Source organism: Amycolatopsis sp. NPDC114484 (genome assembly GCF_055633755.1).
Genome location: NZ_JBVKDQ010000014.1, coordinates 1 through 114718 on the forward strand (window position 1 = coordinate 1; position 114718 = coordinate 114718).

Consider the following 114718-nt stretch of genomic DNA (forward strand, 5'->3'; position numbering starts at 1 on the left):
AAAGAACACACACCATCCTACAGCCCTGGACGGAAACCAAGTTGGGGTGTGGGGGTGCTTGTCAAGGCATCTTTCCCGCCTTGACAAGCACCCCAAGACCGTCATCACAATCAAGCTTCGGGGTGCCCCGCACGCACCCGGGCGCAATGTCGCCGCCAGGCGACGAGCCCGCCCCGACCGAGACCCCCCCTGACGCGACCCCCGCCACAAGAACCCCCAGCCACCCCAGCGACCCCGCCCCCCATACGGCAGCATGGACGACGTGCTCTTCGACAGGATCGTCCGCCCAGCGATGTACCGGCTCGCCTACCACGACCCCGAGGTAGTCCACGAACGCACAGTCACCCTCCTGAGCCGCGCGGGCACCGCCCTCCGCCCCCTCTCCAAGGCGTACCGGACCGACGATCCCGCCACCGTCCTGGGCCTGCGCTTCCCCAACCGCATCGGCCTGGCCGCCGGAATGGACAAGAACGGCCGGGCCCTGCACGCCTGGCCGGCCCTGGGCTTCGGCTTCATCGAAGCAGGCACCGTCACCCGCCACCCGCAGCCGGGCAACCCCAAGCCCCGCCTCTTCAGCCTCCCGGCCACCGACGCGGTCATCAACCGCATGGGCTTCAACAACGACGGGGCCCAAGCCCTGGCCGACCGACTGGCCGCGCACGGAAAACCCGCGGTGCCGCTGGGAATCAGCATCGGCAAGTCGAAGGTGACGCCGCTGGACGAGGCCGTCGAGGACTACCGCTGCTCCCTCCGCGTCCTGCACCCCTTCGCCGACTACTTCGCGATCAACGTCAGCTCCCCGAACACCCCCGGCCTCCGTGCGCTGCAAGACAAATCCGCGCTCGCCGAACTGCTGGCCGAACTCCGCAAGACCGGCACCGAACTGGGCGGCGACACTCCCCTGCTGGTGAAGGTCGCCCCCGACCTCACCGACGACGCGCTCGCCGAACTGCTCGAAGTCTGCCTGGACCACGGCGTCGCCGGAATCATCGCGACCAACACGACCCTCTCCCGCGCCGGCATCGCCCCCGCCGAAGCCGCACTGGCCTCCGAGGCAGGCGGACTGTCCGGCCGCCCGCTGACCGAACGCTCGGCCGAAGTGGTGCGCTTCGTCCACGAAAAGACCGGCGGCGCCCTGCCGATCATCGGCGTCGGCGGCATCCTCGGCCCGGACGACGCCCGCCGCATGCTCGACGCAGGCGCCAGCCTCGTCCAGCTCTACACCGGCTTCGCGCTGCACGGGCCCGGTCTGGTCCGCCGCGTCGGCCGGGGGCTCGCCGCCCGGTAGCGGTCGGGCTCGACCGGCGAAACTGCCCAGCCGCAACGTCTGGGCTCCGGCGAACAAACCACCGGCGAACAACCGCTCGGCAGAACCAGAAGGGCGGCTTCGGTCCCGGCCCAGCCGGGCACTGGCACAAACCGCGCCTCACGAAGTCCGGCAGCGCCGGGGCCCGAGTCCGGCCGTGCGCACTCGGGCCCCTCCGCCTCAGCCGGGGAACCGCGGCCCGCCGGTGCTCACGAACCGCAGGTATCCCCGCCAAGACGCGTACCGGTCCAGACCTTCCCCACCCGCCGCGGCCGCTGGTTCGCACAGCACCGCGAGCGGCGAACTCCCGTCCTCCAACTCAACCCGGCCCACCACGAACGGCGCCGCCAAGCCCTCCGCGAAACGGTCGAACGCCGCCGGGGACAGCCGCCAGCGCTCGCCGTCCACCCCGGCCGAGCCGGAGACCACTCCGGGCTGGGGCGGGGTGACACCGTCGAGCAGCACCAGTCGATAGCGCTCCGCGGTCCGGACCAGACCACCGAACCGCGCCCCGTGCAGCTCGTCATGCAGCGGCTGTCCGCACAGATGCGCGCCGAACACCACAACGTCGACGCTCTCGCTCGGGTACGGATCCGGCGACTGCTCGCCAGTCAGCACCGAAGCCAGGTCGATGCCGATCTGATCCTCGAACGCCCGCGTCACCACAGTGATCCCGTACGGCCGCCGGTCCCCCGGCACCGTCACCGCAGCGAGGTCCAGTGCGTTCAGCGTCGCGTCCAGAACGCCAATGGTCGGCAGCAACACCGCATCCAGCTCCGTCAGCAGCGAACGGGCTCCAAGGGCGTCTCCGGCCCCGTAAAGCGCGCTGACGTCCACTGGGACCAGGACAGCACCGGAAGCCTCCAGAGACGCGGCAGCGACGTCGAACGCCCTCCTCGCGGGCAGCGGGAGGCTCGCTTCAGCAGGGATGCCGAGCCGCGGATGCTGTCCAGCGGCGAGGCGCACGTCGGCGGGCCATTCGCGGACCGTCGACTCCGGACCGAGCCCCGCCGCGACGGCCCGCTGGGCGGTCGTGAGGCGATGTGCGGACACCGAGACGGTCGTCCCCGGGATCAGCCCGGGCGTCGGCTTGAGCGTGAGCACCCCGGCGGGGGCGGCGATCTCCCGCTCGGACGAATTCAGTGCCAGGTCGACGATCTCGAGACCGACCGCCGCGCTTTCCGGGTCCGCGACAGTGGTTCCGAGCAGCACCGCACCGGCGTCGATCAGGCGGGCGAGGGCGGGCGGGCCGTCGGAGTCGACCGCGCAGACCGTTCCGGCCAGCGGGAGGTCTTCGCCCGCGTGGACGCGTTCGTCGACGGTCTTCGCTTCGACGAGCACTTCCTCCATGGTGCGCACCGAGACCCAGAGTCCGGGGCGGTCGGCTTTCGCCAGCCGCTCGAACGCGGTGCGGACCCGCTCGTGCGAGCTGGGCGGAGGGACGGGAACAGGATCAGGTTCCGGCGGGAGCGTAGTCACGAGGGCGTCCTTTCCTCGGCGGGATCGGAGGAGTCCACTGTGTACGTCCGGCGCCGCGACCTCAGCCCGCGACGCCGGGCCTGGCGGGTGCCAACACCGACCTCATGGGAAAAACGTTAAACCGCAGACGTTTCCGTCACCAGCAGGATCGGATTACGCGATTGTTGCGGTATGCGGGGGAAACTCACGCACCGTCGCGGCCGAAGGTGTCCCGTTGCGCCGACCGGAATCCCAAACTCGGCCATCAGGACGGCGTTTCCGTCCGTCCGCCGCGATTCCCGGAGTCGGCGCGAAGCAGCGGGCCCGGAGCACATTCACCCCTGGATCGGGCGTTTCGCGGCGGATTACCGCGCCGCGGGACCCGGCAACGGGGCCGGATCAGGCACGGTCAGCCCAGATCTTTCAGCGCCAGCGCCAACCCGGCGAGCCGGTCCGTCGCGTCCGTCAGCGCCTCCCGCGACGTGACCATCCCGTCACTGCTCGCCGCCACCACACGACCGGCCGCGGCGACCAGGCCGCCGTAGCCTTCGATCCCGTCGTCGAGCTGTTCGCGCAACTTCGCCACCGCGGCCTGCAGCGCCGAACGTTCGCGTTCCGGCGCGGAATTGCGGCCCCGTTCGATCGCCTGGATCCGGTCGGCCAGACCGCGCAGCGCACGGGCGGCCTCGTCGGCCGTCGCGCGGGCGTCGGCGACCGAGACCTCCGGAACCGCCGTGGTGCCCAGCGAAGTCGGCACCGAAAGCTGCCGCAGGAGTTCGCGCAGCGAAGCCTCCGACTCGGCCAGCCGCTCCATCGGCTCGCGCGCGGCCGAACCGGCGGCGGGCAGCGGCGGCGGGCCGCTGGGCGCGGCGGGGAGCTCGACCTTCTTCAGCTCTCGCAACCGCAGCGCGGTGCGGACGCTGAACGTGCCGAACACCAGCGTCGCGAAACCGGAGAACACCGCCTGGCCGATCTCCGGCCCGGCCACCGCCCCGCCGAGCAGTCCGGTGGCGGTGAGCACGGTGAGGACCCCGAGCAGGATCGTGACCAGCACCCACAAAGTGAGCACGCGCGAGGTGCGGCGGATCCGGCGCCGGTGCTTCGCGCTCGGCTCGTTCCAGCGCTGCCATTTCGCGCGGACCTCGGCGACCGCGGGCACTTGCCCGGCAACCGTGGAAAACGCCGCGGAAGCCGCGGCCGGGGCCGACGGACGGCGCGGCACCGGCGGCGGCGAGACCGGACCGCGCTGGGTCCGGCTGTTCTGCTGCGGCTTCCCGCCGGCCTCGTCGGCCGGCGGGAAGTACCGCTGCAGTTTTTCCTGGGCGCGCTGGGCGTAGTCGGGCAACCGCTCGATGTGCTTCTCGAGCTTGGCGTTGAACTCGCTGAAGTCCCGCCGTTTGGTCATGCCCGCCGCCCCCTGCGCCGCTCGTGCCCGGCCGGTCAGGCCGGGTTCTTGCCCTGTTCCGCCTGTACGCGGGCCTGGATCTCCCGCTGGATGTCGCCCGACGCGGCGGCCGGCTTGGCCGAGGCCGCACCCGCGGCCGCGCCGCCGTCGGTGACCTGGGCGACCGAGTCGCCGCGCATCGAGGCGCGGATCTGCTCCAGCCGCGAGTGGCCCGCCATCTGGGTGGCCGACTCCTGGACCTCCATCATGCGGCCCTGTACCGAGTTCTGCGCCAGCTCCGCCGAGCCCAGCGCGGTGGTGTAGCGCTTCTCGATCTTGTCCCGGACCTCTTCCAGCGACGGCGTGTTGCCCGGCGCGGCCAGCTGGCTCATCTGGTTCAGCGAGGCGGAGACCTGCTCCTGCATCTTCGCCTGCTCCAGCTGCGAGAGCAGCTTGGTGCGCTCGGCCAGCTTCTGCTGCAGCATCGTCGCGTTGCGCTCGACGGCCTGCTTGGCCTGCGTGGCCGCCTGCAGCGACTGGTCGTGCAGCGTCTTGAGGTCTTCGATGCTCTGCTCGGCGGTGACCAGCTGCGCGGCGAAGCTCTCCGCCGCGGTCTCGAACTGGGTGGCCTTCGCCTCGTCGCCCTTGCTCCGGGCCTCGTCGGCCAGCACGAGCGCCTGGCGCGTCGAGGCCTGCAGCTTCTCGACCTCGCCGAGCTGGCGGTTGAGCTTCATCTCCAGCTGCCGCTGGTTGCCGATCACGGAGGCGGCCTGCTGCGTCAGCGCCTGGTGGTTGCGCTGCGCCTCCTCGATGGCCTGCTGGATCTGTACCTTCGGGTCGGCGTGCTCGTCGATCTTCGACGAGAACGCCGCCATCATGTACTTCCAGAACTTCACGAACGGGTTGGCCATCTCCTCCGCCTGCCTTCTTGCGTCCCACGGGCCCTGAGTTACTTCGGGGCGGGGCGTCGCTCCCCTAGTCGCACAACGTACCGACCCCGGCGTTGGGTTCCATCGTGTCAGGTCGGCCTCCGCCGTTCCAGGCGGCCCCGGGGGAATTCAGGGTCAGCCCTGACCGGCGGTCAGGACCCGCCCGGAAGGGAACCCCGCGCACGCCGACGGCCCCGGGGAGATCCCCGGGGCCGGGCAGCGAAACAGAGCAGGCGTTACGCCGCGATCGTGGACGCCAGCTTCGGCGCGCCGATCGTGGTCCGCAACGTCGTGTTCATCCGCGGAGCGGGCTGAAGCCGCAGGTCGGAGAGGTCGTCGCCGATCAGCTCCGACACCAGGCGGCCGCCTTCGAAGCCGGCCTCGCCGCGGTCGGGAACGGTCTCCCTCGGCGCGGTCTCCACCTCTTCGACCGGGGCGACCTCGACCTTGTCGAGGGCCGACACGTCCGCGGCGACCTTGTGCAGCAGCTCGCCCAGCGGCAGCTCCAGCGCCTCGCAAATCGACGCCAGCAGCTCGCTGGAAGCTTCCTTCTGGCCGCGCTCGACCTCGGACAGGTAGCCGAGGCTCACCCGGGCGGCGCGGGAGATGTCACGCAGCGTCCGACGCTGGTTGGTGCGGGCATGACGGAGCCGATCACCGATCGCCTCGCGCAACAGCACGGTCATCACGCGCCTCCCTTCCCGAACTGGTGCCTCCTACGTTACCCAGAGCGGTACCCCGAGTGCAGGACTTGACACGTACGTACGCCAAGGGCGAACGCCGTTTTCAGTCTAGTTGTTCCCGGAGCAGCGCGAACGCGGCGCGCACCGAAGCGGTCCGGATCGTGTCCCGGTCACCGGTCTCGGCCAGTTCACGCACCGTGTTCACGCCCGGTCCGCTGAGCCCGACGTACACCGTCCCCGGGGCCGCGCCGTCCTGCGGATCCGGCCCGGCGACGCCGGTCAGGCCGAGCCCCCAGGTCGCCCCGCAGCGCTCCCGCGCGCCCCTGGCCAGCTGCGCGGCGACCTCGGGGTGCACCGCTCCGTGCTCGGCCAGCAACTGTTCGTCGACCCCGGCGAGCGCGGCCTTCAGTTCTGTGGCGTACACCACCAGGCCGCCGCGCAGCACCGCGCTCGCGCCCGGCACCTGGGCGAGCGTGGCGCAGACGAGACCGGCCGTCAGCGACTCCGCCGCCGCCACGGTTTCCCCCCGGCGGGTGAGGGCCGCGACGAGTTCGCGAGCCTCGGTCATCAGGATCCCATCGCGCGGCGGCCGGCGGCGCGCAGCCGGATCGCGCGGACCAGGTAGTCGACGCCGGTGATCACCGTCAGCGCCACCGCGAGGCCCATCAGCGCCCAGCGCACCGGGTCCGCCCCGGCCGGCAGCGGCAGCAGATAGGTCACGATCGCGAGGATCTGCGCCATCGTCTTCGCCTTGCCGCCGCGGCTGGCCGGGATCACGCCGTGCCGGATCACCCAGAACCGCAGCAGCGTCACGCCGATCTCGCGCACCGCGATCACGATGGTGACCCACCAGGACAGCTCCCCCAGCGCGCTGAGCCCGACCAGCGCGGCGCCGATGAGCGCCTTGTCCGCGATCGGGTCGGCGATCTTGCCGAAGTCGGTGATGAGCCCGTAGCGGCGGGCGACCCAGCCGTCGACCTGGTCGGTGGCGGAAGCGATGGCGAACAGCCCGGTGGCGATCGCGCGCCACGTGGTGTCCTCGCCGTGGCCGGTGAACAGCGCCACGACGAACAGCGGGACCAGCACGAGCCGCGAGATGGTGAGCAGGTTCGCCAGGTTCAGCGTCGGGACCGGGGTGGCTTCGGGCAGCTGGGCCCCGCCCTCGGAAGCAGCGCGGGGCACGCCCTCGCCCGCCCCGCTGGGCGCGGCACTCACCGGCCGGCGTCCGGCGCCGGGCGGACGACCAGGTCGACGCCGGCGGAGTCGACGACCTCGCAGCGGACGATGTCGCCCACCGCGAGCGGCTTGGTGTCTTCGTCTTCGAGGATGACGCATTCCCCGTCGACCTCGGGGGCCTGGTGCGCGGCGCGGCCGACCGCGTCGTCGCCGTCGGTGCCGTCGTGCTCGACCAGGACGTCCACGAAGGTGCCGATCCGGTCCTCGGCGCGCTGCGCGGTCAGCTCCTCGACCAGCGCCGAGACGCGCGCGACGCGCTCGGCGACCACAGCCGGGTCGAGCTTGCCGTCGAAGGTCTCGGCCTCGGTGCCGTCCTCGTCGGAGTAGCCGAACACGCCGACCGCGTCGAGCCGGGCCCCGGTGAGGAACCGCTCCAGTTCGGCCAGGTCGTCCTCGGTCTCGCCGGGGAAGCCGACGATCACGTTGGTGCGGATGCCCGCCTCGGGCGAGTACTCGCGGATCTGCTCGGTGAGCGCGAGGAAGGAATCGGTGGAGCCGAACCGGCGCATCCGCCGCAGCACCTGCTCGCTGGAGTGCTGGAACGACAGGTCGAAGTAGTCCGCGACGCCGGGCGTGGTCGCGATCGCCCGCACCAGCTGCGGCCGCGTTTCGGCGGGCTGCAGGTAGGAGACGCGGACGCGCTCGATGCCGTCGATCTCGGCCAGGCGCGGCAGCAGCAGCTCGAGCGCGCGGGTGCCGTCGCGGCCGAAGTCCTTGCCGTACGAGGTGGAGTTCTCGCTGACCAGGAACAGTTCCTTCGCGCCGTTCTCGGCGAGCCAGGCCGCCTCGGCGACGATCTCGTCGGGCTGGCGGGACACGAACGACCCGCGGAACGACGGGATCGCGCAGAACGAGCAGCGCCGGTCGCAGCCGGAGGCGATCTTCAGCGCGGCGACCGGGGAATCGTCCAGCCGTGTGCGCAGGACCCGCGGGCCCCAGCCGTGCTGTGCGTGCCCGGGGACCTCGACGTCGGCCGCCGCGGCGGGCCGCTGCACCGGGCTGATCGGCAGCAGCTTGCGGCGGTCGGACGGGGTGTGCGCGGCGATCGCGCGCCCGGCGACCACGTCGTCCAGCCGCGAGGACAGGTCGGCGTAGTGGTCGAAGCCGAGCACCGCGTCGGCCTCGGGGAGGCTGTCGGCGAGCTCGTTGCCGTAGCGCTCGGCCATGCAGCCGACCGCTACGACCTTGCGGCCGGTGTCGGCCGCGGCGAGCAGCGTGTCGACCGAGTCCTTTTTGGCCGATTCGACGAAGCCGCACGTGTTGACCACGACGACGTCGGAGTCCTCCGGTTCGGCGGCCAGTTCCCAGCCGCCCGCGGCCAGCCGGCCCGCCAGCTCCTCGGAATCGACCTCGTTGCGGGCACAGCCCAAGGTCACGAGGGAGACACGGCGGGCGCGAGCGGAGTCAGCGGCTGGAGAAGGCACGACGTTCAGGGTAGCCGTCGCGTCCGGACCGCCCCGCGACGGCGTCGCCCAGTGCGGTGACGCCGTCTTCTGCGGCCGGGTCACTCCGCCCATGCCCGGGGCTCGAGGCGGCACCGGGCTTCCAGTCCGTGAGGGGAACCCTGAGGGACTCTGATTCCCTCAGGGTTCCCCTCACGGACCTGCTGACACGGCCGCCCGGAATAAGTCCCCGAGCGGGTCACTCCGCGGCGGACACGTCCGGAACCGTCAGCAGCGTCAGCTCCGCGTCGTCCAGCGCCTCCAGGTCGACGTCCGGGCCGGCCAGCCGCATCGCCTGCGCCCGGATCGCGCGTTCGAGCAGGCCACGGGCCGAGCGGCCGTTCGCGAAACCGGTGCCGCGGTCGAGACCGGCCATGAATCCGGGCAGCGCTTCGGCGAGCCCGGCGTCGAGCCGGTAGCCCTGTTTGCCCGCCATGGCCGTGAAGATCGCGGCCAGCTGCGCGTTGTCGTAGTCGGCGAAGTGCACGGTGGCGCCGAAACGGGACCGCAGGCCCGCGTTGGCGTCGAGGAAGCGGTCCATGTCCGCCGGGTAACCCGCGGCGATCACGATCAGGTCCTCGCGATGGTTCTCCATCTGCACCAGCAGTTCGGCGATCGCCTCGGACCCGAAATCGCTGCCCGTCCCGGCACCTTGCACCAGCGTGTAGGCCTCGTCGACGAACAGCAGCCCGCCGATCGCCCGCTCGCACACCTCGCGGGTCTTCGGCGCGGTCTGGCCGATGTACTCGCCCACCAGGTCCGGCCGCGCGACCTCGACCAGGTGCCCGGACGGCAGCACGCCCAGCTCGCGGTACAGCTGCCCCATCAGGCGGGCGACGGTCGTCTTCGCGGTGCCCGGGTTGCCGGTGAACACCAGGTGCCTGCTGCGCGCCCCGACCGGCAGCCCGGCCTTGCGGCGGCGGGCGTCCAGCCGTGTTTCCGCGACCAGCGCGCGGACCTGCTCCTTCACCCCGTCCAGGCCGATCATCCCGTCGAGTTCGGCCAGCAGGTCGTCCAGTCCCCGGCGCGGTCCGGCGTCGTCGCTGACCGCGACCCCCGCCTCGCCCGGAAGGTCCGCAGCCACCAGGACGGCCAGCTGGTCCGACGGCGTGTCCGGCGCGGCTGCGAGGCGGCTGGACTGCCCGCTGATCGCGGCTTCCAGCAGGCCGCGCGCGGACCGGCCGTTCGCGAACCCCCGGCCGCGCGGAATGCGGCGGATCGCCTCGGGCAGCGCGGCGGCGAGGTCGGCGGACAGCTCGTAGCCCTGGCTCTTCGCCATCACCGTGAAGATCCCGGCGAGTTCGTCGTTGGAGTAGTCCGGGAACTCGATCCGGCCGGAGAACCGCGACCGCAGCCCGGGGTTGGACTCGAGGAACTCGTCCATCTGCTTGGGATAGCCCGCGACGAAGACCACCAGGTCCTCGCGATGGTTCTCCATCTGCACCAGCAGTTCGGTGACGGCTTCCTTGCCGTAGTCGTCGTTGTCGTCGCGCACGAGGTTGTAGGCCTCGTCGATGAACAGCACGCCGCCCGCGGCCCGTTCGCACACCTCGCGCGTCTTCGGCGCGGTCTGGCCGGTGAACTCGGCGACGAGATCGCCGCGGCCGACTTCGACCAGGTGACCGGAGGGAAGCACGCCCAGCTCGCGGTAAATCTGCCCGACCAGCCGCGACACCGTCGTCTTCGCCGTGCCCGGGTTGCCGGTGAAGAGCAGGTGGCGGCTGCGGACGGCGACCTTCATGCCCGCGTCGCGCCGCCGAGCATCGACGGCCATTTCGTCCACCATGGACCGCACGCGCTGCTTCACCGAATTGAGCCCGATCATCGCGTCCAGTTCGGCCAGCAGTTCGGGGAGACTGCGCCTCGGACCGGAGTCGTCCACCGCACCCACTCCGGACTCGCCGGGCTGGGGCAGGTCGGCGGCGACGAGCGTGACCAGGTCCGCGCCGCCGTCGGTGGTCAACCGGGTCGACTGCTTGCCGATCGCCGCTTCCAGCAGCACGCGCGCGGACCGGCCGTTCGCGAAGCCACGGCCGCGCGGAATCCGGCGCACCGCTTCCGGCAGCGCCGCGAGCAGGTCCGCGGACAGCTCGTAGCCCTGGCCCTTCGCCATCGCGCGGAAGATCCGCGCCAGCTCGTCGTTGGAGTAGTCCGGGAATTCGATCGTGCCGGCGAACCGCGAGCGCAGGCCGGAGTTGGACTCCAGGAAGGCGTCCATCTCCTTGGGGTACCCGGCCGCGAAGACCACCAGGTCCTCGCGGTGGTTTTCCATCTGCACCAGCAGTTCCGCGACCGCTTCCCGGCCGAAGTCGTCGTCCTTGTCGTTCACGAGGTTGTAGGCCTCGTCGAGGAACAGCACGCCGCCGACTGCCCGCTGGACCGCCGCGCGGGTCTTCAGCGAGGTCTGGCCCACGTACTCGCCGACCAGGTCGGTGCGGGTCACCTCGACGACGTGGCCCTTGGGCAGCGCGCCGAGCGCCTGGTAGATCTTGCCGAGCAGCCGGGCGACGGTCGTCTTCGCGGTGCCCGGATTGCCGGTCAGCAGCAGGTGCCGGCTGCGCACGGCGACCTTCATGCCCGCTTCCCGGCGCCGCGCGTCGATCGTCATCTCCGACGTCAGCGAACGGACCCGCTCCTTGACCGCGGCGAGGCCGATCATGCCGTCCAGCTCGGCGAGCAGTTCCTCGATCGAGGATCCGCCGCGCTGGCCCGCCGCGGCGACGAGCGGCTCGATGTCCGGGTGGCCGATTTCGATCCGGCTGCCCGGCATCGCTCCCCGGCTGATCGCCTGCCGCGAGGCCGCGTCCAGCAGCGCCTCCACCGTGCGCGCGCTGGGTTCCTTCGCCAGCGCGGCGAGGCGGTCGCGCACGTCGCCCGGCAGGCCGAACGAGCGCTCCCGGGCGAGAACGTCGAGCAGCGCGGCGGCCTCGGCGGGCCGGTCGAACCGGGGCAGCCGGTACTGCAGCATGGTCTGCACCAGGTCAGGGGCCTCGGTGCGGAGCTGTTCGAGCACCTTCTCGGTGCCGTCCAGCACGATCAGGCGGCAGCTGTCCTGGTCGCGCGCGTAATTGCGCAGCAGCCGGACGGTGCCGGCGGCGTCCTTCTCGAAAAGCGCGTCGACCCGCTCGGCGAGCAGGAGCGCGGAACCGCCGTTCTCGATGTCCTTGACCGTCGCCGGCACCGAACGCTCGACCGGGTCGTCGCCGTACTCGGCGAGCAGGGCGGCGCAGTCGAAGAACTCGGCGGTGTCGAACCCGACTTCGGCATCGGTCAGCGACGCCTTCAGCGCCCGGGTGAACCGGCGCTGGCCGGTGTTCGCCTCGCCCACCAGCAGGATGAACGGATTCGGCTGCTTGGTGCCCGCCGTCATCCGGGCCGCTTCGCGTTTCTCCCACTCGGCGTAGGCCGTTTGCCACTCCTCGTAGGCCTTTTCGTAGCGGGACTGCTCCTTGCGCTGCCACATCCGGTTGCCCGCGGCCAGCAGGTCGAGCGTGACCGACCGGCTGTGCCGCGCCATGTCGCCGAGCATGTTGTTGCCGTTGCCGTCCGAACCCGGCCGTTCCGGCTCGGGCGGCGGCGGTTCGCCGGGGCCGTTCGCGGTGCCGTGCCGGGTGGCGTCCGCCCAGGCGACGACCCGGGTGGCGCGCGTGACGAACTCGGCCATCGACTCGGCCCCGGCGACGAACATCCCTGCCCGGCCCAGGTTCTCGACCCGGATCTGCGGCGGCTGGGCCGGATTCGGCGCCGGGGCGCTCGCGGGGATCGGCGGCGCGGAAGGCGGGGCGGCGGGCGGCGGGCCTGGAGGCGCGAGTGTGGCGGGCGGAGGTCCAGAAGGCGCGGGTGCGGCGGGCGGCGGGTGCGCCGGGACTTGTCCGGACCACGGGCCGCCCTGCGGCGCGGGCGGGAACCCGGGCTGCGGCGGACGGTAGCCCTGCGGCGGGGAAGGCGGTCCGGCGTAACCGCCCGGATTCCCTTGCGGTGCAGGCGGTCCGGCGTAACCGCCGGGGTTGCCTTGCGGACCGGGATAGCCGCCCGGATTGCCCTGCGGTCCCGCGTAGCCGCCTGGATTTCCTTGCTGGCCGGGGAATCCACCCGGATTGCTCTGCGGTCCGGCGGCACCGCCCGGATTTCCTTGCGGTCCGGGGAACCCGCCCGAGTTGCTCTGCGGTCCCGCGGCACCGCCCGAATTTCCTTGCGGTCCGGCGAACCCGCCCGGATTGCTCTGCGGTCCGGGAGACGGCGGCCGGGGTCCCCCGCCGCCGCCCGGACCGGGGTAGCCCTGCTGGCCGCCCGGGTACTGCTGCGGCGCGCCGTATCCGCCCGGGGCACCCGGGGCGGACGGGGCCGGAGCGCCCGGCGGCGGTGCGAGCCGGGCGGCCGCGCGGTAGCCGGGGTCCGCGGGCGGCTGCGTGTACTGCCAGTTCCCGTCCGGCAGCCGCCGCTGCCACGCCTGGCCGGGGACGAGCAGCCATCCGACGCCGTCCGGGCCGGTCAGCGCGGCCGTCCGGCCCGCCGCCGCCTCGGACTGTGCGGCCTGGAATGCGTCCCACCCTGCGCGCGTCAAAAAAACCAGCTCCCCCTCAGGTGCCCGTGCGGCAAGCCCGCCGCCGCCCCATTGTGCCCAACCCGGGACGCTCCGCGACGGCTAGTCGCCGAAGTCGTCCGTTCGCCCCTCGCGCGCGGTCACCACTGCAGGGCGTGTTTGAGCTGTTTGACCGCGATCGGCGCCAGTGTCGTGTTGAACGTCGCGGACGGATGGTTGTCGTCCATGTAGACCAGCACGTTCCCGACGACCGCGCGGCACCGTTTCTGGTCGCAGTAGTAGTCGGTGAAGTCGAGGAACGTCACGTTGCCCGGGATGTCGTCGACCCGCTCCCACGACGGCGTCGCGGCGACCGCGGCCGGGCGCGGAACCGAGCACGCCGCGTCGGTCGGGCTCTTCTGCGCGACGCAGCTGGCCATGTTGAACGCGTAGCGCGGGTTGTCGCGAACGGCCACGACCGGGATGTTCGCGTCGTCCAAAGCGGACCAGACGTCGATGAATCCCTTCGGCGTCGACTCGTGCGGCCCCGGTTTGGCGTTGACCGTGCCGAGCATGACGACCGCGTCCGGGCGGGTGTCGAGCAGCTCGTCGGTGGCGGCCTTGTTCCAGTCGATGCAGGCCTTGTCGCCCGGCATCAGCTCGGAACCCGACGAATACGGGCACGCGCCCTTCAGCATGGTCGTGACCTGCCAGCCGTCGGAGACGACCGCGGGCCGGAAGGCGGCGAGGTACTGCTGGATGTGCGAGTCGCCGACGAGCACGATCCGCTTGGTCGGCAGCCCTTCCGGGCCCTCCGTGCAGATCTCCAGCTCCTTGTTGCGCGAGGACTTCGAGCACTGGTCCGGCGCGATGCGGGCCCAGTCGTCGGCGAGCTTCACCGTGGGCGGCACGACCGGCGGCGACGGCGCGCCGCGGTAGACGAAGCCCTGCGCGTGCGCGACCGCGCCCGGGTGGTCCGGGTCGCCGATGGCGATCTCGTAGTTCGCCCGCGCGCTGCTCACGCCCTGCCAGACGCCGCTCGCGACGAGCACCGGGGCCAGCGCGAGCACGCCGAACCGGTAGGCGCCCCAGTGTTTCGCGGTGCCGATCTTCGACAGCCGGACCGGGTTCTCGATCAGGTGGTAGGTCAGGATCGAGAGCAGGAACGACACGCCGACCACGAACGTGCCGCCGAGCAGGCCGACCGCCGCCCGGTCGCGAACGATCAGGTAGAAGACCAGCACCGGCCAGTGCCACAGGTACAGCGAGAAGCTGAGATTGCCGACGTAGCCGAGGAATTTCGAGCTGAGCCAGCGGTCCGCGCCGAGCGCGCTGCCGGTCTGCCCGGCCACCAGCACCAGGCCCGCCGAGACGGTCGGCCACAGCGCGATCCAGCCGGGGAACACGCTGTCCACGTCGAGCAGGACGCCGCACAGCACCAGCCCGGCGACGCCCACCCAGCCGAGCACGATGCGCGGCAAGCGCGGCAGCGAGACCTGGTCGAGGAACATCGCCATCAGGCCGCCGAGCGCGAATTCCCACACGCGGGTGAGACCGTGGAAGTAGGCCAGCGGCTGGTCGGCCGCGGTGAGGTACACCGAATACGCCAGCGAGGCCGCGAACAGGACGGCCAGCAGCAGGTTCACCGTGCCGCGCAGCGACCAGCCGAGGCGGCGCACGAGCAGGCCCAGCGCGACGAACAGCAGCGGCCACACCAGGTAGAACTGGCCCTGGATGGACAGCGACCAGAAGTGCTGCACGAGGCTCGCGCTGTTGTGCTGGGCGAAGTAGTCCACCGAATCGGCCGCGAGCTGCCAGTTCTCGTAGAACAGCGCCGACGCGACGACCTCGCGGATGGTCTGGAACCAGCGGTCCTGGGGCAGCAGCAGCTGCGACACGACCACGACGGCCAGCAGCACGGTCATCGCGGCCGGGAAGAGCCGCTTGATCATCCGGCCCCAGGTGGCGCGCAGTTCGATCCGGCCGCGCAGCAGCGCCCGGTAGAGCTGGCCGGTGATCAGGAACCCGGAGACGAGGAAGAAGACGTCGACGCCGCCGGAGATCCGGTCGAACCACACGTGGTAGACGACCACCAGCACCGAGGCCAGCGCCCGCACGCCCTGCAGCTCGGGCCGGAACCGGGCTTGCGCGCCCGGCCCGGCGGGAGGGCTGCCTGGTCGTTCCGGGGCCGCCACGGTACTGCCGGACATGCAGGTTCCTCCCGAGGGCCGGTAGCCGGCCAGCGCCCGCCGACTACTGGTCATGTGCGCTCACTAGCTATACGTGACGGCCGCCGCCGTCACGCATCCGGGGTCCCCCGATGGAGCCGCTCGGCGCACCCGGTCCTCGCGGTAGTTATCTTGACCGGGTGCCCGATTCCCGCCCCCCGTCCGTCCGCCGCGCGCGGATCGCCGACGTCCGCAAGATCAAGGCCCTCGTCGACTCCGACGCGGGCCGCGTGCTCCTCGAGAAGGATCTGGTCACGCTCTACGAGGCGGTGCAGGAGTTCTGGGTCGCGACCGACGAGAGAACCGGCGCGGGGAACGAGGCCGACGTGCTCGGCGCCGCCGCGCTGCACGTGCTGTGGGAGGACATCGGCGAGCTGCGCACCGTGGTGGTCGACAAAGCGGCGCGCGGGCGCGGGATCGGGCGCGCGCTGGTCGGCAGGCTCGTCGAAGAAGCCCGCGAACTGGGGCTGAAACGGCTGTTCGTGCTGACGTTCGAGACGTCGTTCTTCTCCGGGCACGGGTTCGTCGAGATCGACGGGGCCCCGGTGTCGCACGAGGTGTACGAGGAGATGCGGCGCTCGCTCGACCCGGGCGTGGCGGAATTCCTCGACCTGCCCTACGTCAAGCCGAACACGCTGGGGAACTCGCGGATGCTGCTCGAGTTCTGAGCGGCCTCAGGAGAACCGGACGAGAATCCGGGCTCCCGACCCGTCCACGGCGGCGAGCTTGACCGTCGTGCCGGCGAAGGTCGTCGCGTCCGGGCCCTGGCGGCCGGTGTGCAACTGGACCGACGTGTGCTCGCCGCGTCCCGGCTCGGTCAGGACCAGCGCCACGACCGCCTCCCCCGCGACGAAGCACTGCCTGCCCGGTTTGCAGCGCGAGTCCGAGACCAGCTGGCGGTAGCGCACGGTCACATCCCGGCCCGCGACCTGTACCTCCTGGCCGGGCGTGAGCGCCACGTTCCCGCCCGGATCAGCGGCGGGCGGTCGCGACGGTGCCTGCGCGACGGCGGCCGTGCCGCCCGCGCACCCGGCCAGCGCGGCGGCCGTCCCGATACCCAGTGCGAGCTTCTTGAGGTCCATGGGTACTGGACGAGCCGGACGCGCCGCCGGGTTGCACGCGCGGCTCAGAAGTCTTCGTCCTCGCCGCCTGCGGGCGAGCCGCCCGCGTCGGAGCCGCCGCGGATCATGAACAGCACCGACTCCAGCTCCTCCGGCTTGATCAGCACGTCGCGGGCCTTCGACCCCTCCGACGGGCCGACCACGCCGCGGCTTTCCAGCAGGTCCATCAGCCGTCCGGCCTTGGCGAACCCGACGCGGAGCTTGCGCTGCAGCATCGAGGTGGACCCGAACTGCGACGTGACGATCAGCTCGGCGGCCTGCAGCAGGACGTCGAGGTCGTCGCCGATGTCCGGGTCGATCTCCTTCTTCTCGCCTGCCTTGGCGCTGGTGACGCCCTCGTTGTAGTCCGGCTGCGCCTGGTCCTTGGCGAAGTTGACGACCGCGGCGATCTCCTCGTCGCCGACGAACGCGCCCTGGATGCGGACCGGTTTCCCGGCGCCCATCGGCAGGTAGAGCGCGTCGCCCATGCCGATCAGCTTCTCCGCGCCCGGCTGGTCGAGGATGACCCGCGAGTCCGTCAGCGACGACGTGGCGAACGCGAGCCGCGAGGGCACGTTCGTCTTGATCAGGCCGGTGACGACGTCGACCGACGGCCGCTGCGTCGCGAGCACCAGGTGGATGCCCGCGGCACGGGCCTTCTGGGTGATCCGGACGATCGCGTCCTCGACGTCGCGCGGGGCGGTCATCATCAGGTCGGCCAGCTCGTCGACGATCGCCATGATGTACGGGTACGGCTGGTACTCGCGTTCGCTGCCCGGCGGCGCGGTGATGTCGCCGGAGCGCACCTTGGCGTTGAAGTCGTCGATGTGGCGGACCCGGTTGGCCTGCATGTCCTGGTAGCGCTGCTCCATCTCCTCGACGAGCCAGGCCAGCGCGGCGGCGGCCTTCTTCGGCTGCGTGATGATGGGCGTGATCAGGTGCGGGATGCCCTCGTACGGCGTCAGCTCGACCATCTTCGGGTCGATCAGGATCATCCGGCATTCGGCGGGCGTCGAGCGGGCCAGCAGCGAGACCAGCATCGAGTTCACGAAGCTCGACTTGCCGGAACCGGTGGAACCTGCCACCAGCAGGTGCGGCATCTTCGTGAGGTTCGCGGTGACGAACTCGCCCTCGATGTCCTTGCCGAGCCCGATCAGCATCGGGTGGTTGTCCTTGACCGTGGTCGGCGCGCGCAGCACGTCGCCGAGGCGCACCATCTCGCGGTCGGAGTTGGGCACCTCGATGCCGACCGCGGACTTGCCCGGGATCGGCGCGAGCAGCCGGACGTTGTCGGTGGCCACCGCGTAGGCGATGTTCTTGGTCAGCGCGGTGATCTTCTCGACCTTCACGCCCGGGCCGAGCTCGACCTCGTACCGGGTGACCGTCGGGCCGCGGGTGAAGCCGGTGACCTGCGCGTCGATGCTGAACTGGTCGAGGACGCCGGTGATCGCCTCGATCATCTGGTCGTTGGCCTTGCTGCGGGACTTCGGCGCGTCGCCGAGCTTCAGCAGGTCCGGCGGCGGGAGCGCGTAGTCGCCCTCGACGGTGCGGGTGACCGACAGCGCGGGTTCCGGAGCCTTCTTCGGCTTCTTCTCCGGCACCTCGGCGGGCGGCGCGACCGGCTTCGGCGGCCGGATCGGGGTGGCCGGCTCGGCGAGCGCGGCGTCGATGTCGAGCTGCTCGCCGTCCTTGTCGGCACTGGCCTGCCGCCGCCGCGAGGGCTTCCGCAGCCGGACGGCCTTCGGGTCGGCCTCGGGTTCGGGTTCTTCGGCGTCGCGCTCGTCGTGCTGGCCCGCCTCGTACTCGGCCAGCTCGTGCTCGTCGAGCCCCCAGGTGCGCAGGCGGTGCGGGATGTCGCGGACCGGCGTGCCGGTGAACACGAGCACGCCGAACAGCAGAGCGAGGATCAGCAGCGGCACCGCGACCCACGTGGTGACGCCCTTGGTCAGCAGCCCGCCGGAGAACGCGCCGAGAATGCCGCCCGCGTACATCCGGCCGTCGTTGGTGTCCGGGAGCGCGGTGAAGATGTGCAGCATCCCGAGCACGGACAACACGACCAGCACCGTGCCGATGACCATCCGCGGCCGGGTCTCCGGACTCGGCTCGGACCGCATCAGCGCCACGGCGACCACGAGAAGCACCAGCGGAAGCGTCACCGCCCCCGCACCGAGCACGGTCCGCGTGGCGACCTCGACGCCCGCCCCGATCGGACCCGCGGCCCGCCACCAGACACCGACCGCGGCGACGATGGCCAGCGCGATCAGTCCGAGAGCGAGCCCGTCACGACGGTGTTCGGCTTCGAGTTCCCGCGTGCGCCCGACCGTGCGGGCGAGCGAACCGATCCCCTTGGCGGCGAGGTTCCAGGTGCTGCGCACCCCCCGCCCGAACGCGCCGGAACTCTTGCGGCCGGCCGGGCGCCGCGCAGGGGACGTCCGGGGCCGGGAGCTGCTCCTGGCCCTGGTGGAACCGCCTTTCGACGACCTGCCCGAGGCGGCCGCCCGAGACTTCGCCGGCGTACGCGAACTACGCGCCGGTGCCTTCCCGCCGCTTCCCGCAGTGCTCCGCTTCCTCGTCGCCGACCCAGCCATGCCCCCACGGTAACGGGCGCGGACCGATAGTCACATGTGCCACTCGCAGCGCACCCGAAACAATCGTCTCCAAGTCACAGTCGGCTGCGGCGATCGACCAGGTCGGCTGCCTTAATCAACTGAGCGGCCAGCGCCCGCGCCGAGTCGGGGGTGAACCAGCCCGCTGCTTCGCTTTCGTCGTCCTCGGCGTTCGACTGCAGGTGCAAGCAGACCGACTCGGCCCCGGCCCCTTCGTTGGCCCAAGCCTCTGCATTCACCGATGGCACCAGGCCCCTCGGCGTGCGAGGAATCCCGATCACGTAGCCGACACCTGACCCGCAGGAGCGCCGCACGCGAAAGGCCGGGTAGCCGCACCAATCAGCATGGACGAAGATCCGGTCCAGCTCCGCCGACGCATCACCCGCGAGACCGCACAGCGCGGCGCGCGGCGCGAGGTCCGCGCCTGCGCCGTCCATCGAACGGATCTCGCCGCTCAAGTCGCTCCAGCGCACCGACGCCGCTGCACGTGCCGGGTCGAAACCGGGCCGCTGGAGGAAGTCCGAAGTGAGCATCTGGTCAGTCGTCAGGACCTTTCGGAACAATGTCGGGAGCGGGCGCCGTGCCGCGTCCTGGCACTGGCCGACGCTATCGCCGTCGCCACCGCCATCGGCAGAGAGAACCACCCGTTCAGGTGCGATTTGCCCGTCGTGAAATGCTCTGCGCATGTTCGCGCTCCAACAGGACGAGGCCCCGCGCCGTGCCCCCGCGATCTGGCGGACGATGCTCAACATCGACCGGGGCCTGGTGAACCTCGTCGGGCGGCTCACGGTCACCGGGTCGGTGCCGCGGGAGCTGCGGGGCAAACCGCTGCTCATGGCGGCCAATCACATCGGCGTGTTCGACGCCTTCGTGCTCATGGCGGCCTGCAAGCGGATCGGCATCAACCCCCGGTTCATGCTCGCCGGCGGGATTCTCGACGCTCCGGTGATCGGGCCCGCGCTGCGGGTCAGCGGGCATCTGCGCGTGGACCGGGCCAAGGCGGCGACCGCGGTCGGGCAGTTCGCCGAGGCCGCGGAGGCGTTGCGGACCACGCGCGAGCCGATCGTCGTCTATCCCGAGGGGCGGATCAGCCACGACCCTGGGCTCTGGCCGGAGCGCGGCAAGACCGGGGCGGCGCGGCTCGCGCTCGCGTCCGGGGTGCCGGTGATTCCGATCAGCCAGTGGGGCGCGCACGAGGCCGTGTACTGGGGCACGGAGACCGTGAACGGGCCCGCGGATCTGCTGCCGCTGGCCAAATCCGGGTTGAGCGCGCCGTTGCGTCGGCCTCGGTTCAAGGTGCATTTCGGGACCCCGGTGGACCTCTCCGACGTCGAGCCGGAGCGGCCCGGCGCGGGCGTTCGCGCGCACGCCAAGATCATGCAGGCGATCACCGACGGCCTGATCCCCTTGCGCCGCCACGAACCCATCCGCCCGCGCTTCCACGACCCGACCCGGCCGACCGACACCGTCAGCCCCTGGAAGCCGCGGCGCTGACCCGTCCGGATCGTGGGACGCCCGGCTCGGCCCGGCTAGGGTCGCGTGGTGTGAGCACCCGCATTCTGGTCGTTTACTACAGCGCTACCGGCAATACCGCCGCCCTCGCCGGCGCGCTCGCCGAAGGGGCGGGCGAAATCGGGGCGGAGGTACGCGTCCGCACCGTGGCCGAGACCGCGCCGCCGGAAGCGGTGGCGAGCAATCGGCGCTGGCGGGCTTGGGTCGATTCCGGGCCGCACCACGAACTCGCCACGCTCGCCGATCTCGAATGGGCGGACGGCCTCGCGCTCGGCAGCCCGACCCGGTTCGGCGGGCCCGCCGCGCAGCTGAAGTCCTTTGTGGACACCACGGGCGGGCTGTGGGCGCAAGGGAAACTGGCCGACAAGGTGGCGACGTCGTTCACGTCGGCGTCCACCGCGCACGGTGGTCTGGAAGCGACTGTGCTGGCAATCAACAACATCTTCTACCACTGGGGCGCGATCGTCCTCCCCCTCGGCTACGCGGACCCGCACCTGATGGAGTCCGGCAACCCGTACGGCGGCTCGTTCGTCTCGCGCAAGTCCGCCGCGCCGGACGACACCGCGCTGCAGGCACTCCGGCTCCAGGGACGGCGGCTGGCGACGATCGCGACGCACGTCGCAAGCGGCCTGAAGCGCTTGGAATAACTCAGTTTCGTCCGGTGGGTCCCGCTCCGTAGTGTCCCGCGCGTGACCACCGAACTCCCCGTCCTGGAACGACCCCGGGTGATCCACCGGGGCCGCGGCCTCTCGCTCGTGCTGCTCGCAGCGGTCTTCTTCAGCACGTCCGGAACGCTCGCGAAACCGGTGATGGAAGCGGGCCTGACGCCGGAGCAGACAGCGGTGATCCGGATCGGGACGGCGGGAGTCCTGCTGCTGATCGGCACCGCGCTCTTCGCCCCGCACTCGTTGCGGGTCCGGCGCGGGGAATGGCCCATGCTGCTCGCGTACGGCGCGCTCGGCGTGGCCGGTACGCAGCTGTTGTATTTCATCTCCGCCAAGCGGATCCCGGTCGGCGTCGCGATCCTGCTGGAGTTCCTGTCGCCGGTGCTGATCGCGTTGTGGGTGCGCGTGGTGCGGCGGAAGCGGCTGCCGCGCATGTTGTGGTTCGGGATGGCGGTGGCGCTGGCCGGGCTGGCGCTGGTCGCGCAGGTCGGGCGGGGGCTGGAGCTCGACGCGATCGGGCTGCTCGCCGGGTCCGGCGCGGCGCTCTGCTCGGCCGGGTACTTCCTGATCGGCGAACGCGCGGTCGCCGAGCGCGAACCGCTCGGGCTGGTCACCTGGGGCATGGTGATCGGCGGCCTGCTCGTGAGCGTCGCCGCGCCGCCGTGGACGCTGCCGCTGAGCATGGCGGACCAGACCGTCCCGTTCGGACCGTGGCACCCGCCGTTGTGGCTGCTGCTGATCGGCCTGGTGGTGCTGTCGACGGCGATCCCTTACGTCGCGGGGATCTCCGCGCTGCGCCACCTGCCCGCCTCGGTGGCGAGCGTCGTCGGGCTGCTCGAACCCGTCGCGGCGGCGGCGTTCGCGTGGGCGCTGCTGGGCGAAGCGCTCGCCTGGCCGCAAGCGGTCGGCGCCGCGCTGCTGCTCGGCGGCGCGTACCTGGTCCAACGACAGACCGCCGCGGTGGCCTGACTCCTTCTCCGGGCGGAGACGGGAACCAACCCCGGGCGGGATGTGTCCTATCCGCGGGGCCGCCACACTGGAGCGGACCGCACGGGAAACCTGGGGGATCTCATGGACAACCGACCGAGCCGGGCAGACCAGCGCAGAGCGCGCAACGCGCTCGCCCGCCAGGCAGCGATCGTCATGATGGCGTTGCTGCTGGCGGGCGCGCGGCGCTGACTCAGACCGGGATGACCGTCGGCACGATCATCGGCCGCCTGCGATAGGTGTCGGCGACCCACCGGCCGACGACCCGGCGCACCGCCTGCGCGATGCGGTGGGTGTCGGTGATGCCCTCGGCCTCCGTCCGCGCCAGCTCCATCTCCACGAGCGGCACGACGGCGTGCAGGGCCTTCGGGTCGTCGGAGAAGCCGCGGCCGGAGATCGTCGGGCTGCTGACCGCGCGGCCGGTGTTCGAGTCGATCACCACGGTGATCGCGATGAACCCGCCCTCGCCCAGCACCAGCCGGTCGGACAGGGTCGACTCGCCGACGTCGCCGACGGACAGCCCGTCCACGTACACGTGCCCGACCTCGACGCGGCCGGTGCGCGAGGCCTTGCCGTCGACCAGGTCCACGACCACGCCGTCCTCGGCGATCACCACGTTGTCCGGCGCGACGCCGGTGCGGATCGCGAGCTCTCCGTTGGCGCGCAGGTGTTTCCACTCGCCGTGCACCGGCATCACGTTGCTCGGCCGGACCGCGTTGTACAGGTAGAGCAGCTCGCCCGCCGACGCGTGGCCGGACACGTGCACCTTCGCGTTGCCCTGGTGCACGACGTTCGCGCCGAGCCGGGTCAGGCCGTTGACGACGCCGAACACCGCGGTCTCGTTGCCCGGGATCATCGAGCTGGCCAGCACCACGGTGTCGCCCGCGCGGATCGAGATCTGCCGGTGCTCGCCGCGCGCCATCCGCGACAGCGCCGAAAGCGGCTCGCCCTGCGAACCCGTCGACACGAACAGCACCTTGCTCTCCGGCAGGCTGCTGGCCTGGTCCAGGTCGACCAGCAGGCCGTCCGGCACCTCCAGCAGGCCCAGTTCGGCCGCGATGCCCATGTTCCGGACCATCGACCGGCCCACGAACGCCACGCGGCGGCCGTGCCGCACAGCGGCGTCCAGCACCTGCTGCACGCGGTGCACGTGGCTGGCGAAGCAGGCGACGATCACGCGCTGGTCCACGCGCCGGATGACGTCGTCGAGCACCGGGCCGATGTCGCGCTCGGGCATGACGAACCCGGGCACCTCGGCGTTGGTCGAGTCGACGCAGAACAGGTCCACGCCCTCGTCGCCCAGGCGCGAGAAGCCCGCGAGGTCGGTGAGCCGCCCGTCGAGCGGCAGCTGGTCGAGCTTGATGTCGCCGGTGTGCAGCACGACGCCGGCCGGCGTGCGGATGGCGACCGCGAGCGCGTCCGGGATCGAGTGGTTCACCGCGAAGAACTCGAGGTCGAACGAGCCGACCTTGCGCCGCTCCCCCTCGCGGACCTCGATCAGCTTCGGCCGCTGGCGGTGCTCCTTGGCCTTGGCCGCGAGCAGCGCGTTGGTAAAGCGCGAACCGTAGATCGGGACGTCCGGGCGCAGCCGGAGCAGGAACGGGACGGCGCCGATGTGGTCCTCGTGCCCGTGGGTGAGCACGAGGCCGTCGATGTCGTCGAGCCGGTCCTCGATCGCGCGGAAGTCGGGCAGGATCAGGTCGACGCCCGGCTGGTCGTCCTCCGGGAAGAGGACGCCGCAGTCGACGATCAGGAGCCTGCCGTCGTATTCGAAGACGGTCATGTTGCGCCCGACCTCGCCGATGCCGCCGAGCGCGACGACGCGCAGGGCTCCCTCGGGAAGGGCGGGCGGGAGGTGCGTCGGGCCGGGTCCGGCGGGAAGTGAAGTCACCGGGGCATTGTCCCAACGCTGGTGTGCGAGGTGGGGGCGGTGTAGGCCGCCTGCGAATCTGCTTGTGCCACCCGTGCACCATGCCAGTCCGAGGCCGCGCTGTCTTCCAGCGGCACGCCGCCCTGGGCGAGATCGGCCGCGATCTGCTCGAGCTGGTCGTCGAACGGGGCCACGATCGGCAGCCGCGGGTCGCCGATGTCGAACCCGCGAAGCCGCAGCGAAGCCTTGCTGAACGCGACGCCGCCGACGCGCGACATCGCCCGCAGCACCGGAAGCATCGCGCGGTGGTTCGTGCGCGCGGTGGACGTGTCGCCCGCCTCGTAGGCCTCGATCATCGCGCGGATCCGGCCCGCCACGACGTGCCCGATCACGCTGACCACGCCGACCGCGCCGACCGACAGCCACGGCAGGTTCAGGCCGTCGTCGCCGGAGTAGTAGGCGAGGTGGGTGTTCGCGATGACCTCGGAGCCGGCGATCAGGTCGCCCTTGGCGTCCTTCACCGCGACGATCCGCGGGTGCTCGGCCAGCCGCTGCAGCGTGTCGACCTCGATCGGCACGATCGAGCGCGGCGGGATGTCGTAGAGCATGACCGGCAGCTCGGTGGCGTCCGCGACCGTGGTGAAGTGCGCGTACAGCCCGGCCTGGCTCGGCCGCGAGTAGTACGGCGTGACGACGAGCAGGCCGTGCGCGCCCGCTTCGGCGGCGGCGTGCGCCTGCTCGAGGCTGTGCGCGGTGTTGTTGGTGCCCGCTCCCGCGACCACGGTCGCGCGGTCGCCGACCGCCTCGACGACGGCGCGGATCAGGTCGGCCTTCTCCTGGTCGGTCGTGGTCGGGCTCTCGCCGGTGGTGCCGTTCACGACGAGGCCGTCGTTGCCGAGGTCCACAAGGTACTCGGCCAGTTCCTGGGCCCGCTTCACGTCCAGCGCCCCGGCTCGGTCGAAGGGGGTCGCCATCGCGGTGAGCACGCGGCCGAACGGACGTCCGGGCGCGGCGGCAGGTGAGGTGGACATGGCCACGACGGTACCTCGTCGGACCGCCGAACCCGGCCTCGACCTGGTGTGCCACCGGGAAGTTCGGAGAATTTCCGCCGCCGCGCCGCTTCGCGCGGAACTTCTCGCGCGGCTACTTGACCTTGGCGGTGATCTGCGCCGGGATCTGGTCGTTGCTGGTGCGCGACAGGACACAGTAGATCTTGCGGTTCGGGCCGCTGCTGCTGTCGTTGTCCGGCTGCACCTGCCACGCCTGCTGGGTCGGCACGATCGCCCGGTACGACAGCCCCGCGCGCTGCTGCTGCGGCACCACCGCGGAGTAGAACGCCGCCGCGCAGCGCGCCTCGGCCGCCCGGCTGACGTCCTCCAGCCCGGGATACGGGGCGACGACCGCGTCGCTGTCGCTCCAGCTCTCCAGCGGCAGCGGGTCGGCGACGTCGTAGACCTCGAGCGTGTGGTTCTTCTTGCAGTCGACGTTGTTGTCCGAGCTGATCACCACGCCCGGCTGGACCACGGCGTTGTAGCAGATCTGGTACGAGGAGACCTGGGTCTTGAGGTAGCCGTCCGGGCCGTAGGTGACGGTCTCGGCCTGCTGCGCGTCCTTCTTCGGCGACCACACCGGCTTGCCGAGGAAGAACCCGCCGGCCAGCGCCGCGATCACCAGCACCGCGATCGCGCCCGCCCACCAGCCGCGACGGCTCTTGCCTTCCGGCTTCGCGGCCATCCGGGTCGGCTGCCCGCCCACCCGGGTTTCCCGCCGCGGCAGCACGGCGGTCGCCGGACGTTGCGTCGGGCCGGTCGCGTGGGAGAGCTGCGCCCGCGCCTGCGTCGCGGTGAGCCGGGCTTCCGGGTTCGCCACCAGCAGGCCGAGGATGACCGCGCCGAGCGGGCCCTGCACGCGGGTCAGGTACGGCACTTCGGTCATGATCGCGTGCAGCGTGGCGGCCGTGGTGGGCCGTTCGAACGCGACGATGCCCTCCACCGCGAAGTACAGCGTCGCGCCGAGCGACCACAGGTCCGATTCCGGCATCGCCTCGCGGCCCTCGACCCGCTCCGGGGCCATGAACGCGGGCGAGCCGACGATCATCCCGCTCGTGGTGAGCCGCGGGTCGTCGATGGCGTGCGCGATGCCGAAGTCGGTGAGCTTCACCCGCCCGTCCGGCGCGACCATGATGTTGGCCGGTTTCACGTCGCGGTGCACGATCCCGGCGGCGTGCGCGGCCTGCAGCGCGGACAGCACCCGCTCCCCGATCATCGCCGCCTGCTGCTCCGGCATCGGGCCGTGCGCGCGCACCAGGTCGGCGAGGGTGGGCGCTTCGACCAGTTCCATCACGATCCAGGTCGTGCCCTGGTCGGTGACCACGTCGTAGACCGTGACGACGGCCGGGTCGTTGAGCCGCCCGCCTGCCCGCACCTCGCGCAGGATCCGCTCGGAGAACACCGCGGCGCCTTCGGTTTCGGGCAGCCGCAGCTCTTTGATCGCGACCTGTCGCCCGATCACCTGGTCCTGCGCGCGCCACACGATGCCCATGCCGCCGCGGCCCAGTTCGCCGAGCAGCAGGTAGCGGCCGGCCACCACCCGGCCGGCGGGGGCCGTGCGGTTCGGGTCGTGCGGGCGGGTCTGTTCGTCGGTCACGGGGTCGGACTCCTCGGTCGGCTTCGCGCAGATGCTAGTCGGACCGTTGCCGGGCCTTGCCAGTTCCGTCCGGTTAGGACTGTCTCAGCCGCCGAGGGTGAGCACGACGAGCACGACGTTGAGCAGGATGATCACCGCGGCGACGACGGCGGCGAGCACCGTGGTGGTCCGGCGATTGGCTTCCGCGCCCATCAGGCCGCGGTCGGCGGTGAGCCGGATCAGCGGCACGAGCGCGAACGGGATGCCGAACGACAGCACCACCTGCGACACGACCAGCGCCGCGCTCGGATCGGCTCCCAGCGCCAGCACCACAATCGCCGGGGCGAGCGTGACGAGCCGGCGCACCACGATCGGAATCCTCTTGCGCAGCAAGCCTTGCATGATCATCGCGCCCGCGTACGCACCCACCGACGTCGACGCCAGTCCGGACGCGAGAAGCCCGATCGCGAACAGCAGCGCGACCCCGGGCCCGAGCGCCGCGGCGACCGCCCCGTGCGCGCCTTCGATGGTGTCGACGCCTTGCTGGCCTTGGAGATTCGTCGCCGCCACGAGCAGCATGCCGAGGTTCACCGCGCCGGCGAGCAGCATCGCGAACCCGACGTCGTAACGGGTGGCTCGCAGCAGGCGCCGGCGACGCGCGGGGTCCGGTTTGCCGTGCCGGTCGCGGACCAGTCCGGAGTGGAGGTAGACCGCGTGCGGCATGACCGTCGCGCCGAGCATCGCGGCCGCGATCAGCACGCTGTCGCCGCCGCTGAAACGAGGGACCAGGCCGTGCGCGATCCCGGCGGCCGACGGCGGCTCGACGAACAGGCTCGCCAGGAACCCGACCGCGATCACCACCAGCAGGCCGGTCACGACGCGTTCGAACGGGCGCTGGCCGCCGCGGTCCTGCACCGCGAGCAGCACCAGCGACACCAGCCCGGTGATCAGCCCGCCGGCGACCAGCGGGAGCCCGAACAGGAGGTTGAGCGCGATCGCGCCGCCGACGACCTCGGCCAGGTCGGTGGCGATCGCGACGATCTCGGCCTGCGCCCAGTACGCGAGCCGCGCCCGGCCGGACAGCCGGTCGCGCAGCGCTTCCGGCAGCGACTGGCCGGTGACGAGCCCGAGCTTCGCCGACAGGTACTGCACCAGCACGGCCATCAGGTTCGCCGCGACGATCACCCACACCAGCAGGTAGCCGTAGCGCGCGCCGGCGCTGACGTTGGCCGCCACGTTGCCCGGGTCGACGTACGCGATCGCGGCGACGAACGCCGGCCCGAGCAGCGCCCAGCCGGCCCGCAGCCGGGCCACGCCGCGCGGACGTGCCGCTTCCGCCACCGCCATGTGCGCCCACTCCCTGATGTCGGTCGCCCCAACTCAAAGTTTAGGCATGCCGAACTTTGCCCGGCAAGGGTGTGCTGCGCCACGCACTGCGCTGCCAAAGGTCAGGCGGGCAGGAGCACCTCGTGGCCGGCTTCGCGGAAGGCCGAGACGGCCCGGTCGAGGTCGTCGGAACGCACCAGGATGTGGTCGGTGTCGAAAGTGGACAGCGAGAACAGCGCGACGCCCGCCGCCGCCAGCTCCGAGGCGAGCGCGGAAATGATGCCGGTGAGAGTGAATTCCAGCGGTCCGCGCACGGTGAACAGCCGCCAGCCGTCCTCGACGGTGCCGCCCTCGGGTTCGCGGCCGGTCGGGCAGATCACCGAAAGCTCGTCGGGCGTGCGGGTCACCGACACGAGCGCGGGCTCGCCGGGTTCCAGCAGCTCGGCCGGGACCGCGGCGTCGGCGGGCATCCGCACCACGGAGTAAGGGCCGGGGCGAAGGTCGATCGTCAGGTGTTTCATCAGTGCGTTGTCAGCCTTCCAGCACTTTCGGGCTCGAGGCGATCTCGGTGCCGTCGGGCAGGGTCGAAATCGTGAAATCGGCGAACACGTTGGCCGCCGCCTTGTGCAGCTGCCGCAGGCATTCGATGGCCAGCGAACGGATCTCGACGTCCGCGTGTTCGGTGGCGCGCATCGCGACGAAATGCCGCCAGGCGCGGTAGTTGCCGGTGACGACGACGCGGGTTTCGGTCGCGTTCGGCAACACGGCGCGGGCCGCCTGGCGCGCCTGCTTGCGGCGCAGGGTCGCGCTCGGCGTGTCCGCGAACTTCTCCTCCAGCCCGGCGAGCAACTCGTCGTACGCGGCGGCGCTGGCCTGGGTGGCCTTGACGAATTTCTCGTGCAGCACCGGGTCTTCGGCGATGACGTCCGGCTCGACGAACTCGGCGGCGTACTCGGGGACGTAGCGCCGCGACAGCTGCGAGTAGGAGAAATGCCGGTGCCGGATCAGCTCGTGGGTGAGCGAGCGGGAGATCCCGGACAGGTAGAAGGTGACCGACCCGTGCTCCAGCACGGCCAGATGGCCGACGTCGATGACGTGCTCGAGATAGCCGGCGTTGGTCGCGGTCGCCGGGTTCGGCTTCTCCCAGGATTGGTAACAGGCGCGCCCGGCGAACTCGGCGAGCGCTTCGCCTCCGTCGGCGTCAGTGGACCAGGGCACGTCCTCGGGCGGGAAGAACTCGGTTTTCGCGATCAGCTGCACCTTGGGCGGCACCGGTCTCGCTCCCCTCATGTCGGCTCCGCCAGCCTAACCCGGCAGCACCGGTGACATCACCCTGCCTTGACGTGACGTCACCGATGACGCCATAGTGATGTCATGGACTTGACGCCGTATATCGCGAACCTTCGCGAAGACCTCGCGAACACGGCCTCCGCCGGGGACGAGCAGACCCGGCGGGCGGCCGCACTGCTGTCGTCTGCTCTGGAGCCGGCTGTCCGGCTGACGCTGATGAACGCGCTGGCCGACCTGGCGGCCGAGGTGACCGCCGCCTTGCCCGGCCAGGTCGTGGACGTCCGCCTCGACGGCCGGGACGTGCGCGTGGTCGTGACCGGCGGCGAGGAGCGTTCGTCTTCCGCGCCTCCCCCGCCACCGCCGGTGCCTCCGATCGACGGCGGCGACATCTCGCGGATCACCCTGCGGCTGGTCGAGCAGATCAAGGGCCAGGCCGAACAGGCGGCGGCCGCGCAGGGGGTTTCGCTGAACACGTTCGTGGCGCAGGCCGTGCAGGGGGCGCTCGGCCAGGCGCAGCAGCACCAGCAACGGCACCAGCGCTGGCAGGACAGCGGCAGCGGCGGGGGCCGCACCGAGACCAAGCTGCACGGCTGGGTCGAAGGCTAGAAGGGGGCAGCACCATGGGCGAGAACCGGGAAGACCAGGGGAAGAACACCGAGGGCCGGGTTGGGGAACCTGGTTTCGGGAGCGCGGGAGAGGCTGCGGCAGCGGGCGGAGCTGAATCCGCGGGCGGAGCTGACGTCGCTGGCGGAACTGAGTCCGCTGGTGGAGCTGCGGCAGCGGGCCATGCTGCGGCAGCGGCGAGCGGGACTGGGGCGGCACCGAGCGGAGCCGCGGCAGGCGGAACGTCTGCGGATGCGGGGGCCGGACGCGGCGGAGTTCCCTCGGGAACCGCGGCCGAGTCGAGCGATCCGGGCAGCGGGTCCGGGTCTGCCGCAACCGCAGCGAGCGGTGCCGGGGCCGCGTCTAGCAGCGCTGAGTCCACTTCGGACAGTTCAGCGGCCGATGCCGGAGCTTCGGCAAGCACCAGCGAGTCCGCTTCGGACGCCGCGGCTGGCAGCGGCTCCGATACCGCGGAACCGGGCCCCTACGTGCGGCTGCAGGACTTCGAGGCGGACGGTCCGGTCGAGCTGGACCTGGGCGTCACGATCGGGCGGGTCGAGGTCGTGCTCGGGCGGGAGTCCGGGGTGACCGTGCGGCTGCAGCACGACGCGGGCGAGCAGCCGTCGTGGGTGAACGGGGTCAGCAGCCTGCTGTCGTGGGTCGGCGAGAAATTCGGGGACCAGTTCGGCGGCATGCCGGAGTTCTCGGTCGCCGACGCGGTGCGGCAGGCGCGGATCGAGAAGACCGGCAACCGGGTCGTCGTGCGGGCGGCGAAGGCGTGGCAGCTGCGGAATGTGCCGGTGTCGGTGACGGTCCACGCGCCGGCCGGGTCGCATCTCGAGGTGCGCGCGGGGTCGGCGGACGTCAAGGTGACCGGTGCCGCGGGCCGCGCGGACATCCTCACCGGGTCCGGCGAGGTGTCGCTGGAACGCGCGGACGGCGCGGCCACCATCCGGACGGGAACGGGAGCCGTGAAACTCGGCCCGACCCTCGCCGGACTGCAACTGCGGAGCGGAAGCGGTTCGGTCGAAGCGGCTTCGATCGCTGGACCGGCGACGCTCGGCACCGGCACCGGAAGCGTCTGGCTGGGCGCGGTCGAGGGCGACGTGATGGCCCGCACCGGCAGCGGCGACCTGTCGGTGGCCGACGCGGCTTCCGGATCGCTCGAGCTGATCACCGGCTCGGGAGAGGTGCGGGTCGGCATCCGGGGCGGAGTCCGGGCGGAAGTGGAACTGGCGTCGGCGGCCGGGCGGGTTTCGAGCGAGCTGGACGTCTCGGACACGCCGCCGGAGGGCGCGGTCGCGCTGAAGGTCCGCGCCCGCACCGGAACGGGCAACGCGGTGGTGACGCGCGCGGCCGGCTGACCGCGGGAACATCCCGTCCGCTCAGGGCGACACACCCGTTGCACCACACCCCGGGTGCGCCGAGCGGACGGATGCAAGGGGGAGGCGGCGGGCCGCACCGGAGAAATCCCGGGCGCCCCGCCGCTTCGTGCTGCGCACGGGAAGTCCTTGCCCGCCAAGGACGGCGGTCGCGACGAGGGGTTTCCTGGCGCGCCAGGCCCATGCCGTCGCGACGAGAGTTTCCCTGCACGCCACCGCCAGCTGCCACAACGAGAGCTTGCCTGCACACCAACGCCAGCTGCCACAACGAGAGCTTGCCTGCACACCAACGCCAGCTGCCACAACGTGCGTTTCCCGCACACCGCCCCCAACCGCTGCGACGAGAGTTTTGCTGCGTACCAAACCCAGCCGCTGCATGGATTTCCTGCGCGCCAGCCTTATCCGCCACGGCGTGGATTCCCGCAGGCCAAACCCGGCCATCACGGCGCTGATTCCCCACCCGCCAAATCCAGCCGCCACGGCATGGATCCGCTGCGCGCCATACTCAACCGCCACGACATCGATCCCCTGCACGCCACACCCCACCGCCACGACATCGATCCCCTGCACGCCACACCCCACCGCCACGACATCGATCCGCTGCGCGCCGCATCCCACCGCCGCAGCATGCGGTTCCCCGCGCACCAACCCCAGCCGCCACGGCATCGATCCCCAGCTCGCCACACCCCACTGCCGCAGCATGCGGTTCTCCACGCGCCAACCCCAACCACCGCAAGGACTTTCGCGCGCGCCAATCCCGGCTCTAGCGGCGGCGACCTCCGCGCGGAAGTCGTGCGCGCCCAGGGCTGATCCTCACCAGCCCCACCACTCACGAACCCCCGCTCACTTCACCGCCCGCCGCAGTGCCCGGGCCAGATCACCCCGCTCCCCCACCACCACGCCGTCCAGCCCCTGCCATTCCGCCATCGTCCGCAGTTCCCCGGCCAGTTCCGCCGCCACCCGCGCCTGGTCGGCGCCGGGCTCGGCGAACGCGCCCTGCACCCGCAGGACCCCGGCCGCCCGGTCGGACTTCAGGTCCACCCGTGCCGAAAGCGCGCCGTCCAAGAGGAACGGGAACACGTAATACCCGTACTCCCGCTTCGGTTCCGGCACGTAAATCTCGATGCGGTACCGGAATCCGAACAACCGCTCCGTCCGCGCGCGCTCCCAGATCAGCGGGTCGAACGGGCACAGCAAAGCCCGCCCGGGCACCGTCCGCGGCGTGCGCGCTTCGACGTGCCGGTACGCGACCGCGCGCCAATCGCCGACCTGCACCGGCTCCAGGACGCCTTCCTCGACCAGCTCCCGGACGGCTTGCCGCGAGACGTCCGGGCCAAGGCGGTAGTAGTCGCGCAGGTCGGTTTCCGTTGCCACGCCCAGAGCCCGCGCCGAACGGTCGATCAGGCCGCGGGCGCCTTCCTCCGCGGAAACCTTGCGGGACAAGATCTCCGGCGGCACCACTCGCTCGGTCAGGTCGTACAAGCGCTCGAACGACCGCCGGGTGCCGGTGCTCAGCTGGCCGACGCCGAACAGGTACTCGCACGCCTTCTTCACCACCGAGCGTTCCCACCACGCGCCCGGCCCGCGCCGGACCGCGTCGGTTTCCAGCGCCTTTTCGATCGCCCCGGCTCCGATCGGGCCCTGTTCCTTGACGACCGCCAGCACGTCGTCGAGCAGGCCGGGCACCGTGTCCACCACTCGCGTGTAGTTCCGCCACCAGCCGTCCCGTTTCGCGCCGGACTTCAGCAGCGGCCAGTCCTCGATCGGCAGCAGGCTCGCCTCGTGCGCCCACGATTCGACCAGCAGCCGCGGCCTTCGCGCGCGGTGGCTCCACGCGGCGTCGTCGACCAGCGCCGGGTCGTACCCGCCCAGGCGCGAGAACAGCGGCATGTAGTGCGCGCGCACGGCGACGTTCACCGAGTCCAGCTGCAGCAACTGGACCCGAGACAGCACCTTGGCAAGGTGCCGCCGGGTCGGGGGCGAAGCGGGCCGGGGGTCGGCGAACCCCTGCGCGGCCAGAGCGGTGCGGCGGGCGGCGGAAAGGCTGATCGTCTGCATGATTCCGCCATGGTGCCAGCCACCCCCGACAGTTTCGGTACATTGCCCGCGTGAGTGCCGCCGAAGTCCGTCCCGCGAACCCGTCCGACGCCGCGGAGATCGCCCGCATCCAGCGGCTGACCTGGCGGGCGGCCTACGCCGACCTCCTGGGCGCCGCAGCCATCGACGAACTCGACCAGGCCGACCTCGAGGGCACCTGGGCGGAGACGATCGAATACCCCGATTCCCGGGTCTACCTGGCCACCGAGGGCTCGTTCACGGTCGGCTACTGCGTCGCGGGCCCGGCCCCGCAGGACGAAGCCGCCGCGGCCGACGGGTCGCCGCCGGAGGACGCGCCCGGACTGATCGCGTCGCTGGTGGTCGAACCGCGCTGGGGCCGTCGCGGGCACGCCGGGCGGTTGCTCGCGACCGCCGCCGCCGATCTGCGCGCGAACGGCCTGAGCCGCGGCATCACCTGGGTCGCGCAGTCCGACCACGCGACACTCGGGTTCTACCGTCGCGCCGGCTGGTCCCCCGACGGCACCGTCCGCACCCTCGACACCGGCCGCGGCACGCTGCGCGAAGTCCGGCTCACCGGCACGCTGGAACTAGAACTCACACACTGACCGGTTCTTCGCGCTTCGCGAAAACCACCCACCGCATCACCGAATACATGAACACGCCCTCGCACGCCCCGGCAATCAGCCGCGACAGGTGGTATTCCACGCCCAGCGCGGTCAATCCGGCCCCCAGCCCGAGCAGGAACGCTACGTAGTTCACCGCGATCGCCACCACGTACAGCACCGCCTGGCGGCCCACCGGCGCGTGCGAACGGAAGTTCAGCGCGCGGTTCAGCACGAAGCTCAGCCCGAACGCGACCACGTACGCGATGCTGATCGACAGCCACACCGGCCACTTGAGCCCGCCGTGGAACAGCGTCAGCAGCAACAGATCGACACCGAACGTGAAGCCGTTGATCACCGCGAAACCGAGGAAACTCGGCGCGACGATCCGGGACAATCCGAACGGCAGGACGCGCGCGACAGCGGCGCACAGTCCAGCGAAACGGTCAGCGATGGGCATCTCAGGCACCTGTCCGAGAGTGGCAGCAGAAGGTGTCCGAGACCGGTCGGCCAGGTGATCTTCTGGGGTTGGCGCCCGGGGAAAGAGTGGGGTTAGCCCCCGTGATCTTTTCGTGATGGCTGATAGCTTGGAGTGAGCAGGGACACGAAGGGGGTGGCGCGATGGGATGGGTGCTCATCACCCTCGGTGTCGCCTTCGGCTCGGCGATCGTGCCGCTCATCAACGCCGAACTCTTCGTCATCGGCCTCTGCGCGAGCCAGCACAACGTGCACTGGCTGTGGCTGGGCGGCGCGGTCGCGGTCGGGCAGATCGCCGGGAAACTGCTGTACTACCTGGCCGCGCGCGGCTCGATCCGGCTCCCGAAGTTCCTGCACGACCGGCTGCACCGCGAACGCCCGCTGACGCCGCGACGGGTCCGCTGGCAGCTGCGCACCAAGGCGATCCGCGGCAAGGTCGAGGCGCTGCGCGAACGCTGCCAGCGCCACCCGCACTGGATGACCGGCACCTACGGGATCAGCTCGCTCGTCGGACTGCCCCCGTTCATGGCCACGAGCGTCCTCGCCGGGATGGTCCGGATGCGGCTGTCGACGTTCCTCGCCGCGGGGCTGGCCGGACGGTGGGTGCGGTTCAGCTTGCTGGCGGCGTCACCCGCGATGTTCGCCGGCTGGCTGCAGTAACCGGCTGCCATGATGGCGTGATGCGCGAACTGGTCTACCTCTCCGAGCGCAAACTCCGGCAGTTCGACCTCCGGCGACGGCGGTGGCCCGGCCGGGGACGCGTCGAGGGCGAGGTGAAGATCCCCGGCGTGGGCGGCCTGAAGGTCGGCCCCGGGCCGGGAGAACCGCCCGCCCCGGACCTGGACGCGGTCATTTCCGCGCTCGACTCGTCGGACCGGGCCGCCAAGTGGTTCGCCGACGACAGCGTGCGTCCCGGCGACTGGGTGCAGTTCGAGGCGCCGATGAGCTACACCCGCGCGTGGTTCGCGGCCTTGTTCGTCGATCTGGACCAGGCGACCGGCAGCTATCCGACCGGCGGCGCGGTCCGGCTCCTGCTGCACGGGTCGGACGAGCACCTCGCGGGAGGCTGGTCCGGCCGCCGCAACTACGACGACGCCGCCGGGAGCACCCTGCCGGAGCCGACCGGTTCCGAACTCCTGCGGATTTGGCTGCTGCTCAAGAAGTTCCACGAAGACGAGCCCGAACCGAAGCTGTTCTCGGCGGACGGGGACGACGACCTGACCGCGAAGTTCGACCGGGTCGTCAACGCGCTCTCCCACCGGCTGGCCGTGCGGGACACCGGTGCCTGGATGGGCGGCTACGCCCGGGTCACCGCGGTCCTCGGCCATACCGCGGAGCGCCGGATCGTGACCGCCACGCCGCTGTACGTCGAGTACGTCTCCGAACCCGGCTGACCGCTACTTCCGTTCCGCGGCTTCCAGTTCGATCGCCTTGCGCATCGTCGCCCGCGCCCGCCGCCGGTCCCCCGCGATGTCGTACGCGTACGCCAGCCGGTACCAGGCCCGCCAATCCTCTTGGCTCGCCTCGACTTCCGCGCGGCGCTCGTCGAACCACGCGTCCGCGGCGTCGCGGTCCACGCGGCCGGACGGGCGGCGCGGCAGGTCCGACACGTCCGGCAGGCCGCCCTCGGCGTCCAGCTGCCGCGACAGCCGCTGGATCTGCATGCCGGACCGCCACGTCACCACGACGATCCACACGCCCAGCAACGGCAGCAGGAACACGCCGACGCCCAGCGCGATCCCGGCCGGGGTGCCGGTCTGCAGCAGCGCCACGGCCCGGCTCGCCAGCAGGACCAGGTACACCACGAGCGCCGCCGTCATCAGCAGCGCGAAATTGCGGGCTTTCACAGGTCGAGCACGTTCTCCAGGCCGACCGTCAGGCCGGGACGCGACACCACCGAACGCACGCCGAGCAGCACGCCCGGCATGAACGACGTGCGGTCCAGCGAATCGTGCCGGATGGTCAGGGTTTCGCCCTCGCCGCCGAACAGGATCTCCTCGTGCGCCACCAAACCCGGCAGGCGGACCGAGTGCACATGGACGTCCTCGACGGAAGCGCCGCGGGCACCGTCCATTTCGGACGTTGTCGCGTCAGTGCCGGGAGCGACCCCGGCCTCGGCCCGGGCGGCGGCGATCATCCGCGCGGTGTGCGCGGCGGTGCCGGACGGGGCGTCGGCCTTGCGGTTGTGGTGCAGTTCGATGATCTCGGCGGAGGCGTAGAACTTCGCCGCCTGCGCCGCGAACCGCATCGCCAGCACCGCGCCCAGCGCGAAGTTCGGCGCGATCAGCACGCCCAGGTCCGGCTTGTCCGCCAGCAGCCCGCGCAGCTCGGCGAGCCGCTCCTCGCTGAAGCCGGTCGTGCCGACGACGGCGTGCAGGTCGTGCGCGATCAGCCAGCGCAGGTTGTCCATCACCGCGTCCGGATGCGTGAAGTCCACGACCACCTGGGCGCTCTCGAGCGGGGCGAAATCGTCGCCCGCGTCGAGCGCGGCCACCAGTTCCTGGTCCGCGGCGCCTTCCACGGCTTTCACCACGGTCGCGCCCATGCGGCCGCGTGCGCCCAGCACGCCGACGCGGATCGGGGACTCGGTCATGACGCGATCACCTCGTGCAGATCGTCGGGCAGGTCGTCGGCGTGAGCGTACGGCCCCACCACCGCCGCGGACGACACCCCGCCGGGGCGGCGCAGCAGAGTGCGAGCGAGCGCACACACCTCTTCGGTCGTGACCGCGTCGATCCGCGCGATCGTGTCGTCGACGCCCAGGTACCGGGCGTAGTTCAGTTCGTTCTTGCCGATCCGGGACATCCGCGACGAGGTGTCCTCCAGGCCCAGCACGAGCCCGCCGCGCAGCTGCCCCTTGGCACGCGCGACCTCGGCGTCGGACAGCCCGTCCGCGGCGACCGAGTCGAGCACCTCGCGGATCACGCCCGCGACCTGGCCCAGCCGCTCCGGCTGGCAGCCCGCGTACACCGACATGTGGCCGAGATCGGCGTAGCTCGCCACCGACGAGTACACCTGGTACGCCAGCCCCCGGCGTTCGCGGATCTCCTGGAACAGCCGGGAACTCATGCCGCCGCCCAGCGCGGCGTTGAGCACGGACAGGGTGAACCGGCGTTCGTCGTGGCGCGGGAGCGCGCGGAAGCCGAGCATCACGTGGGCCTGCTCGGTGTCGTCCGGGTGCAGGGCCAGCTTCGGCACGGTCTTCAGCCGGGCGCGGCCGGAACGCGGCGCGACCGGTGTCGCGGTGCCGGTGAGGCGTTCTTTCAGCGCACGCTTGACGAGCCGCAGGACTTGGCCGTGCTCCACGTTTCCGGCGACTGCGAGCACCATTCGCGGCAGGGTGTAGCGGCGGCGGTAGAAGCCGCGCAGCGCGGACGGCGACATTTCGGTGATGGACTTTTCCGTGCCCAGCACCGGGCGGCCCAGCGGGTGGTCGCCGATGATCGCGCCCACGAAGGTTTCGTGCAGGAGGTCTTCGGGATCGTCGTCGCGCATCGCGATCTCTTCGAGGACGACGCTGCGTTCCATGTCCATGTCGCGGTCGGTGCACTGCGCTTCGAAGACGACGTCGGTGACGAGGTCGAGCGCCAGCGGCAGGTCCGCGTCGAGCACCTGCGCGTAGTAGCAGGTGTGTTCCTTCGCGGTGAAGGCGTTGAATTCGCCGCCTACCGCGTCGATCTCCTCCGCGATCTGGGTGGCGTCGCGGTGGGTGGTTCCCTTGAACAGCAAGTGTTCCAGGTAGTGCGCCGCGCCCGCGACCGGCGAAGGCTCGTCTCGCGAACCGACTCCGACCCACAGCCCGACCGTCGCCGACCGGGACGCCGGGACGTGCTCGGTGATCACCCGCAGGCCGCCGGGGAGGACGCTCCGCTTGACGACCGCACCGTCCGAAGTGGACTCGAGCGTACGGGTGGTGCCGACGGGCTGCTCGTGCCCGGAAACCTGCCGTGCCAATGCAATCCTTTGCTCACATGCGGTGAAGGCCCCCTCCCCAGCCGGAGAGGGGGCCTTCACGGACCAAGCTTCGCGGGGCGGACCCTACTTGGCTTCGGCGGCCTCGGCCGGAGCGGCGTCGCCTTCGGCGGGCTTCGCGGCGTCCTCTTCCTTGACCACGATCAGGCTGATCTTGCCGCGGTTGTCGATGTCGGCGATCTCGACGCGGATCTTGTCGCCGACGTTCACGACGTCCTCGACCTTCGCGATCCGCTTGCCGTTGCCCAGCTTCGAGATGTGCACGAGGCCGTCCTTGCCCGGCAGCAGCGAGACGAACGCGCCGAACGCGGCCGTCTTCACCACGGTGCCCAGGAAGCGCTCGCCGACCTTCGGCAGCTGCGGGTTGGCGATGGCGTTGATCTTGCCGATCGCCGCCTCCGCCGACGGGCCGTCGGCCGCGCCCACGTAGATCGTGCCGTCGTCCTCGATCGAGATGTCGGCGCCGGTCTCCTCGGTGATCGAGTTGATCATCTTGCCCTTCGGCCCGATGACCTCGCCGATCTTGTCGACCGGGATCTTCACCGACGTCACGCGCGGGGCGTACGGGCTCATCTCGTCCGGGCCGTCGATCGCCTCGGCGATGACCTCCAGGATGGTGAGGCGAGCGTCCTTCGCCTGCTTCAGCGCGGCCGCGAGCACCTCGGACGGGATGCCGTCCAGCTTGGTGTCCAGCTGCAGCGCGGTGATGATGTCCTTCGTGCCGGCGACCTTGAAGTCCATGTCGCCCAGCGCGTCCTCGGCGCCCAGGATGTCGGTGAGCGCGACGTAGCGGGTCTCGCCGTCGACCTCGTCGGACACCAGGCCCATGGCGATGCCCGCGACCGGGGCCTTCAGCGGCACACCGGCGTTGAACAGGCCCATGGTGGACGCGCAGACCGAGCCCATCGAGGTGGAGCCGTTGGAGCCCAGCGCCTCGGAGACCTGGCGGATCGCGTACGGGAACTCGTCCCGCTTCGGCAGGACCGGGACCAGGGCGCGCTCGGCGAGCATGCCGTGGCCGATCTCGCGCCGCTTCGGCGAACCGACGCGGCCGGTCTCGCCGGTGGAGAACGGCGGGAAGTTGTAGTGGTGCAGGTAGCGCTTGTGCGTCTCCGGGGAGAGCGAGTCGATCTGCTGCTCCATGCGGAGCATGTTCAGCGTGGTGACGCCCAGGATCTGGGTCTCGCCGCGCTCGAACAGCGCCGAACCGTGCGCCCGCGGGATCACGGCGACCTCGGCCGAGAGCTGGCGGATGTCGGTCAGGCCGCGGCCGTCCATCCGGATCTTCTCGGTGAGGACGCGGGTGCGCATGATCTTCTTGGTCAGCGCCTTGAACGCACCGCCGACCTCCTTGTCGCGGCCCTCGAAGGCTTCGCCCTCGCCGAGGCCGAGCTTCTCCAGGACGGTGGCCTTGACCTCGTCGGTCGCCTTGTCGCGCTCCTGCTTGCCGGCGATCTGCAGCGCCTTGGCCAGCTCGTCGGAGGCGATCGCGGAGACGGCCTCGTAGATGTCCGGCTGGTAGGCCGGGTACACCGGGAACTCGCCGGTCGGCTTCGCGGCGTCGGCGGCCAGGCGCTGCTGCGCCTCGCACAGCACGCGGATGAACGGCTTCGCGGCCTCGAGGCCCTGCGCGACGGTGATCTCGTCCGGCGCGGTGCCGCCGTCGGCGATCAAGTCGAGCGTGTGCTCGGTGCCCTCGGCCTCGACCATCATGATCGCGACGTCATCGCCGACGATGCGGCCCGCGACCACCATGTTGAAGGTGGCCTTCTCGAGCTGCGACCAGGTCGGGAACGCGACCCACTGGCCCTCGATCAGCCCGACGCGCACGCCGCCGACCGGGCCGGAGAACGGCAGGCCGGCGATCTGGGTGGAGGCCGACGCGGCGTTGATCGCCAGCACGTCGTACGGGTCGTCCGGGTTGAGGCTCTGGACGGTGATGACGACCTGGATCTCGTTGCGGAGACCGTCGGCGAAGGACGGGCGCAGCGGGCGGTCGATCAGGCGGCAGGTGAGGATCGCGTCGGTCGACGGGCGGCCCTCGCGGCGGAAGAACGCGCCCGGGATGCGGCCGGCGGCGTACATCCGCTCCTCGACGTCCACGGTCAGCGGGAAGAAGTCGAAGTGCTCCTTCGGGTGCTTCGACGCCGTGGTCGCCGACAGCAGCATGGTCTCTTCGTCCAGGTACGCGACGACAGCGCCGGCGGCCTGCTTGGCGAGCCGGCCGGTCTCGAACCGGACGGTGCGGGTGCCGAACCGGCCGTTGTCCAGAACGGCTTCGGTCTCGAACACGGTGACTCCGGTGGAGTCGGTCATATGGTCAATCTCCTCTTTGGTTCCTTCGTACGGCGAGAGTCTCCCACTGTGGGACCCGGTTCGCCCGAGGACGCTCGAGGAGGTGTGAGGCCGGTCTTCGATCGAAGCCCCCGGGTCCGTTGCCCGGGAACCACTACCGAGGACCGGCGAGATCGTTCCTCCAGCGCGCTCGCGCCGTGTGGGGGGTGTGCTTGCGGCGAGGGGGAGCGGCCGAAGCCGCTCCCCCTCGTCAGCACGCTATCGGCGCAGGCCGAGACGCTTGATCAGGTCGCGGTACCGCGCCACGTCCACCTTTTCCGTGTAGTTCAGCAGCCGGCGGCGACGGCCGACCAGCAGCAGGAGACCGCGACGGGAGTGGTGGTCGTGCTTGTGGGTCTGCAGGTGTGCGGTGAGGCCGACGATCCGCTTGGTCAGCAGCGCGACCTGGGCCTCGGGGGATCCGGTGTCCGAGTCGTGCAGCCCGTACTCGGCGAGGATCGTCTTCTTCTCTTCGGTGGACAGCGCCACTGGTGGTGCTCCTTGTGCATCTAGTGCCGTGAGGCCCGTACCGCGCCACGCGGCCGGGTAAGCCGGTCACGGCCGCCACGGACTGCAGCCGGACCCGGTTGCCGAGGTTACCAGCCGGTTGAACTGCGGCTTCAGGCGCGTACGGCTAGCTGGGCGGCACGGCCTCACCCGCGCCGCAGAGGCCAAGTCCGCAGCGTGCGGTACGGGCTGCCGCCGCCCATCAGCTCGACCCGGTCCGCGGTCCAGGCGCGGCTGCGGAAAGCCGCGAGCCGTTCCGTCCACTCCGTGGGCGGCTGCGTGCGCGAGCACCGCGCCAGCGTCAGGTGCGGCCGGTAGGGACGGTCCTCGTCCGAGCCTGCCGCTGCGGCCAGGTCGGCCAGGTCCTCCCCCGCCACTCCCAACCACAGCACACCGGGAAATGTTCCCGAACTCCAGAGCTGGACGTCAACGGATTTCCGGCCGTCCAGCGCCCGGTCGAGGAAGGTGCCGCGTTCGGCTGGGTCCACTTCGCCGTAAAAGGCCAGCGTGACGTGCCAGCCGGCCGGGTCGGACCAGCGCAGCAGCCGGTCCCGGGCGCCGAGCGCGCCGTCGATTTCCGCCGCGACGTCGGCGGGCGGGCGCAGCGCGGAGAACAACCGCATCGGCTACTGGCCCAAGGCTCCCGCGCGGCGGAGCAGGTCGGCGATCGCCGGGTAGTCCTCGTCGAGCAGCTTCGCCGCCTCGGCGAGGTTCTCGTCCTCGGCGACGTCCCGGATGCCCGCGAGCACGATCTTCTCGTCCGAGTTGACCGGGATGTTGTCGCGGCCGACGGTGGGCCGCGAATCGCGCACGTCCTCCAGCGCGGCCTGCATCGCGTCGCGGTCGCCCGCGGCGACCTCGGGCACCAGGATCTTGCGTTCGAGCATGATCATCCGCGCCAGCACCACCGGATTGCCGATCTTCGCCCGGCGCCCGCTCATCACCTGGCTCAGCATCGGCGCGCTGATCCCCAGCACCTCGGCCAGGAACGCCTGCGACACGTCGAAGGCCACGACCAGCCTGCGCACCCGATCGCCCAGCGGCTCCCCGTACCACTCCCGCTGCAGCGCGATGTTCCGCTGGACGATCTTGTGGTCCTCCACCTAGCTCCGCTCCCCTAGCGCTGTCGTCCCGCGACCGCCAGCCGCGGGACTTGCTCCTCCGGCCCGGTGCCGCCGGCCCATCTTGCCACCCCGGACGCCGTCGCCGGGCCCGAACGCCCGATTCGCCCCGGTCCGGCCCTTCCCGGCGCCGGGTTCCGCTCAGCTGCCGGAGCCGAGCGCTTCCCTGGTCCGGGCCACGTCCTCGTCGATCTTCTTCACGAGATCCGCCGACGCGCCGAACCGCGCCTGATCCCGCAACCGGGTGACGAAATCCAGCGCGACGTGCTGGCCGTAGAAATCCTCATCGACGTCCAGCACGAACGCCTCGACGGTGCGTTCGCGGCCGGAGAACGTCGGGTTCGTGCCCACCGACACCGCCGCGCGCAGCCGCCGGCCCGGGTCGGACAGCCGGCTGAACCAGGCGGTGTAGACGCCGTCCGCGGGCACGGCGGCGAACCGCGCGGTGGACAGGTTGGCCGTCGGGTAGCCGAGGTCGTGGCCCCGGCCGTCGCCGCGGACGACGATGCCCTCCAGCCGGTGCGGGCGGCCGAGCGCGTCGGACGCGGCCACCACGTCGCCGGCGTCGATGCACGAGCGCACGTAGGTCGAGGAGAAGGTGATGTCGTTGGCGCCGCGGTCGTCGTCGAGCGAACGGCCCTGCAGTTCCGCGCCGTAGGCGACGAACCCGAAGCGGCGGCCGAGTTCGCGCAGCAGCGCGACGTTGCCCGCGGCCTTGGCCCCGAAGGTGAAGTTGTCGCCGACCAGCACCGCGGCCGCGTGCAGCCGGTCGACCAGCACCTCGTGCACGAACTCGTGCGGGCTGAGCCGGGAAAGCTCCAGGGTGAAGGGCAGCACGCAGAACACGTCCACGCCGAGCCCCTCGACCAGCTGGGCCTTGCGCCGCAACGTGGTCAGCTGCGCGGGATGGCTGCCCGGGCGCAGCACCTCGGACGGATGCGGGTCGAAGGTGAGCACCACGCTGGGCACGCCGCGTTCGGCCGCCGTCGCCACGGTGCGCTTGATCAGTTCCTGGTGCCCGCGGTGCACGCCGTCGAACACGCCGATGGTGACCACGCACCGTCCCCAGCCGCCCGGGAGGTCCCCGAGCCCACGCCACCGCTGCACTGTCGTCAACTCTCCCCGAGCAAGGTGCCTTTGCCCCCACCCTATGCGGGCAGGAGGACCACCACCGAGCGGGTCACTCCCTCGGCGTCGGAGGCCAGCGCGAGCACGTGGCCGTCCGGCGCGAACAGGCCGTAGGTGCCGTCGATGCCCGCCGCCGGGATGCGCCTGCCGTACTGGACCGCCTTGGCGGTGGCGGCGTCGAGATCCCGGCGCGGGAACGCGGCGGCGACGGCGGCGTCGAGGTCCAGGGACAGTTCCGGGGTCTCCTCGAGTTGGTCGAGCGTGCGCGCGCGGGCGAGTGTGAACGGCCCGACTGTGGTGCGGCGCAAGGCTTTCAGGTGCCCGCCGACGCCGAGTCCGGCGCCCAGGTCCCGGGCGAGCGCGCGGACGTAGGTGCCGGACGAGCATTCGACGATCGCGTCGAGCTCGATCCGGTCGTCCTCGCGGCGAAGACCGAGAACGTCGAACCGGTGCACGGTCACCGGCCGCGGCGGGAGCACGACGTCTTCTCCCGCGCGGACCCGGGCGTACGCGCGTTTGCCGTCGATCTTGACCGCGGACACGGCGCTGGGCACCTGCTGGATGTCGCCGGTCAACGCGGCGATGCCGTCGGCGATCTGCTCGTCGGTGACGGCGGCGAGAGTCTCCGGCGCGGCATCGGTTTCGGCCAGCGGTTCGCCTTCGGCGTCGTCGGTGGTGGTGGACCGGCCGAGCGACAGGGTGGCGAGGTAGGTCTTGCGGTCGAGGGCGAGGTGGCCGAGCAGTTTGGTGGCGCGTTCGATGCCGAGCACCAGGACGCCGGTCGCCATCGGGTCGAGCGTGCCGGCGTGGCCGACCTTGCGGGTGCCCATGATCCGCCGCGCCCGCGCGACCACGTCGTGCGACGTCATTCCCGCCGGTTTGTCGACGATGAGCAGTCCGGGCGGAGGGGCGGGGCGACGCGGTTCTTTCGGGCGAGACACGGCGGAAACCCTACCTAGACGGGGTTTCGCGGGTGACGGCCGGTTCGGCGGGGAGGGGAGGCGGGCGCGGCTTGCGGGTGGGGGGTGCCGGTTCGGGCGGGCGGTTCGGGCGGGCGGCTGGGGAGGCGGGCGCGGCTCGCGGAGGGTTGGGGCCGGTTCAGGCGGGCCGGGATGGCGGAAGGCCCGGGCGAAGGGGTTTGGCGGGTGGTTCGGGCGAATGTCCTGGGCGGTCGCCCGGCCCGGGCGAAGGGGTTTGGCGGGTGGTTCGGGCGAATGTCCTGGGCGGTCGCCCGGCCTGGGCGACTGGGTTGGGCGATCGATCCGGGCAAGTGCCCCGGGCGGTCGTTCGAGCGGGGTGCCTGGCTCGGGCAGTCGCCTCGGGCGAGCGCCCCGGGCAGCCGACCGACTGGAGCGACCGGCACCGGCAATTGGTCCGGGCGGTCGCCCCGGGCGGCCGCCCGAGCGGAGCGACTGGCTCAGGCGGCCGCAGCCACGGCCTCCTCCGGTGCGCGGTCCCAGCGGTGCCGCCGGATCCGCACCGGAACTTCCTCCCCGCGTGCCTCCGCGGCGAAAACATGGGCGCGGGCGCGGCGCCACCACACCAGCATCTTGAAGGCGCCGAACGCCAGCACGGCCACCACGACCAGCAGTGCGATCCGGAAGTTGCCGCCGGTCGCCTGGAGCAGGATGCCGATCAGCAGAGCGGTGACAGTGGTCGCCAGGAAACCGCCGACGTTCACCACTCCGGTCGCGGTGCCGACGCGGGACAGCGGGTTGTAGTCGCGGGCGATGGCGAAGCCGATCATCGACGCCGGGCCGCCCAGGGTGAGGAACGCGAACGCCGGGACGAGGACGCCCACCGGGACGTGGCCGTTCCAGCCGAGCAGCACTGCCCACACGATCGCCGCGCCGGTGAGGTAGCCGACGACCAGCGGCACCCGCAGCGCCGGGGAACGGCCGATCACCGCGCCCAGCAGCGGGCCGCCCGCCATCGAGCCGAACACGAAGACGGTCAGCAGGGCGCTCGCGGTCGCCGGGGGCAAACCCTCGCCTTGCACCAGGAACGGCATGCCCCACAACAGGGTCAGCACGTTCGGCGCGAACATCGTCGAGAAGTGCACCCAGAAACCCAACCGGGTGCCGGGCGTTCGCCAGGCCAGCTTGACCTGCCTGGCCAGTTCCGCCGGGCGCACGGGGTCGCGCTTGCGTTCCGGCACGCCTTCCGGGGCGTCGCGGACGCGCAGCGCGACCGGCACCGAGTACAGCACCGTCACCGCGCCGACGACGAGGAAGGTGACTGTCCATCCTGGACCGTCGAGGAGCAGGGTGAGCGGGACCGTCGCGGCGAGGTTGCCGATGTAGCCGACGCAGGAGGTGAAGGACGCGAGCAGCGCGTAGCGGTGTGCTGGGAAGTGAGCCGCGACGAGGCGCAGGACGCTGACGAAGGTGAGCGCGTCGCCGAAGCCGAGGACGCCGCGGGCCACCAGGCCGAGCGCGTAGGTGTCGGCGAAACCGAGCAGCAGCTGCCCGGAGCCGAGGATCAGGACAGCGGCGGTGAGCACGCGGCGCGGGCCGTAGCGGTCGACCAGCACGCCGGTCGGGATCTGCATGGCCGCGTAGACGCCGACCTGCAGGACGGTGAAGATGCCGAGCGCGGCGGATCCGACGCCGAAGCGTTCGGCCGCTTTCAGCCCGGCGACTCCGAACGAGGTGCGGTGGAAGACGGCGAGCAGGTACACCGTGACCGCGGTGAGCCAGATGAGCCAGGACCGGACAGGGGCGCGGCCGGCGGGCGTCAAGAGTTCCTCCAGAGAGCAGGCGAGCGTCGGACAGAGGAGGACGACGACGCTGCCGCCTCGATTGTTGTATCGCCTCAGCAACCTCGAGACATAGCCGTAACCGGGGTGTGTTTCACCACAGATCGACTTCGCCCCGGATTCCGACGACCGTTTCGCCGCCGACCCACACGTCGTCGCCGTCCCGTTCGACGTGCACCCGGCCGCGCCTGCCGAGCCGCGTGCCCTGCGCCGCGACGTACGACTCGGGCGCGATCCCGTCGCCGATCAGCCACTGGCCGAGCGCCGCGTTGAGGCTGCCGGTGACCGGGTCCTCGACGACGTCGCTGAACGCGCGGACCTCGAACTCCGTGTCGGATCCAGCCGGCTGCGCACCCGCGACGCCCACCTTGAACGAGCCGAGCGCACCGAAGTCCGGCTCGATCGCGAGGACGGTCGCCGCGTCGCGCAGCAGCAACGCGACCCATCCGGGACCGTTGTCCGCCCAGCGCGCGTCGAGGACGTCAGCGTCGCCGAGGCCCAGACCGCGTTTCACCACGGCGAGGTCGGCGTCGTCCACCGGCCCGCCGCGGCGCAACGGAGGCGCGGCGAACGCCAGCCGGTCGCCGTCGCGGCGCACCCGGACCAGTCCGGCGGCGCATTCCTGCACGAGGTGCCCGGCTTTCGGCTCTCCCCCGGCGGCCAGCCACGCCCGCGCCGACCCGAGCGTCGGGTGCCCGGCGAACGGCAGCTCGCTGTGCGGGGTGAAGATCCGCACGCGGTAGTCGGCGGCCGGGTCGGACGGCTCCAGCAGGAACGTCGTCTCGCTGAGGTTCGTCCACCGGGCGAACGCGGCCATGCGCTCGTCGGACAGCCCGTCCGCGCCGTGCACGACAGCGAGCGCGTTGCCTCGGGTGAGCTCGTCGGCGAAGACGTCGACCTGGGTGAACTTCGGCATGCGCCCACCCTCGCATCCGCCGGTCGGCGGCGGCGACCGAGTTGTCGCGTGAGTTATGCCATCAAGCCTCCCTGACCGCGCCGACCACGGCCCACCGCCCGGACCGCCACCGCGCCACCACCGCCGCCAGCCGGAACACCATGAACAGCGACAATCCGGTCCAGATCCCGCTCAACCCCCAGCCCAGCGCCAGCGACAGCCAGATCAGCGGGAGGAACCCGAGACCGGCGCTGACGAGCGTCGCGGTGCGGAGGAAGGCCGCGTCGCCCGCGCCGAGGAGGACGCCGTCGAGCGCGAACACCACGCCCGCGATCGGTTGCAGCGCCACGAAGAACCACCACGCGTGCGGGATTTCGCCGAGCACCCCCGGGTCGGACGTGAACGCGTGCGGCAGGACGCTCCACAACGCGGCGAACAGCACGCACAGGAAACAGCCGAGGACGAGGCCGTATCCGGTGATCTGGTTGGCCACCCCGCGCGCCTGCCGCGCCGCGCCCGCGCCGAGCGCCGCGCCGACGAGCGATTGCGCGGCGATCGCGACCGAATCGAGGACCAGGGACAGGAACGTCCAGAGCTGCAGGACCACCTGGTGCGCCCCGACCGCCTCGGTCGAGGTCCGCGCGGCCACCGCGGCGGCGGACACGAAGCACGCCTGGAACGCGAAACTGCGCAACACCAGGTCCCGGCCGAGGCCCAGCTGTGCTCGCATCACCGCGAAATCCGGCCGCAACGGCACCTTTTCCCGCACCAGCGCGGCGACGAACATCGACGCGGACACCACCTGCGCGACGACGTTCGCGATCGCCGACCCCTCCAGCCCGAGACCGGCGACATACACCAGCACCGGGCACAGCACGGCGGAGATTCCGTTGCCCGCCAACACATAACGCAACGGACGGGTGGCGTCCTGCACGCCGCGCATCCAGCCGTTGCCCGCCATCGTGATGAGGATCAGCGGCGCGCCGAACAACGCGATCCGCAGCCACGACACGGCTGCCGCGGCGATCTCGTCGCTGCCCGAAAGCGCGCGGGCGATCGGCTCCGCCAGGAGTTGCCCCGCGACGAGCAGCACCAGCCCGACCAGCACACCGAGCCAGGTGGCCTGCACGCCCTCGCGGACCGCGTCGGCGCGCCTGCCCGCGCCGTGCAGCCGCGCGGTGCGCGAGGTGGTGCCGTACGACAGGAAGGTGAGCTGTGTGGAGACCTGCGACAACACGACGCCGCCCAGCGCGAGGCCAGCGAGCGGCAACGCCCCGAGATGGCCGACGATGGCGGTGTCGACCAGCACGTAGAGCGGCTCGGCGGCGAGCACGCCGAGCGCGGGCACGGCGAGCCCGAACACTCGGCGGGGCGGGATGCGGTCACCGCTTACGGCGGTGGTCGTGGCGTTTTCGGACACGGGGACGAGAGTAGCTACCGGGTCCGACAATTCCGGCGGGGTGGAGGGCTGGGGTTCACTGACGTGGGTGAAGGGGGTGGAGGAATGGGTTGTGCGGCAAGGGAATCCGGCTGAGTTAGCGGACGGTTCCTGAGATGCGGGAGGTCTGTTCGGCTGGCTTGGCTTCGGCTGTGGGCATGCTGGACGGGCATGCCTGGGAGCGCGGCGGCGGACCGGCCGGGTGTCGGGCGGGGGCGGACGTTCGGCTAGTTCGGCTTCGGCTGCGGGCATGCCGGACGGGCACACCGGGGAGCGCGCGGCGGACCGGCCGCGCCTCGGGCAGGGCGGACATCCGGCTAGCTCGGCTGCGGCTGCGGCTGCGGCTGCGGCTGCGGCTGCGGGCATGATGGACGGGCATGCCGCGGAGCGCGCGGCGAACCGGCCGCGCCTCGGACAGTGCAGACATCCGGCTAGCTCGGCTCCGGCGGCGGGCATCTCGGACGGGCATGCCTGAGAGCGAGGCGGACTGGCAGCGGCCCGGGCAGGGCGGACATTCGGCCAGCTCAGCTCCGGCTGCGGGCATGCCGGAAAGCACACCTGCGAGCACAGCCAACCAGCCGTGTCTCGGACGGGGAGGACATTCGACCAGTTGCGGCTGCGGCTGCGGGCATGCTGCGGAGCGCGCGGCAGATCCGGTCGCGCCTCGGACAGAGCAGACGTTCGGCTAGCTCAACTCCGGCTCCGAGCATACTGGACAGGCATGCCGCGGAGCGCGCGGCGAACCGGCCGTGCCTCGGGCAGGGCGGACATTCGGCTAGCTCAGCTCTGGCGGCGAGCACACCGGACGAGCACCCCGGCAAGCCCGGCCAACCCAGCCGCATCTCGGAGCAAACAGCCAGTCCGCAGCCGGTCCCCGCATCTCCCGCGGACAGCAATCGCAGGCCGCCGGGATGCAGACGCGTGTCGGGAAACAGGCCTTAGAAGCGCTGCCGAACCTCCGCCACCCGCCCGCCGATTCAGGAAGCTCGCAGCAGCGGCGCCCTCCCCAACGCCTCCCGCAGCCGGTCCAGTACCTCATCCGCCGGGCCTTCCGCCGTGCATCCCGCCGCCATCCGGTGGCCTCCCCCGTCGAACTCCGCGGCGGCCGCGGATACGTCGAGGTCACCCGCCGAGCGCAACGAGACCGTCCACACTGGACCGGGTCCGGCTTCCTTCAGCACTGCCGCGACGCCGGCCTCTCGAGTAGCGCGCACCACGTCGATCACCGATTCGACCTCTTCGAGCCGTACCGTCGCCGCGGCGGCCGCTCGCACCACCGTGTGGACGAAGCCGAATCCTTGCGCCCCTTCGGGTTCCAGGCGGGCCTCGGACAGAACCGTCGACAGCATCGGCAGCCACGCGAACGGGTGATCGTCGACGATTCGGCGGGCTACCTCGCCAGGGTCGGCGCCCGCTTCGAGGAGGCGCGCCGCGATTCGGTGCGTTTCGGGGCTTGCCCGGCGGAAGCCGCTCGTGTCGGTGACTACCCCGGCGTACAGGCAGCGCGCGGCGGCCGCGTCAAGGTCGACGCCCATTGCCTCGATGATGCGCGTGACCAGGATCGCCGTCGCCTCGGCGGTCTCGTCCACGACGTGGTGGGTGCCGTAGCGGCCGTTCGTCGCGTGGTGGTCGACGACCAGGACCGGAGCGCCCGTGTCACGAACCGCGGCGACCCGCGGGGCGAGCCTGCCGAGGCGGGCCAGGGTCGGGGTGTCCAGTGCGATCAGCAGGCCGTCGGTCGGCGGGAGGTCTTCGACCGGAGTGATCAGGCCGTCGACGTCCAGCCAGGCCAGCGTTTCCGGGGCCTCGTCCGGCTCGCCGAAAGCGACTCGCACACGAGCGCCGCCGCGATGCAGCACGTGGCCTAGGGCCAGCGCGCTGCCGAGGGCGTCCGCGTCCGGGCGCACGTGTCCGAGCAGCGTCACGTCGGTGGCCCCGGCCAGCAGTGCGGCGGCGGCCTCGATGTCCTGTACCAGGGAAGCTGTCACGAAGTGTCACGCTACGCTCTGCGGGATGCCTGAGTACGCGATCCTCGTTCTTCCTTCCGCCAACCGCGTGTACGCCGCGTCGTCGCCGGCACTGCTGCGCGCCGAGCTGGCGGCCTTCGGCACCGGTCTTTCCGCCGAGGTGTCGGCGATCGAAGAGATCGAACTCGGCGGAGTCGGGTACGTGAAATTCGCCTGCGCGGCCCCTCTCGGTGAGCGAGACCTGGCGCTGCTGTCGAACCTGTCCTCGCTGTACGCCCTGTTCGAACTGGGCGACGGCGTGCTGCGGCCAGTCGCCGTGCACCCGCTGGCGAAGGCCGACTCGGACCTGCTGACCATCCAGAAGTACCCGGGCAAGACCAACGAGCAGTTCACCAAACTGCTGCTCAACCTCACCCTGCTGGCGACCGCGCGACCGGCGGACTGGCCGGACCGCGAACTGCACGTGCTCGACCCCCTGTGCGGCCGCGGAACGACGCTCAACCAGGCCGTGATGTACGGCTTCGACGCCACCGGCCTGGACGTCGACGAGCGCGATTTCGAAGCGTACGAACAGTTCGTGAAGACGTGGTTGCGCACGAAACGCGTGAAGCACACCGCGGAGACCGGGCAGCTGCGCCGCAACAAGGCCCGCCTCGGGCGTCGGCTGGACATCGAGTACGCGTTCGACAAGGACGACTACAAGGCCGGCCGCACCCGTCGGCTCAGCTACCTCAACGCGGACACCCTGACCACCGACGAGGTCCTTCGGCCGGCCTCGGTGGACCTCATCGTGACCGACGCGCCGTATGGCGTGCAGCACGGCAGCCACCGCGACACCGGCCTCGCCCGCAGCCCGCGCGACCTCCTCGCGGCGGCGGTCCCGGTGTGGAACCGGGTGCTGCGACCGGGCGGGGCGCTGGGGATCTCGTGGAACACGCACGTGCTGCCGCGCGAGGAACTGGTGGCGATCCTGGAACGCGCGGGGCTGGCGGTGCGATCGGGCGGGCCGTACGAGGAGCTGGCGCACCGGGTGGACCAGGCGATCGTGCGAGATCTCGTGGTGGCGGGAAAGCCGGTCTGAATTCGCGCCGGGCATTGTTGTTACAGCGCGCAGACGACATTCACCGGATGGTGTGAAAGCCGGATAGCACGGACGAATCGCCGCCCCGCTTTCAGCGCTCAGAGTTGACCGTTCGTCGCATCAAGCCTCCCGTGGCGCATTTCATCGGGCAGGGTCGGCCTTGAAATGGACACGACACCAGAGCGAATCCCGCCCGTGGCGGCCGAGGCAGTCGAATGGGTGACCTGCCTTCCGCGTCAGCTGGAAATTGCCCCGTTGAGCGAGGCCGGTCAGCCCGACGAGTCCTTGCCCTACCTGACTTCCTATTGCCGTCGTGCCCACGATCGCGCGGTGGCGTCCATCGTCGAGGCCGCCGCACGCGGGACGAGCGGAATCGTCACGGTCGTTGGCGGACCAGCAACAGGGAAGAAACGCACGCTATGGGAAGCCGCGCGCACCCAGGGCGCCGACGGGCAATTCCTGCTCTACGGCTGGAAAATCTGGCCTGGTCTCAGCCCGCGCAACCCGGAGGAACTGCTGGCGAGCGTGAAGGGATTCAAGGAGAAAACTGTCGTGTGGCTTCATTCCGCGGAGCGCTACTTTTCCGTGGGCGGCCACGAAAAAGGCAATGAAGTTGCCGACAGTCTGCGGAATCGGCTGCTCGATGCCAAGCGTGCGCCGATTCTGATTCTCGCGAGCCTCACCCCGGAGCATTGGCAGGACCTCACCGCGCCGCCGGAAGGGGGCGTCGATCGCTCGCACGTCCACTTGCTGCTGCAAGGCACCAGCATCACGGTGCCCGACACCTTCGCCGAGACCGAGGTCGCCCGGGCACTCCGTTCCGCTGATCCGCGGGTCTCCGAAGCAGCGGCGAACGCGCCGAACGGCCAGGTGATCCAGACCGTCGTCGCCGGACCGGCGCTCCGCACGTACTGCCAGCGGATCAGTCCGCCCGCTCGCGCGATGCTGGATTTCGTGATCCAGGCCCGGCACGCCGGCCACGGCCCATCGATGTCCCGGACGCTCCTCCGCCAGGGGGCGCAAGCCTTTCCCGACGGACCGGACACCGACGAGCGGTTCGGCAGAGCGCTGAAAGAACTGACGACGCCCGTACGCGGTGGCGCCACGGTGCTGGTCAAAGAGGCGAAAGCGGATGCCTATCGGCTCGCCCCGTTTCTCGATCAGCTGTACGTGGCCGAGGCGCCGAAGCCGATCCTTCCGCGCGCGAGCCTGTGGCCCGTGCTGCTGGAAACCGTTGCCGGACAAGACAGTCTCGACCTCGCCCGGGAATGCGGACGACGCCATCTCCTGGAGCTGAGCGCCCAGTTCTCCCTGAAGAGCGACCTGCCCCAGGCGCGCCTCGAACTCGCCGCGATGCTGGCGAAAGCCGGACGGATCGACGAGGCGATCGCCCAGTACCAGATGCTCACGCGGATCGGCGCCGACGTCGAGGAGGCGATCAACCAGGGGGCGAATATTCTCTTCGCGGCCGAGCGCGAGAAAGACGTCCTGGACTGGCTGGGCCCGCTCGCCGAAACGGGAAGCCGTTCGGCCGCGTTGCACGTCGAGGCCGCCCATACCCGGTGCGGCCAGCCGGAACTGGCGCTGGCCGTGCACCGCCGGCGGGCGGAGAACGGCGACCTGCGATCGGCGGCCTACGTGGCGGCGAGCATGGTCTCGCCCGAGAACCTGGTCGATTCCCATGGTGCGCTGTCCGCCGAGGACCTGGAGACCCAGCGGGTCCGCCGCCGGAAAGAACTCGACAAAGCGGTGCGCTGGCTGACCGGGCTGGCCGGGCGGCTCGGGTGCGACCTGCTGCCCCTGATCACTGACCTGACCCTGGACGCTTTCGGGATCGACGCGGCGCTGGAGATGCTTTCCGCGGAGGCGACCGACTACGACCTGCACGGCGCGTACTTGCTGGGCGCCGAAGCACTGTCCGCCGCCGGGCGGGCCGAGGAAGCACTGAGGTGGGTGGAGTCGGCGCGGCGGCACGGGGTCTCCGGCAGCGCCTCGGTAGCGGCGCGGGTGAATCTGCGCGCCCGCCTGCTCGACGCCGCCCAGCAGTGCGCGCTCGAATCCGCGGCGGAGGGAGACGCGGCTCCGCTGATCGAGGTCGGCGACGCCTTCGTCAACTCCGATCCCCCGCTGCCGGAACGAGCGCTCAAGTGCTACGAGGAGGTGGCGTCCTGCGACGAGACGGCCGCCTTGCGAGCCGCTGCGCTCGCCGCGGCCCAGCACGGCATGCCCGACAAGGCCTACGGTTACTACCGGCGGGCGAACCTGGCCGGCCGCGCACTGGATCCGGCCGAGCTCGTCCGGTTGCTCTGCGCTGCCGGGAAGGTCGCCGAGGCGTTGGAATGGTACGTCGGCACGGTTTCGCCGGAGCCGGGCTCGCTCGCCCCGATCGCCCGGCATATCAGGGATTTCCCCGAGGCGGTGACGGTGGCCGACGCCGTCCAGTCCCGCAAGAACCTCCCGCGGTGGCAGGCGCTGGCCTGGGTGGCCGACGAACTCCTCGACGCTCGCGCCGGGGGAACCGACCGGGCGACGGTGAGCGGGAACGGCCCGCACCACGCGACCCCCTCGCGGCTGGTGCTGGCGGGCCGTCTCTACAAGGAAGCTGCCAAATCGGGGACCCCGCGGGTCGAGGAACGAGCCGTCCGCCTGCTGATGGACGCGCGCAACTTCGTCGAGGCCGTGCGGCTGATCCGCTCGGGCCACGCGACGGTGCCGCGGCGGCTGCGGGCGCCGCTGGCGGAGGCCCTCGCCGGGCACGGCGCGCTGAAGGAGGCCGAACAGCTGCTCGACGAACTCCTCGACGAGGACGACTTCAGCGCCGCCGCCGGGGTCGCTCGGGGATTCAACCTGCACGAGGAGTACTTCAAAGCGCAAGACATCGCCGAGCGCGGGGCGCGCGGCGGGGACGTCGAATGCTATGTGCTGCTGGGAGATCTCCGCCGCGGCGCGGGCGAGCAGACCAGGGTGCTCGACCTCTACTGCCTCGCGCTGGCCCACGGCCATCCCGGCGCGCGCCTCCGGATCAACCACATCCTCGACGCGGCGGACGGTCGCGCCTGGGAGCACCGGCAGTTGCGCAGGTACGGCCTCGATCCGCGCGGGGAAATCGCGCCGGACTGGGAGATTCCGGCGCCAGGAGCCGACGGCGAGTGAGCGCGAAGCCGCCCCGTCCCGCGCTCGTTCTCTGGTCACATCTGAAAGCCTGGTGTTACCAATTGCCTACACAACCCCGGCCACCCGAACCGGTGATCCCGCTACTTCAGCCGCGGCCCGATGAACCGCAGCACCTCCGGCAGGACGCCCCGCCAGTACTCCGAGGTGTGCTCCCCCGGCGTGATCCGCGAGACCTCCGGCTTGGCGCTGCTGATCAGCTTGCGGTTGGCGGCCAGGAACGGATCGCCGTCGCCGCACCACACGCCGAGGCCGCGCGTCGGGAGTTCGTCCACGTGCTGCAGCGGGTCGGCGGCGGTCCAGTCGTTCTGGGACGGGAAGATGTGCCGGGTGCGCGCTTCGGGCCAGGTGCGGAACAGGGCCGCGCTGCAGGTGGCCACCGCGGTCACGTCGCGGCGGCGGCGGGCGAGGTTCAGGGCTCCGAAGCCGCCCATCGAAATGCCGAGGACTCCGGTCATCGGGCGGAGGCCGGCCTCGGAGAGCCAGCCGGGGAGTTCGTCGGCGAGCATGCGGCGCGGGTCGTCGTCGCCGTCGGGGACCCAGTAGTGGCTGCCGTCGACCGCGACGACCGCGAACGGCGGGACGCCGGACCGCACCGCGGCGGTGAGCGCCGCGGGCAGGTCCAGGTCCAGGAAGGTGCGGGCGTTCGACCCGCGGCCGTGCAGTGCGACGCAGACCGGCAGGCCGGTGGTGGGGACGCCCTCGGGCGTCATCAGCACTACGTCCACGTCCCGGCCGCGGGCCGCGGAGCGCCTGCGGTGGATCGTGATCGACGCCTTCAGGGGCGACGGGCTGGAGGCCGGGGCAGCCGAGGACGGCGCAGCCACCGGGGCGGAGCGCCCGGAGCAGGCGGAGACGAGCGCCGCGGCACTGCCGAACAGCAGGCCGCGTCGCGTGACACCGGGCTTTGACCGCATCGTTTCAGCCGCGCGTCTCCTCTTCTGCTTGCTCCTCGTCCTCTTCGGCACGAGGAGCCTTGTAAGGGTCCGCGTCGCCCGCGGGCTGGGCGCCGGTCGCCCGGCGGGCCACCTCGGCGTCCGACTCGCGGGCCTTCGCGAGCAGTTCTTCGATGCGGCGCGCGTCGTCCGGGACACTGTCCGCGATGAAGGTGAGCGTCGGGGTGTAGCGGACGCCGGTGCCCTGTCCCACCTTGGTGCGCAGGACGCCGCGCGCGGCTTCCAGCGCGGCGGCGGCGCTGGCGAAGTCCGGCTCCGCGTCGAGGCTTTCGCCCAGCACCGTGTAGTACACCGTGGCGTCGTGCAGGTCCGCAGTGACGCGGGCGTCGGTGATGGTCACCGAGCCCAGTCGCGGGTCCTTGACGTCGTGTTCGATCGCCGAGGCCACGATCTGCGAGATCCGCTTGGCGAGCTTGCGCGCTCGAGCGGGATCGGCCATGGCTGAGGTCTCCTTCTCCGGATTTCCGGGTGTTCTAGTCGTCCGGGCCGAGCAGCCGGCGGCGCGCGGAGAGCAGTTCGAACTCGGGGCGTCCGGCCGCGAACCGCTCGCACGCGTCGAGCACGTCCCGGATGTGCTCGCCGTCGGGGGCGACCGCGGCGACGCCGATGAGCGCGCGCCGGTGCAGGTCCAGATGTCCCGCCTCGGCGACCGAGACGGAAAACCGCTTCCGCAGTTCGGCCACCACGGGCCGCACCACGGATCGTTTCTGCTTCAACGAATGCACGTCGTCGAGCAGCAGGTCGAGCTCGAGGGCTCCGACAAACATAGGCAGCGAAGTTGAGCCGCGAGGGCGGTCCGGGGTGCGCGCCTGGCGCACCCCGGACCGGTCACTCACGCACGGGGCTTCTCCCGCTGTTCGTAGGTCTCGATCACGTCGTCGACCTTGATGTCGCTGTACGAGCCCAGCGTGAGACCGCACTCGTACCCTTCCCGGACCTCGACCACGTCGTCCTTGAACCGGCGCAGCGAGTTGATCGGCAGGTTCTGCGCCACGACGTTGCCGTCGCGCAGGAGGCGGGCCCTGGCGTTGCGCCGGATCTCGCCGGACATGACCAGGCAACCCGCGATCGTGCCGATCTTGGAGGACTTGAAGACGTCCCGGACCTCGGCGCGGCCCAGCTCGACCTCTTCGTACTCCGGCTTGAGCATGCCCTTCAGGGCCTGCTCGATCTCCTCGATCGCCTGGTAGATGACCGTGTAGTAGCGCACGTCGACGCCCTCGCGGGTGGCCCGCTCGGTCGCCTTGCCCTGCGCCCGGACGTTGAACCCGAGGACGATCGCGTCGGACGCGGTCGCCAGGTCGATGTCCGATTCGGTCACGCCGCCGACGCCGCGGTGCACCACGTTCAGCTCGACGTCTTCGCCGACGTCCAGCTGCAGCAGCGCCGCTTCGAGCGCCTCGACGGTACCCGAGTTGTCACCCTTGATGATCAGGTTGAGGCTGCTCGTCTCCTTCAGGGCGGAGTCGAGGTCCTCGAGGCTGACCCGCTTGCGGCGCGACGCGTTGAGCGCGTTGCGGGTGCGGGCGGAGCGGCGCTCGGCGATCTGCCGGGCGACGCGGTCCTCGTCGACCACCAGGAAGGTGTCGCCCGCTCCCGGCACCGAGGTGAACCCGATGACCTGGACCGGACGCGAGGGCAGCGCCTCGGTGACGTCCTCGTTGTGCTCGTCGACCATCCGGCGGACGCGGCCGTAGGCGTCGCCCGCCACGACCGAGTCGCCCACGCGCAGCGTGCCGCGCTGGACCAGGACGGTGGCCACCGGGCCGCGGCCGCGGTCGAGGTGCGCCTCGATCGCGACGCCCTGTGCCTCCATGTCCGGGTTGGCCCGGAGGTCCAGAGCGGCGTCCGCGGTCAGCAGGATCGCCTCGAGCAGCCCGTCGATGTTGATGTTCTCCCGCGCGGAGATCTCGACGAACATCGTGTCGCCGCCGTACTCCTCGGCGATGAGGTTGTACTCGGTGAGCTGCTGCCGGATCTTGTCCGGGTTCGCGCCCTCCTTGTCGATCTTGTTGATCGCGACCACGATCGGGGCCTTGGCGGCCTGCGCGTGGTTGATCGCCTCCACCGTCTGCGGCATGACGCCGTCGTCGGCCGCCACCACGATCACCGCGATGTCGGTCGAGTTCGCGCCTCGGGCACGCATGGCGGTGAACGCCTCGTGGCCCGGGGTGTCGATGAAGGTGATCAGGCGCGGGTTGCCCTCGAGCTCGGTCTCGATCTGGTAGGCGCCGATGTGCTGGGTGATCCCGCCGGCCTCGCTCTCGCGGACCTTCGTCTTGCGGATCGTGTCCAGCAGCCGCGTCTTGCCGTGGTCGACGTGTCCCATGATGGTGACGACCGGCGGCCGGACCTGCAGGTCCTCCTCGCCGCCGGCGTCGTCGCCGTAGGTGATGTCGAAGGTCTCGAGCAGCTCGCGGTCCTCCTCCTCGGGGGAGACGACCTGGACGACGTAGTTCATCTCGCCGCCGAGCAGCTCGAGGATGTCGTCCGACACGGACTGCGTCGCGGTGACCATCTCGCCGAGGTGGAAGAGCACCTGCACCAGCGAAGCCGGGTTGGCGTCGATCTTCTCGGCGAAGTCGGTCAGCGAAGCGCCGCGCGGCAGCCGGATCGTCTCGCCCTGCCCCTTGGGCAGGCGGACGCCGCCGACGCTGGGCGCCTGCATGTTGTCCATGTATTCCTGGCGCTTCTGCCGCTTCGACTTGCGGCCCTTGCGCGAGGGCCCGCCGGGACGGCCGAAGGCACCGGCCGTGCCGCCGCGGCCGCCGGGGCCGCCACGACCGCCGCCGCCGCGGAAACCGCCGCCGCCCGCCGGGGCGCCACCGCCGCCGCCGGGACGGAAGCCGCCGCCGCCACCGCCGCCGCCACCGGGACGGAAGCCGCCGCCACCGCCGCCGCCACCGGGACCGCCGCGGAAACCGCCGCCGCCACCGCCGCCGCCAGGACGACCGCCGCCGCCACCGGGACGACCGCCGCCGCCGCCAGGACCGCCTCGGCCGCCTGCCGGTCCGGCCGGACGGGCGCGGCCCGGCATCATGCCGGGGTTCGGGCGCGGGGGCATGTTGCCCGGGCTCGGCCGGTTGCCGCCGCCCTGCCCGCCGCCGGGACGCGGCGGACGCTCTCCGCCGCCCTGGCCGCCGCCCGGACGCGGGGGACGGTCGCCGCCGCCCTGGCCGGGGCCGGGACGCTGGGCGGGCGGGCGCGGAGCCGGGGAACCGGAGCCGACGCCGAACGGGTTGTTGCCGACCCGCGGGGTGCGCGGACCGGGCTTGGGACCGCCGGGCTTCGGGCCCTGCGGCTTGGGCGGCACGACGGAACCGGCCGACGCCGCGTCCTGCTGCTTCGGGGCCTGCTTGGGCGCGGCGGGCTCGGCCTTGGCGGCCGGGACCTCCTGCGCCGGGGCCGGCTGGGCCGGAGCGGGCGGGCGCGGACCGGGACGCGGGCCGCCGGGCTTCGGGCCCGGGGACGCGGCCGGCTTCACGGCCTGCGGGCCCGGCTTGACGGCCGGGGCCTGCTGCTGCGCGGGAGCCGGCTGGGCCGGGGCCTGCGCGGGCGCGCTCTGCTGCGGGGCGGGCGGCTTCGGGGCCGCCGGGGCCGGGGGCCGCGGTCCCGGCGTGGGGCCGGGCTTCTTCCCGCCCTTGGCGGGGTACGCGTCGCGGAGCCGGCGGGCGACGGGCGCCTCGACGGTGGACGACGCGGACTTCACGAACTCGCCCTGCTCCTTCAGCTTGGCGAGAACTTCTTTGCTGGTGATCCCGAGCTCCTTAGCGAGCTCGTGTACACGGGCCTTGCCTGGCACAGCTCTCCTCATCTAGGGGAGGCCAGGCGGGGACCCGCTGACCTCGTCCTTATCGTCGCGCGTTCATGGCTTCAGCTTCACGGCTGACTCATGACGGGTCGACCTGCTTCCTTGTATCCCGCGACCCCGGGTGTGTCCCGGAGTCGTCGTCCGCGGCGAACGCCGCGTGGTCGTGCAGCCCCGCGGCCTCGAGCGCGCCCTGGGCCCGAAGAGCCCGGGGGAACGCCCGCTTCCGCTCGGCTTTGGCCAGGCAGTCCGTTCCGGGGTGCAGCCACGCTCCCCGGCCCGGCAGCCGCCGACGTTCGTCGACGACCAGCCGCCCGTCCGCCGCGACCACGCGCAGCAGTTCACCGGTCAAGTCCCGTTTCCGGCAGCCGACACACGTGCGCACCGGTGACTGCCGGTGACGCTGGAGGTCGGGGGTGTCCCCAGTGGCCCTTCGCGGGACTTGAACCGTTGTCGAGTCTAGCGCCTGCACCTTCAGTCGGCCGAACCGGTCGCCGCGGCGGGCCGCGCCTGGCCGGCGTGGTCTTGCTCACCCTCGGCCGGACCGGCCGGCTCGGCGGGCGCCGCGTCGCTCCGGATGTCGATCCGCCAGCCGGTGAGGCGGGCCGCCAGCCGGGCGTTCTGGCCTTCCTTGCCGATCGCGAGCGACAGCTGGAAGTCCGGCACGACGACCCTCGCCGTCTTGGCCCGCTCGTCCACGACACGTACCGAGACAACCTTCGCCGGCGACAATGCATTCCCGACGAACTTGGCCGGGTCGTCGGACCAGTCGATGATGTCGATCTTCTCGCCGGCCAGCTCGCTCATCACGTTGCGCACGCGCGCGCCCACCGGGCCGATGCAGGCGCCCTTGGCGTTCACGCCGGGGATGGTGGAGCGCACGGCGATCTTCGACCGGTGCCCCGGTTCGCGGGCGACCGCGGCGATCTCGACGGTGCCGTCGGCGATCTCCGGGACCTCCAGCGCGAACAGCTTGCGCACGAGGTTCGGGTGCGAGCGCGACAGCATGATCTGCGGGCCGCGGTTGCTGCGCGAAACGCCGAACACGAACGCCTTGATCCGGGTGCCGTGCTCGTAGGACTCCCCCGCGACCTGTTCGGCCTGCGGCAGCACGCCCTCGGTGTCGCCGACCTGGATCACGACCATGCCGCGGGCGTTGGCGCGCGCGTCGCGCTGCACCACGCCGGCCACGATCTCGCCCTCCTTGGCGGAGAACTCGCCGTAGGTCTTCTCGTGCTCGGCGTCGCGCAGCCGCTGCAGGATGACCTGGCGCGCGGTGGTGGCGGCGATCCGGCCGAAGCCCTCGGGGGTGTCGTCCCACTCCTCGTCGACCTGGCCCTCGGAGGTGAGGGTGTGCGCGAGGACGCGGACGAGGCCGGTCTTGCGGTCGATGTCGATGCGGGCGTGCGGCTGGTGGCCCTCGGTGTGCTTGTAGGCGGTGAGCAGTGCGGTCTCGATGGCCTCGATGACCGTGTCGAAGGGGATGTCCTTGTCCCGTTCGATCGCCCGCAGCGCGGCGATGTCCACGTTCACTTCGACTCCTCCTTCTTCTCGTCTTCGTCCGCGGTCAACGTTTTCAAGTCTTCCGCGGGGGGTTGTTTGAATTCGACTTCCACCACGGCCTTCGCGACGGACTGGTAGTGCACGTCCTCGATCCGGCCGTCCACGAGCACGCGCACGCTCTTCTCGCCGGCGTGCCCGACGCGGGCGAGGTAGGCGGAGCCCTCGACAGGAGTGATCTTGACGAGGCGGAACCGGGCGCGCCGCCAGTGCCGCCGCTGGGTGAGCGGCCGGTCGAGGCCCGGAGAGGTGACTTCGAGCGTGTAGGCGCTCGCCAGCACGTGCTCGTTCTCGTCGAGTGCGGCCGAGACGGTGCGGCTGACTTCCGCGACCTCGTCCAGCCCGACGCCGTCGTCGGAGTCGACGACCACCTTCACCAGCTGTCGCCGTCCGGCTTGCTGCACCTCGAGCGAGTCGAGGTCGAAGCCCGCGGTCGTGACGGCTTCGGCCACGATCGGCTCCAGCCGGCTGGCGAGTTCGTTGGGCACGTGGAGCACTCCTGTTCGGCCGTCGTGACGCGGGCTGGTCACGGCTGTGGTCGGTGAAGGTCAAGCTTATCCTGCGCCCCCGCCAGGACGCGCGAGCGGCGGCGCACCCGGGCGGCCTGGCAGGATGGGCCGACGTGACCGCAGACCTCTCCCGGCGCGCCGTGCTGCGTCTGGGCGCACTGAGCGCCACTGTCGCCGCGGCTGTGCCGCTAGCCGCCTGCTCGGGCGGCTACGACGACGCCCCCGACCCATTGGCTCCGCTGCTGGCGACGGCCGAGGCGGACGCCGCCGCGGCCAGGAAGCTGTCCGGCGGCGACGCGGCCGGGCAGGTCGCCGACGCCAGAGCCGCGCAGGCGGCCGCGCTGAAGGCCGAGGTGGACCGGCTGAACCGGCCCAAGAAGGCGGCGAACGTCCCGCCCGCGCCCGCTGACCTCGGCGGGTTCAAGGACCGGCTCGCCGCCGCGCGCAAGCAGGCCGAGGACCTGGTTCCCGCGCTGCCCGCGTACCGGGCCGGGCTCGTCGCGTCGGTGGCCGCCGGGTGCGCCGGGCTGCAGCGGGTCGCGCCGGAGCTGGGGCCGGGGGCCGACGCGAAGACCGCTGCCGCGATTCCTGGTGCGGCGGCGAAGGACGCTGTCGAGTCGCTGCAAAAAGCCTTGGCCGCAGAACATGCCGCGTTGTGGGTGTACGGGCTGGTGACGGCATTCTTGCCGGGTGATTTCGGGGACGCGGTGAAGGCTGGGCGCGCCGAGCACACTGCGCGCCGCGACATCCTGACGCAGATGATTAGCGCGTCCTCCGCGACACCGGTTGCGCCCGAAGCCGCGTACGTGCCGCCTAAGCCGGTTACCGACACTGCTTCCGCTGCTGCCCTGGTGGCCAGCGCGGAGGCGGATACGGCGGCGGCTTGGCATGCCGTGCTTACGCATACCGACGATTCGGGGTTGCGCGGGATGGCGTTGCAGGCGTTGATCGCCGCGGCGCGCCGGGGAATGCCCTGGCGGCAGGAAGCGGGTCAGAAGCCCGCCGCGGTTGCCCTCCCCGGGCAGCCCGCATAGGAAAAGCGCGCAGGCTGGGCGAAACTCGGGCCTGCGCGCTTCCCGCGAGGGTCAGCGGAGCTTGCCGGACAGTTTCAGCGCGTTCTTCGCGATCCGGTTCAGCAGCTGCTTGTCGTGGTGGCCGTAGTAGAAGTCGGTGAGCACGATCGTCACCTCGGCGCCGCTGGCCTTCGACTCGTACTCGGCCTCGTTGCCGCTCAGCTTCGGGGCGTCGGTGTCGTGGAAGGTGCCGTCGCGGACCAGGTCGCTCACGTTGCCGGTGCCGTCCCGGTCGGTGAGCTGCTTCAGCTCGGTCGCCTTCGCCGCGTCCGGCATGGTCACCAGCACGACCGAGACCAGTGCCTTCGCCTCCCCGGACTGCACCGTGTACAGCGCCCGCGCCAGGGACTTGCACGGGTTGTCCTGGAAGAACTTCTTGGCGTCGGTGTAGGCGTTGGCGGCGCAGTCGGTGGCCTTGACCGGGCCTTCGGCCAGCTTGTAGTCGAACGCGGGCTTCGTCGTGGTCGCCGGGGGTTCGGCGACCGGCTCGGCAGGCGTGCTGTCGTGCCGGATCAGGTACCAGACGAGCCCGGCCACGACGGCGATCGCCACGAGCCCGGCGCCGCGCAGCAGCAGAGCGCGGTTGCGCGGCGGGCCGGACGGCGGCGGGCCCGGTTGCGAACCCGGTCGAGCGGGCACGGCCGGGATCGGGGCCGTGTCCGAAAGGCCGGGGGTACCGGGGGTGAACTGCGGGTGCGACACGCGACCACCGTAGTTCACCGCTTCTCCGGCGTTGAGCCCAGACGCTCAGCCCAGTGCGCTCAGAACGCGTTCGACGTCGTCAGGGCCGTTGTAGAGGTGGAAACCGACCCGTACCCGGCCGTTGCGGACGCTCGCGACGATCCCGGAGCCGGCGAGCCGCGCCGGATCGGCTTCCAGTGCCACGATCGCGCTTCCCTGGGGCTCCAGTCCGGCCGCGGCGCGCAGGGAATCGGCCAGGCCGGCGTTGTGTTCGCGGACCGCGGCGAGGTCCAGTGACGCGAAGTAGTCGAACGCTTCCGCTGCGCCAACGTGCGACAGCCACACCGGCGAAAGGTCGAACCCGCGCGCGTTTCCGGCCAGGCGCAGTGGCATTCCGTATACCGAGGACCACGGATCGTCGCCGGCGTACCAGTTCGCGGCGACCGGGCGGGTCCGTTCGTGCGCCCGCGGATGTACCGCGAGCCACGCGCAGCCGCGCGGCGAGAACAGCCATTTGTAGCCCGCGCAGACGATCCAGTCCGCCCACGCGACGTCCAGCGGCAGCCAGCCCGCGGCTTGCGTGACGTCGATCAGGACCGGCACGTCCGCGGCTTCGGCGGCGGCGCGCAGGGCGGCGGTGTCGAGGAGCGCGCCGTCGGCGGACTGCGCGAGGCTGACCGCGACGAGGTCGTGGCCTTCGACGTGGTGCGCCAGTTTGGCGAGCGGCGCTTCGGTGACGTTCGCCCGCTGCGCGAACGGGAACGTGACGCTGGTGAATTCGTTCTCGGCGACCAGAACGCGGGCGTCCGGAGCCAGCCCGGCGGCGACGTTCGCCGCCAGTTGCGACACCGACGCGCCGATCGCCACCCGATCCGCCGGAACTCCGGCCAGCCGCGCGAATCCGTTGCGGGAACGGGATACCGCCTCGTCGAAGTCCGACGGGGTGTCCTGTCCGGTGCGCCAGCGGGCGACCGCGGATTCGACCGCTTCGGCGACGGGCGTCGGCGGGATCCCGATGCTGGGCGTGTTGAGGTATCCCGCCGGGACGGCGAAGTCGGTGCTTCCTCCGAAGATCATGTCGTCGAGATTACGGGAGCAGCGCCGTGATCTCACCGTATGACGGCGGTTTCATCGGCAGTTCCGCCCCTTCCCGGACGGAGTCCACTGTGGCCAGTGCGGCGGAAAGCGCTACACGGTAAGGCGTTGAGCCGAGACTGACCCTTGCCACGCCCAAAGAAGCCAATTCGGAGAAAGTGGCTTTCCCGGGCAGGTGCAGGAGGTTCACCGGCACCTCGACCGCTTCGACCAGTTCGGTCACGTCCGCGGGCTCGTGCAGACCCGGGACGAAGACACAGTCGGCACCAGCGTCGGCGTACGCGCGGGCCCGGGTGACGGCGTCCGCGACCGGGCCAGCGCCGAGCCAATGCGTGTCAGTGCGGGCGTTGAGGAACATGCCGGGGACCCGTTCGCGCACCTTGGCCAGCAGCGCGGCCTGAACGACGATCGGAGCGAGGGCGTCGGCTCGGCCGTCTTCCAGGTTGATGCCGACCACCCCGGCGTCGGCGAGTTCCGCGACGAGGTCCGCTACTTCTCCGGCGTCGGCGCTGAAGCCGTCGGCGAGGTCGACGCTGACCAGGATGCCCAGCGGTGACAGCGATTTCGCCAAGGCGACGGTCGCGGCGCGGGAGGCCGGGGCGCCGTCGGCGAGCCCGGCGGCGGCCGAGACGCCGAGGCTGGTCGTGCCGACTGCCGGGTGGCCCGCGTCGGCCAGGGCGGCGGCGAAGCCGAACTCCCAGACGTTCGGCAGCAACAGCGGACGGCCGGGGACGTGCAGCGCGGCGAAGGAGGTCATGTCCGCCACGGTACGACGTCCACGCTTCGGCGGCGGCCGAACTGTCGGTCAGCCCCCTCGGCTGACCGACAGCTCAGCCCCCGGAACCGCCGGAGAACGCGGCGATCCGTGCCGCGCGACGGCCCGCCACGGCCTTGCGCAGCGCCGGAACCACCGGTCCGGCGAGCTTCTCCAGTTCCTTCAGCCGGTCGGCGTGGTGCCGCGCGTCCGACCGGGACATCCCGGCTCCGGAGGCCGCGGCGAGAGCGGCCAGCGCCGCTGCCGGGGCGTCCGCTTCGGACAGTGGCGCGGTCAGGGCGTGGTCGAGCCGCGCGTGCGCGTCGCGGACTCGCGCCGGGTCGGAAGGGACCAAAACCTTGCGGCGCAAGATCGAACTGCTGCCTTCTTCGAGCAAGCCCGCCGCGGAGAGTTGCGTTTCCAGCGACTGCAACGTGTCGTTCTTGCCCCGCCGCAGCAACGCGCGCCAGGACGCCGGGCTGTGCGCGCGAAGGTCGGCGAGCAGGTCGTCGAGCAGGAGGTCGCCGGTCGGCGCGGCACTGGTCGGTTCGGCGTGGCCGCGCTGATCGCGGAGGTTGCCGCGCAGCACCAGGTCGGTCACCGCGGCCGCGCGGACCAGCAGGGCCGCGTGAGGGCGGCGCGAGAGCGGGCCGCCGTCCGGATCGCAGGCGAGGAAGTACGCGCGTGCGGGCAAGGAGTCACTCATTGTTTCTTCACCTCTGGCCAGATCGTTTCCCAGGATTGCTTCCGCCCGGTGTACAGCCACATCAGCCCGGGCACCACTTCGGTGACCGAAGAGAAGTACGGTCTCAGCAACGCCGGATCGAAGCCCGTGAAAAGCACGTTCCTCGCCGAATCCGGCGGCCGGTCGAAGTACCAGTATCCTCGATGTCCACTGTAGACATTGTTGATCCCGTACCGCGGACCGTAGTACTCCACGGCCGCGGCGAACGGGTAGATCTCCCCGTATACGGCGGTTTCCCGGCGCACCGACTCGGGCAGCGACCGATACGTCTGCCCGACTCCGTCCGCCAGCTGTTGCTGCGCGGTCTCCCCGGCCGCGAACACGGTTCCGAGCGGAAAGGGCCCGAACGACGTCGCTTTCGTCGACGCCGGCCACACTGGAAGCCCGGCCACGGTGACCGCCGCCGAAAGCGCGAAAGCGATTCCGGCCGGGATCTTCCACCAGCGCACCAGATTCCGCCGGGAAAGCTCCGTCGCGGCGGCGGCGAACGGCAGCGAGTACAGGCTCATCAAGTAATACGAGCGGCCGTGCGTCCCGACGATCACCGCCACGACCAGCAGCAACGCCACCGCGAGGTACCGGTACGGCACCAGGTCCCGCGAGCGAAACAGCCGCCACATTCCGTACAGCAGCGCCAGCACGCCGATTCCCATTCCCGCGCCGAGCAGACCGTCGCGCGCGAAGCTGAGATAGCCGGGGAATTCGGCCGCGACGACTTCGCCCATCCGGGTGTAGGCCCAGCCGTGCGTGGCTTGCCAGAGGAACGTCGGCAAGGTGGCCACGACGGCGATCAGCGCGCCCAGCCACAGTTTCGGACGGGACACCAGCTTTCGCGGCCCCAGAACGAGCGCGGACACCAGCACCGCGCCCCACAGCGCGGGAATCAGGAATTTCGTCTGCAACGACACTGCGGTGACGACTCCGGCCCAGACGAGCAAGCCGTCGCGCCGGGTCCGGGTCCAGCGCACGAGCAGGAACACCACGAGCGTCCAGAAGAACGGATCCAGCGCATACGTGGCGACCCAGTGACTGATGATCATCAGCCCGGAAGTCGCGTACGCCCCCGCCGCCATCACCTGCGCCCCGCGACCGCCGCCGAGTTCGCGGGCGGTCAGCGCGGTCACGACCGCCCCGGCGCCGGCCGCGAGCGCCATCGGCAGGCGCAGCGCGACCAGCGAACCGGGGAACCACTGGTCGAGCGCCCCGGCCAGCAGCGGGACGAGCGGCGGCTGGTCGAAATACCCCCAGGCCAGGTGATCTCGACCAGCCACGAGGAAGTACAGCTCGTCGAACCCGTGCGCGTACCGGGTGCTCGTCGCCACCAGCAGCACGACGGCGGCCGCCGCGACCGCCAGCACCGGCAGCCGGGCGAACCGCGGGATTCCTTCGCTCGTCATGGCGTCGAGTCCACCGCGCCGGGCGGGTGCGGGGTAAGCGTGCTCGGTATCGACTCGCAGCGACGAAAGTGGATCGATCTCGGCGCGGCCGCAACTTTCGGCGGTACCCGGCCACCCGGGCGGTGCGGATCCGGCGCGGCCGGGCGGGCGACCGGATACCGTGGCCGGGTGACCAGCACGTGCCGTCCCCAGCCGCGGTCGACCGACTGGCTCTGGCTGGGCGGCACCGCGCTGGTGTTCGCCTGCCTCGACTTCGGGCTCTTCCTCGCCGCCGGACCCACCACCGGTTTTCTCGGGCCGTACGCGACGCTCGTCCTGGAACTCGTCTGCGACGCCTCCCTGCTTCTCCTGGCGCGCTTCCCGAACGGCGTGGCCGGGCTGCTGATCGTGGCCTCGCTGGCGATGCTGGCGTCCGACCTCTTCTCCCCCGGCCTGCTCGTGCCCACCCTCCAGCCGACGCTGATGACCGTCCCCTCGATCACGCCGATCGTGCTGGCGCAACTGGTCCGGCAGCTGGACCGGCGGCGGCTGCTGTGGATCGCCGGATTCCTGGCGCTGCTGGCGACGCGGCCGTGGAACCCGGCCTGGAACACGACGCCGTTCGGGTTGCTGAGCACCGCGCTTCCGGTGGCGGTGGCGCTGTACTTCGAGGCGCGCCGGCAGCTGCTGAGTTCGTTGCGGGACCGGGCCGAACGCGCGGAACGCGAGCAGCATCTGCTCGCCGAACAGGCGCTGGCGGCCGAGCGGCGACGGCTGGCCAGCGAGATGCACGACGTGGTGACCCACCGGTTGAGCCTGATGGTGCTGCACGCGGGCGCGCTCGGCGTGACCTCGCCGGATCCGTCGGTGAAGGCGGCTGCCGAGGACATCCGGCGCGAGGGCGCGCACGCCCTGGACGAACTCCGCGACCTGGTCGGCGTGCTGCGCAACGGCACCGGAATCGAACCGCCCGTGCCGAATCCGCCGCTGCCCGGCGAGGTGGCGGACCTGGTCGCCGAATCGGCGGCGGTCGGCATCGCGACCGAGCTTTCCGTGACCGGCGACCGGACTTCGGTGTCGCCGACCGTCGCGCGCACCGCGTATCGCGTGGTGCAGGAGGCGCTGACCAACATCCGCAAGCACGCGCCGGGCTGCTCGGCGACGGTTTCGCTGCGCTATCACCCAGGCGGACTGGACGTGGCCGTCGCCAACACTCGCGCGACGCAGCCGCCGGACCCGGCGCTCGCAGGCAGCGGCTCCGGTTCGGGGCTGAGCGGGCTGCGGCAGCGGGTCGAACTCGTCGGCGGGACCTTCGAGGCAGGCCCCGTGCCGGGCGGCGGGTTCCGGATCGGTGCGATACTTCCCGCCTACGTCCCGACCACGGAAGGTGCTGCCCGGTGATCACGGTCGTGGTGGCCGACGACGAGCCGATGGTGTGCGCGCACCTGCGCACGATCCTCGGCTCGGCCGGCGACATCGAGGTAGTAGCGCAGGCGCGGGACGGCGCGGAGGCGGTCGAAGAAGTGGTCCGGCACCGGCCTTCGGTGGTGCTGATGGACCTGCGGATGCCCGGCGTGGACGGGCTGGCCGCGATCGAGCGGATCTGCGCGCTGCCGGAACCGCCCGCGGTCGTCGCGCTGACGACCTTCGACGCGGACACCTACGTCATCCGCGCGCTCCGCGCGGGCGCGGCCGGGTTCCTGGTGAAGTCGACGCCGCCGGAGGATCTGATCGGCCTGGTCCGGGTCGCCGCGGACGGGCATACAGTGCTTTCGCCGTCGGCCGCGCGCCGGTTGGTCGCGTTGTCGTCGGACGGCCACCGCCGCGACGACGAGGCCCGCCGCCGGACCGCCGGGTTGACGGAGCGGGAGCGGGATGTGCTGGCCTGCCTGGGAGAAGGACTGTCCAATGCGGACATCGCCGGTCGGCTGCATCTGGCGGAGGCGACGGTGAAGAGCTATGTGTCGCGGATGCTGGTGAAGCTCGACTGCACGAACCGGACGCAGGCCGGGTTGCTGGCGCACGAGGCCGGGCTCGTCGGCCGGTAGGTCATTTCAGCAGCGAGCCCAGGCGCTGTGCGGAGGCCACCACCAACCGGCCCAGCTCGTCCGGGTCCGGAGCCTCGAACAGTGACAGCCCGATGCTCGTGCCCGGTGCGTCACGACCAGTCGGCACGACCGCGGAAATCCCGGTGATCCCCGGCGCGATCTCCCCGACCGACACCGCGTAGCCCCGGGACCGGGCGCGCGTGATCTCCTCGCGCTCCCCCTCCACCGGCGGCTCCGCCGAAAGCAGCGCGAGCCCGGCCGAGCCGCGGCCTATCGGGTCCAGCTGGCCGCTGCGGAACGACACGTGCATCCGCGCTTGCCGGGGCTCCACGATCATCAGCATCCGCACCTGTTCGGCGTTCTCGCGGACGACCAGGTGCGCCGACGCGCGGCCGGCGTCCGAAAGTTCCTCCAGCACCGGGCGCGCGAGCGTGCGCAGGTCCTGTTCGACCGGCTCGGCGAGGCGCACGAGGCCGGTGCCGAGCGAGATCCGCTTGAACCGGTCGCGCCGGCAGAGGTGGTGCGCCTCAAGCGTGCGCACCAGCCGGTGGGCGACCGTGCGGTGCACGCCGATGCCGTCGGCGATCTCGGTCATCGTGAGCCCCTGCGGATGCTCCACCAGCAGCTCCAGCACCTGAAGCCCGTGGCTCAGCGTCTTCGACGTCCCCGATTCGGACACACGGCTCCCTTGACGACAGTTGTCCGGCGACTTACTGTTCCTACATATCGCACGGTGCGTGCGAATATAGCACGTTTGCCGCTCCCGGCAACTCCCCTTGCGGATCGAGGTTCGGACATGAGCGAAGTCCCCGTCGAGGATGTGCTGGCGGTGCATCAGCTCTACGGCCGCCAGAGTCACGCCATCGACTCCGGCCAGGCCGCGCGCTGGGCCGCCACGTTCACCCCGGACGGGGAGTTCGTCTCGCCCAGCTACCCGGAGCCCGCGGCCGGCACGGCCGCGCTGACCGCGTTCGCCGAGCGGTTCCACGCCGGGTGCGCGGAGTCCGGCGAACGGCTGCGGCACGTGGTGTCCACAGTGGAAGTCCGGTTAGGACAGTCCGGGGACGCCTTGCGAGCGCTCGCCTATCTGCAGATCGTCGGAACCCCGGAGGGCGGCTCCCCGCGACTGCACCGGCTCACCGTGCTGGACGACGAACTCGTGCGCACCGCGGAAGGCTGGCGCGTGCGCCGCCGCACCGTGCACCGCGAGCCCTGAGAAAACAACGAGGAGAAAACCCAGATGACCACTCTCGAGCCCACCGGCCCCGGCCGGGTGCTGCACCAGCCCGCGACCGCGCGGTACCCGGAGATGCCGGGGAAGGTCGCCGTGGTCACCGGCGCCGCCCGCGGCATGGGCGCTCGGTTCGCCGCCGGTCTCGCCACTCGCGGGGTGCACGTGGTGGGCGGCGATCTCGACGCCGCCGCGATGACCGCCACCGCCGACGAGCTGACCGCCGCGCTGGCCGCGGAGTCCATTGAGGACAAGCCGGGCCGGATCGTCGCGTCCGCTTTGGACGTCACCCGCGCCGAGGACCACGTCGCGCTCGCCCAGCGCGCGATGGACGAGTTCGGCCGCATCGATTTCTGGGTCAACAACGCCGGGATCTTCCCGTACGGCGAGGTTCCCGACATCACCCCGGAGCAGATCCGCTCGACGCTCGCGGTGAACGTCGAGGGCGTGCTGTTCGGCGCGCAGGCCGCGGCGGCGCGGATGGAACCGGGCAGCGCGATCGTCAACATGGCGTCGGTGTCCGCGGTCCGCGTGCGCAAGGGCCGCGCGGCGTACTGCAGTTCGAAGGCGGCCGTCGCGCACCTCACCGAATCGCTCGCGGTGGAACTCGGCGACCAGGGCATCCGGGTCAATTCCATCGCCCCGGGCTACATCGACACCGAAATGACCCGCTGGATCCAGGACGACGCGCCCGCGCTGGCGAAGGCGCTGGACGCGGTGCCGCTGCACCGGATCGGCTCGCCGGAAGAGGTGTGCAGCGCGCTGCTGTTCCTGCTTTCGGACAGCTCGCGGTACGTGACCGGGCACAGCCTCGCGGTCGACGGCGGCTCCCGGCATGTCTGACGCCACCGAAGCCGTGCGCTACCCGGACGTCGTGCTCGTGACGGGCGCGGCGAACGGGATGGGCGCGCAACACGCCCGCGCGCTCGGCGAACGCGGCGTGCACGTCTGCGTCGCGGATTTCGCTGGTGCGGACGAAATCGCGGACGAGATCCGCGCGGCAGGCGGCGCGGCCACTCCGTACACAATGGACGTGGTCGAACCAGCACAGTGGACTCGTGTGCTCGATCGGGTCCGCGCCGACCACGGTTCGCTCGGCGGGCTCGTGAACAACGCCGGGATCTCCCGGCGGCTGGAATTCCAGGACACCACCGCGGAAGTCTGGGACCGCGTGCTGGCGGTGAACCTGTCCGGGCCGTTCCACGGGATGCGCGCGGCGGCGCCGCTGATGCGCGATTCGGGCGGCGGTTCGATCGTGAACATCTCGTCGATCTCCGGCCAGATCGGGTACTTCTCCCCCGCCTACTCGGCGAGCAAATGGGGTCTGACCGGATTGTCGAAGTCCGCCGCGGGCAATTTCGCGAAGTGGCGGATCCGGGTCAACTCCGTCCACCCCGGACTGGTCGACACCGGGCTCCTCGCGGGCGCGGACGCGTTCGTCAAGTCCGCTGTGGACAGTGTGCCCGCCGGAAGGATGGCCGATCCCCAGGAAGTCACCGACACGGTGCTGTTCCTGCTGTCGGACCGGTCCACCTACTTGACCGGGAGCGAGGTCACTGTGGACGGCGGTCTCGTCTCGAACGGTCTCTACCACCGCATTCTCGCCGAAACCGGAGGTGATCTGGGATGAGTATCGACATGGGCGTCGTGGTGATCGGCGGGGGCGGCGCTGGCTTGGCCGCCGCCGTGTCCGCGGCCGAGCACGGTGCCTCGGTGATGCTGTTCGAGTCGGAGAAGGAACTCGGCGGCTCGACCCAGCTGTCCGCGGGCATGCTCACCGCGGCGGGCACGAGCGTTCAGCGCGAACTGGGCATCGAGGACACGCCGGAACGGTTCTTCCAGCACTACCTCGACCTCAACCAGTGGCAGCTGAAACCCGGTCTGCTCAAGACGTTCTGCCGCGAAGCCGGTCCCGCTGTCGAATGGCTGATCGGGCTCGGTGCGGAGATCCCGGCGAAGGTGTCGCACGACGCGCACACGCCGGGGCTGACCCGCGCGGGCGTCGAGGACGTCTGGCGCGGGCACGTGCCGAAGGACCAGGGTTACGGCCTCGTCCAGGTGCTCGACCGCGCGCGCCGCAAGGCCGGTGCCGAGGCGGTGCTGAACACCCGGGTCGAACGGCTGCTCGTGGAGGACGGCCGGGTCGCTGGCGTAGTCGCCGACGGCATCGAGGTCCGCGCGAACTCAGTGATCGTGACCAGCGGTGGGTTCGCCCAGGATCCCGCTCTGCGCTCGCAGTACTACCCGGACGCGGACGCGGCGGGCGAGGATCTGTTCGTCGTCGCCGCGCCCGGCTCGCGAGGCGACCACTTCGCGTTCGGCGAGCAGGTGTCCGCCTCGATCACCGGCGAGGGCTGGGGACTGCTGCTGCCGACCGCGTATTTCCAGCGCCTGCACCACTGGCAGTCCGGATTCCCGCCGCGCTCGCGGGTGCTGGTGAACGCGCACGGCCGCCGGTTCATGGACGAGGACGCGTCGTACGCGGTGTCCAGCGGCATCATCTCCGCGCAAGACGGTCCAGTGTGGATGGTCTTCGACGACCGAGCGCGCCGCGACCTCCCGCCGGGCTACGCGCATTGGAACGCCGACCACGTACTGTCCGAAGCGGACGCTGGCCGCACCCTGCGCGCCGACACCCTGGAAGCACTCGCGGGCAAGATGAACGTGCCCGCCGACGCGCTCCAGGCCACTGTGGACCGATGGAACGGCCAGCTCCCCACCGGCGAGGATCCGGAGTTCCTGCGGCACGAGACCTTGTCCGCCAAGGGATCGGCCGAACCGCCCGCGAAAATCGAGACCGGTCCGTTCTTCGCCGCCCGCACGCTGCCCGCCGAACTGGTCTGCACGCACGCCGGGCTGGAGATCGACTCCAGCGCCGCGGTGCTCGATGTCCGCGGCGACCGCGTGCCCGGGCTGTTCGCCGCGGGCGAGGCCGGGGCCGGGGTGCTCGGTTTCCGCTACGTCGGCGGCGGCAACGCGGTCGCCAACGCCGTCACCATGGGCCGCATCGCCGGCCGCTCCGCCACCGCCTGATCCGACCGACTTGCCAATCCGGCCAAAAGAAGGCCGCCCCCCGGCTCGGGACGCGACCGTTGCCGTAAAGCCATCAGGCCGTGGCTGTGGCCGGATTGGCAACGATCAACACAGTACTGCTCACCGTCGAGGAGAACCCCATGCCCGTCCCCGCCGCAGCCGCCACCACGGCGGACTCCCCGCTGGCCAGACGCACCGTCCGCAAGGTCGGCGTGCGCGTCATGCCGATCGTCCTGCTGCTCTACATCTTCAACTACATGGACCGGGCGAACATCGGCTACGCCCAGCTCGGCATGGCCAAAGAGCTCACCATCACGGCCGCGACCTTCGGCGTCGCGTCGGCGATCTTCTTCCTCGCCTACGTCGTGTTCGAGGTCCCCAGCAACATGATCATGAAGAAGGTCGGGGCCCGGCTGTGGCTCAGCCGAATCGCGGTCAGCTGGGGCATCGTGACCGTGGTGACCGGGTTCGTCGCGAGCGTGACGCACCTGATGATCGCGCGGATCCTGCTCGGCATCGCCGAAGCCGGCCTGTTCCCCGGGCTGCTGCTGTACCTGACCTTCTGGTTCCGCGGCAAGGAGCGCGGCCGGGCCATCGCGACGCTCGCGCTCGCGCAGCCGATCGCGCTGATCCTGGGCAGCCTGTTCGGCGGCTGGATCCTCGACCACGTGCACTGGTTCGGCATGAGCAGCTGGCAGTGGGTGTTCATCCTGCAGGGCGCGCCCGCGGTGCTGATCGGCCTGCTGACCTTCTTCTGCCTGCCGAACAAGCCGGCCGACGCCAAGTTCCTGACCGCCGAGGAAAGCTCCTGGCTGCAGGCCGAGATCGACCGCGAGTACGTGCCGGAGGAGAAGGAAACGTTCCTCGGCCAGCTGCGCGCGGTCCGCGACGGCAAGGTGATGCTGCTGGCGATTTCCAACCTCTTCATCGCCTGCGGCCTGTACGGGCTGACGTTCTTCCTGCCGCTGATCGTGAAGCAGCTCGACCCGAAGTACTCCTCGACCAACATCGGCCTGCTCGGCGCGATCCCGTACGTCGTCGGCGCGGTCGGCATGCTGCTGCTCGCCCGCAACTCCGACCGGACCGGCGAGCGCAAGGGACACGTGATCGGCACCGTGCTGGTGGCGGCGATCGGGTTCTTCGGCGCGATCCAGTTCAAGACGGTGCCGACGTTGTCGCTGATCAGCCTGTCGCTGGCGGCGATCGGCGTGCTCGGCTACCTCGCTCCGTACTGGGCGATGGCCGCGCGGGTGCTGTCGAAGGAGCACACGGCGGTCGGCCTGGCCGCGATCAACTCGATCGCCGCGCTCGGCGGGTTCTTCGGGCCGTACGCGATCGGGCTCGCGGCCACCGAGACCGACGTGACGGTCGGGCTGTACTTCCCGATCGGCTGCCTGATCGTCGCCGCGGCGATGCTGACGTTCCTCAAGGTGCCGCGCGACGCCGGTGCCCGTTCGGTCCGTCCGGCAAAGTAGTTTCGAGTTTGATTATCCCGGCGGCGCGGTTACAGTGCTGTCCATGCAGGACCCCGCCGCGCCGCCGGACCCGGACTCGCTCGACTTCTGGTCGTTCATCGCGCTGGCCAACCGCAGGCTGTCGCAGGAGTACGGGTTCCGCCACCAGCTGGCGACCGAGGTGCTGCTGACGCTGAACCGGGCGTCGAACCTGGTGACCTACGACCTCGAATCCGCCGTGCACCGGCCGCGCGGACGGTCGTGGTCGGCGTTCCGCGTGCTGTTCGTCGTGTGGCTGGCCGGGCCGCTCGAACCGTCCGCCGCCGCGCGGCTCACCGGGATGAGCCGCGCGGCGGTGTCGAATCTGGCGAAAACCCTGGTCAGCGAAGGTCTGCTGACGCGGACGCCGGGCGAGACGGACGGCCGTTCGGTGCGGCTTTCGCTCACCGAGGCCGGGCACGCCGAGATGCTTGAGGTGTTCGAGGCGCAGAACGAACGCGAGGCCGGGTGGGTCGAGGTGCTCACCGAGGCCGAGCAGCGCGTGCTGGTGATGCTGCTGGACAAGCTCATCTCCGGCCGGGCCGGGTTCGCGACCCGCCGCTGACCCCTGCCTCGCCGTCCGTGAGGGGAACCCTGAAGGAATCAGATTCCCTCAGGGTTCCCCTCACGGACAGCCACCAGCCCCTTCCCACGGCTCAGCTGGGGGACTAGGCTGGCCGCAAAGTAGTACATACTTTGATTACTTCGCGCCGAGGAGGCGACCCATGGCCTACTACCGCAGCGCGGGCAGCATCCCGCCTAAGCGGCACACGCAGCACCGCACGCCCGAAGGCGGGCTCTATTCCGAGGAGCTGATGGGCGAGGAGGGCTTCTCGTCGGACTCGTCGCTGCTCTACCACCGCGGCATCCCGTCCGCGATCGTGGACGCGACGCCGTGGGAACTGCCGGACCAGACGCTCACCGAGAACCGGCCGCTCAAGCCGCTGCACCTCAAGCTGCACACGCTGTTCCCGGGCGAAGAGTGGAAGAGCGCGGACGTCGTCAACGGCCGTCGTCTGGTGCTCGGCAACAGCGACGTGCGCATCTCCTACGTCGCCGCCGGCGAGGCTTCTCCGTTGTACCGCAACGCAATCGGCGACGAATGCGTGTATGTCGAGTCCGGCGAAGCGGTCGTCGAGACGGTATTCGGCGCACTGCCCGCGCGCGCTGGCGACTACGTGATCCTCCCCCGCGCCACCACGCACCGCTGGGTGCCGAAGGGCCCGGAACCGTTGCGCGCCTACGTGATCGAGGCGAACTCGCATATCGCGCCGCCGAAGCGTTACCTGTCGCGCTACGGCCAGTTGCTGGAGCACGCGCCCTACTGCGAGCGCGACCTGCACGGCCCGGCCGAGCCTCTGCTCGCCGAGGGCACTGACGTCGAGGTGCTGGTGAAGCACCGCGGCTCGCGCGGCGTCGTCGGCACGCGGTACGTGTACCCGACGCACCCGTTCGACGTGGTCGGCTGGGACGGCTGCCTCTACCCGTACACGTTCAACATCTCCGACTTCGAGCCCGTCACCGGCCGCGTGCACCAGCCGCCGCCCGTGCACCAGGTGTTCGAGGGCAACAACTTCGTCATCTGCAACTTCGTGCCGCGCAAGGTCGATTACCACCCGCTTTCGATCCCGGTGCCGTACTACCATTCCAATGTGGACTCCGACGAGGTGATGTTCTACTGCGGCGGGAACTACGAGGCGCGCAAGGGTTCCGGCATCGGCCAGGGCTCGATCAGCCTGCACCCCGGCGGGCACAGCCACGGCCCGCAGCCGGGCGCGGTGGAACGCTCGATCGGCGCGGAGTTCTTCGACGAGCTGGCCGTCATGGTCGACACGTTCCGCCCGCTGGAAATCGGCGAGGGCGGTCACGCGAGCGACGACCCCGGCTACGCCTGGACCTGGGCAGGACGGGGACCGCAGTCGTGACCGACACACTGACCCGCGGCCTGCTCGACGACGCGGCCGTCTTCCCGCCCGGTCTGGCGCCGCTGCCGGATGCCGTCGCCGCGCACGACCGGCACACCTCCGCCGAGTACGCCGCGATGGTCGGCCCGCTGGTCGTCGCCGCGTCCGGCTTGGCGGAGCTGGCCGAAGTCGTTAAGGGCCGCGAAACCCCGTTGCCGCTCACCGTGACGCTGCCCGCCGGGCCGGACGGGATCGCCGACGTGCTCAAGGCCGTCGACGGACTGCCGGTGTCGGTCGAATCGCTGGAAATCGCGGTACCGCAAGGAATGAGCGTCGCCGAGTTTCTGTCCGCAGTGGACGGTTGCCCGGTTCCCGTCGCCGTGGAAATCCCGCGCGACGAACGCCGGGTTCCGTTGCTGCAGGCGCTTTCCGGTACGCCGCACAAGGCGAAGTTCCGCACCGGCGGCACCTCCGCCGAGTACTACCCGGACGAAGCCGAGCTGGCCGCCGCGATCCGCGCTGCCGTCGAGGCGGGCGTGCCGTTCAAGGCGACCGCGGGCCTGCATCACGCGATCCGCAACACCGACCCCGCGACCGGTTTCGAACAGCACGGATTCTTGAATCTCTTGCTCGCCGCCGAAGCGGCCGACCGCGGTGCCGAGGGTGAGGAAGTCGTTGCGCTGCTTGCCGAACGCGACGGTGCCGTCATCGCCGACCGCATCCGCGCGCTGGCCCCGGAACGCCTGGCCGCGGCCCGCGCGCAGTTCACCTCGTTCGGCACCTGCAGCATCACCGACCCGCTCACCGAACTGACAGACCTAGGCCTGATCGGAGCCCCCGCATGACCGTGCTCGACATCCCCGCCGGCTCCCCCTTCGGCGTCGAAAACCTGCCGTACGGCGTTTTCTCGGCAGGCGACGGCAGTCCCCGAGTGGGCGTGCGCGTGGGCGAGCACGTGCTGGACCTGTCGATCGCCTTGGGCGACGCGGTCTTCGCCGAGCCGACGCTCAACGCCTTCATGGCGCAGGGCTACGACCGCTGGGTCGAGGTCCGCACGCGACTGCAGACGCTGGTGACCGGCGAGGTGCCCGCCGAAGCCGTGCACGCGATCGGCGACGTCACCCTGCACCTGCCCATCGACGTCGCCGACTACGTGGACTTCTATGCCTCGGAACACCACGCGTCGAACGTCGGCCGTTTGTTCCGTCCGGACGCGGAACCGTTGCTGCCCAACTGGAAACACCTCCCGGTCGGCTACCACGGCCGCTCCGGCACGGTCTACGTGTCCGGCACCGACGTGGTCCGCCCGAGCGGCCAGCGCAAGGGCGACGACGGTCCGGTCTTCGGCCCGAGCACCCGCCTGGACATCGAGGCGGAACTGGGCTTCATCGTCGGCGCGGGCACTCCCGCCAACTCCCCCGTCTCGCCGGACGACTTCCCGAAGCACGTGTTCGGCGCGGTGCTGCTGAACGACTGGTCGGCCCGCGACATCCAGGCCTGGGAGTACGTCCCGCTGGGCCCGAACCTGGGCAAGAGCTTCGCGACGTCGATCTCGCCGTGGGTGGTCCCGGTCCTGGCACTGGCCGGGGCCCGGGTGCCGCTGCCCGGCCAGACGTCGCCGGAACCCCTGCCCTACCTGCGGGAAACGTCGCCGTGGGGCCTGGACGTCAACCTGACGGTGCGGTGGAACGGCCAGGAGGTCGCCCGCCCGCCGTACCGCGAGATGTACTGGTCCCCCGCCCAGATGCTGGCCCACCTGACCGTCAACGGAGCCTCCGCCCGCACCGGCGATCTGTACGGTTCCGGCACGATCTCCGGGGCGGAACCAGCGGAACGGGGCTCATTCCTGGAACTCTCCTGGGGCGGCCGGGACCCGCTGACCGTCAACAGCGAGCAACGCACCTTCCTACAGGACGGGGACGAGGTGACCATCACCGGCGCGGCCACCACCGGCAGCGGCGCAACCCTGGGCTTCGGCGAAGTCCGAGGCCGAATCCTCCCCGCGCAGTAACCAGCCCGAAAAGACGTGAGGGGGCCCCTGAGGGAATCTGATTCCCTCAGGGGCCCCCTCACGGACTTCTCCCAGCCGCGCCCGCCCTCCCCACCCACTGAACCGCAGCCGAAGCACCCACCTCGCCAAGCACCCACACCACCCCGCACCCCGATACGAAGCCGAAACGGCTCTTCGCAATCCAGGGTGCAGTCGTGGCCTGAAGCCGCCGGTTGCCGCCAGGGATCTGGCGATGCAGTTGGTGAGGTTGCGGAATCCGAGGGCGGTGTTCGAGCCGTCCGTTGACGGCCTCGGCCGGTCCGTTGGACGGTCCCCGGGCATTCGAAGCAGGCCAGCACGTCGGCGGCTCGCTTCTTCAATGTCCGGCCGAGCGTGATGATCTCGCTCAACGCGCTCGGGACGCCCTGGCTGACCGACTCGATCAACTTCACCATCAGCTCTCGGCTCTTGCTCCGATCGGGTTCGCGGCAGGCGGCGATCATCCGCTGGCAGATCCCCACGTGGCTTCGACCTCAACGTGAGCGTCGCTGGCAACAGTGTGGCCAGTCGGTCCTTCTGCTTGTCTCTTCGCGTTCGGCGAGCCAGGTTTGAGCGCCTGCTCGGAACGGCCTTCGACCATGTCGAGCGGCCGGGCAGGCCCGGTGCCGTCACGGTTGCCGGTCAGGTCAATGATCACCGTGACGTACTTGTCGCCACGCCTGGTGTGGTGCCACACATGCTCGTCGACGCCGATCGCGGTGACATCGCCGACCCCGTCCCGGTGTCGTCGATGAGGACGCGTCTGCCCTCGGCGAGTACGGCATCGTTGGCAGTGTTCCAGGCGACCCCGAGCCCTTCGGCGACACGAGCGATGGTGAGGTGCTGGCAGACGATGGCTTCAAGCGCCCACCGCAGCCCGCGGCGCGAGAGCTTTGCCCGCGATGCAGCCGCCTTGGTGGTGTCTTGCCGCCACACGTGCCACAGTCGACGCAGCGGTAGCGGCGGCACCACTGATCGGACTCGACGACCCGGCACGCGAGAACTGCACGATCCGGTGCGAGTCGCTGACCGGTGACTTCGAGCCCGAGCTCGGCAAGGCGGCAGAAGGTGCAGGAACCCTCTTCCTCGGGAGACCTCGACGCCTACCCGACCGCCGACGCGGGGTCAGCGGCCACCGCCGGTGGACCAAGTTTCCTGACGGTTGATGATCTGAAGTCGACCAGGTGAGGGCGAATCGTCCTGCTTCGGTCCCGGTCGCGCGAAGGCGCCCGGGACCGAAACGTGAACGGTGGCTTCGGTCGTGGCTTGCGGGCCGTTCAGCTACGGGGTATTCAGCGGCCGATGTCGTCCAGCTCGGTCAAGTCCTCTTGCGAGAGGGAGAGTCCCGTGCCGGCGATGTTCTCGCGAAGGTGCGCTGTCGATGACGTGCCGGGGATGAGCAGGATGTTCGGTGATCGCTGCAGCAGCCAGGCCAGTGCGACGGACATCTGTGTCGCCTTCAATCGAGCGGCGACCGCCGAGAGCGCCGAGTACTGAAGCGGGTTAAAGCCCCCGAGAGGGAAGAAGGGCACGTACGCGACGCCTTCGGTGGCGAGCCGGTCGATGAGCTTGTCGTCGTGGCGGTGGGCGAGGTTGTACATGTTCTGCACGCACACGATCGGCGCGATGCCCTGTGCCTCGGTGACCTGCTCCTCGGTGGCGTTGCTGACCCCGAGATGGCGGATCAGGCCCTGCTGCTGGAGTTCCACCAGCGTCTCGAACGCTTCGGCGAGCGAGCCGGGCTGGGGGCCTTCGGCGTTGCCGAGCCGGAGGTTGACCAGGTCGAGTGCGTCGAGCTGGAGGGACTTGAGGTTGTCGTGGACCTGGCGGCGCAGATCTTCGGGTCGCCGGGCTGTGGGCCAGCCACCCTGTTCGTCGCGGGTCGCGCCCACCTTGGTCACGATGTGCAGCGGCCCGGGATAGGGGTGCAGTGCCTCGCGGATCAGCTCGTTGGTGATGCGCGGCCCGTAGGCGTCGCTGGTGTCGATGTGGGTGATGCCGAGGTCGACCGCTTCACGCAGAACGGCCAGGGCCCCCTCGCGATCGGCGGGCGGCCCCATGACCCACGGGCCGGCCAGTTGCATGGCGCCGTAGCCGAACCGGGTGACGGTCAAGTCGCCCAGAGTCCGGGTGCCGCCGGGAAGAGAGAGGGAGGGTGTGCTCATCCTGTTGCCTTTCGTCGTGCACTGGGGGTGGCGCCTGCCGCCTCCTTGCATCAGCATTGGAGAGAAACTTCCTGTCGGGAAGTAGGCACTTCAGAGTGCGTAACCCACCCATCGGTGAGAGGTTCGATCAGTGACGACGATGAAGGCGGCCCAGAAGAGGGCCCAGGCCAAGGCGGAGTACGACGCGTTCCTGGCAGGGTGCCCCAGCCGGCAGCTGCTCGACCGGATCTCGGACAAGTGGGTCGTCCTGATCCTGTGTGCGCTGGGCGGCGACACCAGCCCTGGCCAGCCCGATGCAGCACGCGCAGACGCTCCGAAGGCGATGCGTTACTCCGAGATCTCTCGTCTTCTGGCCGGAGTCAGCCAGAAGATGCTGACCCAGACGCTGCGGTCGCTGGAGCACGATGGCCTGCTCACCCGTACCGTGACACCAACCGTCCCGGTCACCGTCTCCTACGAGCTGACCGACCTCGGCCTCTCGCTCCACCACATGACGCGCGGGCTCAGAAACTGGGCGCAAACACACATGGCCGAGGTCCTCGCAAACCGTGAGAACCACGACGCTCGCACCTCCTGACGACTCACCTCCAGCCGTCCAAACAGCTCTATGTTCTCGGTGCTGCACCCTCAACTGCGAAGAGCCGCCAAAACGCGGCGCGGGGGGTGTTCGTCAAGGCATCTTCCCGCCTTGACGAACACCCCCGCGCCGTAGTCACAATCAGGCTTCGGGGTGCCCCGCCCACCGCTATTCCGCGACAGGCGCCCCAGTCTTCTCCCGAACCTCTTCAAGAGAAACCCCCGGCGCCAACTCCACCAGCTTCAACCCGTCGTCCGTGACATCCAGCACAGCCAAGTTGGTGATAATCCGGTTCACCACCCCGGCCCCCGTCAACGGCAGAGTGCACTTCTCGACAATCTTAGGCGTCCCGTCCTTGGCAGTGTGATCCGTAATGATCACCACCCGGCGAGCCCCGGCGACGAGATCCATCGCCCCGCCCATCCCCTTGACCAGCGCCCCGGGAACCGTCCAGTTGGCCAGATCCCCATTAGCCCCGACCTGCAACGCCCCGAGCAACGCCAAATCGATATGCCCGCCGCGAATCATCGCGAACGACTCGGCCGAATCGAACAAACTGGCCCCAGGCTGCAACGTAACAGTCTGCTTCCCAGCGTTCACCAGGTCCGGATCTTCCTCGCCCTCCCAGGGAAACGGCCCCAGCCCGAGAATCCCGTTCTCGCTGTGCAACGTGACCTGCACACCGTCCGGAATATGATTCGCCACCTGGGTAGGAATCCCGATCCCGAGATTCACGTAATCGCCGTCCCGCAGCTCACGAGCCCCGATCGTGGCCATTTCATCGCGATTCCAGCTCACGCCGACGCCTCCTCGCGCACGCGCACAGTCCGCTTCTCGATCTGCTTTTCCCGCGCAGTCGCCTGGATCAGCCGCTGCACGTAAATCCCCGGCGTGGTGATCCGCTCCGGATCGAGGTACTCGTCCGAAACCCGCTCGGCCTCGGCCACCGTCACCTTCCCGCACGTCGCGACGAGCGGGTTGAAGTTGCGCGAGGCGTAGCGGTAGATCAGGTTCCCGGCCGGGTCCGCGACATACGCGTGCACCAGCGAGAGGTCGGCGACGATCCCGCGCTCCTGCACGTAGGTGACCCCGTCGAACTCGGCGTGCGGCTTGCCCTCGGCGATCGGCGTGCCGACCCCGGACTTGGTGTAGAACGCCGGGATCCCCGCGCCGCCCGCCCGCATCCGCTCGGCGAGCGTCCCCTGCGGGGTGAACTCGACCTCGACCGTCCCGTCGAGATACTGCTGCGCGAACAGCTTGTTCTCGCCCACGTACGACGCCACGACCCGGCGGACCTGCCGGTTGTCGAGCAGAATGCCGAGCCCGGCCCCGTCGACTCCCATGTTGTTCGAGACGATCGTCAGATCGCGCACGCCCGAGTCCCGGACCGCCTCGATGAGGTCGTTCGGGTTCCCGGTGAGGCCGAAGCCCCCGACCGCGATCGTCAGCCCGTCCTCGAGCAGCCCGTCGAGGGCCTCCGCGGCGCTGCGGTACTTCGTCGGCACGGCATCCTCTCCACTTCGTTCGGTGAGTGGTCAGTCCCCGCATACAACCCAGCGCGGGCGAAACGGGTCAACCGACACGCCGGGATCCCCGGCAAACCTCTCGCGCACCGAACACCCGCGCCCGATGCGTCCACTGAGCGGACGTACCCTCCCTACCGTGCCCACCACGCCTCCTGACCACGTAGTCGGACGGGTGTCCGCGGTCCTGCGCGCATTGTCCACCTACCGCGACGGAGCGTCGACCTCGCAGCTGTCACGCCAGTGCGGCCTGGCCCGGCCGACGGTGCACCGGCTGCTCGCGTCGCTGGCCGCCGAGGGCTACGTCGACCGCGACCGGCAAAGCGGCCGCTGGTACCTGGGCCCGGAGCTGTACCTGCTGGGCGAGGCGGCCGCCCCGCGCTACGACGTGACGCAGCAGGCGCGCGCGAGCGTCCACCGGCTGGCCGCGGCCACCGGGGAAAGCGCGTTCTTCTCCGCCCGCCGCGGCAACGAGACGGTCTGCCTGCTGCGCGAGGACGGCGACTTCCCGATCCGGTCGTTCGTGCTGTACGAGGGCGCGCGGTTTCCGCTGGGCGTGGTGTCGGCGGGGCTGGTGGTGCTGGCGATGCTGCCGGACCGGGAGGTCGAGGAGTATCTGTCCACAGTGGACCTGACCGGCGAATGGGGCCCGGCGCACCGGGCGGAAGATGTGCGGGCCCGGGTCGCGCGGACACGGGAGGACGGGTACTCGACCAATCCCGGGCTGGTGGTCGAGGGGAGCTGGGGCATGGCGGCGGCGGTGTTCACGCCGGGCGGGGAGCCGGCGTGGGCGTTGACGTTGACCGGGGTGGAGTCGCGGTTCCGGGCGGAGAGGCGGGGTGAGTTGGGGGCGTTGTTGTTGAAGGAGGCGCATGCGTTGACGAATGTGCTCCGGCAGCCCTCGTGAGTGTTGATCTCCGGCGGGAAGGGGTCATGCTTCCTCGATGCGCTCGGTGTCGTCGCCCTCGTCGCAGGACAGGGCTTCGAGATTCGCCAGCAAATCGCGGGGCGACTTGAGCAAGTGCTGGTTCTGTTCGAGCGCGCGAACCTGCGCCACCGAGAGGGTTTGGGTGAAAGAGCTGACCCGGCCGGTTTCGTCGGTCTGCTTCGCCACCAGCAGAGAGCCGACGAGCGCGACGAAATTGTCGCACCCCGCCGCCGCGGCGAACAGCTTCTGTACCGCGTCCGCGTGCTGCGCGTTAACCTCGCTCATCGGTTTCTGCAGGGCGACGACTTCGACCGCGTGCTCGACCTTCTGCAGCCGCTGTTTGACCTCCGACCGGGACAACGTGCGCTTCGCCCCGAGCGTGAACCGCCGCATCCAGGACGAGATCACCGGAGGCCCGTCCGGGACGGCCTCGATGCCCTCGTGCGCGAGAAGGCCGGCGAGTGCCTCGGCGAGCCGTCGCGCTGCCGCGTGGTCGTTCCCGGCGACGTAGACGAAGCTGGCATGGTCCTGCACCCGGATGACGTGGTCGCCGAGGGCAGCCACGTCGCTGGGCTTCGAGGCGGCGGTCCCCGGCGATCGATCCCACGGTCCCTCGGCCGACGGTTGGCCGGTCCCTTCTTCTGCGAGCAGATCGCGCATCGAGTCGAGGCAGCGGCCCCTGGTGGGCCCCACGCTGCCGCGCGGCATCTGCATAGCCTCGGCGACCGCGCGGTATTCGGCGCGGCCGGCGAGGACGGTCAGCCGCAGCAGCTCCTGGCAGCGCGCGGGCAGCCGGAGGAAGGCGCGCCAGACCCGACGGTGCCGGTCGGCGCGGACGGCTTCCCCCTCAGACGCGGGATGATCGCTCTCAAGGGTCGCGGCGACCTCGTCATACAACGGCACCGGCCGAGCGCGCCCGCCGTACGAGCTGATCGCCGCGCGGCGAGTCGTGGTGATCAGCCAAGCGGCGAGCGCGCGGGGATCAGGCAGCTTCGCGAGCTGCTGGTACAAGGTAATCCACACGGTCTGGACCACATCCTCGGCCAGCTGCCGGTCGAGCCCGTTGGCGCGCGCGACGTGCCACACAAGCGGCGTCAGCTCGTCGACAAGCTTCGCCATGGCGCGCCGATCACCGCCCTGCGCCGCTTCCATGCAAGCGGCGTGGAGGTCGGCACCGGTCAGGCCTTCCCAGGGCGGGTCTACCTCGGCGGCCTGCTGTACTTCGCCAGTCCGCCCGTCGCCTGAACGGTCGACACCGTCCGATTCTCGCCCGGCCATCCGTACCGTCCGATTCTCGCCGTGCCGTCGATTACAGCTCGCAAAGCAGCGTAACGGCACACTGTGGGGCAGCAGGTGCCCTGATGACAGAGTCGCCAATTGCCGGTCGGCTAGAAACGCGATCGCAGCTCAAGAAGCCGTAGCCGCGTTCTCCGCGTCGTAAGCCGCTCGCGCGGCCGTCACCTGGTCCATGTTCCGGCGTGCCCAGCGGTCCAGCAGTTCCAGCGGTTCGGCCAGGTTGCGGCCCAGCTGGGTCAGTTCGTACTCGACCTTCGGCGGGATCACCGGGTACGCGGTGCGGGTCAGGATGCCGTCGCGGACCAGGCTGCGCAGCGTCTGCGTCAGGACCTTCTGCGAGATGCCCTCGACTCGCTTGCCGATCTCGGTGAACCGCAGCGGGCCGTCCACCAGGGCGCCGACGATCAGCACCGTCCACTGGTCGCCGATCCGGTCGAGCAACTGGCGCGTCGGGCAGTCTCGGTCGTACGGATTTCCCAGCACGGCGGCCTCCTCACTCTCCGCAAGAGAGTAACACTCCCCCGGGTCGGCAGGCTTTACCGAACCCGAACATTCGTCCCACACCCCTCGTACACCCGCGCGCGACAGTGCTCTCGAGGACACCGACACGGGAGGACGAGAACGATGCGAGGAACAAGGCGGCTGGCACTGGCGGGCTGCGGGATCGCGGCCGGACTGCTCGTGGCCGCGCCGATCGCCAGCGCCGATACGCAGGCTCCGGCGCCGGCTCCGGTCACGCTGAGCCCCCAGGAGGTGCAGCAGATGTGCACGGCTTGGGTGCCGAAACTGCGCAAACAGGCCCAGAACCTGACCAACCGGATCAACGGCGGACCGGAGGTCTCCGGGTCGGTCGCGAATCTCAAGGCGCGCGCGAACGACGCCCGCACGAAGGGGCACAGCGCACAGGCCGACCGGCTGCAGAAGCGCGCGGACAAGCGGCAGAGCCGGATCGGGGAGCTGGCGAACGCGACGAAGCAGCTCGACGCGTTCGCCGCCGCGCACTGTCAGGCGCCCAAGTGAAGCGGCTGATCGCGTTCGCCGCCGCGGCTGTCGTCGCCGGGCTCGGCTGCGCGGCGTGCGACAACGGTTCGGCGCCGTCGTCGGGGGCGGCGCCGAACGGCGATCTGAGCAGCGTCCAGTCCACGCTGGACTCGATCCAGTCCGACATGGCGGGCGACGGGTCGCGGTGACGCGCGTACCGTCTCCCCCGACGTAGCCTGCCGGAGGAACGGGAGCCCGCATGGGGTCAGCTGGCCGCGGTCTCGTCCTCGTCGTGGAGGACGAGACCGCGATCGCCGAGCTCGCCGCGCTGTACCTGCGGCGCGACGGGTTCGGGGTGGAGGTCGAGCCGGACGGCGCGAAGGCGCTCGCGGCGATCCGCCGGTCGCGGCCGGTCGCCGTGGTGCTCGACATCGGACTGTCCGGAATGGACGGTATCGAGATCTGCCGCGCACTGCGCGCGGCGGGCGACTGGACGCCGGTGCTGTTCGTGACGGCCCGCGACGACGAGCTGGATCGCTTGCTGGGCTTGGAAATCGGCGCGGACGACTACCTCACCAAACCGTTCAGCCCGCGCGAACTCGCCGCCCGCGTACGGACTGTGCTGCGCCGAGCGTCCGGCAGTCCGTCCACGACACTCGCTTGCGGCGGCGTGCGCGTCGACGTGCCCGGCCGCCGCGCTTGGGCGGGCGAGGCCGAGATCACGCTCACCTCCACCGAATTCGACCTGCTCGCCCACCTGCTGCGGCATCCCGGCCAGGTCCTCTCGCGCGATCAGCTGCTCAGCGCGGTCTGGGGCTACGCCGCCGCGGCCGGGACCCGCACCGTCGACGTGCATGTCGCGCAGCTGCGGGCGAAACTCGGCGACGACAGTCCGATCCGGACAGTGCGGGGCATCGGATACGCCGCGGACGCCGGATGAAAAGCACGCTCGCGCTCCGGATCACCGTGGTGTGCCTGGCCGTCGCCGGGATCGCGGTGCTCGTCGCCGGGCTGGTCGCGTCCAGATTGGTCCGCACCACCGCGGATTCGGTGCTGCAGCAGTCGTTGCGGGACCAGGCCGACGTCATCGCCGGGCAGCTCGACGACACCGGCATCGGCAACCGGCTCGCGATCGGCAAGGCGGCCGCGGTCGTGCGGGGGCAAGGCATCGAGGTCGTCGTGCACCGGGCCAGCGGCCAGAATTCCGGGCAGGCGACCGCGGTGCGCGCGGCGGAACGGGCCGGGCTCACGTCCGGGAAGGACCATTCGACGCGGGTCGCGATCGGCAATGTCGACTACCTCGTGGAGGTGCGCCCGGTCGGCCCGCAGGCGGCGTTCGCGCTCGTGCAGCCGGTCCGCAGCGCGGAGGCGACGCAACATGCGTTGCTGCGCAACATTCTTCTGGCCCTCGGCATCGGGCTTCTGGTCGCCGCCATCGCCGGATACGTCTCCGGGCGGTTGCTCGGCCGCCCGCTCCGCCGCGCGGCCGCCGCCGCGGGAAGTCTCAGCGCCGGTCGACGCGACATCCGGGTGCCGGTGGAAGGCCCCGTCGAAGTCGCCCAGGTCGCGGGCTCGCTGAACGAGCTCGCCGACGCGCTGGCCCGGAGCGAAGCCCGCCAACGGGAATTCCTGCTTTCGGTGTCGCACGAACTTCGCACCCCGCTGACCGCTGTGACCGGTTTCGCCGAGGCGATCGCCGACGGGGTCGCCGAGGGCCCGGACGCCCGCCGCGCCGGCGAGACGATCCACCGCGAGGCGCAACGCCTGGAACGGCTCGTCTCCGATCTGCTGGAACTCGCCCGGCTCGGGGCCGACGAATTCCAGCTCGACCTGGATGTTTTCGACTTCGCCGCGCTGGTCCGGGACTGCGCGGAGGTGTGGCAACTGCGCTGCGCCCGCTCGGACGTCCCGCTGACCGTGCAGTCTCCCCCTGAAGCCGCCATGGTGACCGCCGATGCCCGCCGGTTGCACCAGGTCGTGGACGGTCTGGCGGAGAACGCTTTGCGCGTCACGCCCGCCGGTGCGCCGATGGTGTTCGCGCTGGCGGTCGCGGACGGCCACGCGCACCTGTCGGTCCGAGACGGCGGCCCGGGGCTCGCGCCGGAGGACTACCCGGTGGCTTTCGAACGCGGCGTGCTCAATGCCCGGTACCGCGACAGCCGCCCGGTGGGCTCCGGCATCGGATTGGCTCTGGCGCACGGGCTGGTGACGCGGATGGGCGGGACGTTGACGGCGGGACCGGCTCCCGAAGGCGGCGCCGCGTTCACCATCACGCTGCCGCTGGCCTGAAAGCCGGTCAGTTCACGCACCCGCTGGCGGTCGTCATCTTCGGCTGTGCCGGAGTGCCCGCCGGCGGCGTCGGCGTCGCGGTCTCCGCGATCGGCCGCACCGCGCCGCCGCTCGACGACGGATGGACCGTGCCCGAGTCGCCCGCTCCCCCGGACGCCGAGACGTCCGGCGAGCTGATCTGCGCCTGCACGAACTGCTTCACCTGCGCCGGGTCCACCTTCACCGCGTCCCCGTCGGACGGGGTGGCCAGCGACAGGCTCTGCACCGGAATCGTGCCGAACGCGATCGCGCCCGAGCTGAGGCCGTGCAGTTGCTCGGCGAAGCTCAACAGGTTCCAGCCGTGGTCAAGGGTCACCGAGCCTTCCAAAGCGTCCACAAGGGACGAAAGCCGCGAGGGATCGGTGAAGGTGCCGGAGCCGAGGACGGTCTTCGCCATCGCCGACATGAACGCCTGCTGCCGCGCGATCCGGTCCAGGTCCCCGTTCGGCAGGCCGTGCCGCTGCCGGACGAAGGCGAGTGCCTGCGTGCCCGAGATCGTCTGCGCCCCCGCCGGGAAGTCCGCTCCGGAGAAGGAATCGCGCACCGGCGCCTTCAGGCACACCTGCACTCCGCCGACCGCCTGGCTCAGCGCGGCGAACCCCGAGAGATTGACCGCGGCGTAATGGTTGACGGTGAGCCCGGTGAGCTTCTGCACCGCCGCGATCGCCGACTTCGCACCGGCCGCGTCGGCCGCCACCTCCAGCTGCGGTCCGCTCATTCCTTGCTGCGCGAGCTTTCCTCGCTGATCGGCGCGGGCCCGGCTATAGGCCGAATTGATCTTGTGCTTGCCGTAACCCGGGATGTCCACATAGGAATCGCGCGGGATCGAGATCGCGGTGGCCGCCGCCCCGCCGACCGGTACGTGCACCACGATCATCGTGTCGGTGGTGTTGCCGCCGTCGTCTCCTCCGCCCGCGTGCAGCGCGTCGAGCACGCTCTGCGGCAGCGGCGTCCCGTCCGGCTTGGTGCGGGAATCGAGACCCACCAACAAGATGTTCTGCGCGACCGTGAGCGGTTCGCCGGCCGGGGTGTCCGGAACCTGCGCCGAGGGCGGGATGACGTCGGCGGTGACGAGGCTGGTGTCCAGGCGGTGCAGTTGCGACCACGCGAATCCGGTGGCGCCCAGCACCAGGATGGACACCACCCCCAGCACCGCACGGCCGCCGATCCGGCGGCCCCGGGACGTGATCAGCACGGCCGGTTCCTCGCTTCCCCGGGGACGGATTTCGACCCCCGCGTTCGAGGATCACCGCGTTAGCTGGGAATAGCCTGAGAAACCTGTCGCGAAGATGTGATGCTGCCCGTTCGGCCGAGCGCGCGGCGACAGCCGGTATCCCTTCGGGCACAGGGAGTTCAGCGCGGCATCCGCCGCCACACCGCGCGCGGCACGAACCGCATCGCCGCGAACACCAAGCGCAACAGCCCCGGCACCCACACGACTTCCCGGCCGCGGCGCAAAGCGGCCACGGTCGCGTCTGCGACCTGATCGGCGGTGCTGGAGAACGGCGCGGGAGACATTCCTTCGGTCATCCGGCCGATCACGAAGCCCGGACGCACGAGCAGCAGGTGCACGCCGGTGCCGTGGAGCGCGTCCGAGAGGCCCGAAGCGAACCCGTCGAGTCCCGCTTTCGCCGAGCCGTACACGTAATTCGCCCGTCGCACGCGAATCCCGGCGACCGACGAGAAGACGACCAGGTTTCCGGAACCCTGAGCGCGCAACAGTTCCGCTGTGTGAGTGAGCACCGACACCTGAGCGACGTAATCGGTGTGCACGATCGCGGTGGCGTGCGCGGCGTCGGTTTCCGCGCGGGCTTGGTCGCCGAGAATGCCGAAGGCCAGCACGACCGTCTCGAGCGGACCGTGTTCCTTGAGGACCCGGTCGAGCAGCGGGCGGTGCGCGGAGAGGTCGTCGGCGTCGAAGTCCTCGGTCGCGACGGTCTCCGCGCCTGCTTCTCGCAGGGCGGCTGTCTGCTCCGCGAGGTCCGCGCCCGGCCTCGCGGCGAGCACGAACCGCTTCGCGCCCCCGCGCGCCAGCCGGACGGCCACCGCCGTCCCGATTTCGCTGCGCCCGCCTAGTACCAGCACCGTTCCGCTCACGGTGGGTGAGTCTGCCAGCCCTCTCCCCGGGCGGCACGAGGTGCCCTGATTCACAAACTGCAACTTTGCAGACTCTGCAAGATCTCGCTACGCTGATCCGGTGACCCCTCCCGGCCTTCGCGAGCGCAAGAAGCTCGAAACCCACCGCACCATCGCTCTCGCGGCGCTTCGGCTGATCGACGAACATGGTCTGGACCAGGTCACCGTCGACGAGATCGCCGCGGCGGCGGGTGTGTCCGCGCGGACGTTCTTCAACTACTTCGCGGTCAAAGAGGACGCCGTGCTGCTCGCGTACGCCGACCACGCGGAACGGGCCGAGCAGACGATCGCCCGGTTCGCCGCGCAGCCGGCCGGCCTCGGCGCCTTTCCGGCGTTCATCGCGACCGTCCGGGACGACCTCGCCGACATCGAGCGGGACCGCGACGAGTGGCTGACCCGGTTGCGGATCATCCACGGCGATCCGTCGCTGCTGATCCGGGCGACCGTGCTCAACTCCGGCTCGCGCGATCCGATGATCGCCGCGATCGCCCGGCGCAGCGGCACCGACGCGGAGAACGACCTGTTCCCGTCGCTGCTGCTCGCGGTGGCGGGCGGAGTGCTCAACACCTCGCTGAGCCGCTGGGCCGCTCAGAACGGCGCCCAGCCGCTGCTCGAGATCTTCGACGAGGCCGCCGCCACCGCCGCCGCCGGCCTGCCCGACCCTCGCTGACCCCCTGAGTCCGGAAAGGACTGTCCATGTCCCTGTCCACCGCGGAACCGCCCGCGGCCTCCCCGGCGATGAGCCACCGGCAAGTGCTGCAGGCGATGTCCGGCCTGATGATGGGCATTTTCGTCGCCATCCTCGCGTCCACTGTGGTCGCGAACGCCCTGCCGCGGATCGTGTCCGAACTGGGCGGCACCCAGTCGTCCTACACCTGGGTCGTCACCACCGAACTGCTCGCGATGACCGCGACCGTCCCGCTCTGGGGCAAGCTTTCCGACCTGTACAACAAGAAACTGCTGATCCAGCTCTCGCTCGGGTTGTTCGTCGTCGGCTCGCTGGTGGCCGGGTTCGCGCAGAACATCGACATCCTGATCCTCAGCCGGATCGCGCAGGGCATCGGCGGCGGCGGGCTCACCGCGCTCGCCCAGGTGATCATGGCGGCCATCGTCTCGCCGCGCGAGCTGGGCAAGTTCTCCGGCGTCTTCGGCGCGGTCTTCGCCGTCGGCACGGTCGCGGGCCCGCTGATCGGCGGCGTGCTCGTGGACACCTCGTGGCTCGGCTGGCGCTGGTGCTTCTTCCTCGGCGTGCCGTTCGCGCTCGCGGCGATCCTGTTGCTGCAGCGCACTTTGGACCTGCCGACGCTGCGCAGGCAAGTGCACGTCGACTATCTCGGCGCGTTCCTGATCATGCTCGGCGTTTCGACGCTGCTGGTGTGGTCGTCGCTGGCCGGCTCGACTTTCGCCTGGGGTTCCTGGCAGACCGCGGTGCTCGTGCCCGCCGGCGTGCTCGTGCTGGTGCTCGCGGTGTGGGTGGAGTCGAAGGTGCGCGAGCCGGTCGTGCCGCTGGCGCTCTTCCGCAACCGCACGGTCACGCTCGCCACTGTCGCGAGCTTCCTGGTCGGGGTCGCGATGTTCGGCGGCACCGTGTTCCTGTCCCAGTATTTCCAGCTGGCGCTCGGCAAAACGCCGACGGTGGCCGGGCTGATGAGCCTGCCGATGATCTTCGGGCTGCTGGTGTCGTCCACCGTGTCCGGCCAGCTGATCAGCCGCACCGGCAAGTGGAAGCCGTTCCTGCTGCTCGGCGCGGTGCTGATGGCGGCGGGGCTCGGCCTGCTCGGGCTGATCGACGCGCACACCTCGCCGCTGGAGCTGAGCCTGTTCATGCTGGTGCTCGGCGTCGGCGTGGGCATGCTCAACCAGAACCTCGTGCTGGTCACGCAGAACGACGTGCCCGCCGCCGATCTCGGCGCGGCGACCTCGACGCTGTCGTTCTTCCGCAGCCTCGGCGGGTCGATCGGCGTGAGCGCGCTGGGCGCGGTGCTGGCCAGCCGGGTCGGCACGCTCATCGCCGACGGGCTCGGGCCGGCCGCGGCCGCCGGGTCCGGCAGCGGCGGGAAGGTGCCCGACCTGGCGCAGCTGCCCGCCCCGGTCGTGGCGGTGATCCGGGAGGCCTACGGCGTCGCGACGAGCGATCTGTTCCTGATCAGCGCGCCGATCGCGCTGCTCGTGGTGGTCGCGGTCGCGTTCCTGAAGCACTTGCCGCTCAAGACGAGGAGCGGCTTGGAACGGCTGGCGGACGAGGCGGCCTGAGCTACCGTTGCCCGGGTGACCAGCGACGAGGAGTTCGGCGCCCTGCTGATGCGGCACCGGCGCGAGATCCGCGTGCACTGCTACCGGATGAGCGGCTCGTTCGAGGAGGCCGAGGACCTCGCCCAGGAGGCGTTTCTCCGGGCTTGGAAAGGCCGTGCAGGCTTCGCCGGGCGGGCGAGCGTGCGGACGTGGCTGTACCGGATCGCCACGAACGTCTGCCTCGACGCGCTCGCCCGGAAGCCACGCCGGGCGCTGCCGGACGAACTCGGTCCGGCGGCCGACCCGGCGGGCGAGCTCTCCGCGCTCGACGTGCCCTGGCTCGGCCCGTTCCCCGACCTGCTGCTCGACCCCGCGGCGCCGGACGACACCGGCGCCGCGGTCGTCGAACGGGAAACCATCGAACTGGCGTTCCTCGCCACTATCCAGTTGCTGCCGCCGCGGCAGCGTGCCGCGCTGATCCTGCGCGACGTGCTCGATTGGTCCGCAAAGGACACCGCCGAACTGCTGGGCACTTCGGTGGCCTCGGCGAACAGCGCGCTGCAGCGGGGCCGGGAGACCTTGCGCGCCAAGCTGCCCGCGCGGCGCGCCGAATGGTCCGCTCCGGAAAGCACGACCGCCGAGGAAACGGCGCTGCTGCGGAAGTTCATCGCCGCCTACGAGTCGGCGGACGTGCAGGCCGTGGCCGCTGTGCTGAGCGAGGACGCGCGTGCGGTGATGCCGCCGTACTCGTTGTGGTTCGACAGTCGCGATCGGATTCTCGGCGCGCTCGGGCCGAGTTTCGATCCGCGGTCGCCGCACTACCGGGGCAGTTTCCGGATGGTGCCGGTGCGGGCGAACCGGCAGCCCGCCGTCGCCGGATATCTGCGCGCGCCCGGCGAATCGGTTTATCGCGCTTTCGGCGTCTGCGTCCTCACTGTGCGAAAAGGACTGGTCACGGCGATGGCCGCGTTCGAAACCGCCGCATTGGCGCCGTACGGACTCGCCGAAACGTTCGAAGAATACTGTGCCGATGGTCGCTAATCCGACTGCCGCCACGGCGGAAACCGTCGCCACGAGCAGATCGGCGGCGGACCGTGTCCGCCTGCTTCCGGCCGGATCGGCAAAAACGCCCGGGCGGTGATCGCTGTTGTGCGATCACCGCCCGGGCGGCACCACCGAGTTCCGGGCTTCGCGCCGGTCGTGGTGGGGGAAACTGCTAGCGCCCTCGCCGCCGGGAAATGGTCACCGGCTCGCGGTCAGGCGACTCGATGCTGTGCGGCGGCGGAGCCGGTTCGCACCAGCTTCCGGCGCTCAACCTCGGTAGTTCCCCCGAAGATCCCGTTGCCGAGACCGTTGTCGAGAGCATAGGAAAGGCATTCCGCGCGGACCGGGCATCGCGCGCAGACCGCCTTGGCCTTCGCGACCTGCTGCGCCCCCGGACCCATGTCGGAAATCGGGAAGAACAGTTCCGGGTCCTCGTCCTGGCACGCCGCGCGGGCGAGCCAGCTGGTGGCCGTGAGTTCCATTGTTGCTTTTCACCTCCTGTCCTCATTGTCGAACCGTGGTCAACCGACTTCTCCGCGCGCACGGGCACGCCATGCCTTCGGAGGGTGTTCGGTGGGCTTTTCGGCCGAACCGCCCCGGGCCGCGAAGGACCCGGCGGACGACCGGCTTTCCAAGTTACCACCGATCACCGCCCGCGCGCGAAATTTCGATTCAGCTCACATCGCGGACGCGGTTGCCGCCGGTCCGTGCTACGGGCCCCTCGCCCGCCGTCCGGGGCCCCGAAGAGTCCGGGTTTTCCTTTTCCGCACACCGTTTCCCCCTTCCGCCGCGTCGGTTCGCGAGGCGTCCGTCCGAGTCAGGTACCCGCCAGTCCCCGTTCTAACCACATTTCCGTGATCGGATCGTTACATCCCACGGGCGCGTCACCGCACCTGTTCGACAGGTCCGGGTTCGGGAGGGGGTGCGCGTGGCGGGGTTCGACGGCTTCTTTCGCGGTGATTTCCCTCGCCTCGTGGCGTTCCTGTGCGCGGGCGGGCTCGGGCCGCGCACCGCGCGCGAGGTGGCGGTGGAGGCGTTCGTCCAGGAGACCGGGACGTGGCCGCCCGCGGGCGACCCGCGTGTGGCGGTGCGGCTGACCGCCGCCCGGCTCGCCGCCGAGCAGACCTGGTTCGACGGCGGCGACCCGGCCGCGGACCCGCCGGGCGACCGGCTGGCCGCGGCCGTGGAGCGGAACGCGCGGGGGGTCGAACTGCTCTCGACCCTGCCGGAAACCCAGCGCACGGTGCTGACCTGGTCGCTCGACGGGTTCTCGCCCGCGGCGATCGCCTCGGCGCTCGGCATGGCGGCCACCACCGTCCGCTCGAACCTGCGGCACGCACGGGAACGGCTGAAACACCGGCTCGGCCTCGCCGGGCGCGAGGAGGCCCTGATGACCGCACTGCGCGAAGCCGACGCCGCACTGGTCGGCGCGCTGCGCTCGGCGCTCGACGTCGAAGAAGCGCTGACCCGGGTGAAAACCGAGGCGACCGCGTTGGCCGCACCGCGAGTTCCGGCCGGCCGGTTCGGTTTCGACGGCCCGGTGCGCGCCGCGGTCGACGGTGATCCGGACGCGGCGCAGGACCTGCTCGCCGCGGTCCAGCCGCTGATCGTGCGCTACTGCCGGGCCCGGCTCGGCGGGGCCGACGCGTATACCTCGGCGGACGACGTGGCGCAGGAAGTCTGCCTGGCGCTGCTGACCGCGCTGCCCGGTTACCGGCATCAGGGGCGGCCGTTCCTCGCGTTCGTTTACGGGATCGCGCAGCACAAGGTGGCTGACGCGCACCGGGCGCACGCGCGCAACCGGACTGACGCGACGGCGGAGTTGCCGGAGACGGTCGATCTCGCCGACGGGCCGGAGGAACGGGCGTTGCGCGCGGAACTGAACCGGCAGCTGGCCCGGCTGCTGCAGCTGTTGCCGGAACGCCAGCGGGAGATCGTGCTGCTGCGGGTCGTCGTCGGGCTGTCCGCCGAGGAAGCGGCCGAAGCGGTCAGCTCCACCCCCGGCGCGGTCCGGGTGGCGCAGCACCGCGCGCTGTTGCGGCTCCGCTCAGCCCTCGAACGACGACGCCGCTGAGCCGATCCGCGCCACCACGAACTCGGCCAGCGCGGCGACCGGCCCCTCGCTGCCGTCCCTCGACAGCAGGATGAAATCGACGTCACCCGGGTCCGGAAGGCCGAGCTCGGCAGGCAATTCGACCAGATCCGACGGCACCAGGCTCCGCGCGTGCACCGTGATCCCCAGCCCGGCGGCCGCCGCCGCGCGCAGGCCGGTCAGGCTGGACGTCAGGCAGGCCGCCCGCCATTCCAGGCCCGCGCGTTCCAGCGTTTCCACCGCGAGCTGCCGGGTGACCGACGGCATCGGGTACTGCACCAGCGGCACCGGATGGCCCGGGGCGAGGTCCGTCGCCGCCGAGCCGATCCACACCAGCGGTTCCCGGCGCAGCAGCCGTCCCGGGCCGGGCGCGCCCGGGCGGCGTTTGCCGAGCACCAGGTCGAGACGTCCGTCGGCGATCCGGCGGGCGAGCACATCGGACAGTTCGACGTGCAGTTCGACGTCCACCAGCGGATGGCTTTCCCGCAGCCGCCGCAGGATCTCCGGCAGCTCGCCGAGCGCGAAGTCCTCGGACACGCCGAACCGGACCCGGCCGCGCACCTGCGCGCCGCGGAAATGCCGGGCCGCGCGTTCCTCGGTGTCCACAATGGTCTGCGCGAACCCGAGCATCGCCTGCCCGCGCGCGGTCAGGTCGACCGCGTGCGTGTCCCGGGCGAACAGCAGCCCGCCGGCCTCGGACTCGAGCCGCCGGATGTGCTGGCTGATGGTGGGCTGCCCCACACCCAACCGCCTCGCCGCCGCGGTGAAGCTGCGAGTTTCCGCCACAGCAAGGAAAGAACGGCACAACCGCGGATCCAGCATGCGTCACATCTTATCGGGTTTCACAATGGCAGTCAGTACGGTCATCGGGGTTCCGAATGACCGCCGCCGACGAGAGAATGGCCGGGAAAGGAGATCCACCGTGCTCGCTTCGTTCGCCCGCCCCGTCTCGGCCCTGCTCGCCAAGCTGCGGATCGACCCCTTCATCGCCCTGATCCTCGTCACCGTGGGAATCGCCTCGCTGCTGCCCGCGTCCGGCGCGGTCGCGACCGGGTTCGGCGCGGCGACGAAGATCGCGGTCGGGATGCTGTTCTTCCTTTACGGCGCAAGGCTTTCCAGCCAGGAAGCGGTCGAGGGGATGCGGCACTGGCGGTTGCACGTCACCGTGCTCTGCGCCACTTTCGTGCTGTTCCCGTTGCTGGGGCTCGCCACGTCGTTCCTCTCCCCCGGGCTGCTGACGTCGCCGCTGTACACCGGGGTGCTGTTCCTCTGCCTGCTGCCCTCGACCGTCCAGTCGTCGATCGCGTTCACCTCGATCGCGAAGGGCAACGTCGCGGCGGCGATCTGCAGCGCGTCGCTGTCCAACCTGCTCGGCATCGTGCTGACGCCGGTGCTCGTCGCGCTCCTGCTGGCCACCGACGGCCCGGGCGTGAGCGGTTCGGCGGTGCTGGACATCGTGCTGCAGCTGCTGGTGCCGTTCGTCGCCGGGCAGCTCGCGCGCCGCTGGATCGGCGGCTGGGTGCAGCGGCACTCCGCGCCGCTGAAGATCGTCGACCGCGGTTCGATCCTGCTGGTGGTGTACACCGCGTTCAGCGAGGGGATGACCGAGGGCATCTGGCACCAGCTGGACGTCGGCCCGCTGCTGGCGCTGGTCGCGGTCTGCTGCGTCCTGCTGGCGGCCGTGCTCGGCGCGACGAGCGGCGGCGCGAGGCTGCTCGGATTCGACCGCGCGGACCGGATCACGATCATGTTCTGCGGTTCGAAGAAGAGCCTCGCGAGCGGCCTCCCGATGGCGACGGTGCTGTTCGGGCACGCCGAGGTCGGGCTGATCGTGCTGCCGCTGATGCTGTTCCACCAGATCCAGCTGATCGTGTGCGCGGCGATGGCGCGCCGGTACGCCCGGCAGGCGGCGGAGGAGGAAGCGGGGGAACTCTCGGCGGTCGGGTGACGCACACCGGCTACTCGCGCGTCCCGATCGCGTCCACCGGCCGGGCGCGCAGCGCGAACCTCGCGGGCACGAGCACCGACGCGGCTCCCACCAGCGCGGTCGCGGCGACGATCCCGAGGTACAGCAACGGCGGGATGCTCGGAATCGGCGACCCGGTGAGGCCGAGGCTCACCGTGGCCAACGGGAGCAGCGGCACCGCCGACCCCACCGCCACCGCGATCAGCACCACCGTCAGCGCCTCGATCCGCAGCACCTTCAGCACCTGGTCCCGCGTCATCCCGACCAGCCGCAGCAGCGCGAACTCCCGCGTCCGGGCCAGCGTCGTCATCACCAGGGTGTTCGCCACCGCCAGGGCGATGTAGGCGAAGACCAGCACCAACGGCAACGCGCTGCTCAGCACAGAAGCAGTCGCCGCGTCGCGTTGTTCTTCGGACAGGCCTGCCTTGGCGGACACGGTCAATCCGGGGTACTTCGCGGACAGGCTCGCCAAGGCCTGCTCCAGATCCGCCCCGGGGCGAGCCCGGACCAGGATCTGCTGGTCCAACTGCCGGGTGCTGTGCGCGAAGACGTCCTCGTGCGCCAAGGTGACGTCGCCGAATCCCATGCCCCGCTGGTAGATCGCGACGACGACAGGGGTCGCCGCGAAGCCGTCCGGGAAGTTCAGCTTGATCTGGTCGCCGGCTTTGACGCCGAGGGTGCTCGCCGCGCTGGCGCTGATGGCGACCTTGCCCGCAGCCAGTTCAGCGAGGCTTCCTGACGAGACCGCAAGATCCATCGTCTTGGCCGCGTGGTCGACAGTGATGCCCTGGGCGGGAAAGTCGAAGATCTCCGGCGAATCGAGCACCTTCGCCGAGGCGAAAACCTGCACGCGCGCCACGCCGGTCGCGGCCTCCGCGCCGGGCAATGCGGCGGCGTCCTGGACCGCATCGGCTGGCAGCCCGCCCGCCGCACCGGTGAGCGTGTACTGCGCGGTGATCCCGTCGTCAGCCTGGTCGGCGGCCGCGGCACCGAGGGTGGCGGGAATGAACAACTGCACGCAGGCGAACCCGATCGCCAGCACCAGCGGGCCGATCCCGGCTGCCAACCGGCGCGCGTTCGCTCGCGTGTTGGCGGCGGCGAGGCAGCCGTATTCCTTGAACCGCCGGGTGATCGGCCTGGCCAGCAGCCGCGTCGCGAACACCGCTATCGGAGGTGCCAGCAGCAGGGTCGCGACGATCATCACCAGCCCGCCGCTCCCCGCGCCCGCCACGGCGAAGACGCCGGAGAAAAACACCGGGAGCAGCGAGGCGGCCAAGCCGAGCAGCAACAGCAGCACGCCGAGTGTTCGACGGCCACCGCTGATCCCTGGCTGCTCAACAGCGGCGTCGCTCAACGCCTCGACCGGGCGCACTGACGTGGCTTTCCGAGCCACTGCGAACGTCGCGATCTGCGCCGTCGCCACCCCGGCCAGCACGGCGACCAGCATCGGCAGAATGCCGACGGAGAACGAGAAATCGCTCGGCACGACGCCGATCAGGACGAGCGCACCGCGCAGTAGTTGCGCGGCGAGGATTCCCGGCAGACATCCGATCGCCGACGCCACGACCGACAGCACCAGCGCTTCCGCCGCCAGCATTTTCCAGATCTGGCGCGGGGTCGCCGCGATCGCGCGCAGCACAGCCAATTCGCGGCGGCGCTGGTGGACGCTCAACGCGAGAGTGCTCGCCACGACCAGAATCGCGATCAGCATCACGGTGCCGCCGAGCGAACCCGCGATCTCCTGCAGAGAGCTGCTTGCTGAGGCGACGTCGGGGTTTTCGATGCGGCTCCGGTCGTCTCCCTTGGTCACCTCTCCGGCGGAGCCCAACCGCGAGGTCAGCCGGTCGGCCAGTTCATCGGGATCGACGCCAGGCCGGGGAAAAACCCCGACGGCGTCCACCCGGTCTCCGCGCCCGGCCAGGCTTTCCGCTTCGGCATCGGTGAAAAACACGGCCGGGGCGCGGAGTTCTCCGTCCACACCGGACAGTTTAGCGACGCCTGCGACGCGGTAGCCGGTCGCGGCTTTGGTCGTCTGGATCCGGACCACAGCTCCAGGTTCCCTGGCCAGTCCGGCGTCCAGCACCACCTCCCCCGGCCGCTGCGGTTCGCGGCCGGCCACGAGATCGAACGGACCCAGCCGGGCGCTCGACCACGGATGTCCGGCCGGTGTCGTGCCGTCGGCCGACAGCACGGCGGGAAAACTCACGTCCGGCACCACCGAGCCCACGCCGTCGGTCCCGGCGATCTTCCGCACGGTCTCGCGCGTCAGCGGCGCCGGTTCCTTGAGCGTCTTGGACTTGGTCTTGCCGTTTTCCTGAACCTCGAACGATTTCGCGCCGCCGACGACCACCGGGACGCCGGCGTACCGCTGCGGCGCCACCCCGGTTTCCGCTCCGGACTGCAGGAGAATGCCGAACGCGGTGACCAGCATGGCCGCGCCCAGAAGAGCGACGAACGCGCCGGCGAAACCGGAGGCGCGCCCGCGCAGCGTTTTGACCGCGAGTTCGAACATCGCTCACCACTCCCCGAGCGTGGTCATCCGCTCGGCCACGCGGTCCGAGGAGGGCTCGGTCATCTCGTCGGCGAGCGCGCCGTCGGCCAGGAAGACCACGCGGTGCGCGTAGGACGCGGCCACCGGATCGTGCGTCACCATGATCACCGTCTGGCCCGTCTCGTCCACGAGCTGCCGCAACAGCTCGAGCACCTGACGGCCGGTACGTGTGTCGAGCGCGCCGGTCGGCTCGTCGGCGAACACCACCTCCGGCCGCGGCGCGAGCGCGCGGGCGATCGCCACCCGCTGCTGCTGGCCGCCGGACAACTGGGCCGGGCGCCGGTCCAGCCGGCCGGCGAGCCCGACGCGCCGCACGACCTCCTCCAGCCAGGCTTGGTCTGGAGCCAGCCCGGCCATCCGCATCGGGAGCGAGATGTTGTCCGCGGCGGTCAGCGACGCCAGCAGGTTGTAGGCCTGGAAGACGAACCCGACCCGCTCGCGGCGAAGCACGGTCAGCGCGGTCTCGTCCAATCCGGCGAGGTCGGTGCCGCCGAGCAGCACCGTTCCGCCGGCCGGCCGGTCGAGCCCGGCGGCGCAGTGCAGGAAGGTGCTCTTGCCCGCGCCGGACGGGCCCATCACCGCGGTGAACGATCCTCGGCCGAACCGGACGGTCAGGTCACGCAACGCGGTCACCTCGCCCGCGCCGGAGCCGTAGGTCTTGCGCACCGAGCGCAGCGAAACCACGTCGTCCGGCGGGCCTCCGGTCCCGGCCGGTGCCGGGCGTTGCCGTTTCTCGCGTGCCACTTCGTCCTCCGGGTGCGGTGATCTTGCTTTTCCCGGACGCTACGGATCCGGGAACCCGCCGGACAGCACGTATCCTGCAGCTCTCAGGTGCAGAAAACTGCACCTGAGAGCTGCGGGAGGGGGACGGATGGAGCCGGCGCGCGCGAACCGGTCCAGCGTCCGGAACTACCTCGCCGGGTTCGGGGTTTCCTTCCGCTATCTCGCCGTCGGCGCCGCGGTCGGTCTCGGCGGCCTGCTGCTCTTCTGGCTGACCGCGGGCAGCCTGCTGCTGAGCCTGGTCGGGATCGGGCTTCCGTTGCTGGTCTTCCTCGTCCCGCTGGTGCGCCGGTTCGCCCGCGCGCAACGGAAACGGGTCGAACGGCTGCTGGGCACGCCAGTCGGCGAGAAGTACGCAGTGCCCGGTTCGCCGCTCGGCGTTCTCAAGGACCGGGCGGTCTGGAAGGACCTGGCGTTCCTCGCGGCCAACACCGTGGTCGGCACCCCGCTGTGTTTCCTCGGGCTGAGCCTGCTGTCCGGCGCGCTCTGCTGGGGGACCGCGCCGATCTGGTGGACCCTCCTGCCGCCTGCCGCGCACCTCACGTTCCGGCCGGTCACCAGCTGGGCAGAAGCATTCGGCGCGACCGGAATCGGCCTGGGGTACGCGATCGGGCTGCTCCTCCTGGCGCCGCTCCTGGCCCGCGGGCACGCGATGCTCGCCCGGGCGTTGCTGCGCCCGCCGCGCGGCAGCAGGCAGACCCGCCGGATCGAAGAGCTGACGGTCACCCGCGCCGAGGCCCTCGAAGCGCACGGAGCCGAGCTGCGCCGGATCGAGCGGGACCTGCACGACGGCACCCAGGCCGGGCTCGTCGCCATCTCGCTCCGGCTCGGATTGATCAAGCACGCCCTGCGGAATCAGCCGGACAACGCGCTCGGCCTGGTCGATGACGCGCAGGAGCTGACCGAGCATTCGCTGGCGTCGCTGCGCACGATCGTCCGCGGGATCTACCCGCCGCTGCTGACCGACCGCGGCCTGGGCGGCGCGGTGCGGGCGCTCGCGGCGAGCAGCGCGATCCCGGTCGAGGTCGATGTCTCCGGCACCGGCCAGGCCCCGATGGCGGTAGAGGCGGCGGCCTACTTCGTGGTCGCCGAGGCACTGACGAACATCGCCAAGCACAGCGGGGCCGACCGGGCGTGGATTACGCTCTCGCTCGACCGGGAAAGGATCAGGATCACCGTGCGGGACAACGGAAAAGGCGGCGCGGCGGAGAACTTCGGCACCGGGCCGGCCGGGATCCGGCGCCGGGTCGCGGCCTTCGACGGCGGGTTTGGGCTGAGCAGTCCCGAAGGCGGGCCGACGGTGCTGCGGGCGGAGCTGCCGTGCGTGTCGTGATCGCCGACGACAACGCCTTCATCCGGGAAGGACTGGCGTTGATGCTGTCCACGGTCGGGCACGAGGTGCGCGCCGTGCTGGAGCGCGGGCCGGACGTGCTGCCCGCGCTGCTGGAGCACCGGCCCGACCTCGCCGTGCTGGACGTCCGGCTGCCGCCGGGCTTCACCGACGAGGGGCTGCGGGCGGCCGCCGCGGCGCGCGAGGAGATCCCGGGCCTGCCGGTGCTGATGCTGTCGCAGTACGTCGAGCACGCCTACGCGGCCGAACTGCTGGCCAGCGGCGCGTCCGGGGTCGGCTACCTGCTGAAGGACCGGGTCGGGCGGATCGAGGAGTTCCTCGACGCCATGGACCGGGTCGCCGCCGGCGGCACGGTGATGGACCCGGAGGTCGTCTCGCAGCTGATGGCGCGCCGGCGCGCCGCGAACGCCCTCGACGTGCTCAGCCCCCGTGAACGCGAGGTGCTCGCGCTGATGGCCGAGGGCCACGGCAACGGCGCGATCGCCGGGAAGCTGTTCATCGCGGAAACGTCGGTGAACAAGCACGTGGGCAACATCTTCGCCCGGCTGGGGCTGTCCGCGGGCACCGGCGACCACCGGCGGGTGCGGGCCGTGCTCGCCTATCTCAACGCCTAGCCCGCCACGCCAGGCCGGAAAACCAGTGGAGCCGCGCCCGGGCCCGCGGTTAATCTCGCCCGGCCAGTGTCGGCCAGGCAAGGACGTGCCGTTGTACATCGCGTGAGGCATCCCAAGCTCTGATCCCGTCGCGCGCCGCGTTGTGCGCCGCGCTTCTTCGTGCTGCGGAATTCTCACTGGAATCGGTGTACTCCTGTGCTCTATAACTGGAAAGTCCTGCCCACTTGCCTGCCGCTCGTCCGGCGGCGCTGCCACACGTGCCCGTCCGAGCGTTTCCGGGCCGACGGCAAGTTCCGGGTCAACGCCAACCACAAACTCATCGACGCCTGGCTCCTCGTGCTCTGCACTGGCTGCGGGGAAACGGCGAAACTCACTGTGTTCGAACGGGCCAAGGTGCGCTCGGTCCGTCCGGAACTGCTGGATCGCTTGCACCACAACGATCCGGGCCTGGCCGCCGAGCTGCTGCGGGATCCGGTCCTGCAGCGGCGCAACCGCGTCGCCCTCGACTGGGACGGCGCCTGGCGGCTCGACACCGGTGGTTCGGACCACTTGGACCAGGACGCGATCGACGTCTCGGTCGGCTTCGCGGCCCGGATCCCGGTCCGGCCGGTGCGGCTGATCGCCGAGGGCTGCGGTCTCGCCCGGACCGAGGTGGAGCGGCTGCTCGCCGAGGGGAAGGTCGTGTCGGGGGTCCGGCTGGGCGGCAAGCTCTCCGGAGACTTCGCCTTCACGCTCAAGTACTGAGCCGAGCCGTCAGGGGAACCCTGAGGGAATCTGCTTCCCTCAGGGTTCCCCTCACCGACAGCGGCCCGAATGCTCTGTCCACAGCGGACTGGGCGGGGTCCACTCCCGACTTCCGCTCGCATGAGCGCGAACCGCGAACCCGGGCAACAGCGGTGCCTGAACGGGCAATCGTGCGTAACCGGATCCGGCGGAAAGCGTTGCCGCAGCTCAGCGCCCCCAGGTGGAGGAGCCGCTTGCCCCGCCGTCCGCGCGCTGGTGTTCAGAAGGGAACAACGCGGCGACAACCCGTAGACCGGCGCTTACCGTAAGTCCGCAGTCTCCCCGTGCTCTGTCGTATCGGCCGAACGAAGGGCATCCGCGGCGACGTCGGCGGTCTGGCATGCCAGTCCGTCATATCCGGAGAACCCGACCAGAGGAGAAAGCATGGCTTCGCAGGACGGCGCCCGCGTCGACACCAGCGTCATGCGCAAGGGCGCGCAGACGATCAGCGACACCGGGCAGAACATCACCGGCGTGAACCAGAAGGTCGACGGCACCATGCAGACGCTGTTCGGCACCTGGCGCTCGGACTCGGCGAACGTGTTCAACCAGGCCATGGGCCAGTTCGACCAGACGGTCCGCAAGATCGTGCAGAAGCTGGACGAGCTCTCGCAGAACGTGCAGACCTCGGCGAGCGAGTACGACAGCCGGGACTCGGACAACACCTCCACCGCCAACAACGCCGCCACGGTCATCGGCGGCGGCGGGCTGCAGGGCTTCTGATCCCCTTCCTTCCCACGAAAGGACATCTCCCATGGCTTTGGGCCAGTTCCAGATCAGCTTCGCGACCATGCAGGACACCGTCGGGCAGGCGAAGCAGCAGTCCAACCAGATCACCGAGCTGCTGGACCAGATGAAGGCGGTCATCGAGGGCCAGCGCGAAAACTGGACCGGTGTCGCGGCGGACATGTTCCACGAGACCTACAACTACTGCCACCAGGCGGCCCTGACGCTGCCGCAGGCGCTCGACGCCGCCGCGCAGACCCTCGGCCAGATCAACGAGGGCACCTCGAACACCGAGGGCAACAACGCCAAGCGGTTCGCCTCGAACTGACGCCCGTTGCCTCGCCGCAACTGACCTGAAAGGAGGGTGACCGGCCATGGTTTCGTTGGGTGACACCGATTACGGGATGCACAACGACACGTCCGACAAGCATCAGACGACCTCGGACGACGGCAAGTTCCACAGCCCGGGCGACCAGGCCCCGCCGGACGTGAAGAACGAGTGGATCCCGCCGGGCGACGTCGGCAAGCCGCCGCCGGTGCCGGGCGGTTCCGAGCATCCGGGCAGGGGCGTCACCGCGGTCAACACCGAGGCGATGCGCACGTTCGCGAAGAACATGCAGGCGCTCGCGGACGGGCCGCTGAAGGATCTTCCGGCGAAACTCGACGGGATCCAGCTCAAGCCCGGCGTGTTCCTGACGGCGCAGAGCAAGATCGCCAAGCCGATCCAGGGCACGAACGAGCTGCGGGACACCACCCGCACCGCGATCCACGACCTCTGCAAGGCGCTCGACGAGGTGGCCGACGCGGTGAACAAGGCCTCCAAGGCCTACGACAACGCCGACGAGGTCAACAAGATGTCCGCCGACGACTACAACCAGTATTTCAACACCGTCAGCGGCCACATCACCGGCGCCGGTCAGAAACCCTGACCGGACGGGCGGCGGTCTTTCCGGTTTCGAAGCGATCGAGGGAAGATGTCCGACGATAACAACACCCACGGCTTCACCTCGGACGACGACGGGGTCTGGCCGGACACCACGCAGACCGGCAACCAGAACGCCACTGGCGACCCGTCGAAGGATTTCGACGGCCTGACGTGGAAGCAGATCGAAGCGGCGATCCTCGGCGGCGGTTCGCTGTCGGGGGGCCAGGACAACCGGGACAAGGCCTACGGCAACGTCAACTGGCAGTCGCTTCAGGACGCGGCCGGGGTGTTTCAGGAGACGCAGCAGAACCTCGCGATGGTCGCTCAGTCCATTCAGGACCAGACCGCCGCCCTCGCCGGACCCGACGGTCCGTGGAAGGGCGACGCCGCGACGAAGTTCAAGGACATGATGACCGCGCTGGGCAACAAGTTCTCCGATCTGGCGGACCGGATCGGCGACGGCGGCGGGTCGAACAACGTGCCGAACAACCTCGTCAATTCCGCGGCCTACCTCAGGTGGGCGCAGGACACGATCCGCTACATCGACAGCTATTACGCCAGCCAGGTCCTCGCCCAGGGCAGCAAATACCACCTCAGCGACGGGCGCGCGTACATCTCGCAGTTCCCCGAGGCCGTCGAGATGATGACCAACGACATGCGCAAGGTCGGCGGCCAGCTCGCGCAGAAGTACAACACGGTGCACGTCAACGCGGGCAAGACGACCCCGCCTCCGACGCCCGGCGGCGGCGACGGCAACACGCCCAAGCCTCCTCCGCCGCCACCGCCTCCTCCCCCGCCGCCCACGCCTCCGCCGCCTCCGCCGCCGGTGACTCCTCCCCCGCCGCCGGCTTCTCCGCCGCCGGTGACGCAGCCGCCGCCTGCGCCGAAACCTCCGCCCGTGTCCCCGCCTCCGGGCGGTGGCGGCGGCAATGGCGCGCCGCCGCCGGTGAACAAGGCCGTGATTCCGCCGCCTCCCAACGGCGTCAACGGTCCTGGCGGGAGCAATGTGCCGCCGCCGTTGAAGAACGCGCTCGTGTCACCGCCGCCGGGAGACCTGAACGGTCCCGGGGGCAACGGCACGCCGCCGCCGGTGACCGCTGCTTCCATTCCGCCGCCGCCCAACGGTGTCGGCGGGAACGAGTCGCCGAACCTGCGGAAGCCGCCGGGCCCGCAGGTCAACCCGCCGTCGATCCCCGCGCCGCCGGGCGATTCCGCCGGCGGGGGCAACAACATCAAGTCGCCCAAGGTCTCCCCGCCGCCGGGCGACGTTTCGGGAGGGAACAACCTCAAGTCCCCGTCGATCCCGCCGCCGCCCGGGGCCTCGGGCGGGCTGGGCAACAACCTGTCCGGGCACGTCAACCCGCCGTCGGTCCCGGCCCCGCCGGGAAGCTCCGGCGGGTCCGGGCACGTCAACCCGCCGTCGGTCCCGGCCCCGCCGGGGAGTTCGGGCGGGTCCGGGCACGTCAACCCCGCGTCGATTCCGCCGCCTCCGGGCGATTCCGGCGGCAACCTGGCGAACAACGCGCTCAGCCCGGCGCATCTGCCGCCGGGCCTCGGCAACCCGCCGGGCGACCAGAACCCGGGCGGCAGCGGCATCCCGATGATGCCGCCGGGAGGCATGGGCGGGGGCGGCGGGCTGAACCCGCCGTCCGCGGAACGACCGGACTCCTCCGGGCTTCTCGGCAACATCAAGAAGCCGTGGGTGAGCGCTCCGCCCGACGGCATCGGCAACCCCGACGCGCACGGCGAAACCCCGCCGCTCAGCGCGGCCAAGTGGGCTCCGCCGCCCGGTGCGAGCGGCGGTACCGGCCCCGGTGTGGGCGGCCCCGGCGCGAGCGGCAACAGCATCGGCGGGCCGGGCGACAGCGGTCCGGGCGCGATCAAGGGCCTCGGCGAGAGCGATCTGCCGAAGCTGCCGAACCCGGTCGGGAACCACGAGCAGATCCCCGGCGGCGGGACTCCGCCGATGGTCCCGCCGGGCGGCATGGGCGGCGGCAGCGGCATGAACACGCCCGCCGCCGAACGACCCGACTCCTCCGGGCTTCTCGGCAACATCAAGAAGCCGTGGGTGAGCGCTCCGCCCGACGGCATCGGCAACCCCGACGCGCACGGCGAGACCCCGCCGCTGCACTCGGCTGAGTGGGCCCCGCCGCCCGCTGGCGTCGGTGGTCCGGGCGGCGAGCAGGCCGGACCCGGGGTGAAGGGGCTCGGCCCGGGTGGCGAGCCCCTCGGGCCAGGTGGTGAACCGCTCGGCCCGGGGGTGAAGGGGCTCGGCGAGAGCGACCTGCCGAAGCTGCCGGACCCGGTCGGCAACCACGAGCACCAGCAGCTCCCGGCTTCGGGGATGCCGCCGATGGTCCCGCCGGGCGGGGCGGGCGGCGGCAGCGGCCTGAACACGCCCGCCGCGGAGCGGCCGGATTCGGCTGGGCTGCTCGGCAACGTCCAGGAGCCGTGGACCGCCGATCTGCCCGGTGGCGTCGGCGACCCGAGCGCGTCCGGGGAGACGCCGCCGAGCGAATCGGCTGACTGGGCTCCTCCAGCGCCCGGCATGCCGATGGTCCCGCCGGGTGGGGCCGGTGGCGGGATGAACACGCCCGCCGCCGAACGACCCGACTCGGCCGGACTGCTCGGCGACATCCAGGAACCCTGGACCGCGAGCACGCCAATCGGCATCGGAAACCCCAGCGCACAAGGCGAAACCCCACCGAGCACGTCGACCGACTGGGCCCCGGCGAAGAGCCCGGAAACTCCAGGACCCGGCATGCCGATGGCTCCGCCAGCCGGGGCTGGCGGCGGGGCGAACACGCCTGCCGCCGAACGACCCGACTCCTCCGGACTGCTCGGCGCCGTCCAAGAACCGTGGACCGCGAGCACGCCAGTCGGCATCGGAAACCCCAGCGCGCACGGCGAAACTCCCCCGCGCACATCAGCAGAATGGGCCCCGGCGAAAGCTCCGGAAACCCAAGGGCCTGGCATGCCGATGGTCCCGCCGGGCAACACAGGCGGCGGGACCAACACACCCGCCACCGAACGACCCGACTCCGCCGGACTGCTCGGCGACATCCAGGAACCCTGGGCGGCAAGCCCACCAATCGGCATCGGAAACCCGAGCGCGCACGGCGAAACTCCGCCAAGCGCATCCGCCGACTGGGCCTCCACGAACACACCGGGCGCGACCGGCACCGGCATGCCCATCATCCCGCCGGTCGTGACCGGCACCGGGGCGAACACCCCAGCCGAACGGCCGGACTCCTCCGAGCTTCTCGACGGAGTCCGGAAGCCCTGGGCCACCTCGTCCACTGTGGACGAATCGGCCCCGGGCCTGGCGAACACCGGCTGGGCGAACGCGAGCGACGAAAGCGATCTCGTCCGCATCGCAGTCGTGCGGCCCCCCGACCACGAGGACACCTCAGCCTGGGACGTCGGCACCGCCGAATTCCTCCCCGCTCTCCTGCCGGTCACCGCTCCGGCAGACGACCGGCAGGAGGAAATCTCCACCGATTTCGTCCAGCGCAGCGACGAACCGTGGCGGCCGAACCACTCCGACGAGGAACCCGCGCTCGGCACCTACCAGCGCGTCCGCGGCGGACCGGCCGAGATCCTCCCCGACGAGCTGCCCACCTGCGGCGACGCGCCGGAACCCCTGGAGCCCGAAGCCGACGCCGCGGAAGAAGAAACCGAGGAAGAAGAGGAACGCACCATGGCCGACCTGCTCCGCCAGGACGATTCGGCCTGGGGCGGGCCAGCACGCCGCAGTTCGCCGGGGGTTCTCGAATGAGCACGGAAACCGTCAAGCGCGGCCCGCGCGCGGCAGGCCCGGAAATGCCCGAGGGCCAAGAGGAACTGCAAGAACCGCCAGTGATGGCGGAACCGGCGGCGCGCGATTTCAACTCGCTGCTGATGATGCTGCCGATGGCCATCGGGTCGCTGGTGATGGTGCTGGCGTTCTCGGGAGTCGCGGGCAGTTCGCCGTTCACCTACGTGATCGGCGGCGGCATGGGCGTGTCCATGATCGCGATGAGCCTCGGGCAGCTGTCGCGCGCCGCCGCCGAGCGCAAGCGCAAGATGCAGGCCGAGCGGCGGGACTACCTGCGCTACATCGGCCAGGTCCGCGAGCGGGCCCGTTCGACCGCCGAGGACCAGCGGCACGCCGTCGCCTGGAACAACCCGTCCCCGGATTCGCTGTGGTCGCTGGCGATGGGCCCGCGGCTGTGGGAGCGCCGGATCAGCCACGAGGACTTCGCGCGGGTGCGGATCGGGCTGGGCACGCAGCAGTCGGCGCTCGAGCTGGTGCCGCCGGTGACCAAGCCGATCGAGGACCTCGAACCGCTGTCGGCGATCTCGCTGCGCCGGTTCACCGAGACCTACCGCACGCTGTCGGGCATCCCGACCGCGGTGGGGCTGCGGAGCTTCACCAGTGTCGAGTTCGACGGCGATCCGGAAGCGGCCGCCGGGCTGGTCCGGGCGATGCTCGCGCAGCTGGTCGCCTTCCACTCGCCGGACGAACTGCGGCTCGCGGTGCTCACCACCGAGGCTGCGCAGGCGCAGTGGGACTGGGTGAAGTGGTTGCCGCACAACAACCATCCGACCCTGCGCGACGCGGCCGGCCCGCTCCGGCTGCTGGCCGCCGACCACGACGAGCTGATGGACCTCCTCGGCCCGGACGTGGCCGACCGGGACGACCACGACAAGACCGTCGGGCCGACGACGACCGAGCCGTTCGTGGTGGTCGTCGCGCATCTGGCGGCGATCCCGGAGTCGTCGCGGCTGGTCGGCGCGGGCCTGCGCAACGTCGTCCTGCTCGACGTCACCGGCGCGCTCCCCGGCGGCCCCAAGGTGCTGCGGCTGACCACAAAGGACGGTCTGGTCGAGTTCCCGGCGGGCAGCGGGGTGGGTTCCGCGACCCGGGACGAGCTGTCGGTGACCCAGGTCGAGGGGCTCGCCCGGTTGCTCGCTCCGAAACGGACCAGCGGCACGCTGGAGATCGCCGACCAGCCGCTGGAAAGCGACTTCGGCCTGACCGCGCTGCTGGGCATCAAGGACGTGCACACCTTCGACATCCCGGCCCAATGGCGGCCGCGCGCGGCGCAGCGCGCCCGGATGTCGGTGCCGATCGGCGTGACCGAGGACGGCGAGATCGTCGAGCTGGACCTGAAGGAATCCGCGCAGGGCGGCATGGGCCCGCACGGGATGCTGATCGGCGCGACCGGGTCGGGCAAGTCGGAGCTGCTGCGCACGCTGGTGCTCGGACTGGCCGCGACGCATTCGTCGGAGATCCTCAACTTCGTGCTCGTCGACTTCAAGGGCGGCGCGACGTTCCTCGGCATGGACCGGCTGCCGCACACCTCGGCGACGATCACCAACCTTGCCGACGAACTGCCGCTGGTCGACCGCATGCAGGACTCGCTCAACGGCGAAATGGTGCGGCGGCAGGAACAGCTGCGCGCCAGCGGCTACCCGTCGCTGTACGAATACGAAAAGGCCCGTGCGGCCGGCGAACAGCTGGCCCCGATGCCGACGCTGTTCCTGGTGGTGGACGAGTTCTCCGAACTGCTGAGCGCGAAGCCGGAGTTCATGGAGCTGTTCGTCTCCGTCGGACGGCTGGGCCGCAGCCTCGGCGTGCACTTGCTGCTCGCCTCGCAACGGCTGGACGAAGGCCGCATCCACCGCGTCGAAGGCCACCTGTCTTACCGGATCGCGCTGCGCACCTTCTCCTCGATGGAGTCCCGCAGCGTGATCGGCGCGGGCAGCGCGTACGAACTGCCGCCGGAACCGGGCAACGGCTACCTGAAGATCGACACCACGAACCTGGTGCGGTTCAAGGCCGCTTACGTCTCCGGTCCGGTGCCTGCGGGCAACGGAGAAAACTCCGCAGTCGCCGCGGCACGGGCCAGCAGGGAGGTCGTCCCGTTCCGCACCGAGGCCCGGCCGACCAAGCTGATCATTCGCGACGACGAGCCGGAACAGGCCGAGAAGCAGTCCGATGTGGACGCTCTGGAAGCGGCCGTGCCCGGCGGGCCGACGCTCGCCGACGCGTTCATCGACCGGCTGACCGGCGCGGGTCCGGCGGCGCGCCAGGTGTGGCTGCCGCCGCTGGCCGAATCGCCGAGCCTGGACTCGCTGCTGCCGAGCGTCACGCCGGACCCGGTGCGCGGCATGGCGGTGCAGGACCCGGCGCACTGGGGCAGGCTCCGGGTGCCGATGGGGATGATCGACCGGCCGTTCGAGCAGGTCCGCGAACTGCTGACGGCGGACCTGTCGTCGGCGGCCGGGCACGTCGCGGTGGTCGGCGGCCCGAAAACCGGCAAGTCGACTCTGCTGCGCACGCTCGTGCTGGCGCTGGCGATGACGCACACCCCGCAGGAGGTCCAGTTCTACGGGCTGGACTTCGGCGGCGGCGGGATCATGTCGCTGTCCGGGCTGCCGCACGTCGGTTCGGTCGCCACCCGGCTCGAACGCGACCGCGTCGTCCGGACCATCGAGGAGATCTCGCAGGTCATGGAAGGCCGCGAGACGCTGTTCTCCGAACACGGCATCGAATCCATGGACGCCTACCGCGCGTTGCGCCGCGGCGGCCGGATCGAGGATCCGTTCGGCGACGTGTTCCTGGTGGTCGACGGCTGGTACAGCCTCAAGAACGACTACAGCGATCTGGAACAGAAGATCGGCGAGCTGGCCTCGCGCGGGCTGTCGTTCGGCGTGCACGTGGTGATCGGCGCGACCCGCTGGTCGGAGATCCGCCCGTACCTGCGCGACCTGCTGCAGACCCGGTTCGAACTGCGCCTCGGCGACCCGATGGAGTCGGAAATCGGCTCGCGCAAAGCGAAAACGGTGCCGAACCAGCCGGGCCGCGGCCTGACCCCGGACGGATTGCACTTCCTCGCCGGGCTGCCCCGGATGGACGGCAGCGGCAACACCGACGACCTCGCCGCGGCGGCCAAGGCGGTCGCCGAAGAGGTGCACCTGTTCTGGCCGGGCGCACCGGCTCCGGCGGTACGGCTGCTGCCCGCGAAACTGCCGATGGCGCAGCTTCCCGCGCCGGACGGCGACCTGCGGATCGCGCTGGGACAGGACGAGCAGCGGCTGCTGCCGGTGTGGCACGACTTCGCCGCCACTCCGCACCTGCTCGCCTTCGGCGACAACGAAACCGGCAAGACCAACCTGCTGCGGGTGGTGCTGCGGTCGGTGCTGGCGCGTTACTCGTCGAGCGAGGCGAAGATCGTGCTGGCCGACCCGAGCCGCCAGCTGGACGTCGAAGTGCCCGAGGAGTACCGCGTCGGGTACGCGACGACCACCGAGGCGCTGCAGGAATTGGCGCAGCAGGCCAGCGTTTCGCTCACCCCGCGCGTGCCGGACCAGACCATCACCGCGGACCGGCTCAAGCGCCGCGACTGGTGGACCGGCCCGCGGCTGTTCTTCGTGGTCGACGACTACCAGCTGCTGACCAGCGGCATGGGTTCGCCGCTGGAACCGCTGCTGTCCTTGCTGTCGCAGGGTTCCTACATCGGGTTCCACCTGATCCTCAGCCGCAGCACCTCGGGCGCGATGCGCGCGCTGAGCGATTCGGTGGTCCGCCGGATCTGGGAACTCGGCAGCCCGGGCGTGGTGTTCTCCTACCCCAAGGAGGAGGGCAAGTTCCTCGGCGAGGCGGCCCCGCGCCAGCTGCCCGCCGGCCGCGCGCAGCTGGTCACCCGGCGCGGCGTGAAGCTCGTGCAGACCGCGATCGCGGAAGAAGACCGGGCCGGCGAGGGCTGGTCCCCGCTCGCGACGACCGAAAGGGGCGTGCGATGACCGCGTCGACCGGCGAACTGTGCCGGATCACCGTGTACGGGCCGCAGGGCCGGGCGGATCTGGCGGTGCCGATGTCGGTCCCGCTGACCAGCCTGCTGCCGGTGCTGCTGGAGCACACCGGCGGCCGCGACGACCTCGGCGAGGCCTGGGTGCTGCAGCGGCTCGGCGAGGAGCCGCTGGACGCGTCCGGCACGCCGGAGTCGCTGGACTGGAAGGAGGGCGAGGAATTCCACCTGCGCCCTCGCGCGGATCCGTTGCCGGAGCTGGATTTCGACGACATCGCGGACGGCATGGCCACCGCGGTGAGCCGGCATCCCGGCCGCTGGCGCCCGGAGTTCAACCGCGGCCTGTTCCTCGGGTTCGCGATCTTCTCCCTGACGGTGCTCGCCAAAGTGCTGCTCTACCCGGGTTCGACCGGGCTGACCGCGATCGGCGGCGGCGTGGTGTCGCTCGGGCTGCTCGTCGCGGCCGTGGCGACCGGGGTGCGTTCCGACGACAAGGCACTGCTGACGTTGCTCGGGCTCGGCGGCTGCGCGTTCGCGTTCCTGGCGGGCGCGGTCGCGGTGGCCGGGCTCGATCCGGCCTTCGACCTGCGGGGCGCGCCGGTGCTGACCGGCTGTCTGACCTTCGCGCTGGCCGGCGGCCTCGTCCTCGGCGGACGGGCGGCGTGGTCGCACGACATTCCGTTCGTGCCGTTCGGCGCGGTGGTCGCGACCGGTCTGGCCGGGGCGCTCTCGCTGTGGCTGCACCTCGGCGCCGGGTTCACCACCGAACAGGCGGCCGGGCTGGTGTCGTTCGTGCTGGTCGGGCTGATGGTGTTCGCGCCGCGGATCGGGATCCGGTTCGCGCGCATCCGCGGTCCGCAGCTGCCGCGTTCGGCCGGGGAACTGCAGTACGACATCGAGCCGATGCCCGCCGCGCAGATGGTGCACCAGACCGGGTACGCCGACGGCTACCTCACCATCGCCTGT

At 71.0% G+C, this 114718-nt stretch carries 101 protein-coding genes and 3 pseudogenes (1 of these 104 cut by a window edge); 45 read left to right on the forward strand and 59 right to left on the reverse strand.

Annotated elements, in window-relative coordinates; all coding sequences use genetic code 11:
- The first annotated feature begins 262 nt into the window (after nt 1-262).
- Nucleotides 263-1288, forward strand: coding sequence for a quinone-dependent dihydroorotate dehydrogenase (locus tag ACZ7SW_RS29605; protein WP_470233851.1), 1026 nt, complete (start codon nt 263-265; stop codon nt 1286-1288).
- A 198-nt stretch (nt 1289-1486) separates the two neighbouring features.
- Here the strand turns inward: ACZ7SW_RS29605 and ACZ7SW_RS29610 are convergent, their stop codons facing one another.
- From ACZ7SW_RS29610 to ACZ7SW_RS29650, 9 genes are all read right to left on the reverse strand, one after another.
- The gene (locus tag ACZ7SW_RS29610; protein WP_470233646.1) at nt 1487-2785 is read right to left on the reverse strand and encodes an allophanate hydrolase-related protein; all 1299 of its coding nucleotides are present in this window, start codon (nt 2783-2785) and stop codon (nt 1487-1489) included.
- Nucleotides 2786-3173: 388 nt separating this feature from the next.
- Nucleotides 3174-4169: a phage shock envelope stress response protein PspM gene (gene pspM, locus ACZ7SW_RS29615; RefSeq protein ID WP_470233647.1), complete on the reverse strand. Its 996-nt coding sequence runs from the start codon at nt 4167-4169 to the stop codon at nt 3174-3176.
- A gap of 35 nt (nt 4170-4204) precedes the next feature.
- Nucleotides 4205-5059 (reverse strand): PspA/IM30 family protein, encoded by an 855-nt coding sequence (locus ACZ7SW_RS29620; RefSeq protein WP_470233648.1) that lies wholly within the window; start codon nt 5057-5059, stop codon nt 4205-4207.
- 254 nt (nt 5060-5313) lie between these two features.
- Nucleotides 5314-5763 (reverse strand): helix-turn-helix domain-containing protein, encoded by a 450-nt coding sequence (locus ACZ7SW_RS29625; protein WP_182893390.1) that lies wholly within the window; start codon nt 5761-5763, stop codon nt 5314-5316.
- Between the two features lie 100 nt (nt 5764-5863).
- Nucleotides 5864-6328, reverse strand: a complete 465-nt coding sequence (locus ACZ7SW_RS29630; protein ID WP_470233649.1) for a CinA family protein — start codon at nt 6326-6328, stop codon at nt 5864-5866.
- Nucleotides 6328-6975 (reverse strand): CDP-diacylglycerol--glycerol-3-phosphate 3-phosphatidyltransferase, encoded by a 648-nt coding sequence (pgsA, locus tag ACZ7SW_RS29635; RefSeq protein ID WP_470233650.1) that lies wholly within the window; start codon nt 6973-6975, stop codon nt 6328-6330. The genes ACZ7SW_RS29630 and pgsA overlap by 1 nt, the downstream gene beginning before the upstream one ends.
- Nucleotides 6972-8420 (reverse strand): 30S ribosomal protein S12 methylthiotransferase RimO, encoded by a 1449-nt coding sequence (gene rimO / locus ACZ7SW_RS29640; RefSeq protein ID WP_470233651.1) that lies wholly within the window; start codon nt 8418-8420, stop codon nt 6972-6974. The genes pgsA and rimO overlap by 4 nt, the downstream gene beginning before the upstream one ends.
- Before the next feature lie 217 nt (nt 8421-8637).
- Nucleotides 8638-13002: an AAA family ATPase gene (locus ACZ7SW_RS29645; RefSeq protein ID WP_470233652.1), complete on the reverse strand. Its 4365-nt coding sequence runs from the start codon at nt 13000-13002 to the stop codon at nt 8638-8640.
- Nucleotides 13003-13121: 119 nt separating this feature from the next.
- Complete coding sequence (locus ACZ7SW_RS29650; RefSeq protein ID WP_470233653.1) at nt 13122-15170, reverse strand: acyltransferase family protein; 2049 nt, start codon at nt 15168-15170, stop codon at nt 13122-13124.
- A 158-nt stretch (nt 15171-15328) separates the two neighbouring features.
- Between ACZ7SW_RS29650 and ACZ7SW_RS29655 the strand changes: the two genes are divergently transcribed.
- A complete protein-coding gene (locus ACZ7SW_RS29655; protein WP_470233654.1) occupies nt 15329-15856 on the forward strand; it encodes an amino-acid N-acetyltransferase in 528 nt (175 codons plus the stop codon).
- A gap of 6 nt (nt 15857-15862) precedes the next feature.
- Here the strand turns inward: ACZ7SW_RS29655 and ACZ7SW_RS29660 are convergent, their stop codons facing one another.
- The 3 genes from ACZ7SW_RS29660 to ACZ7SW_RS29670 all read right to left on the reverse strand — a co-directional run bounded on the left by ACZ7SW_RS29660 (nt 15863) and on the right by ACZ7SW_RS29670 (nt 19580).
- Nucleotides 15863-16270, reverse strand: a complete 408-nt coding sequence (locus ACZ7SW_RS29660; RefSeq protein WP_470233655.1) for a hypothetical protein — start codon at nt 16268-16270, stop codon at nt 15863-15865.
- 44 nt (nt 16271-16314) lie between these two features.
- Nucleotides 16315-18876 carry a DNA translocase FtsK gene (locus ACZ7SW_RS29665; RefSeq protein WP_470233656.1) on the reverse strand — a complete coding sequence of 854 codons (2562 nt, stop codon included), beginning with the start codon at nt 18874-18876 and terminating at the stop codon, nt 16315-16317.
- A gap of 74 nt (nt 18877-18950) precedes the next feature.
- Nucleotides 18951-19580: a hypothetical protein gene (locus tag ACZ7SW_RS29670; RefSeq protein ID WP_470233657.1), complete on the reverse strand. Its 630-nt coding sequence runs from the start codon at nt 19578-19580 to the stop codon at nt 18951-18953.
- On the opposite strand from ACZ7SW_RS29670, the gene ACZ7SW_RS29675 reads away from it, so the two are divergent.
- Genes ACZ7SW_RS29675 through ACZ7SW_RS29685 form a run of 3 tightly spaced genes read left to right on the forward strand, consistent with a single transcriptional unit; the run spans nt 19579 to nt 22040 of the window.
- A complete protein-coding gene (locus ACZ7SW_RS29675) occupies nt 19579-20388 on the forward strand; it encodes a lysophospholipid acyltransferase family protein (protein WP_470233658.1) in 810 nt (269 codons plus the stop codon). The two genes, ACZ7SW_RS29670 and ACZ7SW_RS29675, sit on opposite strands and share 2 nt — an antisense overlap.
- A 50-nt stretch (nt 20389-20438) precedes the next feature.
- Entirely contained in the window at nt 20439-21053 is a 615-nt protein-coding gene (gene wrbA, locus ACZ7SW_RS29680) for an NAD(P)H:quinone oxidoreductase (protein ID WP_470233659.1), read from the forward strand.
- 42 nt (nt 21054-21095) lie between these two features.
- On the forward strand, nt 21096-22040 hold the full coding sequence (locus tag ACZ7SW_RS29685) for an EamA family transporter (RefSeq protein ID WP_470233660.1): 945 nt from the start codon (nt 21096-21098) through the stop codon (nt 22038-22040).
- Nucleotides 22041-22251: 211 nt separating this feature from the next.
- Here the strand turns inward: ACZ7SW_RS29685 and ACZ7SW_RS29690 are convergent, their stop codons facing one another.
- The 6 genes from ACZ7SW_RS29690 to thyX all read right to left on the reverse strand — a co-directional run bounded on the left by ACZ7SW_RS29690 (nt 22252) and on the right by thyX (nt 29169).
- Nucleotides 22252-23949 (reverse strand): ribonuclease J, encoded by a 1698-nt coding sequence (locus tag ACZ7SW_RS29690; protein ID WP_470233661.1) that lies wholly within the window; start codon nt 23947-23949, stop codon nt 22252-22254.
- On the reverse strand, nt 23946-24959 hold the full coding sequence (dapA, locus tag ACZ7SW_RS29695) for a 4-hydroxy-tetrahydrodipicolinate synthase (RefSeq protein ID WP_470233662.1): 1014 nt from the start codon (nt 24957-24959) through the stop codon (nt 23946-23948). Before dapA ends, ACZ7SW_RS29690 begins: the two co-directional genes overlap by 4 nt.
- 112 nt (nt 24960-25071) lie before the next feature.
- Nucleotides 25072-26574 carry a serine/threonine-protein kinase gene (locus ACZ7SW_RS29700; protein ID WP_470233663.1) on the reverse strand — a complete coding sequence of 501 codons (1503 nt, stop codon included), beginning with the start codon at nt 26572-26574 and terminating at the stop codon, nt 25072-25074.
- Between the two features lie 84 nt (nt 26575-26658).
- On the reverse strand, nt 26659-27900 hold the full coding sequence (locus tag ACZ7SW_RS29705) for an Nramp family divalent metal transporter (RefSeq protein ID WP_470233664.1): 1242 nt from the start codon (nt 27898-27900) through the stop codon (nt 26659-26661).
- A 101-nt stretch (nt 27901-28001) separates the two neighbouring features.
- Nucleotides 28002-28400 (reverse strand): ACT domain-containing protein, encoded by a 399-nt coding sequence (locus tag ACZ7SW_RS29710; RefSeq protein ID WP_470233665.1) that lies wholly within the window; start codon nt 28398-28400, stop codon nt 28002-28004.
- A 10-nt stretch (nt 28401-28410) separates the two neighbouring features.
- The gene (thyX, locus tag ACZ7SW_RS29715) at nt 28411-29169 is read right to left on the reverse strand and encodes an FAD-dependent thymidylate synthase (protein WP_470233666.1); all 759 of its coding nucleotides are present in this window, start codon (nt 29167-29169) and stop codon (nt 28411-28413) included.
- Nucleotides 29170-29253: 84 nt separating this feature from the next.
- Between thyX and ACZ7SW_RS29720 the strand changes: the two genes are divergently transcribed.
- Nucleotides 29254-29775 (forward strand): toxin-antitoxin system HicB family antitoxin, encoded by a 522-nt coding sequence (locus tag ACZ7SW_RS29720; RefSeq protein ID WP_470233667.1) that lies wholly within the window; start codon nt 29254-29256, stop codon nt 29773-29775.
- A gap of 485 nt (nt 29776-30260) precedes the next feature.
- Nucleotides 30261-31136 (forward strand): DUF4097 family beta strand repeat-containing protein, encoded by an 876-nt coding sequence (locus ACZ7SW_RS29725; RefSeq protein ID WP_470233668.1) that lies wholly within the window; start codon nt 30261-30263, stop codon nt 31134-31136.
- A 21-nt stretch (nt 31137-31157) separates the two neighbouring features.
- Here the strand turns inward: ACZ7SW_RS29725 and ACZ7SW_RS29730 are convergent, their stop codons facing one another.
- Both ACZ7SW_RS29730 and ACZ7SW_RS29735 read right to left on the reverse strand, forming a co-directional pair.
- Nucleotides 31158-31868 carry a hypothetical protein gene (locus tag ACZ7SW_RS29730; protein WP_470233669.1) on the reverse strand — a complete coding sequence of 237 codons (711 nt, stop codon included), beginning with the start codon at nt 31866-31868 and terminating at the stop codon, nt 31158-31160.
- Between the two features lie 129 nt (nt 31869-31997).
- A complete protein-coding gene (locus ACZ7SW_RS29735; RefSeq protein ID WP_470233670.1) occupies nt 31998-33212 on the reverse strand; it encodes a winged helix-turn-helix domain-containing protein in 1215 nt (404 codons plus the stop codon).
- A 50-nt stretch (nt 33213-33262) separates the two neighbouring features.
- Here ACZ7SW_RS29735 and ACZ7SW_RS29740 point away from each other — a divergent pair, with 50 nt between their 5' ends.
- A complete protein-coding gene (locus ACZ7SW_RS29740) occupies nt 33263-33817 on the forward strand; it encodes a GNAT family N-acetyltransferase (RefSeq protein WP_470233671.1) in 555 nt (184 codons plus the stop codon).
- On the opposite strand, the gene ACZ7SW_RS29745 is transcribed toward ACZ7SW_RS29740, so the two are convergent.
- On the reverse strand, nt 33807-34274 hold the full coding sequence (locus tag ACZ7SW_RS29745) for a GtrA family protein (protein ID WP_470233672.1): 468 nt from the start codon (nt 34272-34274) through the stop codon (nt 33807-33809). The two genes, ACZ7SW_RS29740 and ACZ7SW_RS29745, sit on opposite strands and share 11 nt — an antisense overlap.
- Before the next feature lie 161 nt (nt 34275-34435).
- Between ACZ7SW_RS29745 and ACZ7SW_RS29750 the strand changes: the two genes are divergently transcribed.
- Together ACZ7SW_RS29750 and ACZ7SW_RS29755 are read left to right on the forward strand one after the other, a co-directional pair.
- Nucleotides 34436-34951 (forward strand): hypothetical protein, encoded by a 516-nt coding sequence (locus tag ACZ7SW_RS29750; protein WP_470233673.1) that lies wholly within the window; start codon nt 34436-34438, stop codon nt 34949-34951.
- Between the two features lie 20 nt (nt 34952-34971).
- Nucleotides 34972-35685: an SAVMC3_10250 family protein gene (locus ACZ7SW_RS29755; protein ID WP_470233674.1), complete on the forward strand. Its 714-nt coding sequence runs from the start codon at nt 34972-34974 to the stop codon at nt 35683-35685.
- Between the two features lie 3 nt (nt 35686-35688).
- Here ACZ7SW_RS29755 and ACZ7SW_RS29760 read toward each other — a convergent pair whose 3' ends face one another.
- The 13 genes from ACZ7SW_RS29760 to ACZ7SW_RS29820 all read right to left on the reverse strand — a co-directional run bounded on the left by ACZ7SW_RS29760 (nt 35689) and on the right by ACZ7SW_RS29820 (nt 50432).
- Nucleotides 35689-36138 carry a tetratricopeptide repeat protein gene (locus ACZ7SW_RS29760; protein ID WP_470233675.1) on the reverse strand — a complete coding sequence of 150 codons (450 nt, stop codon included), beginning with the start codon at nt 36136-36138 and terminating at the stop codon, nt 35689-35691.
- On the reverse strand, nt 36135-36884 hold the full coding sequence (dapB, locus tag ACZ7SW_RS29765; protein WP_470233676.1) for a 4-hydroxy-tetrahydrodipicolinate reductase: 750 nt from the start codon (nt 36882-36884) through the stop codon (nt 36135-36137). The genes ACZ7SW_RS29760 and dapB overlap by 4 nt, the downstream gene beginning before the upstream one ends.
- Complete coding sequence (locus ACZ7SW_RS29770) at nt 36881-38245, reverse strand: M16 family metallopeptidase (protein WP_470233677.1); 1365 nt, start codon at nt 38243-38245, stop codon at nt 36881-36883. Before ACZ7SW_RS29770 ends, dapB begins: the two co-directional genes overlap by 4 nt.
- Nucleotides 38246-38329: 84 nt before the next feature.
- Nucleotides 38330-40579, reverse strand: a complete 2250-nt coding sequence (locus ACZ7SW_RS29775) for a polyribonucleotide nucleotidyltransferase (RefSeq protein ID WP_470233678.1) — start codon at nt 40577-40579, stop codon at nt 38330-38332.
- 237 nt (nt 40580-40816) lie between these two features.
- Nucleotides 40817-41086, reverse strand: a complete 270-nt coding sequence (gene rpsO, locus ACZ7SW_RS29780; protein WP_470233679.1) for a 30S ribosomal protein S15 — start codon at nt 41084-41086, stop codon at nt 40817-40819.
- Nucleotides 41087-41250: 164 nt separating this feature from the next.
- Complete coding sequence (thpR, locus tag ACZ7SW_RS29785) at nt 41251-41727, reverse strand: RNA 2',3'-cyclic phosphodiesterase (protein ID WP_470233680.1); 477 nt, start codon at nt 41725-41727, stop codon at nt 41251-41253.
- Between the two features lie 3 nt (nt 41728-41730).
- On the reverse strand, nt 41731-42207 hold the full coding sequence (locus ACZ7SW_RS29790) for an XRE family transcriptional regulator (RefSeq protein WP_470233681.1): 477 nt from the start codon (nt 42205-42207) through the stop codon (nt 41731-41733).
- Between the two features lie 159 nt (nt 42208-42366).
- Nucleotides 42367-43332, reverse strand: a complete 966-nt coding sequence (locus ACZ7SW_RS29795; RefSeq protein ID WP_470233852.1) for a bifunctional riboflavin kinase/FAD synthetase — start codon at nt 43330-43332, stop codon at nt 42367-42369.
- Nucleotides 43333-43373: 41 nt separating this feature from the next.
- Nucleotides 43374-44294, reverse strand: coding sequence for a tRNA pseudouridine(55) synthase TruB (gene truB / locus ACZ7SW_RS29800; protein ID WP_470233682.1), 921 nt, complete (start codon nt 44292-44294; stop codon nt 43374-43376).
- Between the two features lie 476 nt (nt 44295-44770).
- Nucleotides 44771-46093 carry an MFS transporter gene (locus ACZ7SW_RS29805; RefSeq protein ID WP_470233683.1) on the reverse strand — a complete coding sequence of 441 codons (1323 nt, stop codon included), beginning with the start codon at nt 46091-46093 and terminating at the stop codon, nt 44771-44773.
- Nucleotides 46094-46205: 112 nt separating this feature from the next.
- Nucleotides 46206-47027 carry a PhzF family phenazine biosynthesis protein gene (locus ACZ7SW_RS29810; RefSeq protein WP_470233684.1) on the reverse strand — a complete coding sequence of 274 codons (822 nt, stop codon included), beginning with the start codon at nt 47025-47027 and terminating at the stop codon, nt 46206-46208.
- 61 nt (nt 47028-47088) lie between these two features.
- Nucleotides 47089-48426: an MATE family efflux transporter gene (locus ACZ7SW_RS29815; RefSeq protein WP_470233685.1), complete on the reverse strand. Its 1338-nt coding sequence runs from the start codon at nt 48424-48426 to the stop codon at nt 47089-47091.
- A gap of 995 nt (nt 48427-49421) precedes the next feature.
- Nucleotides 49422-50432, reverse strand: a complete 1011-nt coding sequence (locus ACZ7SW_RS29820) for a DHH family phosphoesterase (RefSeq protein WP_470233686.1) — start codon at nt 50430-50432, stop codon at nt 49422-49424.
- 25 nt (nt 50433-50457) lie between these two features.
- Between ACZ7SW_RS29820 and ACZ7SW_RS29825 the strand changes: the two genes are divergently transcribed.
- Together ACZ7SW_RS29825 and ACZ7SW_RS29830 are read left to right on the forward strand one after the other, a co-directional pair.
- Nucleotides 50458-51492 carry a TRM11 family SAM-dependent methyltransferase gene (locus ACZ7SW_RS29825; protein WP_470233687.1) on the forward strand — a complete coding sequence of 345 codons (1035 nt, stop codon included), beginning with the start codon at nt 50458-50460 and terminating at the stop codon, nt 51490-51492.
- Nucleotides 51493-51657: 165 nt separating this feature from the next.
- Nucleotides 51658-54645, forward strand: coding sequence for a hypothetical protein (locus ACZ7SW_RS29830; protein WP_470233688.1), 2988 nt, complete (start codon nt 51658-51660; stop codon nt 54643-54645).
- Between the two features lie 101 nt (nt 54646-54746).
- On the opposite strand, the gene ACZ7SW_RS29835 is transcribed toward ACZ7SW_RS29830, so the two are convergent.
- The 7 genes from ACZ7SW_RS29835 to rimP all read right to left on the reverse strand — a co-directional run bounded on the left by ACZ7SW_RS29835 (nt 54747) and on the right by rimP (nt 61475).
- A complete protein-coding gene (locus ACZ7SW_RS29835; RefSeq protein ID WP_470233689.1) occupies nt 54747-55580 on the reverse strand; it encodes an alpha/beta hydrolase in 834 nt (277 codons plus the stop codon).
- A gap of 4 nt (nt 55581-55584) precedes the next feature.
- Complete coding sequence (rbfA, locus tag ACZ7SW_RS29840) at nt 55585-56058, reverse strand: 30S ribosome-binding factor RbfA (RefSeq protein ID WP_470233690.1); 474 nt, start codon at nt 56056-56058, stop codon at nt 55585-55587.
- A 34-nt stretch (nt 56059-56092) separates the two neighbouring features.
- On the reverse strand, nt 56093-56386 hold the full coding sequence (locus tag ACZ7SW_RS29845) for a DUF503 domain-containing protein (RefSeq protein ID WP_037812533.1): 294 nt from the start codon (nt 56384-56386) through the stop codon (nt 56093-56095).
- 65 nt (nt 56387-56451) lie between these two features.
- The gene (infB, locus tag ACZ7SW_RS29850) at nt 56452-59421 is read right to left on the reverse strand and encodes a translation initiation factor IF-2 (protein ID WP_470233853.1); all 2970 of its coding nucleotides are present in this window, start codon (nt 59419-59421) and stop codon (nt 56452-56454) included.
- A gap of 88 nt (nt 59422-59509) precedes the next feature.
- Nucleotides 59510-59779 (reverse strand): YlxR family protein, encoded by a 270-nt coding sequence (locus ACZ7SW_RS29855; protein ID WP_470233691.1) that lies wholly within the window; start codon nt 59777-59779, stop codon nt 59510-59512.
- A gap of 122 nt (nt 59780-59901) precedes the next feature.
- Nucleotides 59902-60960 carry a transcription termination factor NusA gene (gene nusA, locus ACZ7SW_RS29860; protein ID WP_470233692.1) on the reverse strand — a complete coding sequence of 353 codons (1059 nt, stop codon included), beginning with the start codon at nt 60958-60960 and terminating at the stop codon, nt 59902-59904.
- Nucleotides 60957-61475: a ribosome maturation factor RimP gene (rimP, locus tag ACZ7SW_RS29865; RefSeq protein WP_470233693.1), complete on the reverse strand. Its 519-nt coding sequence runs from the start codon at nt 61473-61475 to the stop codon at nt 60957-60959. The genes nusA and rimP overlap by 4 nt, the downstream gene beginning before the upstream one ends.
- Nucleotides 61476-61636: 161 nt before the next feature.
- Here rimP and ACZ7SW_RS29870 point away from each other — a divergent pair, with 161 nt between their 5' ends.
- Nucleotides 61637-62530: a ferritin-like domain-containing protein gene (locus ACZ7SW_RS29870; protein ID WP_470233854.1), complete on the forward strand. Its 894-nt coding sequence runs from the start codon at nt 61637-61639 to the stop codon at nt 62528-62530.
- A gap of 51 nt (nt 62531-62581) precedes the next feature.
- On the opposite strand, the gene ACZ7SW_RS29875 is transcribed toward ACZ7SW_RS29870, so the two are convergent.
- From ACZ7SW_RS29875 to ACZ7SW_RS29895, 5 genes are all read right to left on the reverse strand, one after another.
- Nucleotides 62582-63271 carry a hypothetical protein gene (locus ACZ7SW_RS29875; protein ID WP_470233694.1) on the reverse strand — a complete coding sequence of 230 codons (690 nt, stop codon included), beginning with the start codon at nt 63269-63271 and terminating at the stop codon, nt 62582-62584.
- 45 nt (nt 63272-63316) lie between these two features.
- Nucleotides 63317-64327, reverse strand: coding sequence for an aminotransferase class V-fold PLP-dependent enzyme (locus tag ACZ7SW_RS29880; protein WP_470233695.1), 1011 nt, complete (start codon nt 64325-64327; stop codon nt 63317-63319).
- Between the two features lie 10 nt (nt 64328-64337).
- The gene (locus tag ACZ7SW_RS29885) at nt 64338-65102 is read right to left on the reverse strand and encodes an isocitrate lyase/PEP mutase family protein (RefSeq protein ID WP_470233696.1); all 765 of its coding nucleotides are present in this window, start codon (nt 65100-65102) and stop codon (nt 64338-64340) included.
- Nucleotides 65103-65175: 73 nt separating this feature from the next.
- Nucleotides 65176-65805 (reverse strand): GPP34 family phosphoprotein, encoded by a 630-nt coding sequence (locus tag ACZ7SW_RS29890; protein ID WP_470233697.1) that lies wholly within the window; start codon nt 65803-65805, stop codon nt 65176-65178.
- Entirely contained in the window at nt 65802-67241 is a 1440-nt protein-coding gene (locus ACZ7SW_RS29895; protein WP_470233698.1) for an ArnT family glycosyltransferase, read from the reverse strand. The genes ACZ7SW_RS29890 and ACZ7SW_RS29895 overlap by 4 nt, the downstream gene beginning before the upstream one ends.
- A gap of 168 nt (nt 67242-67409) precedes the next feature.
- Between ACZ7SW_RS29895 and ACZ7SW_RS29900 the strand changes: the two genes are divergently transcribed.
- Both ACZ7SW_RS29900 and ACZ7SW_RS29905 read left to right on the forward strand, forming a co-directional pair.
- Nucleotides 67410-68621 (forward strand): sensor histidine kinase, encoded by a 1212-nt coding sequence (locus ACZ7SW_RS29900; RefSeq protein WP_470233699.1) that lies wholly within the window; start codon nt 67410-67412, stop codon nt 68619-68621.
- On the forward strand, nt 68618-69268 hold the full coding sequence (locus tag ACZ7SW_RS29905; RefSeq protein ID WP_354746786.1) for a response regulator transcription factor: 651 nt from the start codon (nt 68618-68620) through the stop codon (nt 69266-69268). The genes ACZ7SW_RS29900 and ACZ7SW_RS29905 overlap by 4 nt, the downstream gene beginning before the upstream one ends.
- A 1-nt stretch (nt 69269) precedes the next feature.
- On the opposite strand, the gene ACZ7SW_RS29910 is transcribed toward ACZ7SW_RS29905, so the two are convergent.
- Complete coding sequence (locus ACZ7SW_RS29910; protein WP_470233700.1) at nt 69270-69947, reverse strand: IclR family transcriptional regulator; 678 nt, start codon at nt 69945-69947, stop codon at nt 69270-69272.
- Between the two features lie 117 nt (nt 69948-70064).
- Here ACZ7SW_RS29910 and ACZ7SW_RS29915 point away from each other — a divergent pair, with 117 nt between their 5' ends.
- From ACZ7SW_RS29915 to fahA, 9 genes are all read left to right on the forward strand, one after another.
- A complete protein-coding gene (locus tag ACZ7SW_RS29915; protein WP_470233701.1) occupies nt 70065-70484 on the forward strand; it encodes a nuclear transport factor 2 family protein in 420 nt (139 codons plus the stop codon).
- A gap of 24 nt (nt 70485-70508) precedes the next feature.
- Nucleotides 70509-71342 (forward strand): SDR family NAD(P)-dependent oxidoreductase, encoded by an 834-nt coding sequence (locus ACZ7SW_RS29920; protein ID WP_470233702.1) that lies wholly within the window; start codon nt 70509-70511, stop codon nt 71340-71342.
- Entirely contained in the window at nt 71335-72129 is a 795-nt protein-coding gene (locus ACZ7SW_RS29925) for an SDR family NAD(P)-dependent oxidoreductase (RefSeq protein ID WP_470233703.1), read from the forward strand. Before ACZ7SW_RS29920 ends, ACZ7SW_RS29925 begins: the two co-directional genes overlap by 8 nt.
- On the forward strand, nt 72126-73532 hold the full coding sequence (locus ACZ7SW_RS29930) for an FAD-dependent oxidoreductase (RefSeq protein WP_470233704.1): 1407 nt from the start codon (nt 72126-72128) through the stop codon (nt 73530-73532). Before ACZ7SW_RS29925 ends, ACZ7SW_RS29930 begins: the two co-directional genes overlap by 4 nt.
- A 140-nt stretch (nt 73533-73672) precedes the next feature.
- Entirely contained in the window at nt 73673-75007 is a 1335-nt protein-coding gene (locus tag ACZ7SW_RS29935; RefSeq protein ID WP_470233705.1) for an MFS transporter, read from the forward strand.
- 43 nt (nt 75008-75050) lie between these two features.
- Complete coding sequence (locus ACZ7SW_RS29940; protein WP_470233706.1) at nt 75051-75590, forward strand: MarR family winged helix-turn-helix transcriptional regulator; 540 nt, start codon at nt 75051-75053, stop codon at nt 75588-75590.
- A 160-nt stretch (nt 75591-75750) separates the two neighbouring features.
- Complete coding sequence (locus tag ACZ7SW_RS29945; protein ID WP_470233707.1) at nt 75751-76950, forward strand: cupin domain-containing protein; 1200 nt, start codon at nt 75751-75753, stop codon at nt 76948-76950.
- On the forward strand, nt 76917-77774 hold the full coding sequence (locus tag ACZ7SW_RS29950; RefSeq protein WP_470233855.1) for a hypothetical protein: 858 nt from the start codon (nt 76917-76919) through the stop codon (nt 77772-77774). Before ACZ7SW_RS29945 ends, ACZ7SW_RS29950 begins: the two co-directional genes overlap by 34 nt.
- Entirely contained in the window at nt 77771-78940 is a 1170-nt protein-coding gene (gene fahA / locus ACZ7SW_RS29955; RefSeq protein ID WP_470233708.1) for a fumarylacetoacetase, read from the forward strand. The genes ACZ7SW_RS29950 and fahA overlap by 4 nt, the downstream gene beginning before the upstream one ends.
- A 177-nt stretch (nt 78941-79117) precedes the next feature.
- On the opposite strand, the pseudogene ACZ7SW_RS29960 reads toward fahA, so the two are convergent.
- Both ACZ7SW_RS29960 and ACZ7SW_RS29965 read right to left on the reverse strand, forming a co-directional pair.
- Nucleotides 79118-80028: pseudogene (locus tag ACZ7SW_RS29960) on the reverse strand (transposase); the annotation flags it as partial.
- Between the two features lie 222 nt (nt 80029-80250).
- Nucleotides 80251-81123 carry an aldo/keto reductase family oxidoreductase gene (locus ACZ7SW_RS29965; RefSeq protein ID WP_470233709.1) on the reverse strand — a complete coding sequence of 291 codons (873 nt, stop codon included), beginning with the start codon at nt 81121-81123 and terminating at the stop codon, nt 80251-80253.
- A 130-nt stretch (nt 81124-81253) separates the two neighbouring features.
- Here ACZ7SW_RS29965 and ACZ7SW_RS29970 point away from each other — a divergent pair, with 130 nt between their 5' ends.
- Complete coding sequence (locus ACZ7SW_RS29970; RefSeq protein WP_470233710.1) at nt 81254-81700, forward strand: winged helix-turn-helix transcriptional regulator; 447 nt, start codon at nt 81254-81256, stop codon at nt 81698-81700.
- Between the two features lie 168 nt (nt 81701-81868).
- On the opposite strand, the gene ACZ7SW_RS29975 is transcribed toward ACZ7SW_RS29970, so the two are convergent.
- Complete coding sequence (locus tag ACZ7SW_RS29975) at nt 81869-82498, reverse strand: CoA transferase subunit B (protein ID WP_470233711.1); 630 nt, start codon at nt 82496-82498, stop codon at nt 81869-81871.
- Entirely contained in the window at nt 82495-83205 is a 711-nt protein-coding gene (locus tag ACZ7SW_RS29980) for a CoA transferase subunit A (RefSeq protein ID WP_470233712.1), read from the reverse strand. Before ACZ7SW_RS29980 ends, ACZ7SW_RS29975 begins: the two co-directional genes overlap by 4 nt.
- Before the next feature lie 157 nt (nt 83206-83362).
- Here ACZ7SW_RS29980 and ACZ7SW_RS29985 point away from each other — a divergent pair, with 157 nt between their 5' ends.
- Nucleotides 83363-84130 carry an IclR family transcriptional regulator gene (locus tag ACZ7SW_RS29985; RefSeq protein WP_470233713.1) on the forward strand — a complete coding sequence of 256 codons (768 nt, stop codon included), beginning with the start codon at nt 83363-83365 and terminating at the stop codon, nt 84128-84130.
- Between the two features lie 654 nt (nt 84131-84784).
- On the opposite strand, the pseudogene ACZ7SW_RS29990 reads toward ACZ7SW_RS29985, so the two are convergent.
- Nucleotides 84785-85429, reverse strand: a pseudogene (locus ACZ7SW_RS29990) (RNA polymerase sigma factor); the annotation flags it as partial.
- 129 nt (nt 85430-85558) lie between these two features.
- A complete protein-coding gene (locus tag ACZ7SW_RS29995) occupies nt 85559-85930 on the reverse strand; it encodes a winged helix-turn-helix transcriptional regulator (protein ID WP_470233714.1) in 372 nt (123 codons plus the stop codon).
- A 141-nt stretch (nt 85931-86071) separates the two neighbouring features.
- Between ACZ7SW_RS29995 and ACZ7SW_RS30000 the strand changes: the two genes are divergently transcribed.
- The 4 genes from ACZ7SW_RS30000 to ACZ7SW_RS30015 are packed head-to-tail and all read left to right on the forward strand — an operon-like array spanning nt 86072 to nt 88717.
- The gene (locus ACZ7SW_RS30000; RefSeq protein WP_470233715.1) at nt 86072-86467 is read left to right on the forward strand and encodes a hypothetical protein; all 396 of its coding nucleotides are present in this window, start codon (nt 86072-86074) and stop codon (nt 86465-86467) included.
- Complete coding sequence (locus ACZ7SW_RS30005) at nt 86464-86637, forward strand: hypothetical protein (protein ID WP_470233716.1); 174 nt, start codon at nt 86464-86466, stop codon at nt 86635-86637. Before ACZ7SW_RS30000 ends, ACZ7SW_RS30005 begins: the two co-directional genes overlap by 4 nt.
- Nucleotides 86638-86687: 50 nt before the next feature.
- On the forward strand, nt 86688-87368 hold the full coding sequence (locus tag ACZ7SW_RS30010; protein WP_470233717.1) for a response regulator: 681 nt from the start codon (nt 86688-86690) through the stop codon (nt 87366-87368).
- Entirely contained in the window at nt 87365-88717 is a 1353-nt protein-coding gene (locus ACZ7SW_RS30015) for a sensor histidine kinase (RefSeq protein ID WP_470233718.1), read from the forward strand. The genes ACZ7SW_RS30010 and ACZ7SW_RS30015 overlap by 4 nt, the downstream gene beginning before the upstream one ends.
- A 7-nt stretch (nt 88718-88724) precedes the next feature.
- Here the strand turns inward: ACZ7SW_RS30015 and ACZ7SW_RS30020 are convergent, their stop codons facing one another.
- Nucleotides 88725-89951 (reverse strand): LCP family protein, encoded by a 1227-nt coding sequence (locus tag ACZ7SW_RS30020; protein WP_470233719.1) that lies wholly within the window; start codon nt 89949-89951, stop codon nt 88725-88727.
- A gap of 158 nt (nt 89952-90109) precedes the next feature.
- Nucleotides 90110-90853 (reverse strand): SDR family NAD(P)-dependent oxidoreductase, encoded by a 744-nt coding sequence (locus tag ACZ7SW_RS30025; protein ID WP_470233720.1) that lies wholly within the window; start codon nt 90851-90853, stop codon nt 90110-90112.
- Nucleotides 90854-90953: 100 nt separating this feature from the next.
- Here ACZ7SW_RS30025 and ACZ7SW_RS30030 point away from each other — a divergent pair, with 100 nt between their 5' ends.
- From ACZ7SW_RS30030 to ACZ7SW_RS30040, 3 genes are read left to right on the forward strand one after another with little or no spacing between them, the layout of a single operon-like run.
- On the forward strand, nt 90954-91562 hold the full coding sequence (locus ACZ7SW_RS30030; RefSeq protein ID WP_470233721.1) for a TetR/AcrR family transcriptional regulator: 609 nt from the start codon (nt 90954-90956) through the stop codon (nt 91560-91562).
- Between the two features lie 26 nt (nt 91563-91588).
- Nucleotides 91589-93145: an MDR family MFS transporter gene (locus ACZ7SW_RS30035; RefSeq protein ID WP_470233722.1), complete on the forward strand. Its 1557-nt coding sequence runs from the start codon at nt 91589-91591 to the stop codon at nt 93143-93145.
- Nucleotides 93146-93160: 15 nt separating this feature from the next.
- Nucleotides 93161-94165: an RNA polymerase subunit sigma-70 gene (locus ACZ7SW_RS30040; RefSeq protein WP_470233723.1), complete on the forward strand. Its 1005-nt coding sequence runs from the start codon at nt 93161-93163 to the stop codon at nt 94163-94165.
- A 215-nt stretch (nt 94166-94380) separates the two neighbouring features.
- On the opposite strand, the gene ACZ7SW_RS30045 is transcribed toward ACZ7SW_RS30040, so the two are convergent.
- A complete protein-coding gene (locus ACZ7SW_RS30045; RefSeq protein WP_470233724.1) occupies nt 94381-94650 on the reverse strand; it encodes a WhiB family transcriptional regulator in 270 nt (89 codons plus the stop codon).
- Nucleotides 94651-95351: 701 nt separating this feature from the next.
- Here ACZ7SW_RS30045 and ACZ7SW_RS30050 point away from each other — a divergent pair.
- Nucleotides 95352-95507 (forward strand): annotated as a pseudogene (locus ACZ7SW_RS30050) (sigma factor-like helix-turn-helix DNA-binding protein); the annotation flags it as partial.
- A gap of 51 nt (nt 95508-95558) precedes the next feature.
- Nucleotides 95559-96242, forward strand: coding sequence for an RNA polymerase sigma factor ShbA (gene shbA / locus ACZ7SW_RS30055; RefSeq protein ID WP_470233856.1), 684 nt, complete (start codon nt 95559-95561; stop codon nt 96240-96242).
- Here the strand turns inward: shbA and ACZ7SW_RS30060 are convergent.
- Nucleotides 96216-97082: a LysR substrate-binding domain-containing protein gene (locus tag ACZ7SW_RS30060; RefSeq protein ID WP_470233725.1), complete on the reverse strand. Its 867-nt coding sequence runs from the start codon at nt 97080-97082 to the stop codon at nt 96216-96218. The two genes, shbA and ACZ7SW_RS30060, sit on opposite strands and share 27 nt — an antisense overlap.
- Nucleotides 97083-97182: 100 nt before the next feature.
- Between ACZ7SW_RS30060 and ACZ7SW_RS30065 the strand changes: the two genes are divergently transcribed.
- Entirely contained in the window at nt 97183-98208 is a 1026-nt protein-coding gene (locus ACZ7SW_RS30065) for a bile acid:sodium symporter family protein (RefSeq protein WP_470233726.1), read from the forward strand.
- A 10-nt stretch (nt 98209-98218) separates the two neighbouring features.
- Here ACZ7SW_RS30065 and ACZ7SW_RS30070 read toward each other — a convergent pair whose 3' ends face one another.
- Both ACZ7SW_RS30070 and ACZ7SW_RS30075 read right to left on the reverse strand, forming a co-directional pair.
- Nucleotides 98219-100738 carry an ABC transporter permease gene (locus ACZ7SW_RS30070; protein WP_470233727.1) on the reverse strand — a complete coding sequence of 840 codons (2520 nt, stop codon included), beginning with the start codon at nt 100736-100738 and terminating at the stop codon, nt 98219-98221.
- A gap of 3 nt (nt 100739-100741) precedes the next feature.
- Complete coding sequence (locus ACZ7SW_RS30075; protein ID WP_470233857.1) at nt 100742-101461, reverse strand: ABC transporter ATP-binding protein; 720 nt, start codon at nt 101459-101461, stop codon at nt 100742-100744.
- Nucleotides 101462-101648: 187 nt separating this feature from the next.
- Here ACZ7SW_RS30075 and ACZ7SW_RS30080 point away from each other — a divergent pair, with 187 nt between their 5' ends.
- The 9 genes from ACZ7SW_RS30080 to eccD all read left to right on the forward strand — a co-directional run.
- Nucleotides 101649-102890 (forward strand): sensor histidine kinase, encoded by a 1242-nt coding sequence (locus ACZ7SW_RS30080; protein WP_470233728.1) that lies wholly within the window; start codon nt 101649-101651, stop codon nt 102888-102890.
- On the forward strand, nt 102878-103522 hold the full coding sequence (locus ACZ7SW_RS30085) for a LuxR C-terminal-related transcriptional regulator (RefSeq protein ID WP_470233729.1): 645 nt from the start codon (nt 102878-102880) through the stop codon (nt 103520-103522). The genes ACZ7SW_RS30080 and ACZ7SW_RS30085 overlap by 13 nt, the downstream gene beginning before the upstream one ends.
- 195 nt (nt 103523-103717) lie before the next feature.
- Nucleotides 103718-104266, forward strand: coding sequence for a DUF1062 domain-containing protein (locus tag ACZ7SW_RS30090; RefSeq protein ID WP_470233730.1), 549 nt, complete (start codon nt 103718-103720; stop codon nt 104264-104266).
- Nucleotides 104267-104689: 423 nt separating this feature from the next.
- Nucleotides 104690-105028, forward strand: coding sequence for a WXG100 family type VII secretion target (locus ACZ7SW_RS30095; RefSeq protein WP_344284506.1), 339 nt, complete (start codon nt 104690-104692; stop codon nt 105026-105028).
- Nucleotides 105029-105059: 31 nt separating this feature from the next.
- On the forward strand, nt 105060-105359 hold the full coding sequence (locus ACZ7SW_RS30100; RefSeq protein WP_116206728.1) for a WXG100 family type VII secretion target: 300 nt from the start codon (nt 105060-105062) through the stop codon (nt 105357-105359).
- Between the two features lie 46 nt (nt 105360-105405).
- Nucleotides 105406-105960: a hypothetical protein gene (locus ACZ7SW_RS30105; protein WP_470233731.1), complete on the forward strand. Its 555-nt coding sequence runs from the start codon at nt 105406-105408 to the stop codon at nt 105958-105960.
- 45 nt (nt 105961-106005) lie between these two features.
- Nucleotides 106006-109734, forward strand: coding sequence for a WXG100 family type VII secretion target (locus ACZ7SW_RS30110; protein WP_470233732.1), 3729 nt, complete (start codon nt 106006-106008; stop codon nt 109732-109734).
- Entirely contained in the window at nt 109731-113747 is a 4017-nt protein-coding gene (gene eccCa, locus ACZ7SW_RS30115; protein WP_470233733.1) for a type VII secretion protein EccCa, read from the forward strand. The genes ACZ7SW_RS30110 and eccCa overlap by 4 nt, the downstream gene beginning before the upstream one ends.
- On the forward strand, nt 113744-114718 hold the 5' portion of the coding sequence (gene eccD, locus ACZ7SW_RS30120; RefSeq protein WP_470233734.1) for a type VII secretion integral membrane protein EccD. 411 nt of this gene lie beyond the right edge of the window; only the first 975 of its 1386 coding nucleotides appear in the window; its start codon is at nt 113744-113746; its stop codon lies off the right edge, out of view. Before eccCa ends, eccD begins: the two co-directional genes overlap by 4 nt.

What these genes read in the sequence shown, in the direction of transcription:
- ACZ7SW_RS29775 (WP_470233678.1), bottom strand. Translation starts at nt 40,579, where the DNA reads ATGACCGACTCCACCGGAGTCACCGTGTTCGAGACCGAAGCCGTTCTG.
- ACZ7SW_RS29890 (WP_470233697.1), bottom strand. Translation starts at nt 65,805, where the DNA reads ATGAGTGACTCCTTGCCCGCACGCGCGTACTTCCTCGCCTGCGATCCG.
- ACZ7SW_RS29915 (WP_470233701.1), top strand. Translation starts at nt 70,065, where the DNA reads ATGAGCGAAGTCCCCGTCGAGGATGTGCTGGCGGTGCATCAGCTCTAC.
- ACZ7SW_RS29935 (WP_470233705.1), top strand. Translation starts at nt 73,673, where the DNA reads ATGCCCGTCCCCGCCGCAGCCGCCACCACGGCGGACTCCCCGCTGGCC.
- ACZ7SW_RS29930 (WP_470233704.1), top strand. Translation starts at nt 72,126, where the DNA reads ATGAGTATCGACATGGGCGTCGTGGTGATCGGCGGGGGCGGCGCTGGC.
- dapA (WP_470233662.1), bottom strand. Translation starts at nt 24,959, where the DNA reads ATGTCCACCTCACCTGCCGCCGCGCCCGGACGTCCGTTCGGCCGCGTG.
- ACZ7SW_RS29920 (WP_470233702.1), top strand. Translation starts at nt 70,509, where the DNA reads ATGACCACTCTCGAGCCCACCGGCCCCGGCCGGGTGCTGCACCAGCCC.
- ACZ7SW_RS29710 (WP_470233665.1), bottom strand. Translation starts at nt 28,400, where the DNA reads ATGAAACACCTGACGATCGACCTTCGCCCCGGCCCTTACTCCGTGGTG.
- ACZ7SW_RS29745 (WP_470233672.1), bottom strand. Translation starts at nt 34,274, where the DNA reads ATGCCCATCGCTGACCGTTTCGCTGGACTGTGCGCCGCTGTCGCGCGC.
- ACZ7SW_RS29885 (WP_470233696.1), bottom strand. Translation starts at nt 65,102, where the DNA reads ATGACCTCCTTCGCCGCGCTGCACGTCCCCGGCCGTCCGCTGTTGCTG.
- ACZ7SW_RS29705 (WP_470233664.1), bottom strand. Translation starts at nt 27,900, where the DNA reads ATGGCGGTGGCGGAAGCGGCACGTCCGCGCGGCGTGGCCCGGCTGCGG.
- ACZ7SW_RS29825 (WP_470233687.1), top strand. Translation starts at nt 50,458, where the DNA reads ATGCCTGAGTACGCGATCCTCGTTCTTCCTTCCGCCAACCGCGTGTAC.
- ACZ7SW_RS29750 (WP_470233673.1), top strand. Translation starts at nt 34,436, where the DNA reads ATGGGATGGGTGCTCATCACCCTCGGTGTCGCCTTCGGCTCGGCGATC.
- ACZ7SW_RS29845 (WP_037812533.1), bottom strand. Translation starts at nt 56,386, where the DNA reads ATGTTTGTCGGAGCCCTCGAGCTCGACCTGCTGCTCGACGACGTGCAT.
- ACZ7SW_RS29670 (WP_470233657.1), bottom strand. Translation starts at nt 19,580, where the DNA reads ATGCGCAGAGCATTTCACGACGGGCAAATCGCACCTGAACGGGTGGTT.
- ACZ7SW_RS29620 (WP_470233648.1), bottom strand. Translation starts at nt 5,059, where the DNA reads ATGGCCAACCCGTTCGTGAAGTTCTGGAAGTACATGATGGCGGCGTTC.
- ACZ7SW_RS29630 (WP_470233649.1), bottom strand. Translation starts at nt 6,328, where the DNA reads ATGACCGAGGCTCGCGAACTCGTCGCGGCCCTCACCCGCCGGGGGGAA.
- ACZ7SW_RS29965 (WP_470233709.1), bottom strand. Translation starts at nt 81,123, where the DNA reads ATGAGCACACCCTCCCTCTCTCTTCCCGGCGGCACCCGGACTCTGGGC.
- ACZ7SW_RS30100 (WP_116206728.1), top strand. Translation starts at nt 105,060, where the DNA reads ATGGCTTTGGGCCAGTTCCAGATCAGCTTCGCGACCATGCAGGACACC.
- ACZ7SW_RS29895 (WP_470233698.1), bottom strand. Translation starts at nt 67,241, where the DNA reads ATGACGAGCGAAGGAATCCCGCGGTTCGCCCGGCTGCCGGTGCTGGCG.
- ACZ7SW_RS30110 (WP_470233732.1), top strand. Translation starts at nt 106,006, where the DNA reads ATGTCCGACGATAACAACACCCACGGCTTCACCTCGGACGACGACGGG.
- ACZ7SW_RS30015 (WP_470233718.1), top strand. Translation starts at nt 87,365, where the DNA reads ATGAAAAGCACGCTCGCGCTCCGGATCACCGTGGTGTGCCTGGCCGTC.
- thyX (WP_470233666.1), bottom strand. Translation starts at nt 29,169, where the DNA reads ATGAGGGGAGCGAGACCGGTGCCGCCCAAGGTGCAGCTGATCGCGAAA.
- ACZ7SW_RS29675 (WP_470233658.1), top strand. Translation starts at nt 19,579, where the DNA reads ATGTTCGCGCTCCAACAGGACGAGGCCCCGCGCCGTGCCCCCGCGATC.
- ACZ7SW_RS29665 (WP_470233656.1), bottom strand. Translation starts at nt 18,876, where the DNA reads ATGGCTGGGTCGGCGACGAGGAAGCGGAGCACTGCGGGAAGCGGCGGG.
- ACZ7SW_RS30080 (WP_470233728.1), top strand. Translation starts at nt 101,649, where the DNA reads ATGGAGCCGGCGCGCGCGAACCGGTCCAGCGTCCGGAACTACCTCGCC.
- ACZ7SW_RS29660 (WP_470233655.1), bottom strand. Translation starts at nt 16,270, where the DNA reads ATGGACCTCAAGAAGCTCGCACTGGGTATCGGGACGGCCGCCGCGCTG.
- pspM (WP_470233647.1), bottom strand. Translation starts at nt 4,169, where the DNA reads ATGACCAAACGGCGGGACTTCAGCGAGTTCAACGCCAAGCTCGAGAAG.
- ACZ7SW_RS29755 (WP_470233674.1), top strand. Translation starts at nt 34,972, where the DNA reads ATGCGCGAACTGGTCTACCTCTCCGAGCGCAAACTCCGGCAGTTCGAC.
- dapB (WP_470233676.1), bottom strand. Translation starts at nt 36,884, where the DNA reads ATGACCGAGTCCCCGATCCGCGTCGGCGTGCTGGGCGCACGCGGCCGC.
- eccCa (WP_470233733.1), top strand. Translation starts at nt 109,731, where the DNA reads ATGAGCACGGAAACCGTCAAGCGCGGCCCGCGCGCGGCAGGCCCGGAA.
- rbfA (WP_470233690.1), bottom strand. Translation starts at nt 56,058, where the DNA reads ATGGCCGATCCCGCTCGAGCGCGCAAGCTCGCCAAGCGGATCTCGCAG.
- ACZ7SW_RS30095 (WP_344284506.1), top strand. Translation starts at nt 104,690, where the DNA reads ATGGCTTCGCAGGACGGCGCCCGCGTCGACACCAGCGTCATGCGCAAG.
- ACZ7SW_RS29650 (WP_470233653.1), bottom strand. Translation starts at nt 15,170, where the DNA reads ATGTCCGGCAGTACCGTGGCGGCCCCGGAACGACCAGGCAGCCCTCCC.
- ACZ7SW_RS30105 (WP_470233731.1), top strand. Translation starts at nt 105,406, where the DNA reads ATGGTTTCGTTGGGTGACACCGATTACGGGATGCACAACGACACGTCC.
- ACZ7SW_RS30000 (WP_470233715.1), top strand. Translation starts at nt 86,072, where the DNA reads ATGCGAGGAACAAGGCGGCTGGCACTGGCGGGCTGCGGGATCGCGGCC.
- ACZ7SW_RS29945 (WP_470233707.1), top strand. Translation starts at nt 75,751, where the DNA reads ATGGCCTACTACCGCAGCGCGGGCAGCATCCCGCCTAAGCGGCACACG.
- ACZ7SW_RS30070 (WP_470233727.1), bottom strand. Translation starts at nt 100,738, where the DNA reads ATGTTCGAACTCGCGGTCAAAACGCTGCGCGGGCGCGCCTCCGGTTTC.
- shbA (WP_470233856.1), top strand. Translation starts at nt 95,559, where the DNA reads ATGACCGCACTGCGCGAAGCCGACGCCGCACTGGTCGGCGCGCTGCGC.
- ACZ7SW_RS29810 (WP_470233684.1), bottom strand. Translation starts at nt 47,027, where the DNA reads ATGCCGAAGTTCACCCAGGTCGACGTCTTCGCCGACGAGCTCACCCGA.
- ACZ7SW_RS30035 (WP_470233722.1), top strand. Translation starts at nt 91,589, where the DNA reads ATGTCCCTGTCCACCGCGGAACCGCCCGCGGCCTCCCCGGCGATGAGC.
- ACZ7SW_RS29880 (WP_470233695.1), bottom strand. Translation starts at nt 64,327, where the DNA reads ATGATCTTCGGAGGAAGCACCGACTTCGCCGTCCCGGCGGGATACCTC.
- thpR (WP_470233680.1), bottom strand. Translation starts at nt 41,727, where the DNA reads ATGCGGTTGTTCTCCGCGCTGCGCCCGCCCGCCGACGTCGCGGCGGAA.
- ACZ7SW_RS30060 (WP_470233725.1), bottom strand. Translation starts at nt 97,082, where the DNA reads ATGCTGGATCCGCGGTTGTGCCGTTCTTTCCTTGCTGTGGCGGAAACT.
- ACZ7SW_RS29830 (WP_470233688.1), top strand. Translation starts at nt 51,658, where the DNA reads ATGGACACGACACCAGAGCGAATCCCGCCCGTGGCGGCCGAGGCAGTC.
- ACZ7SW_RS29735 (WP_470233670.1), bottom strand. Translation starts at nt 33,212, where the DNA reads ATGCAGACGATCAGCCTTTCCGCCGCCCGCCGCACCGCTCTGGCCGCG.
- ACZ7SW_RS29720 (WP_470233667.1), top strand. Translation starts at nt 29,254, where the DNA reads ATGGACTTGACGCCGTATATCGCGAACCTTCGCGAAGACCTCGCGAAC.
- ACZ7SW_RS30045 (WP_470233724.1), bottom strand. Translation starts at nt 94,650, where the DNA reads ATGGAACTCACGGCCACCAGCTGGCTCGCCCGCGCGGCGTGCCAGGAC.
- ACZ7SW_RS29940 (WP_470233706.1), top strand. Translation starts at nt 75,051, where the DNA reads ATGCAGGACCCCGCCGCGCCGCCGGACCCGGACTCGCTCGACTTCTGG.
- ACZ7SW_RS29925 (WP_470233703.1), top strand. Translation starts at nt 71,335, where the DNA reads ATGTCTGACGCCACCGAAGCCGTGCGCTACCCGGACGTCGTGCTCGTG.
- ACZ7SW_RS29625 (WP_182893390.1), bottom strand. Translation starts at nt 5,763, where the DNA reads ATGACCGTGCTGTTGCGCGAGGCGATCGGTGATCGGCTCCGTCATGCC.
- ACZ7SW_RS30010 (WP_470233717.1), top strand. Translation starts at nt 86,688, where the DNA reads ATGGGGTCAGCTGGCCGCGGTCTCGTCCTCGTCGTGGAGGACGAGACC.
- fahA (WP_470233708.1), top strand. Translation starts at nt 77,771, where the DNA reads ATGACCGTGCTCGACATCCCCGCCGGCTCCCCCTTCGGCGTCGAAAAC.
- ACZ7SW_RS29835 (WP_470233689.1), bottom strand. Translation starts at nt 55,580, where the DNA reads ATGCGGTCAAAGCCCGGTGTCACGCGACGCGGCCTGCTGTTCGGCAGT.